Annotated in this window: 79 protein-coding genes and 1 pseudogene (2 of these 80 running past the window's edge); 61 read left to right on the forward strand and 19 right to left on the reverse strand. The window is 72.2% G+C overall.

From position 1 onward, the window contains the following. The 20 genes from OG379_RS31325 to hydA all read left to right on the forward strand — a co-directional run. On the forward strand, window positions 1-2,201 hold the final stretch of the coding sequence (locus OG379_RS31325; RefSeq protein ID WP_405666376.1) for a type I polyketide synthase. The gene continues 2,554 nt to the left of window position 1, outside the view; the window shows 2,201 of its 4,755 coding nt (coding positions 2,555-4,755); its start codon lies beyond the left edge, outside the window; the stop codon is at window positions 2,199-2,201. Window positions 2,202-2,268: 67 nt separating this feature from the next. Further along, window positions 2,269-17,748 (forward strand): SDR family NAD(P)-dependent oxidoreductase, encoded by a 15,480-nt coding sequence (locus OG379_RS31330; protein WP_405666378.1) that lies wholly within the window; start codon window positions 2,269-2,271, stop codon window positions 17,746-17,748. 14 nt (window positions 17,749-17,762) lie between these two features. Further along, the gene (locus OG379_RS31335) at window positions 17,763-21,638 is read left to right on the forward strand and encodes a type I polyketide synthase (RefSeq protein ID WP_405666380.1); all 3,876 of its coding nucleotides are present in this window, start codon (window positions 17,763-17,765) and stop codon (window positions 21,636-21,638) included. A 922-nt stretch (window positions 21,639-22,560) separates the two neighbouring features. Beyond that, entirely contained in the window at window positions 22,561-23,364 is an 804-nt protein-coding gene (locus OG379_RS31340; protein WP_405666381.1) for an ABC transporter ATP-binding protein, read from the forward strand. Further along, entirely contained in the window at window positions 23,364-25,874 is a 2,511-nt protein-coding gene (locus OG379_RS31345; RefSeq protein ID WP_405666383.1) for an FtsX-like permease family protein, read from the forward strand. The genes OG379_RS31340 and OG379_RS31345 overlap by 1 nt, the downstream gene beginning before the upstream one ends. 86 nt (window positions 25,875-25,960) lie before the next feature. Further along, complete coding sequence (locus OG379_RS31350) at window positions 25,961-27,235, forward strand: sensor histidine kinase (RefSeq protein WP_405666385.1); 1,275 nt, start codon at window positions 25,961-25,963, stop codon at window positions 27,233-27,235. Next, window positions 27,199-27,843 (forward strand): response regulator, encoded by a 645-nt coding sequence (locus OG379_RS31355; RefSeq protein WP_405666387.1) that lies wholly within the window; start codon window positions 27,199-27,201, stop codon window positions 27,841-27,843. The genes OG379_RS31350 and OG379_RS31355 overlap by 37 nt, the downstream gene beginning before the upstream one ends. A gap of 126 nt (window positions 27,844-27,969) precedes the next feature. Beyond that, window positions 27,970-28,737, forward strand: a complete 768-nt coding sequence (locus OG379_RS31360) for a thioesterase II family protein (RefSeq protein WP_405666389.1) — start codon at window positions 27,970-27,972, stop codon at window positions 28,735-28,737. A gap of 91 nt (window positions 28,738-28,828) precedes the next feature. Further along, on the forward strand, window positions 28,829-30,634 hold the full coding sequence (gene ggt / locus OG379_RS31365; RefSeq protein WP_405666391.1) for a gamma-glutamyltransferase: 1,806 nt from the start codon (window positions 28,829-28,831) through the stop codon (window positions 30,632-30,634). 163 nt (window positions 30,635-30,797) lie between these two features. Continuing rightward, window positions 30,798-31,472: a glycoside hydrolase family 75 protein gene (locus OG379_RS31370; RefSeq protein WP_405666393.1), complete on the forward strand. Its 675-nt coding sequence runs from the start codon at window positions 30,798-30,800 to the stop codon at window positions 31,470-31,472. A gap of 132 nt (window positions 31,473-31,604) precedes the next feature. Continuing rightward, window positions 31,605-31,898 (forward strand): helix-turn-helix transcriptional regulator, encoded by a 294-nt coding sequence (locus tag OG379_RS31375; protein ID WP_362933334.1) that lies wholly within the window; start codon window positions 31,605-31,607, stop codon window positions 31,896-31,898. Between the two features lie 19 nt (window positions 31,899-31,917). Then, window positions 31,918-32,298, forward strand: a complete 381-nt coding sequence (locus OG379_RS31380; protein ID WP_393762991.1) for a PPOX class F420-dependent oxidoreductase — start codon at window positions 31,918-31,920, stop codon at window positions 32,296-32,298. A gap of 133 nt (window positions 32,299-32,431) precedes the next feature. Further along, window positions 32,432-33,814, forward strand: coding sequence for a hypothetical protein (locus OG379_RS31385; protein ID WP_405666395.1), 1,383 nt, complete (start codon window positions 32,432-32,434; stop codon window positions 33,812-33,814). A gap of 141 nt (window positions 33,815-33,955) precedes the next feature. Continuing rightward, on the forward strand, window positions 33,956-34,138 hold the full coding sequence (locus tag OG379_RS31390) for a hypothetical protein (RefSeq protein ID WP_099175108.1): 183 nt from the start codon (window positions 33,956-33,958) through the stop codon (window positions 34,136-34,138). Further along, entirely contained in the window at window positions 34,135-34,866 is a 732-nt protein-coding gene (locus OG379_RS31395; RefSeq protein WP_405666397.1) for a hypothetical protein, read from the forward strand. Before OG379_RS31390 ends, OG379_RS31395 begins: the two co-directional genes overlap by 4 nt. Continuing rightward, window positions 34,863-35,783, forward strand: a complete 921-nt coding sequence (locus OG379_RS31400) for a DUF6895 family protein (protein ID WP_405666399.1) — start codon at window positions 34,863-34,865, stop codon at window positions 35,781-35,783. Before OG379_RS31395 ends, OG379_RS31400 begins: the two co-directional genes overlap by 4 nt. Window positions 35,784-35,787: 4 nt before the next feature. Next, window positions 35,788-36,822 (forward strand): serine hydrolase domain-containing protein, encoded by a 1,035-nt coding sequence (locus OG379_RS31405; RefSeq protein WP_405666401.1) that lies wholly within the window; start codon window positions 35,788-35,790, stop codon window positions 36,820-36,822. Between the two features lie 130 nt (window positions 36,823-36,952). Then, entirely contained in the window at window positions 36,953-37,795 is an 843-nt protein-coding gene (locus OG379_RS31410; protein WP_356714420.1) for a nitrilase-related carbon-nitrogen hydrolase, read from the forward strand. Further along, window positions 37,792-39,075, forward strand: a complete 1,284-nt coding sequence (locus OG379_RS31415) for an aspartate aminotransferase family protein (RefSeq protein WP_405666403.1) — start codon at window positions 37,792-37,794, stop codon at window positions 39,073-39,075. The genes OG379_RS31410 and OG379_RS31415 overlap by 4 nt, the downstream gene beginning before the upstream one ends. Window positions 39,076-39,189: 114 nt before the next feature. Next, on the forward strand, window positions 39,190-40,587 hold the full coding sequence (hydA, locus tag OG379_RS31420; protein ID WP_393763003.1) for a dihydropyrimidinase: 1,398 nt from the start codon (window positions 39,190-39,192) through the stop codon (window positions 40,585-40,587). Window positions 40,588-40,618: 31 nt separating this feature from the next. Here the strand turns inward: hydA and OG379_RS31425 are convergent, their stop codons facing one another. The 3 genes from OG379_RS31425 to OG379_RS31435 form a co-directional block, all read right to left on the reverse strand. After that, complete coding sequence (locus OG379_RS31425; protein ID WP_405666405.1) at window positions 40,619-42,436, reverse strand: thiamine pyrophosphate-requiring protein; 1,818 nt, start codon at window positions 42,434-42,436, stop codon at window positions 40,619-40,621. Window positions 42,437-42,632: 196 nt separating this feature from the next. Beyond that, on the reverse strand, window positions 42,633-43,943 hold the full coding sequence (locus tag OG379_RS31430) for a PP2C family protein-serine/threonine phosphatase (protein WP_405666407.1): 1,311 nt from the start codon (window positions 43,941-43,943) through the stop codon (window positions 42,633-42,635). Window positions 43,944-44,046: 103 nt separating this feature from the next. Next, window positions 44,047-44,691 (reverse strand): type III effector protein, encoded by a 645-nt coding sequence (locus tag OG379_RS31435; RefSeq protein ID WP_393763009.1) that lies wholly within the window; start codon window positions 44,689-44,691, stop codon window positions 44,047-44,049. Window positions 44,692-44,817: 126 nt separating this feature from the next. On the opposite strand from OG379_RS31435, the gene OG379_RS31440 reads away from it, so the two are divergent. Next, the gene (locus tag OG379_RS31440) at window positions 44,818-45,252 is read left to right on the forward strand and encodes an Hsp20/alpha crystallin family protein (RefSeq protein ID WP_393763011.1); all 435 of its coding nucleotides are present in this window, start codon (window positions 44,818-44,820) and stop codon (window positions 45,250-45,252) included. Between the two features lie 214 nt (window positions 45,253-45,466). Further along, the gene (locus OG379_RS31445; RefSeq protein WP_393763013.1) at window positions 45,467-45,901 is read left to right on the forward strand and encodes a DUF2267 domain-containing protein; all 435 of its coding nucleotides are present in this window, start codon (window positions 45,467-45,469) and stop codon (window positions 45,899-45,901) included. On the opposite strand, the gene OG379_RS31450 is transcribed toward OG379_RS31445, so the two are convergent. The 3 genes from OG379_RS31450 to OG379_RS31460 are packed head-to-tail and all read right to left on the reverse strand — an operon-like array spanning window position 45,885 to window position 47,964. Continuing rightward, window positions 45,885-46,760 (reverse strand): cytochrome c oxidase assembly protein, encoded by an 876-nt coding sequence (locus OG379_RS31450; RefSeq protein ID WP_405666410.1) that lies wholly within the window; start codon window positions 46,758-46,760, stop codon window positions 45,885-45,887. The two genes, OG379_RS31445 and OG379_RS31450, sit on opposite strands and share 17 nt — an antisense overlap. Then, complete coding sequence (locus OG379_RS31455) at window positions 46,760-47,323, reverse strand: DUF2243 domain-containing protein (RefSeq protein ID WP_405666411.1); 564 nt, start codon at window positions 47,321-47,323, stop codon at window positions 46,760-46,762. The genes OG379_RS31450 and OG379_RS31455 overlap by 1 nt, the downstream gene beginning before the upstream one ends. 32 nt (window positions 47,324-47,355) lie before the next feature. Continuing rightward, a complete protein-coding gene (locus OG379_RS31460; RefSeq protein ID WP_393763019.1) occupies window positions 47,356-47,964 on the reverse strand; it encodes a Dps family protein in 609 nt (202 codons plus the stop codon). 259 nt (window positions 47,965-48,223) lie between these two features. Here OG379_RS31460 and OG379_RS31465 point away from each other — a divergent pair, with 259 nt between their 5' ends. Then, a complete protein-coding gene (locus OG379_RS31465) occupies window positions 48,224-48,412 on the forward strand; it encodes a cold-shock protein (RefSeq protein WP_393763039.1) in 189 nt (62 codons plus the stop codon). An 18-nt stretch (window positions 48,413-48,430) separates the two neighbouring features. Here OG379_RS31465 and OG379_RS31470 read toward each other — a convergent pair whose 3' ends face one another. Next, the gene (locus tag OG379_RS31470) at window positions 48,431-49,309 is read right to left on the reverse strand and encodes a Rieske 2Fe-2S domain-containing protein (RefSeq protein ID WP_405666413.1); all 879 of its coding nucleotides are present in this window, start codon (window positions 49,307-49,309) and stop codon (window positions 48,431-48,433) included. Between the two features lie 162 nt (window positions 49,310-49,471). Beyond that, window positions 49,472-49,885, reverse strand: a complete 414-nt coding sequence (locus tag OG379_RS31475; RefSeq protein ID WP_405666415.1) for an SRPBCC family protein — start codon at window positions 49,883-49,885, stop codon at window positions 49,472-49,474. 132 nt (window positions 49,886-50,017) lie between these two features. On the opposite strand from OG379_RS31475, the gene OG379_RS31480 reads away from it, so the two are divergent. Together OG379_RS31480 and OG379_RS31485 are read left to right on the forward strand one after the other, a co-directional pair. Continuing rightward, entirely contained in the window at window positions 50,018-50,350 is a 333-nt protein-coding gene (locus OG379_RS31480; RefSeq protein ID WP_405666417.1) for a hypothetical protein, read from the forward strand. A gap of 262 nt (window positions 50,351-50,612) precedes the next feature. Beyond that, window positions 50,613-50,774: pseudogene (locus OG379_RS31485) on the forward strand (ATP-binding cassette domain-containing protein); the annotation flags it as partial. A 176-nt stretch (window positions 50,775-50,950) separates the two neighbouring features. Here the strand turns inward: OG379_RS31485 and OG379_RS31490 are convergent. The 4 genes from OG379_RS31490 to OG379_RS31505 form a co-directional block, all read right to left on the reverse strand. Beyond that, window positions 50,951-51,430, reverse strand: coding sequence for a hypothetical protein (locus OG379_RS31490; RefSeq protein WP_405666418.1), 480 nt, complete (start codon window positions 51,428-51,430; stop codon window positions 50,951-50,953). A gap of 98 nt (window positions 51,431-51,528) precedes the next feature. Further along, on the reverse strand, window positions 51,529-52,656 hold the full coding sequence (locus tag OG379_RS31495) for a SagB/ThcOx family dehydrogenase (protein ID WP_405666419.1): 1,128 nt from the start codon (window positions 52,654-52,656) through the stop codon (window positions 51,529-51,531). A 305-nt stretch (window positions 52,657-52,961) separates the two neighbouring features. Beyond that, window positions 52,962-54,500 carry an MFS transporter gene (locus OG379_RS31500; RefSeq protein WP_405666421.1) on the reverse strand — a complete coding sequence of 513 codons (1,539 nt, stop codon included), beginning with the start codon at window positions 54,498-54,500 and terminating at the stop codon, window positions 52,962-52,964. Continuing rightward, on the reverse strand, window positions 54,497-54,907 hold the full coding sequence (locus OG379_RS31505) for a DUF3291 domain-containing protein (protein ID WP_393765989.1): 411 nt from the start codon (window positions 54,905-54,907) through the stop codon (window positions 54,497-54,499). The genes OG379_RS31500 and OG379_RS31505 overlap by 4 nt, the downstream gene beginning before the upstream one ends. 477 nt (window positions 54,908-55,384) lie before the next feature. On the opposite strand from OG379_RS31505, the gene OG379_RS31510 reads away from it, so the two are divergent. From OG379_RS31510 to OG379_RS31645, 28 genes are all read left to right on the forward strand, one after another. Then, window positions 55,385-56,686: an NAD(P)/FAD-dependent oxidoreductase gene (locus OG379_RS31510; protein ID WP_393765988.1), complete on the forward strand. Its 1,302-nt coding sequence runs from the start codon at window positions 55,385-55,387 to the stop codon at window positions 56,684-56,686. Window positions 56,687-56,700: 14 nt separating this feature from the next. Next, window positions 56,701-56,967, forward strand: coding sequence for an acyl carrier protein (locus tag OG379_RS31515; protein WP_104784310.1), 267 nt, complete (start codon window positions 56,701-56,703; stop codon window positions 56,965-56,967). Further along, complete coding sequence (locus OG379_RS31520) at window positions 56,951-57,838, forward strand: alpha/beta fold hydrolase (protein WP_405666422.1); 888 nt, start codon at window positions 56,951-56,953, stop codon at window positions 57,836-57,838. Before OG379_RS31515 ends, OG379_RS31520 begins: the two co-directional genes overlap by 17 nt. Window positions 57,839-57,895: 57 nt before the next feature. Further along, complete coding sequence (locus OG379_RS31525) at window positions 57,896-65,299, forward strand: SDR family NAD(P)-dependent oxidoreductase (protein ID WP_405666424.1); 7,404 nt, start codon at window positions 57,896-57,898, stop codon at window positions 65,297-65,299. Window positions 65,300-65,481: 182 nt separating this feature from the next. Next, window positions 65,482-72,828, forward strand: a complete 7,347-nt coding sequence (locus tag OG379_RS31530) for a beta-ketoacyl synthase N-terminal-like domain-containing protein (RefSeq protein WP_405666425.1) — start codon at window positions 65,482-65,484, stop codon at window positions 72,826-72,828. Between the two features lie 29 nt (window positions 72,829-72,857). Next, the gene (locus OG379_RS31535) at window positions 72,858-74,480 is read left to right on the forward strand and encodes a PfaD family polyunsaturated fatty acid/polyketide biosynthesis protein (protein WP_405666427.1); all 1,623 of its coding nucleotides are present in this window, start codon (window positions 72,858-72,860) and stop codon (window positions 74,478-74,480) included. Continuing rightward, a complete protein-coding gene (locus tag OG379_RS31540) occupies window positions 74,477-76,324 on the forward strand; it encodes an acyl-CoA dehydrogenase family protein (protein WP_405666428.1) in 1,848 nt (615 codons plus the stop codon). The genes OG379_RS31535 and OG379_RS31540 overlap by 4 nt, the downstream gene beginning before the upstream one ends. Further along, window positions 76,321-78,120 (forward strand): acyl-CoA dehydrogenase family protein, encoded by a 1,800-nt coding sequence (locus OG379_RS31545; protein WP_405666430.1) that lies wholly within the window; start codon window positions 76,321-76,323, stop codon window positions 78,118-78,120. The genes OG379_RS31540 and OG379_RS31545 overlap by 4 nt, the downstream gene beginning before the upstream one ends. Window positions 78,121-78,142: 22 nt before the next feature. Then, window positions 78,143-78,913, forward strand: coding sequence for a 4'-phosphopantetheinyl transferase family protein (locus OG379_RS31550; RefSeq protein ID WP_405666432.1), 771 nt, complete (start codon window positions 78,143-78,145; stop codon window positions 78,911-78,913). A 225-nt stretch (window positions 78,914-79,138) separates the two neighbouring features. After that, a complete protein-coding gene (locus tag OG379_RS31555; protein ID WP_405668718.1) occupies window positions 79,139-79,768 on the forward strand; it encodes an RNA polymerase sigma factor in 630 nt (209 codons plus the stop codon). A gap of 5 nt (window positions 79,769-79,773) precedes the next feature. After that, window positions 79,774-80,184, forward strand: a complete 411-nt coding sequence (locus OG379_RS31560) for an acyl carrier protein (protein ID WP_393765979.1) — start codon at window positions 79,774-79,776, stop codon at window positions 80,182-80,184. Then, window positions 80,177-80,617, forward strand: coding sequence for a hypothetical protein (locus tag OG379_RS31565; protein WP_393765978.1), 441 nt, complete (start codon window positions 80,177-80,179; stop codon window positions 80,615-80,617). Before OG379_RS31560 ends, OG379_RS31565 begins: the two co-directional genes overlap by 8 nt. Then, the gene (locus tag OG379_RS31570; RefSeq protein WP_405666434.1) at window positions 80,614-82,026 is read left to right on the forward strand and encodes an aldehyde dehydrogenase family protein; all 1,413 of its coding nucleotides are present in this window, start codon (window positions 80,614-80,616) and stop codon (window positions 82,024-82,026) included. The genes OG379_RS31565 and OG379_RS31570 overlap by 4 nt, the downstream gene beginning before the upstream one ends. Window positions 82,027-82,035: 9 nt before the next feature. Then, window positions 82,036-82,515 carry a DUF4188 domain-containing protein gene (locus tag OG379_RS31575; RefSeq protein WP_393765976.1) on the forward strand — a complete coding sequence of 160 codons (480 nt, stop codon included), beginning with the start codon at window positions 82,036-82,038 and terminating at the stop codon, window positions 82,513-82,515. A 7-nt stretch (window positions 82,516-82,522) separates the two neighbouring features. Next, window positions 82,523-83,602: a LuxR C-terminal-related transcriptional regulator gene (locus OG379_RS31580; RefSeq protein WP_405666436.1), complete on the forward strand. Its 1,080-nt coding sequence runs from the start codon at window positions 82,523-82,525 to the stop codon at window positions 83,600-83,602. A gap of 111 nt (window positions 83,603-83,713) precedes the next feature. After that, the gene (locus tag OG379_RS31585; protein ID WP_393765974.1) at window positions 83,714-84,205 is read left to right on the forward strand and encodes a cobalamin B12-binding domain-containing protein; all 492 of its coding nucleotides are present in this window, start codon (window positions 83,714-83,716) and stop codon (window positions 84,203-84,205) included. Then, entirely contained in the window at window positions 84,205-85,464 is a 1,260-nt protein-coding gene (locus tag OG379_RS31590) for a methylaspartate mutase (RefSeq protein ID WP_405666438.1), read from the forward strand. The genes OG379_RS31585 and OG379_RS31590 overlap by 1 nt, the downstream gene beginning before the upstream one ends. Beyond that, window positions 85,461-86,504, forward strand: a complete 1,044-nt coding sequence (locus OG379_RS31595; RefSeq protein ID WP_405666439.1) for a transporter substrate-binding domain-containing protein — start codon at window positions 85,461-85,463, stop codon at window positions 86,502-86,504. Before OG379_RS31590 ends, OG379_RS31595 begins: the two co-directional genes overlap by 4 nt. Window positions 86,505-86,534: 30 nt before the next feature. Continuing rightward, entirely contained in the window at window positions 86,535-87,593 is a 1,059-nt protein-coding gene (locus OG379_RS31600; RefSeq protein ID WP_393765971.1) for an aspartate-semialdehyde dehydrogenase, read from the forward strand. Further along, the gene (locus tag OG379_RS31605; protein WP_405666441.1) at window positions 87,590-88,684 is read left to right on the forward strand and encodes an aspartate kinase; all 1,095 of its coding nucleotides are present in this window, start codon (window positions 87,590-87,592) and stop codon (window positions 88,682-88,684) included. Before OG379_RS31600 ends, OG379_RS31605 begins: the two co-directional genes overlap by 4 nt. Before the next feature lie 4 nt (window positions 88,685-88,688). Beyond that, window positions 88,689-89,693 carry a TauD/TfdA family dioxygenase gene (locus OG379_RS31610; RefSeq protein WP_405666443.1) on the forward strand — a complete coding sequence of 335 codons (1,005 nt, stop codon included), beginning with the start codon at window positions 88,689-88,691 and terminating at the stop codon, window positions 89,691-89,693. A 532-nt stretch (window positions 89,694-90,225) separates the two neighbouring features. Beyond that, window positions 90,226-91,239 carry a hypothetical protein gene (locus OG379_RS31615; protein WP_405666445.1) on the forward strand — a complete coding sequence of 338 codons (1,014 nt, stop codon included), beginning with the start codon at window positions 90,226-90,228 and terminating at the stop codon, window positions 91,237-91,239. Between the two features lie 106 nt (window positions 91,240-91,345). Further along, entirely contained in the window at window positions 91,346-92,242 is an 897-nt protein-coding gene (locus OG379_RS31620; RefSeq protein WP_405666447.1) for a LysR family transcriptional regulator, read from the forward strand. A 229-nt stretch (window positions 92,243-92,471) separates the two neighbouring features. Next, window positions 92,472-93,473 carry a TIGR03842 family LLM class F420-dependent oxidoreductase gene (locus tag OG379_RS31625; protein ID WP_405666448.1) on the forward strand — a complete coding sequence of 334 codons (1,002 nt, stop codon included), beginning with the start codon at window positions 92,472-92,474 and terminating at the stop codon, window positions 93,471-93,473. A 116-nt stretch (window positions 93,474-93,589) separates the two neighbouring features. Next, complete coding sequence (locus OG379_RS31630) at window positions 93,590-93,832, forward strand: DUF6411 family protein (RefSeq protein ID WP_405666449.1); 243 nt, start codon at window positions 93,590-93,592, stop codon at window positions 93,830-93,832. A gap of 95 nt (window positions 93,833-93,927) precedes the next feature. After that, window positions 93,928-94,890 (forward strand): anti-sigma factor RsbA family regulatory protein, encoded by a 963-nt coding sequence (locus tag OG379_RS31635; protein ID WP_405666451.1) that lies wholly within the window; start codon window positions 93,928-93,930, stop codon window positions 94,888-94,890. Window positions 94,891-95,265: 375 nt separating this feature from the next. Beyond that, window positions 95,266-96,459, forward strand: coding sequence for a globin domain-containing protein (locus tag OG379_RS31640; RefSeq protein WP_405666453.1), 1,194 nt, complete (start codon window positions 95,266-95,268; stop codon window positions 96,457-96,459). After that, window positions 96,456-97,109 (forward strand): pyridoxamine 5'-phosphate oxidase family protein, encoded by a 654-nt coding sequence (locus OG379_RS31645; protein ID WP_405666455.1) that lies wholly within the window; start codon window positions 96,456-96,458, stop codon window positions 97,107-97,109. The genes OG379_RS31640 and OG379_RS31645 overlap by 4 nt, the downstream gene beginning before the upstream one ends. Before the next feature lie 21 nt (window positions 97,110-97,130). Here OG379_RS31645 and OG379_RS31650 read toward each other — a convergent pair whose 3' ends face one another. Further along, window positions 97,131-98,324, reverse strand: coding sequence for a PP2C family protein-serine/threonine phosphatase (locus OG379_RS31650; RefSeq protein ID WP_405666457.1), 1,194 nt, complete (start codon window positions 98,322-98,324; stop codon window positions 97,131-97,133). A gap of 1 nt (window position 98,325) precedes the next feature. Next, window positions 98,326-99,933 (reverse strand): ATP-binding protein, encoded by a 1,608-nt coding sequence (locus OG379_RS31655; protein WP_405666459.1) that lies wholly within the window; start codon window positions 99,931-99,933, stop codon window positions 98,326-98,328. Window positions 99,934-100,040: 107 nt separating this feature from the next. On the opposite strand from OG379_RS31655, the gene OG379_RS31660 reads away from it, so the two are divergent. After that, a complete protein-coding gene (locus tag OG379_RS31660; RefSeq protein ID WP_405666461.1) occupies window positions 100,041-100,820 on the forward strand; it encodes a response regulator in 780 nt (259 codons plus the stop codon). A gap of 25 nt (window positions 100,821-100,845) precedes the next feature. Here OG379_RS31660 and OG379_RS31665 read toward each other — a convergent pair whose 3' ends face one another. Next, window positions 100,846-101,607, reverse strand: coding sequence for a hypothetical protein (locus tag OG379_RS31665; protein ID WP_405666463.1), 762 nt, complete (start codon window positions 101,605-101,607; stop codon window positions 100,846-100,848). A 134-nt stretch (window positions 101,608-101,741) separates the two neighbouring features. After that, window positions 101,742-103,235 carry a Gfo/Idh/MocA family protein gene (locus OG379_RS31670; RefSeq protein WP_405666464.1) on the reverse strand — a complete coding sequence of 498 codons (1,494 nt, stop codon included), beginning with the start codon at window positions 103,233-103,235 and terminating at the stop codon, window positions 101,742-101,744. A 435-nt stretch (window positions 103,236-103,670) separates the two neighbouring features. Between OG379_RS31670 and OG379_RS31675 the strand changes: the two genes are divergently transcribed. Both OG379_RS31675 and OG379_RS31680 read left to right on the forward strand, forming a co-directional pair. Then, entirely contained in the window at window positions 103,671-104,030 is a 360-nt protein-coding gene (locus OG379_RS31675) for a hypothetical protein (RefSeq protein WP_393765957.1), read from the forward strand. Window positions 104,031-104,224: 194 nt separating this feature from the next. Beyond that, window positions 104,225-105,715: an amidase gene (locus OG379_RS31680; protein WP_405666466.1), complete on the forward strand. Its 1,491-nt coding sequence runs from the start codon at window positions 104,225-104,227 to the stop codon at window positions 105,713-105,715. Here the strand turns inward: OG379_RS31680 and OG379_RS31685 are convergent. Next, window positions 105,621-106,502: a class I SAM-dependent methyltransferase gene (locus tag OG379_RS31685; protein ID WP_405666468.1), complete on the reverse strand. Its 882-nt coding sequence runs from the start codon at window positions 106,500-106,502 to the stop codon at window positions 105,621-105,623. The two genes, OG379_RS31680 and OG379_RS31685, sit on opposite strands and share 95 nt — an antisense overlap. Beyond that, window positions 106,499-107,479, reverse strand: coding sequence for a carboxymuconolactone decarboxylase family protein (locus OG379_RS31690; RefSeq protein WP_405666469.1), 981 nt, complete (start codon window positions 107,477-107,479; stop codon window positions 106,499-106,501). Before OG379_RS31690 ends, OG379_RS31685 begins: the two co-directional genes overlap by 4 nt. A gap of 168 nt (window positions 107,480-107,647) precedes the next feature. Between OG379_RS31690 and OG379_RS31695 the strand changes: the two genes are divergently transcribed. The 3 genes from OG379_RS31695 to OG379_RS31705 all read left to right on the forward strand — a co-directional run bounded on the left by OG379_RS31695 (window position 107,648) and on the right by OG379_RS31705 (window position 111,795). Further along, window positions 107,648-108,784, forward strand: a complete 1,137-nt coding sequence (locus tag OG379_RS31695; RefSeq protein ID WP_405666471.1) for a sensor histidine kinase — start codon at window positions 107,648-107,650, stop codon at window positions 108,782-108,784. Further along, window positions 108,781-109,473 carry a response regulator gene (locus OG379_RS31700; protein ID WP_405666472.1) on the forward strand — a complete coding sequence of 231 codons (693 nt, stop codon included), beginning with the start codon at window positions 108,781-108,783 and terminating at the stop codon, window positions 109,471-109,473. Before OG379_RS31695 ends, OG379_RS31700 begins: the two co-directional genes overlap by 4 nt. Before the next feature lie 99 nt (window positions 109,474-109,572). Next, window positions 109,573-111,795, forward strand: coding sequence for an NADP-dependent isocitrate dehydrogenase (locus OG379_RS31705; protein WP_405666474.1), 2,223 nt, complete (start codon window positions 109,573-109,575; stop codon window positions 111,793-111,795). Between the two features lie 102 nt (window positions 111,796-111,897). Here OG379_RS31705 and OG379_RS31710 read toward each other — a convergent pair whose 3' ends face one another. Next, a complete protein-coding gene (locus OG379_RS31710) occupies window positions 111,898-112,962 on the reverse strand; it encodes a biotin/lipoate A/B protein ligase family protein (RefSeq protein WP_405666476.1) in 1,065 nt (354 codons plus the stop codon). 519 nt (window positions 112,963-113,481) lie between these two features. Here OG379_RS31710 and OG379_RS31715 point away from each other — a divergent pair. Together OG379_RS31715 and OG379_RS31720 are read left to right on the forward strand one after the other, a co-directional pair. Beyond that, the gene (locus OG379_RS31715) at window positions 113,482-114,987 is read left to right on the forward strand and encodes an ABC transporter substrate-binding protein (RefSeq protein WP_405666477.1); all 1,506 of its coding nucleotides are present in this window, start codon (window positions 113,482-113,484) and stop codon (window positions 114,985-114,987) included. Beyond that, window positions 114,984-115,343, forward strand: partial view of an ABC transporter permease gene (locus OG379_RS31720; RefSeq protein WP_405666478.1) — the 5' end (the start) only. It continues 594 nt past the right edge of the window; 360 of the gene's 954 nt are visible here — the first part of the coding sequence; it begins with the start codon at window positions 114,984-114,986; the stop codon falls past the right edge of the window. The genes OG379_RS31715 and OG379_RS31720 overlap by 4 nt, the downstream gene beginning before the upstream one ends.

The raw sequence follows: 115,343 nt of genomic DNA on the forward strand, positions 1-115,343 counted from the left end.
CCGGCACCGGCCCCGACTGGCCGACGGTGTTCACCGGCGGCCGCACCGTCGACCTGCCCACCTACCCGTTCCGCCGGGACCGGCACTGGGAGGACGCCCCCATCCTGCAGGCCGAGAGGCAGGCCGGCTCCGGCGGCGACGCCGGCGACCCGTTCTGGGACCTGGTACGCGAACAGGACGTGAGTGCCGTCGCCGCCACCCTCGGTCTCGACGACGAGAGCTCCGTCGCCGCCGTGGTGCCCGCACTCGCCACCTGGCACGGCCGGCGACAGGCGCACGCCGCGGCGGACGGGCTTCGCTACCGCGTCACCTGGGAACCGCTGGCACCTCCCGCCACCCCGGCCCTCGGTGGGGCCTGGCTGGCCGTCGTCCCCGCCTCCACCGCCGAGGACCCGTGGACCCGCGCGGTGACAGAAGGCCTGGCCGGCCACGGGCTGGACGTCGAGATCCTCACCGTGCCGGACAGCGCCGACCGCGCCGCACTGGCCGACGCGCTCACCGGCCGGAACCCGGCCGACGGCATCCTGTACCTGCCCGCCCCGGCGACGCCGCCGGACGCCCTCGCCGCACTCGTCCAGGCACTCGGGGACACCGGCGCCGACGCCCCGCTGTGGTGCGCCACCCGGGACGCCGTCGCACACGGAGCCGGCGCCGCCGTCACCGGCTTCGCCCAGGCCGCACTGTGGGGCCTCGGGCGGGTCGCCGCCCTGGAGCACCCCGACCGGTGGGGCGGCCTCGTCGACCTGCCCGCCGAGGCCGGTCCGCAGGCGGTGGCGCGCCTGGCCGCGCTGCTCGGTGACGCCGGCGGCGAGGACCAGGTCGTGATCCGCGAATCCGGCGCCCACGGACGCCGGCTGGAGCACGCCCCGGCCCGCGCGGGCGCCCCCTGGAAGCCGTCCGGCACCGTGCTGGTGACCGGCGCCACCGGCGCGGTCGGCGCGGTCGTGGCCCGCCGGCTCGCGGCCGAGGGAGCCGAGCACCTGCTGCTCACCTCTCGCCGGGGTCCCGACGCACCCGGCGCCGCCGACCTGGTCCGCGAACTCACCGCCACCGGTACCGGCGTCACCCTGACCGCCTGCGACACCGGCGACCGCTCCGCACTGGCCGGCCTGCTGGACTCCGTACCGGCGCAGCACCCCCTGACGGCCGTCGTGCACCTGGCCGGTGCCCTCGACGACGGCGTCCTGGACGCCCTGGACGCCGACCGGTTCGCCCGCGTCCTCGGTCCCAAGGCGGACGCCGCCCGTCACCTGCACGAACTGACCCGTGATCACGACCTGTCGGCGTTCGTGCTGTTCTCCTCCCTGACCGCCACCGTCGGCGGCGCCGGCCAGGCCAACTACGCCGCCGCCAACGCCTACCTGGACGCCCTCGCCGAGCACCGTCACGCGGCGGGACTGCCCGCCACCTCCGTGGCCTGGGGCCCCTGGGGCGGCGACGGCATGGCGGCGCACGGCACGGTGCGCGCCTCGGCCAGGGCGATGGGCATGTCCCTGCTCGACCCGGACACCGCCCTCACCGCGCTGCGCCGCGCCCTGGACGGCGGCGACACCACCGTCACCGTCGCCGACGTCGACTGGTCGGTGTTCGCCCCCGCGTTCACCTCGACCCGCCCCAGCCCGCTGCTGTCCGCCCTGCCCGAGGCACGGAGCACCACGAGCGGTCCGGACGGCGTGAACGCGGCCGACGGCTTCGCCGAGAAGCTCGCGGGACTCACAGGAGGGGAACGCGAGCGTGCCCTGCACGACCTGGTCTGCGGCCAGGCGGCCACCGTCCTCGGATACGGCGACGCCGGCGCCGTCGAACCGACCACCGCGTTCCGCGACCTCGGTTTCGACTCGCTCACCTCGGTCGACCTGCGCAACCGGATCAGTGGCGCCGCCGGAGTGCCGCTGCCGGCCACGCTCATCTTCGACTACGCCACACCCGCCGCCCTCGCCAAGTACCTGGGCACCGAACTCGCCGGCGCGGACACCTCCGTGGACGCCGTGGTCGCCGAGCTCGAACGGGTCGCCGCCCGGCTCGGCGACCTCACCGCCGAGGATCTGGAGCAGAGCAGGGTCACCACCCGGCTGCAGACCCTGCTCAACGACCTGGACAAGACCCTCGGCCAGGATGCGGCAGCCGTCACCGGCCGGCTGGAAGAGGCCTCCGCCGACGACGTCTTCGCGTTCATCGACAAAGAACTCGGCTCGGCGTGACCCGGCACTCCCACGGCATCCCGGCCCACCCGCAGCCCACCTCTTCGCACAGGAGTGGCGACACCCGATGACCAACGACGAAAAGCTGCTCTCCTACCTCAAGCGGGTCTCCGCCGATCTGCACCAGACCCGTCAGCGGCTGCGTGAGGTGGAGACCCAGGACCGGGAACCCATCGCCATCGTCGGAATGAGCTGCCGCTTCCCCGGAGGGGTCACCACCCCCGAGGAGTTCTGGCAGCTGGTCCACGAGGGCACCGACGCCATCGGGGACTTCCCCGGTGACCGCGGCTGGGACGTCGACGCGCTGTACGACCCGGACCCGGACGCCACGGGGAAGACGTACTCCACGCGTGGCGGCTTCCTGCGCGACGCCGCGGGGTTCGAGCCGGACTTCTTCGGCATCAGCCCGCGGGAAGCCGTCACGATGGACCCCCAGCAGCGCCTGCTGCTGGAGGTGTCGTGGGAGGCGCTGGAACGCGCCCGTATCGCTCCCGACTCGGTGCACGGCGCCCGGGTCGGGGTGTTCGCCGGGACCAACGGCCAGGACTACCGGGACCTGCTGGCGCGGATGCCGCAGGACTCCGAGGCGGCGCTCGGCACCGGTGCCCTGGCCGCCGTGATCTCCGGCCGGATCTCCTACACCCTCGGGCTGGAGGGCCCGGCCGTCACCATCGACACCGCCTGCTCGTCGGCGCTCGTGGCGGTGCACCTTGCCGTACAGGCCCTGCGGGGCAAGGAGTGCACCCTCGCCCTGGCGGGCGGCGCCACCGTCATGTCCACCCCCAACTCGTTCGTCGCCTTCAGCCGCCAGCGGGGCCTCGCCCCGGACGGCCGGTGCAAGTCCTTCGCGGACTCGGCCGACGGCACCGGCTGGGGCGAGGGCGCCGGCATGCTGCTGCTGGAACGGCTGAGCGACGCCCGCCGCAACGGCCACGAGGTCCTCGCCGTCATCCGGGGCTCGGCCGTCAACCAGGACGGTGCCTCCAACGGCCTGACCGCCCCCAACGGCCCCTCCCAGCAGCGGGTGGTGCGCGCCGCGCTGGCCGGCGCGCAGCTCACCCCGGCCGACGTCGACCTGGTGGAGGCGCACGGCACCGGTACCACGCTCGGCGACCCCATCGAGGCACAGGCCCTGCTCGCCACCTACGGGCAGGACCGGCCGAAGGACGCACCGCTGTGGCTGGGCTCGGTGAAGTCCAACATCGGCCACACCCAGGCCGCCGCAGGCGTCGCAGGAATCATCAAGGTCGTCATGGCGATGCGGCACGGCGTGCTGCCGCGGAGCCTGCACGCCGAGGAGCCGTCCGACAAGGTCGACTGGAGCCAGGGCAACGTCCGTCTGCTCACCGCCAACCGCCCCTGGACCGACCCGGGGCGCCCGCGACGGGCAGCGGTCTCCTCCTTCGGTGCCAGCGGGACCAACGCCCACACCATTCTGGAAGAGGCCCCCTCCGAAGAACACACCGGGGAACCCGCCGAAGAGCCCTCCGGGGAACCCGCGCCGCGCACCGCGCCGCCGCTGGTGCCGTGGGTGCTCTCCGGCCGCAGCGAGCGAGCCCTGCGCGAGCAGGCCGCCCTCCTGGCCGCGGCCGTCACCGAGGCCCACCCCGTGGACGTGGCGCACTCGCTGGCCGTCACCCGCACCGCCCACCCGTACCGGGCCGTGGTCCTCGGCGCCGACCGGGACACGCTGCTCGACGCCGTGACCCGCCTCGCGGAGGGCGGCCGTGCCACCGCGCTCGGCCGCGTCCGCAAGGGCCAGACCGCCTTCCTGTTCACCGGCCAGGGCTCCCAGCGACCTGGCATGGGCCGCGAACTGCACGCCCACTTCCCGGTCTTCTCCCGCGTGTTCGACGAGATCTGCGAGCTGTCCGGCGACGGTGACCTGCGCGAGCTGGTCCTCGGTGACGATCCCGGGCCGCTGAACCGCACGGCCCGCACCCAGACCGCGCTGTTCGCCTTCGAGGTCGCGCTGTATCGGCTGGTGGAGTCGTGGGGCCTTGCCCCCGATTACCTCGCGGGCCACTCGATCGGCGAGATCGCCGCCGCCCACGTCGCGGGCGTACTGGACCTCGCGGACGCCGTCACGCTGGTGGTCGCGCGCGGCCGGCTCATGCAGGCTCTCCCCGAGGGCGGCGCCATGATCGCCCTGCGCGCCACCGAGGAGGCCGTACGCCCCCTGCTCACCGGCCGGGTCGGCGTGGCCGCCGTCAACGGGCCGGACTCCGTCGTCGTCTCCGGTGACGCCGCCGAGGCCGAGGCGGTCGCCGCGCACTTCGAGAAGAGCCGCCGGCTGAAGGTGTCGCACGCCTTCCACTCCCCGCTGATGGAACCGATGCTGGCCGAGTTCCGGTCCGTGGTGTCCTCCCTGACCTTCCACCGGGCGACCGTCCCCGTGGTGTCCAACCTCACCGGCCGGCTCGCAACCCAGGACATCGGCACCCCCGACTACTGGGTACGGCACGTGCGCGAGGCCGTCCGCTTCCACGACGGGATACGCACCCTCGCCGCGGAGGGCGTCACCCGGTTCCTGGAGATCGGCCCCGACGCGGTGCTGACCGCCATGGCCCGCGAGTGCCTGGCCGCCGCCGACGACGACGCCGCGGGCGACGCCGTCCTGGCCGCCGCCACCCGCCGTGGCCGGGACGAGACCGAGACCCTGCTCACCGCCCTCGCCCAGCTGCACGCCGGTGGCGCCGGCCCGCGCTGGGAGGAGCTGTTCACCGGGGCCCGCACCGTCGACCTGCCCACCACCGCCTTCCAGCGCGAGCGGTTCTGGCCCGAGACGGCCGCCCCGGCCGGCGATGTCGGCTCCGTGGGGCTGGACTCCGCCGACCACCCGCTGCTCGGTGCCGCCACCGTGCTCGCCGACTCCGACGGGGCCGTCCTGACCGGCCGGCTGTCGGTGCGGACCCACCCCTGGCTCGCCGACCACGTCGTCGGCGGTTCCGTCGTGGTCCCCGGCACCGCGATGGTGGAACTCGCGGTCCGCGCCGGCGACCAGGTCGGCTGCGGCCGGCTGGAAGAACTGGCCCTGGAGATACCTCTGGTGCTGCCGCCCGCCGACGGTGTCCGGGTCCAGGTCGCCGTCGGCACCCCGGACCCGTCCGGGGCCCGCACGGTCCAGATCTACGCCCGCGCCGAGAACCCGCCCGCCGACGAGCCCTGGACCCTGCACGCCTCCGGTCTGCTCGCCGACGGGACCGCGCCCCCCGGCGCCCGGCTGGACGTCTGGCCGCCGCAGGACGCCGAGGAGCTCGACCTCACCGGCCTGTACGAGCGGCACGCGGCCGCCGGCCTGGACTACGGGCCCGCCTTCCGCGCCCTGACCGCCGCCTGGCGCGACGGCGACACGGTCTACGCCGAGGTGCGTCTTCCGGAGCGGCCCGCGACGGACGCCCCCCGCTTCGGCCTCCACCCCGCCGCCTTCGACGCCGCCCTGCACTCCCTGGCCCTGCTCGGCGACGGCTCCGGTGACGACACCGCCCGGCTGCCCTTCATGTTCGCGGGCGTCACCCTGCACGCCGTGGGCGCGTCGGTCCTGCGGGCCCGCATGACACCCGCCGGCGACCACACCTTCGCCGTCGACCTGGCCGACGCCACCGGCGCTCCCGTCGCGACCGTCGACTCCCTGGCCTCCCGTCCGCTGACGCGGCTGCGCGGCGAGCAGGACACCGTCGGCGAGGCCCTGTTCGTACTCGACTGGCAGCCGCTGGCGCTCGACCCCGACGCCCCCGCCGCCGACCACCGCCTGCTGGAGATCCCGTCCGGCGCGGACGCCGGCACGGTACGCGCCGCGCTGCACACCGCGCTCGCAGCCCTCCAGGACGACGACGCCCGGCCGCTGGCCCTCGTCACACGGGGCGCCGTCTCCACCGCCGGTGAGGACGTGCCCGACCTGGCCGGCGCGGCGGTATGGGGCCTCGCGCGCTCCGCGCAGTCGGAGAGCCCCGGCCGGTGCGTCCTGCTCGACCTCGAACCCGGCGCCGACCCCGGCACCCTGCTGCCCGCGGTCCTCGCCTCCGGCGAACCGCAGGTGGCCGTCCGCTCCGGCACCGCCCGCGCGGCCCGGCTGGTACGCGCCGAGCCTCTCGAAGGCGAGGCGGCCCCGGCCCTCGACCCCGAGGGCACCGTGCTGCTGACCGGTGCCACCGGCGGACTCGGGCCCGTGCTCGCCCGGCATCTGGTCACCGCCCACGGCGTGCGCCACCTCGTACTGGTCAGCCGCGGCGGCCGGGCCGACGGCCTGGTCGCCGAACTCGCCGCGCTCGGCGCGAGCGCCTCCGTGCACGCCTGCGACGTCGCCGACCGCGAGGCCGTCTCCGCGCTGCTCGCCGGCCTCGGACGGGACCGTCCGCTCACCGCGGTCGTCCACGCCGCGGGTGTCCTCGACGACGGCGTGGTGGCCTCCCTGACGCCCGAGCGACTCGACGCCGTCCTCGGCCCCAAGGCGCTCGGCGCCCTCCACCTGCACGAACTGACCCGTGATCACGACCTGTCGGCGTTCGTGCTGTTCTCCTCCGTCGCCGGCACCGTCGGCGCCCCCGGCCAGGGCAACTACGCCGCCGCCAACGCCTGCCTAGACGCGCTCGCCGCCCACCGCGCTGCGAACGGTTCGCCCGCCCTCGCCCTGGCCTGGGGGCCCTGGGCCCCGACCGGCGGCATGACCGGCGCCCTGGACGAGACCGACCTCGCCCGCATGGCCCGCGGCGGCATGATCCCGCTGTCCGCCGAGGAGGGCACCGCCCTGTTCGACCGGGCACTGGGCACCGGCCGCCCCGCGGTGGCCCCCGTACGCCTGAACCTGTCCGCTCTGCGCGCCCAGGGCGGCGAACTCGCCCCCGTCCTCCGTGCGCTGGCGGGGCGCCCGGTCCGCCGGGAGGCCGCCACCGGGGACACCGGGTCCGGATTCGCCGAACGCGTGGCCTCCCTCGGTGAGGCGGAGCGGGCCGAGGCCCTGCTGCACACCGTCCGCGCCCATGTGGCCGCCGTCCTCGGACACGCCGGACCGGACACCGTGGAGACCGACCGGGCCTTCAAGGACCTCGGCTTCGACTCGCTCGCCGCGATCGAACTGCGCAACTCCCTGTCCGCCGAGACGGGCCAGCGACTGCCCGCCACCCTCGTCTTCGACCATCCCTCGCCCGAGGCGCTCGCCACGCACCTCGGCACCCTGGTCGCCGGGGCCGCCGGCTCCGTCCGCCGCACCCGGCGCACCGGACGGGTCCGCGCCGACGAGCCGCTGGCGATCGTCGGCATGGCCTGCCGCTACCCGGGCGACGTCCGTACGCCGCAGGACCTGTGGCGGCTGGTCGCCGAGGGCACCGACGCCATCGCCCCGTTCCCCGCCAACCGCGGCTGGGACGTCGACCGCGTCGTCGACCCCACCCGGCAGCGCCCCGACACCTCCTACGTCGGCGAGGGCGGGTTCCTCCACGACGCGGGCGCGTTCGACGCCGCGTTCTTCGGCATCAGCCCCAAGGAGGCACTCGTCACCGACCCGCAGCAGCGGCTGCTGCTGGAGGCCTCCTGGGAGGCGCTGGAGCACGCCGGCATCGACCCGCACTCCCTCAAGGGCAGCCCGACCGGTGTGTTCGCGGGCGTGCAGTACCACGACTACTTCGGCAGCTTCGGCTCCGGCAGCATCATCTCCGGCCGGGTCGCCTACACCCTCGGCCTCGAGGGCCCCTCACTCTCCGTCGACACCGCCTGCTCCTCCTCGCTGGTGGCGCTGCACCTGGCAGGGCAGTCGCTGCGGCAGGGCGAGTCCTCCCTCGCCCTGGTCGGCGGCGTCGCCGTCATGGCCACCCCGGAGACCTTCATCGAGTTCAGCCGGCAGGGCGCCCTCGCTCCCGACGCCCGTACCCGCGCGTTCGCCGACGCGGCCGCCGGAACGGTGTGGGGCGAGGGCGTCGGCGTCCTGGTGGTGGAACGTCTCTCGGACGCCCGCCGCAACGGCCACCCGGTCCTCGCCGTCGTCCGCGGGACCGCCGTCAACCAGGACGGCGCCTCCAACGGGCTGACCGCACCCAACGGCCCCTCCCAGGAACGCGTCATCCTCCAGGCCCTGGAGAACGCCCGCCTCACCACCGCCGACGTCGACGTGGTCGAGGCGCACGGCACCGGTACGACCCTCGGCGACCCGATCGAGGCGCAGGCCCTGCTGGCCACCTACGGCCAGGACCGGTCCGAGGACCGGCCGCTGTGGCTGGGGTCGGTCAAGTCCAACATCGGGCACACCCAGGCCGCGGCCGGCGTCGCCGGTGTGATCAAGATGGTCATGGCGATGCGGCACGGCAGCCTGCCCAGGACCCTGCACGTCGACGAACCGTCGGGCAAGGTCGACTGGGAGGCGGGGCAGGTGCGCCTGCTGACCGAGGAGCGGGCCTGGCCCGAGGCCGGGCGGCCGCGCAGGGCCGGGGTGTCCTCCTTCGGGATCAGCGGCACCAACGCCCACGTCATCCTCGAACAGGCCCCGGCGGCCTCGGAGCCCGACGTGGCGCCGGGTTCCGACGCCCCGGGACACGCCGTCCCGTGGCTGCTCACGGCGAAGTCGCCCGCCGCGCTCGCCGGACAGGCCGCCGCGCTGCTCGGCCACCTCGACGCGCACCCCGAGCTCGACCCCCGCGACGTCGGCTGGTCGCTGGCGACCGGCCGCGCCCACTTCGCGCACCGTGCTGCCGTCACCGGCACCGACCCCGCCGGACTGCGCGGGGCGCTTGCCGCGCTGGCCGACGGCGGCACCGCCCGCAACCTCGCCGTTGGCACCGCCACCGGGCGGGCCCGCCCCGTCTTCGTCTTCCCCGGCCAGGGCTCGCAGTGGTCCGGCATGGCGACGGAACTCCTCGACGGATCACCGGTGTTCGCGGCCCGCATGGCCGAGTGCGCCGCCGCCCTGGAGCCCTGGACCGACTGGGACTTCGCCACCGAACTGCGCGGCGGGCTCGACCGGGTCGACGTCGTCCAGCCTCTGCTGTGGGCCGTGATGGTGTCCCTGGCGCACACCTGGAGCGGCTACGGCGTCACCCCGGCCGCGGTCATCGGCCACTCCCAGGGCGAGATCGCCGCCGCCTGCGCCGTCGGCGCGCTCTCCCTGGTGGACGGCGCGCGCGTGGTCGCCCTGCGCTCCCAGGCCATCGCCGAGCTGCTGTCCGGCTCCGGCGGCATGATGTCCGTGGGCGAGGGCGCCGACGCGGTTCGCGACCGCCTCACGGCCTGGGACGGCCGGCTCTCGGTCGCCGCTGTCAACGGCACCGCCTCCACCGTCGTCTCCGGGGACTCCGACGCCCTCGACGAACTCCGCCTGAGGCTGCGCGCCGACAAGGTCCGCGCCAAGCGACTGCCCGTCGACTACGCCTCCCACAGCGCACACGTGGAGTCCCTGCGTGAACGCCTCGCCGAGGACCTCGCGGGCATCGAGCCGCGCAGCACCGACGTGCCCTTCTACTCCACCGTCACCGGCGCCCCGATCGACACCGCCGAGCTCGGCGCCGAGTACTGGTACACCAACCTCCGCAGCACCGTGCTGTTCGAGCAGGCCGTACGCGGCGCGGTCGCCGGCGGCCACACCCTGTTCGTGGAGTCCAGCCCCCACCCGGTGCTGACCGTCGGAATCCAGGAGACGGACGACGCGGTCGCCGCCGTCGGCTCGCTGCGCCGCGACGAGGGCGGCCGGGACCGGCTGCTCGCCGGTCTGGGCGAGGCCTTCACCCACGGCGCGGGCGTCGACTGGGCCGCGGTCGCGGAGGGCCGTCGCACCCGCCTCGTCCCCCTGCCGGCGTACGCCTTCCAGCGTGAGTGGTACTGGCTCGACAGCACCGCCACCGGGGCCGACGTCACCTCCGCCGGCCTCGCGGCCACCGACCACTCCCTGCTCGGCGCCGCCATCGCACGGGCCGGCAGCGAGGAGGCCGTCCTCACCGGCCGGCTCTCGGCGGGCACGCACCCCTGGCTGAACGACCACCGCGTCGGGGACCGGCTGCTGTTCCCCGGCACCGGACACCTCGAACTCGCCCTGCGCGCGGGCGACCAGGTCGGCTGCGGCGACCTGGCCGAACTCACGCTCCACGCCCCGCTGGTCCTGCCCGACCACGGAGCCGTCCAGCTCCAGGCCGTCGTCGGCCCGCCCGACGGGGGGACCCGCCCGCTGACCCTGTGGTCCCGTCCAGAGAGCACCGACGAGGACCTCCCCTGGACGCGGCACGCCGACGGCCTGCTCGCTCCGACCGGCACCCTCCCGGCCGTCGTCGAACCACTCACCGCCTGGCCGCCGCGTGACGCCGAACCGGTGCCCCTCGACGGCCTGTACGACGAACTCGCCGCCCTCGGACTCGGCTACGGCCCGCTGTTCCAGGGGTTGCGCGCCGCCTGGCGCACCGAGGACGCCGTGTACGCCGAGGTCGCCACCGAGGCACCCGTCGACGGCTTCGGACTGCACCCGGCCCTCTCCGACGCCGTCCTGCACACCGTCGGGCTCACCGACGCCGCCGGCGACCAGGCTCTGCTGCCGTTCGTCTGGTCCGGGGTACAGCTGCACGCCACGGGAGCCACCGCGCTGCGTGTGAAGGTCCGCGCCACGGGCGAGGGCACCGTCGCCCTCACGCTGGCCGATCCTGCCGGAGCCCCCGTCGCCACGGTCGACTCCCTCACCCTGCGCCCGCTGCGCACCGACGTGGTGGACGCGGCCGCCCGGTCCGCCCGGTCCGGCGCGCTCCACCGCGTCGACTGGGTCCCCGCACCGGCCCCGGCGGGGACCGAGGGCACACCGTGGGACGGGGAGGTGCTGCGCGCCGGGGCGGGCATCGGCGCCGGGGAGACGCGCGCGACCGTCACCACCGTCCTGGACGGGCTGCGCGACCGTCTCGCCGACGAACAGGACGGCGACAGCACCCTCGTCGTCCTCACCGGCACCGACCCGGCCGGCGCCGCGGCCGGCGGGCTGGTCCGCTCGGCCCAGTCCGAGAACCCCGGCCGCATCGTCCTGGTCGAGAGCGCGACGGACCCCGGTCCCGACCGTCTCTCCGAGGCTCTCGCGAGCGGCGAACCGCACCTCGCGCTGCGCGACGGCACCTGGTACGTGCCGCGCCTGGCCCGCGTCCCGGATACGGACGCCGGAGCCGCCCCCACGGACGCCGGCTCCTCCACCGCCGCCGACTCCGGCCTCGGCTCCGGCACCGTCCTGCTGACCGGGGCGACCGGCGCCCTCGGCGGGATCATCGCCCGCCATCTGGCCGGCCCCCTCGGCGTACGCAACCTGCTGCTGCTCAGCAGGAGCGGCGCCGACGACGGCCTGGTCACCGAGCTGACCGAGCTGGGCGCCGAGGTCACCGGCGTCGCCTGCGACGCCGCCGACCGCGACGCCCTCGCCGGGGTGCTGGACGGGATCCCCGCCGACCGTCCGCTGACCGCCGTGATCCACGCGGCCGGTGTCCTGGCCGACGGTGTGCTCGCCTCCCTCACCCCCGAACGCGTCGACGCGGTCTTCCGGCCCAAGGTCGACGCCGCCTGGAACCTGCACGAACTCACCGCGGACCTCGGCCTGTCGGCGTTCGTACTGTTCTCCTCGTCGGCCGCCACCCTCGGCTCCCCGGGCCAGGGCAACTACGCCGCCGCCAACGCCTACCTCGACGCCCTCGCCGCCCACCGGCACTCCCTCGGCCTGCCCGCGCACTCCCTGGCCTGGGGCCTCTGGGCCCAGGCGAGCGGCATGACCGGCACCCTCGACGAATCCGACCGGGCGCGCATCGCCCGCGGCGGTGTCGCCCCGCTGGCGACCGAGGAGGGACTCGCCCTGTTCGACGCCGCCCTGCGCGGCGCCGACCCCGTCGTCCTCCCGGTCAGGCTGGACACCGCGGCGCTGCGCGGCCAGGCGGACGCCCTGGCCCCGCTCTTCCGCGGCCTGGTCCCCGTACGCCGCGCGACCGCCGGCCACGCGGCCGCCGGCGGGGCCGACTCGCTGCGCGACCGGCTCGCCGGGCTGCTGGAGCCGGAGCGCGAGCCGTTCCTCACCGAACTCGTGCAGAGCCGGGTCGCCACCATCCTCGGCTACCGCTCCGCCCACGAGGTCAGCCGTACGCTGCCCTTCCGCGAGCTGGGCTTCGACTCCCTTGCCGCGGTCGAACTGCGCAACGGACTCGCCGCGACGACCGGACTGCGGCTGCCCGCCACCCTGGTCTTCGACCACCCCACTCCGGCCGAACTCGCCCGCTACCTGCTGGGTGAACTGACCGGTGCCCTCGACCGGGCCGCGCCCGCCACCGCCGTACGCGCCGCCGCCGACGAGCCCATCGCCATCGTCGGCATGGGATGCCGCTTCCCCGGCGACGTCTCCTCCCCAGAGGAGCTGTGGCGCCTCGTGGCCGAAGGCCGCGACGCCGTGGGGGAGTTCCCCGCGGACCGCGGCTGGGACGTCGAGACCCTCCACGACCCCACCCTGGACAGGCCGGGCACCAGCTACACCCGGCACGGCGCCTTCCTGTACGACGCGGCCGAATTCGACCCGGCCTTCTTCGGCATGGACGAGGAGGAGGCTCTCGTCACCGACCCCCAGCAGCGGCTGTTGCTGGAGACCTCCTGGGAGGCCCTGGAGCGCGCCTCCATCGACCCGGCCACCCTGCGCGGCTCCGACACCGGCGTCTTCGCGGGCGTCATGTACCACGACTACTTCGGCAGCTTCGGCTCCGGCAGCGTCGTCTCCGGCCGCGTCGCCTACACCCTGGGCCTCGAGGGACCGACGCTCTCCGTCGACACCGCCTGCTCCTCCTCGCTGGTGGCCCTGCACCTGGCCGCGCAGGCGCTGCGCCAGGGCGACTGCTCCCTCGCCCTGGCCGGAGGAGTGACCGTCATGGCCACCCCCGGCACCTTCGTGGAGTTCAGCCGGCACCGCGGCCTCTCCAGCGACGGCCGCTGCCGACCCTTCGCCGACGCCGCCGACGGAACCGGCTTCGGCGAGGGAGCCGGCGTGCTGCTGCTGGAACGGCTCAGCGACGCCCGCCGCAACGGCAGGACGATCCTCGCCGTGCTCCGCGGCACCGCCGTCAACCAGGACGGCGCCTCCAACGGCATCACCGCCCCCAACGGCCCCGCGCAACAGCGCGTCATCCGCCGCGCCCTGGAAGCGGCGGGCGTCGGGGCGGCCGACGTCGACGTGGTCGAGGCCCACGGCACCGGCACCACCCTGGGCGACCCCATCGAGGCCCAGGCCCTGATCGCCACCTACGGCGCGGCGCACACCGAGGAACGCCCGCTGTGGCTCGGCTCGGTCAAGTCCAACCTGGGCCACACCCAGGCCGCCGCCGGTGTCGCCGGTGTCATCAAGATGGTCCAGGCGATCCACCACGAGACCCTGCCGGCCAGCCTCGGCATCGACACGCCCTCCCGGCACGTGGAGTGGGAGGGCGGCAACGTCCGCCCGCTGACCGAGTCCCTGCCGTGGCCGGACCCCGGCCGTCCGCGCCGCGCGGGCATCTCCTCCTTCGGTATCTCGGGCACCAACGCCCATGTGATCGTGGAGGCGCCACCCGCCGCCCCGCCGGCCCGCATCACGCCGCCCGCAGGTCCCGCGGTGGGCGCCGTGCCGTGGCTGCTGTCCGGCCGCACGTCCCAGGCCCTGCGGGCCCAGGCCGGCCGGCTGCTGGACCACCTGAACGGCCACCCGAACGCCGACCCGCGCCGGATCGCCGGCGCCCTCGCCCACGCCCGTACCGCACTCGGCCACCGCGCCGCCGTCGTCGGGCACACCCGCGAGGACCTGACCGCCGGGCTGCGCGCGCTGACCGAGGGACGCACACCCCCGGTCGGCACGGCCGGCCCGGCGACCGACGGCAAGCTGGCCCTGCTCTTCTCCGGCCAGGGCTCCCAACTGCCCGGCATGGGCGCCCGGCTCGGCATCGCGTTCCCCGCCTTCGCCGCCGCCTTCGACGAGGTCCGCGCCCACCTGGACCCGCTGCTGGACCGGCCGCTCGGCGACGTCCTCGACTCCGCCGGACTGCTGGAGCGCACCGAGTACACCCAGCCCGCCCTGTTCGCCTTCGAGGTGGCGCTGTTCCGGTTGCTGGAGTCGTTCGGCGTCAGGCCGGACCTGCTCGCCGGGCACTCCGTCGGCGAGATCGCCGCCGCCCACGTGGCGGGCGTCCTCGGCCTCCAGGACGCGTGCCGGCTCGTCGCCGCCCGGGGAAGGCTGATGCAGGCGCTCCCCGACGGCGGCGTCATGATCGCCGTAGGCGCGGCGGAGGACGAGGTCACGCCGCTGCTCGGGAACGGGGTCGGCCTCGCCGCCGTCAACGGACCCACGTCCGTGGTGGTCTCCGGCCCCGCCGGCCCGGCCCGCGCGCTCGCCGCCCGCTTCGACCGGAGCAAGGAACTGGCCGTCAGCCACGCATTCCACTCGGCCCTGATGGAACCGATGCTCGAGGAGTTCCGCGAGGTCGCCGAGTCGCTGTCGTACGGGTCGCTGCGCCTCCCGCTGGTGTCCACCCTCACCGGAGCTCCCGCGGCCGCCGACGAACTGTCCACCCCCGACTACTGGGTACGGCACGCCCGTGAGGCGGTCCGCTTCGCCGACGCCGTGTCCGCCCTGCACGACGCGGGCGCCCGGCACTTCGCCGAGGTCGGACCCGGCAGCGCGCTCACCGCGGCCGCCGGTGACTGCCTGCCCGAGGACACGGCCGCCGTGGTCGCCCTCCAGCGCAAGGACCGCGAGGAGACCGAGGCACTGGTCACCGGGCTCGCCGCGCTGCACGTGCACGGCGTCACCGTCGACTGGACGGACCTGCTGCCCCACCGCGACGGTTCGGACCTGCCGACCTACGCCTTCCAGCGGGACCGCTACTGGATGACCGGCGACCCGGGGCAGCCCGGGCCCGCCGTCGGCCACCCGCTGCTGGGCGCCGCCGTCGAGCGCGCCGACGCCGACGCGGCCCTGCACACCGGCCGGCTCTCGCTCTCCGCCCAGTCGTGGCTGGCCGACCACCGCGTCGGCGGCGTACCGCTGCTGCCGGGCACGGCGTTCGTCGAGATGGCCCTCGCCGCGGGGGCCCGGCTGGACTGCCCCGTGGTGGAGGAACTGACCGTCTCCGAACCGCTGGTGCTCCCCGAGCACGGCAGCGTCCGCCTCCAGGCCACCGCCGGTGAGCCGGACGCCACCGGCGCCCGGGACTTCACCGTGTACGCGGCGGCCGACGACGACCCGTGGACCACCCACGCCACCGGCGTCCTGCGGCCGGCGGACCCGCTGCCCGCCCACGACCTGACGTCCTGGCCGCCGGCCGGCGCCGAAGCCGTCGACCTGGACGACGTCTACGACCGGCTCGCCGCACTGGGAGCCGAGTACGGGCCCCGCTTCCGGGGACTGCGCGCCGCCTGGCGCCTCGGTGACGAGGTGTACGCCGAGGTCGCCGTCGACACGGACGGTGCCCCCTTCGGACTGCACCCGGCGCTGCTCGACTCCGCGCTGCACGCCGTCGGCCTGCGCGCCGGAGCCTTGGAGCGGATGGCGTTGCCGTTCGCCTGGAGCGGCGTCGAACTGCACTCCGCGGGCGCGACCGCCCTGCGTGTGCGGATCGCACCCCTGGACTCCGGCGCCGTACGCATCGACGCCGCCGACGCCGACGGCCGGCCCGTCGCCCGGGTCGCGTCGCTGGCGCTGCGGGAGGTCGACCCCGCCAGGATCGCGGCGGCGGCCGCCGGCGGGCACGAAGACCTGTTCGCCCTCGACTGGGTGCCCGTCGCGGTGCCCACCGCCCCGCAGGCAGGCCGGTGGGCCGTCCTCGGCTCCGGCCACGAGGACCTGGCCGCCGCGCTCGGCGGGGAGATCGCCGAGGTCACGACTGTCACCGGACTGCCCGAGGCCGTCGCGCTGGCCCCCGACACCCTGGTCGTCCCGCACCCCGGCGGACGGAACCCCGAAGAGATCCGGGCCGGGGCCCGGCGGATGCTCGCCGTGGTCCAGGACTGGCTGGCCGACGAGCGGTTCTCCGGCACCGGCCTGGTTGTCACCACCCGGGGGGCCACCGGCCCCGATCCCGCGGCGATCAGCGACCCCGGTGCCGCCGCCGTGTGGGGTCTGATCCGCTCGGCCCAGTCGGAACACCCCGACCGGATCGTCCTGGCCGACCTCGACGACACCGACGCCTCCCGCCGCCGGCTGCCCTCCGCCGTCGCCTCCGGCGAACCCCAACTGGTGCTCCGCGACGGCGCGGTGAGCGCACCGCGCCTCGTCCGCGCGCCGCGCCGGGACGGGCACGTACCAGCCGACTGGACGGGCACCGTACTGATCACCGGCGGCACCGGCGCTCTCGGCCGGGAGGTGGCCCGCCACCTGGTCACCGAGCACGGAGCCACCAGGCTCGTCCTGCTCGGCCGCCGCGGCGACAAGGCCCCCGGCGCCGGGGAACTGCGGGAGGAACTGACCACCCTCGGTGCCCGGGTCACCCTCGTCGCGTGCGACGCGTCCGACCGCTCCGCCCTCGCCCGCGTACTGGAGGACCACCCCGTCACCGCGGTGGTGCACACCGCCGGTGTCCTTGCCGACGCCGTCCTCACCTCCCTCACGCCCGAGCAGCTGGACACGGTGCTGCGGCCCAAGCTGGACGCCGCCTGGCATCTGCACGAACTCACCGCGGACCGTCCGCTGACCGCGTTCGTGCTGTTCTCGTCCGCGGCCGGCCTGTTCGGCAGTCCGGGCCAGGCCGCCTACGCCGCTGGCAACGCCTTCCTCGACGCCCTCGCCGCGCACCGGGGCTCCCTGGGGCTACGGGCCGTCTCGCTCGCCTGGGGGGCCTGGGCGGGCAGCGGAGGCATGGCCGACCGCCTGGGCGACGCCGATGCGCGCCGCATGGCCTCCGGGGGCGTGCTCGCCCTCGACACGGCGGCGGGCCTGGGCCTGTTCGACACAGCGGTGGGACGCGAGGAGCCGGTCCTGCTGCCCGCCCGCCTGGACCTCAGCACCCCGCGGGACGCCGGCCACGTCGCCCCGCTGCTGCGTGGCCTGGTGCGCGCGCCCCGCCGCGGCGGTGCCAACGCGTCCGTGGCGTCGGCGGCGCTCCGCCGCGACCTGGCCGCCCGCACGCCCGAGGAACGGACCGCGCGCCTGCTCGAACTGGTGCGGGACGAGGCCCGCCAGGTGCTCGGGACCGAGGAGTTCGAGGCCGAGGTGGCCTTCAAGGACCTCGGCTTCGACTCACTGACCGCCGTCGAGTTCCGTAACCGGCTCAACGAGGCGACCGGGCTGCGCCTGTCCGCCACGCTCGTCTTCGACCACCCGAGCCCGGCCGCCCTCACCGACCACCTTGCCGCCGAACTGGCGCCGTCCGTCGCGGACGGCCCGCGCGAGGAGGACACCGTCCGCGCCGCGCTGGCCGCCCTTCCGGTGGCCAGGCTCCGCGAAGCCGGACTGCTGGACAGCCTGCTCGAACTCGCCGGACTGAGGCCCGCGGGGGAGCGGTCCGCGAACGGCGAGTCCGGCCGCCCCGCGATCGACGCCATGGATGCCGAGAGTCTGATCACCCTGGCGCTCGACGACCTCGTCGGCGACGACGACGCCCTGTGAGAAGGAAGAGAACCATGGCCGAGTCCGAGAAGCCCGACACCAGGATGATCGAGGCGCTGCGCGCCTCGCTCAAGGAGATCGAGCGGCTGCGGGAGCGCAACCGGGCGCAGACCGCCGCGGCCCGGGAACCGATCGCGATCGTGGGTATGGCGTGCCGTTACCCGGGCGGAGTCCGTTCGCCCGAGGACCTCTGGCGCCTCGTCGCCGAAGGCCGCGACGGCATCGGCGCGTTCCCCGACGACCGCGGCTGGGACCCGGACCTGCACGACCCGGTACCGGGCACCCCGGGCCGCTCCTCCACCGGCGAGGGCGGATTCCTCTACGACGCGGGGGACTTCGACGCTGCGTTCTTCGGCATCTCCCCGCACGAGGCCCTGGTGATGGACCCGCAGCAGCGGCTCCTGCTGGAAGGGTCCTGGGAGGCACTGGAGCACGCGGGCATCGATCCGTCGTCGCTGCGCGGCAGCCCCACCGGCGTGTACGCGGGCGTCATGTACCACGACTACTTCGGCAGCTTCGGCTCCGGCAGTGTCGTCTCGGGCCGGGTCGCCTACGCCCTCGGCCTGGAGGGCCCGGCCCTCACCGTCGACACCGCGTGCTCCTCGTCCCTGGTCACCCTCCACCTGGCCGCGCAGGCGCTGCGCCAGGGCGAGTGCACCCTCGCCCTGGCCGGCGGAGTGACGGTCATGGCCTCACCGGGTACCTACGTCGAGTTCAGCCGCCAGGGCGCCCTCTCCCCGGACGGCCGGTGCCGGTCCTTCTCCGACGACGCGAACGGCACCGGGTTCTCCGAAGGCCTCGGTGTGCTGGTGTTGGAGCGGTTGTCGGATGCGCGGCGGTTGGGGCATCGGGTGTTGGCGGTGGTGCGGGGGAGTGCGGTGAATCAGGATGGTGCGTCGAATGGTCTGACGGCGCCGAATGGTCCGTCGCAGCAGAGGGTGTTGCGTCAGGCGTTGGTGTCGGCGGGTGTGTCGGCGGGTGATGTGGATGTGGTGGAGGCGCATGGTACGGGGACGGAGTTGGGTGATCCGATCGAGGCGCAGGCTTTGCTGGCGGTGTACGGGGTTGAGCGTGAGGTGCCGTTGTGGTTGGGGTCGGTGAAGTCGAACGTCGGGCATACGCAGGCGGCTGCGGGTGTGGCGGGTGTGATGAAGATGGTGTTGTCGTTGGGGGAGGGGGTGTTGCCGCGGACGCTGCATGTGGGTGAGCCGTCGCGGAAGGTGGAGTGGGGTGCGGGGCGGGTGCGGTTGCTGGATGAGGAACGTCCGTGGGCGCGGGGTGAGCGGGTGCGTCGTGCGGGGGTGTCGTCGTTCGGGATCAGCGGGACGAACGCGCATGTGATTTTGGAGGAGGCACCCGACGACGACACCTCCCCCCGGTCTGAGCCCGAACCCCCCGCACCGGCCGTCATGCTGCCCCTGTCCGCCCGTTCCGCACGTGCCCTCCCCGCACAGGCCGAGCGGCTGCGCGACTTCCTCGACGCCCGCCCCGGACTGCCGGTGTCCGCCGTCGCCAGGGCCCTGGGCACCCGGCGCGCGGCCTTCGCCCACCGGGCGGTGGTCGTCGGTGGCGACCGGGAGCAGATCAGGGCAGGGCTGGACGCTCTCGCCACCGGAGGCCCCTCGGCCACCGCCGTCACCGGCCGGGCCCGAACCGGTGGCCGCACCGCGTTCCTGTTCACCGGCCAGGGCGCCCAACGGCCCGGCATGGGACTCGAACTACGCGCGCACTACCCGGTGTTCGCCGAGACGTTCGACGCGATCGACGCCCACCTCGGCCTGGACCTGGCGGGCGTACTGAGCGGCGAGGACACCGAGGCGGTACACCGCACGCAGTACGCGCAGACCGCCCTGTTCGCCTACGAGGTGGCCCTCTTCAGGCTGCTGGAGTCCTGGGGTGTGAGGCCCGACGTGCTGTCGGGGCACTCCGTCGGCGAGATCGCCGCCGCCCATGTGGCCGGAGTGCTGGACCTGGCCGACGCCTGCACCCTGGTCGCCGCACGCGGCCGGCTCATGCAGGCCCTGCCCGAGGGCGGCGCGATGGTCGCCGTGCGGGCCGGCGAGGACGAGGTCCTCCCGCTGCTGGACGAGCGGGTGGGCCTGGCGGCGGTCAACGGACCGTCGGCAGTCGTCCTGTCCGGGGAGCGTGAGGCGGTCCTCTCCGCCGCCGCGGGATTCGAGAAGACCAAGCGGCTCAGCGTCTCGCACGCTTTCCACTCCCCGTTGATGGACGCCATGCTCGACGACTTCCACGCGGTCGTCGCGCAGCTCACCTTCCACGAACCCCGCGTCGACGTGGTCTCGGCGCTCACCGGACTACCCGCCACCGGGGAGCAACTGCGCGACCCGCGGTACTGGGTACGGCACGTGCGCGGCACCGTTCGTTTCTCCGACGCCGTCGCCGCCCTCGGCGGGTCGGGCGTCACCCGCTATGTCGAGGTCGGTCCCGACGCCGTCCTGACCGGGCTCGTCCGGGAGTGCGTCGGCGAGGACGACGCCGCCGTCGTGGCCCTGGGCCGACGCCACGGCGCCGAACCGGCGGCCCTGTTGTCCGGGCTCGCCCGGCTGCACGCCGACGGCCTGCCCATGAACTGGGCGGCGCTCTTCCCCGGTACGGCCCGCGCCGAGCTGCCCACGTACGCGTTCCGGCACGAGCGTTACTGGCTGGACGCCGACGTCCCTCTCACCATGGACCGGCCCACCACGCAGCCGGCCGCCGGACCGGCCGGTTCCGTCGCCCCCGCCGCGGTCCCGGAGGCGCAGGGTCTGCGGGAGCGGCTGGCGGCGGCCCCGGAGGCCGAGCAGGAGGCCCTGCTCGCCGACCTGGTACGGGCGCAGACCGCCGCGATCCTCGGACACGCGGGACCGCAGGCCGTCGAACCCGACGACGCTTTCCTGGAGATCGGCATGGACTCGGTCTCCGCCGCCGAACTGAGCGGAGCCCTCGCCAACGCCCTCGGCGTCACCGTCGCGGCCGGGGTCGCCTTCGACCACCGCACGCCCGCCGCGCTCGCCGCCCACCTGCGCGGACACCTCGCCGTGGACGGCGCCGAGCCGGCGGACGACGACATCGAATCGGTCAGCGGGCTGGTGCGGCGCGCGGCGGCCGACGGCAACTGGGAACGAGCCATGAAGCTGCTGCACTGCGCGGCGGACATCCTGCCGGGCTTCTCCTCGGCGGCGGAGTTCGGCGACGTACGCGACCCCGTGCGCCTGGCGACGGGAGACGAGGGACCCCGCCTGCTCTGCCTGCCCTCCCCGATGGCGCTGGGCGGCGCCCACCAGTACGCCCGCTTCGCCCGGCACTTCCACGGCCGACGCGACGTGCTGGTCCCGGACGTTCCCGGCTTCGTGCCCGGGGAGCCGCTGCCGCGCTCCGTCGACGCGGTCGTGGAGGTCGTCGTCGACGGCATCCGGCGTGCCTGCGCCGACGGACGGCCCTATGTACTCCTCGGCTACTCCTCCGGCGGGCAGTTCGCCCACGCGGCGGCCGAGGCGATGGAGAAGGCCGGCCGGCCGGCTTCCGGTGTGGTCCTGCTGGACACCTACCTGCTCGCCGACGACGGCACCGAACAGCTCCGGCGCGAGATGTTCAACGGCATGCTGGACCGTGAATCGTCCGTGGGCGGCTTCGGCACCGCGCGCCTCGCGGCGATGAGCCGTTACAGCGACCTGATCGGGGGCTGCCTGCCGGGCCCGCTGACCGCTCCGGTGCTGTTCGTCCGGCCCGAGGAGCCGTTCGCCCCCGGACTCGACGGCTGGCAGGCGGTCTGGGAGGGCGCGCACGAGCTCGCCGAGGTACCCGGCACGCACTTCACGGTCATGGAGGACCGGGCCGAATCCACCGCCGGAGCGGTGGAGAAGTGGCTGTCCGGCATCGCTGCGGCCTGACGCCGGGAGCGGCGGCAGGGTACCGGCGGCCGTGCGTCCCGCACCGGCCGCCGGACCTGCGGCGGGACGCGGCGGCCGGCAGGCCGCCGCTCCACGGCTTCGTCACTGACTCGCCTCACGGAAATGCGACATCCATGCCTGGATATCACATCGAATACTGTCCGGATGTACCCCCAGTCGCACAGCGACATCTTCCGCGGCGAGTTCCGTCTGCCAATCACTGCGCTGCAGTGCGAGCCACATCGTCGTACCACGAGGACCGCACCTGTGGCGTTTCCCGGTGAGTGGAACGAACAGGTCCAGGTACCCGTCGGGCCGCACGCTGGCGATGAGCCCGTGGTCACGCCCCATGCCGCACCGGCCTCGCGTATGCGGTGCCGTCATGCCTCTCGGCCGTGGGGAGGCCGGCTGTCCTGGACACATTGAACCCAATCTCTTGACGCTTTTTCGGATACTGCGACGTTACCCGCTCATTCACATTGTGGCACTGGCAATGGCCGCACTTTTACGGTGGGGTAAACGATTCGGACAGGTGGATGGCGGCTTCACTGTCCTGCGGGTATTTCTGCCCCCTTGACAAGGACTCGGTATTTCTTTCGGAGAAATGGTGTTCGGTCCCGGCCCTGAGGAGAGGGACGCGCACCGGATCGAAGGGCCCGGCGTATCCTGCGGAAACCGCCGCGGGTGCCACCAGGGTCACCGAAATCCCGAAGCCTGTCGTCCCTCTTCACGACGCCTCGACGTGAACTCGCAAAAAGCTCCACGGTATGGAACTGCTGCACGACTCCACATACATGCCTGCGGAGGTAGAGAAACCTCTACCTCGAATCGGCGGTATAAGGCCAATGTGCGACGGCCTCGCCGCTCCTAATCTGATCCACAGACACCGCGTGGGAAGCGCGTCATTTCATTGGGGAGCACGATGCACACATCACACGACCTCCGTCGGACGGAGGCGGTACGACTGGACACCGTGTCGAAGATCTATGGACGAGCGGACAGCCAGGTGGCCGCACTCCGGGAACTCTCCATGAGCTTCGCCGACGCCACCTTCACCGCGGTGATGGGACCGTCCGGTTCCGGCAAGAGCACCTTCCTGCACTGCGCCGCGGGCCTGGTCAGGCCCACGTCCGGATCCGTGACCGTCGGTGGCACCGACCTCGCCGGCCTGGACGACACCCAGCTGACCATGCTCCGCCGCGACCGGATCGGCTTCATCTTCCAGTCGTTCAACCTGCTGCCCGCCCTGACGGTGATACAGAACATCACTCTGCCGCTGCAACTCGCCGGAAAGCGCCCCGACAAGAACCTGATCCACAGCGTCGTCCAGCGAGTGGGCCTGGCCGACCGCCTCGGCCACCTGCCGTCCGAGCTCTCCGGCGGGCAGCAGCAGCGCGTCGCCATCGCGCGTGCCCTGGTCACCCAGCCCGCCGTGGTCTTCGCCGACGAGCCCACCGGAGCGCTGGACACCCGTACCGCTTCGGCCGTGCTATCCCTGCTGCGCGAGTCCGTCGACACGGCCCGCCAGACCCTGGTCATGGTCACCCACGACCCGGTGGCCGCCTCGTACGCAGACCGGGTGGTCTTCCTCGCCGACGGGGCCATCGCCGGTGAACTGCACCGGCCGACGGCCGACGCGGTCGCGGCGCGGATGACACGGCTCGGTGCCTGGGAGGACCAGAACCGCCAGCAGGCCGCACCGATGACGTCCGGAGGGCTGTACTGATGTGGCGGCTCGCCCTGCGCACCCTGAAGTTCCGGCGGACCAGTTTCGTCGCGACCTTCCTCGCCATGTTCCTCGGCGCCGCGATCGTCATCGGCTGCGGCGGCCTGATGGAGACCGGCGTCCGGATGGCCGCCGACCCGCTGCGCCTGAACGGCGCCCCGGTCGTGGTCACCGGCGAACAGTCCTACGACGGTGCTGCCCTGACCGAACGGCACCGTATCGACCCGGAGCTGGCCCGTGAGGTGGCGCGTGCGGACGGCGTCCGCGACGCCGTCGGCGACGTGTCCTTCCCCGCCACCGTCCTCAAGGACGGCAAGGCGCTGACCGGCGAGGACGCCTCGTACGGCCACGGCTGGGCCGGTGCCCGGCTCACCCCCTATACCCTCGCCGCCGGCGCCTCCCCCGTCGCCGGCGGCGAGGTCGTACTCGACTCCGGGCTCGCCGAGCGCGCCGGTGCGGGACCGGGCTCCGTCGTCGAGATCGTCGTGGGCGGCGACACCCGGCGGTTCACTGTCAGCGGTGTCGCCGGCCAGCGCGGCGACGGCAACCCCGACGCCGCGCTGTTCTTCAGCGACGAGCAGGCCCGCACCCTGGCCGGCGGCCGGATCGACTCGATCGGCGTGCTGCCGGAGAAGGGCGCGGACACGGCGGCGGTCGCCGGCGCGGTGCGGTCCGTCGTCGGCGACCGGGCCGAGGTGCTCACCGGCGAGCGGCGCGGCCTGGCGGAACTGCCCGGCACCCTCTCCAGCCAGCGCACCGTCGTGATCCTCGCGGCCATCTTCGGCTCCTCCGTGGTGCTGATCGTGATGTTCGGCGTCGCCTCCACGCTCGGACTGTCCCTCCAGCAGCGCACCCGGGAGATGGCCCTGCTGCGGGCCGTGGGCTCCACCCCGCAGCAACTGCGCCGGATGATCCTCATCGAGACCGCGGTGCTCTCGGTCGCCTCGGTACTGCTCGCCCTGTACCCGGGATATCTGCTGGGCCGGCTGCTCTTCGGCGTGCTCACCTCCAGCGGCGTCGTCTCGTCGGCGATCGTCTACCACGCCGGCTGGGTGCCGATGGCCGTCGGCGCCGTCGTCACGGTGCTCGCCGCGGCCGGTGCCACCCGCTTCGCGGGCCGTCGTGCCGCCCGCACCGAACCGGTCGCCGCCCTGGCCGAGTCCGCCGCGGGCACCCGCTGGTTCAGCGTGCCGCGCCTGCTGATCGCGCTGTTCTTCCTCGCCAACGGCATCGGCCTCGCCGTCGCCACCGCCACGGTGATGGAGGACGGCCCCACCCTGGCCAGCACCGCCGGGCCCGCCTCCGTGCTGTTCTGCATCGGCCTGGCGCTGCTCGCCCCCGGCATCACCAAGGCGATGGTCGCCCTGCTGTACCTGCCGGTGCGCGCCTTCTCCGGCATCTCCGGCAAGCTCGCCCTGCGCAACGCCACCACGGCCAACGTCCGTATGGCGGGCGCCGTCGCGCCCATCGTCCTGCTCATCGGCATCGCCACCGGCACCCTCTACATGCAGGCCACCGAGGACCACGTCTCCCAGAGCTCCTACGACCGGAACGTCCTGGCCGACTACGTCCTCGACTCCACCACGGGCGGATTCGCCCCCGCCGTCGTCGACCAGGTCCGGGCCACCCCCGGCGTGGCGGCCGCCTCGGAGTTCGTCACCAGCCGCGGCTTCGTCGACGCCCCCGATGGGCGTGCCGACACCGAACTGCGGGGCGTGTCCGCCGAAGGCGTGCGGCAGAGCCTCGATCTGCGGCCCGTCGCCGGATCCCTGTCCGGCCTGCGCGGCGACACGGTCGCCCTCTCCGACAAGAAGGCCGAGGAATACGGCGTGGGGGTCGGGGACCGGCTTCCGCTGCGCCTCGGCGACGGCACCTCCGTACGCCCCACCGTCGTCGCGCTCTACGCCGACAACCCCAAGCAGCAGTACGTGACCCTGCCCGCGGTGACCCTGGCCCCGCACACGAGTGACGGGCTTCCGCACCAGATCCTGGTCCGCTCCGAACAGGGCGGCCCCGCCGGACTCCGTGAGGCACTGGCCGGGCTGGCCGCGAGCGTGCCCGGCACCGAACTGGACGACGGGGACTCACTGGCCGGCCGGAACAACCAGATCCAGCAGATCCTGGTCGCCGCGAACTATACGATCGTCGCCATGATCGTCGGATACGCCGCCATCACCGTCGTCAACACCCTGGTGGCGGTGACCCGCAAGCGCCGTGCCGAGTTCGGCCTCCAGCAGTTGACGGGCGCGACGCGCCGCCAGGTGCTCGGCATGCTGACCGTCGAGGGCGTCCTCATCGGAATCATCTCCACCGTCCTCGGCACGATCGCCGCGGCGACCACCATCGTGCCGTACAGCATGGTCAAGTCCGACTCCTATCTGCCCTCCGGATCCCCCGGGATCTACCTCGCCATCGTCGGAGGGTCCCTGGTGCTGGTCTTCGGCGCCACGCTCCTTCCCTCATGGCGCGGCATGCGCACGCCCGCCGTCGACACGGTGAAGGCCGCGTGAGCCGTCTGCGAACCGGACCGTCCCCGGCACCCCCGTCCGGGGACGGTCCTTCCCTCGCCCGTCCCCGCGAGTGGGAGGATGGGCGCATGCGACTGAGCCGGGCTGCCCAGGACACACTGGTCGGCGCACTGATCGCCGCCGGAGCCCTGGCCTCGGTCGTGCTCTTCGTCACGACCACGTACTTCGTCATCCTGTGCCTCATCGGGATCGGTTTCCTCGCGCTGCCCCACCTGACCACCGCGGTGCGCTGGGTCTGCGACCTGAACCGGCGTGCCGCCGCCCGCTCCGGAGTCCCGGTGGAACGGCCCTACCGGCCCGAACCGGAGGAGATCGAACGGGACATCGTCGGCTGGGTACGCCGCTGCAAATGGATCCTGGCCGACCCGGCGAGCTGGCGGGACCTGCTGTGGCTGCTCCTCAACAGCGTTGTCGGCCTGCTGCTCGGCAGCGCCCCGGCCGCGCTGCTGTACTACGCGGGGGAGGGGCTGGTACTGGCCTGCGGCCTGTGGCGGCCCGTCGCCTCCGACGGAGTGGGCCGCTGGTACGCGTTCATCACCGTCGACAGCTGGCCCGCCGCCCTCGCCGCGGCCCTGGCGGCCCTCGCCGTGTTCGCCGGCTGGCTCCACCTCAGCCCCTGGATCCTGAAGGGCCACGCCTACTTCGTCCGGTTCCTGCTGGGCCCGACCCAGGGCGCCCGCCTGGCCTCCCGGGTCCAGCACCTGGCGGAGACGCGCTCCGGTGCTCTGGACATCCAGGCCGCCGAGGTACGCCGCATCGAACGCGATCTGCACGACGGCGCCCAGGCCAGGCTGGTCAGTCTCGGCCTCACCCTCGGCGCCGTCGACCGGCAGCTGGACCGGAACACCGACGAGGCACGCCGGCTGCTGAACGACGCGCGCAGTGCCTCAGTGCAGGCTCTGCGTGAGCTGCGCGGCCTGGTCCGGGGCATCCACCCCCCGGTGCTCGCCGAGCGCGGACTCGCCGACGCCGTAAGGGCTTTGTGCCTGGCCAGTCCGCTGCCCGTCACGGTCGTCGCGGCGCTTCCCGGGAAACTGCCCGACCCGGTGGAGTCCGCCATCTACTTCTCGGTGTCGGAACTGCTCACCAACGCCCTCAAGCACGCCGAAGCCGGACGGGTCGAGGTGGCTCTGCACTACGCGGACGGCGCCCTGCTCGGGCAGGTCACCGACGACGGCCGAGGGGGAGCCGAGATGTCGGCCGGGAGCGGCCTGGAGGGGATCCGGCGGCGGCTGGCATCCTTTGACGGCGTCCTGGAGATCGACAGTCCCCCGGGCGGGCCGACCGTCATGAAAATGGAGTTGCCGTGCGCGTTGTCCTCGCCGAAGACCTCTTCCTCCTGAGGCAGGGAATCATCCAACTGCTCGAGGCCTACGACTGCGAGGTGGTCGCCGCCGTCGACAACGGGACGGACCTGAGACGGGCCATCGCCGAACACCGTCCGGACGTGGCCGTGGTGGACGTCCGTTTACCGCCGACGTTCACCACCGAGGGCCTGCAGGCCGCCCTTCTGGCCCGCCGCGAGCGGCCCGGTCTGCCGATCCTCGTCCTGTCCCAGCACGTCGAGCAGATGTACGCCCGCGAACTGCTGGCCGACGGCACCGGCGGCATCGGCTATCTGCTCAAGGACAGTGTCCTGGACGACAGGCAGTTCATCGACGCCGTCCGCCGGGTCGCAGCCGGCGGCATGGCCATGGACCCCACCGTCGTGGCCCAGCTGATGACGTCGCACTCCCGTGACGAGCCGCTGTCCGCGCTCACCGCGCGGGAGCGCACCGTGCTGGAACTCATGGCGGAAGGGTGCTCCAACACGGCCATCGCCCAACGGCTGACCGTCACCGAGGGCGCGGCGGCCAAGCACATCTCGAACATCTTCTCCAAACTGATGCTCCCCCCGTCGAGTGACAACAACCGCCGCGTCCTGGCGGTGCTGGCCTACCTCAACGCGTGAGTCCCGCCTGCCGCCCCGGACCTGGGGGCGGTAGGGGTGTGGGCCGCCGGGCCCGGGCGGCGAGACTTCTCGGGCCCGCCCGGTGCGGCCCGTCCGCGCCGCCGCCACGAAGGGAACCCGCACCCCATGACCACGTCGGCCGAACACAACCGCCTGTGGATACGCCGCTACCACCCCCGCCCGGACGCGGCGGTCAGGGTGGTGTGTCTGCCGCACGCGGGCGGCTCGGCGAGTTTCTACCGGCCGGTGTCGGCGGGCCTGCCCGCCGGCACCGACGTGCTCGCCGTGCAGTACCCGGGGCGCCAGGACCGGCGGGCCGAGCCCTGCGTCGCCACGATCGCCGAACTGGCCGACCAGGTGACCTCCGTGCTCCTGGAGTGGACGGACCTCCCGCTGGTCCTGTTCGGGCACAGCATGGGCGCGACCCTCGGCTTCGAGGTCGCCCGCCGGCTCGAGCGCGACCACGGCGTCGTGCCGCACGCCCTGTTCGCCTCCGCGCGGCGCGCGCCGTCCGCACCCCGCACGGAGGCCGTCCACCTGCGGGACGACGACGGCATCGTCGAGGAGATGAGGCTGCTGAGCGGTACGGACGCGGCCGTCCTCGACGATCCGGAACTGATCCGCATGGCCCTGCCGGCGATCCGAGCCGACTACCGCGCTGCCGAGACCTACGTCTACGAGCCGGGTCCCGCGCTGCGCTGCCCCGTGTGGAGCCTCGTGGGCGACGACGACCCCAAGGTGAGCGTCGAGGAGGCACAGGCCTGGTCGAGGCACACGGACACGGCCTTCCACTTCCGCGTCTTCAAGGGCGGTCACTTCTACCTGGCCGCGCACCGGCGGGAGATCCTCCGGCTGATCGCCGACCGGGCGGCCGTACCGGCGGGCACGGCCTGACGGGCCCGTCCGTACATGTGGCCGAGGCGGTCCTGACGGTACGGGCCTCACGGCGTTACCCTGCGCGGACGATTCTTCACAGGAGGTACGGATGCGTCATTCCGTAGGCCGGAATGTGTCGTTCCCACTCGTGATCGCCGTCATCGGCTCGCTCGGTGCCGCGGCTCCCGCGGCCTCGGCGCCACCCGTGCCGCCTCCCAAGTCCCCGGTTGCGGTGGGGTACGGGGGAGCGGTGTCGAGTGTCGACGCGGACGCCTCGGCGGCCGGTATCGAGGTGCTCCGCAAGGGAGGCAACGCCGTCGACGCGGCGGTCGCCACCGCCGCCGCGCTGGGCGTCACCGAGCCCTACTCGGCGGGCATCGGAGGCGGTGGGTACTTCGTCCACTACGACGCGAGGACGGGCAGGGTACAGACCATCGACGGCCGCGAGACCGCGCCCCGCAGCGCGGACTCCTCGCTCTTCCTGGAGAACGGGAAGCCGATCCCCTTCGCCGACGCCGTCACCAGCGGACTCGGGGTCGGCACGCCCGGCACGCCCGCCACCTGGGAGAAGGCCCTCGACGCCTGGGGCACCAAGCCCCTCGGGCGGCTGCTCGAACCGGCCGAGCGGCTGGCGCGCGACGGCTTCGTGGTGGACGAGACCTTCCGCTCCCAGACCGCCTCCAACGAGGCCAGGTTCGCCGACTTCCCCGCGACCGCCGAACTCTTCCTGCCCGGTGGTGAGTTGCCGGTGACCGGATCGGTGTTCAAGAACCCCGACCTCGCCCGTACGTACCGGACGCTGGGCCGCGAGGGCGTCGACGAGCTGTACCGGGGCGACCTGGCCCGGGACATCGTGTCGACGGTGCGCAAGCCGCCCGTGGACCCGGCGGCGGCGCGTGTGGTGCGTCCGGGAGATCTGACGACCGGGGACCTGAAGTCCTACCGCGCACTGCACCAGGCCCCGACGAAGACCGCCTACCGGGGCCTCGACGTGTACGGCATCGCGCCGTCCTCGTCGGGGGGTACGAGCGTGGGTGAGGCCCTCAACATCCTGGAGTCGACGGACCTTTCGAAGGCGAGCGAGACGCAGTACCTCCACCGCCTGATCGAGGCGAGCAGGATCGCCTTCGCCGACCGGGGACGCTGGGTGGGCGACCCCGCCTTCGAGGACGTCCCGACGCGCGAGCTGATCAGCCAGCGCTTCGCCGACTCGCGGGAGTGCCTCATCAAGGACGACGCGGTCCTCACCAGCCCGCTCGCCCCGGGCGACCCGCGCCACCCGGCCCGCTGCGCCACGGGGGGCGAGGCCGCCCCCACGACGTACGAGGGTGAGAACACGACGCACCTGACGACAGCCGACAAGTGGGGCAACGTCGTCGCGTACACCCTGACGATCGAGTCGACGGGAGGAAGCGGTATCACCGTGCCGGGGCGGGGCTTCCTGCTCAACAACGAGCTGACCGACTTCTCGTTCGCGCCCGCCGACCCCGCGGTCCACGACCCGAACCTGCCGGGCCCGTCCAAGCGCCCGCGCTCGTCGATCTCGCCGACCGTGGTGCTGGAGCACGGGAAGCCCGTGCTGGCCCTGGGGTCGCCGGGCGGTGCCACGATCATCACCACCGTCCTCCAGTCGCTGACCGGCCACCTGGACCGGGGGCTGCCGCTGGTCGACGCGATCGCCGCGCCCCGTGCCAGCCAGCGCAACTCCCCGACGACCGAGATCGAGCCGGGGCTGTGGGACAGCCCGGTGCGCGGAAAGCTGGAGGCCCTCGGGCACGTGTTCAAGGCGAATCCGGAGATCGGGGCGGCAACCGGCGTCCAACGGCTCCCGGACGGGCGCTGGCTCGCGGCGGCCGAAAAGGTGCGGCGCGGCGGTGGCTCGGCCATGGTGGTGCATCCGGGCGGTCGTTCGTGACCGGCCGGCGGTAGCAGTGGCCTCGGGGCCGGTATGTCGCGCGCAGCTGCGTCGTACCGGCCCCGAGGTCTGTACACGGCCGGCCGCGTCCAGGGCGCGCCGCCGTCGGCAAGGAGGCGCCCGCCGGGGTTCCTCGCGTCCAGTGAAAGGTGCAACCACGACCGTGCGTACGCGAATGCTGGTCCTCTCCGCGCTCTCCGGCGCCGCTCTGCTCGCCTCGGCACTCCCCGCCGCCGCGGCGGGGGACGGGGGGAGCCCGGTCGGTGCGGCCGAACTGCTGGCCAAGGTGAAGAAGTGCACCCGGATCTCCCAGGGGAAGTACCGCACCGACCAGGGCGCCGCCGCCACGGTCCCGGTCTGCGGGACCGATGAGGCCGTGTTCTGGGAGGCCGACATGGACATCGACTGCGACGGCCGGATCACGACCGCCTGCAACACCAGGACCGACCCCGCTTTCCAGCCCCGGACGGCGTTCCAGGGGTCGGACGGCAAGCCCCTGGACTCCGCCCGGGTGCCGTACGTCGTCGTCCCCGGCCCCGGGCCGCTGTGGAACTACACCAAGTCGGGGATCAAGGGCGGTGGTGTGGTCGCCGTCATCCACGACGGCAAGGTCCGCTACGCCGTCGTGGGGGACACGGGGCCCACCGGGATCATCGGCGAGGGTTCGTACGCCCTGGCCGAGGCGCTCGGCATCGATCCGGACCCCCGGACCGGGGGCACGGCGTCCGGCGTCACCTACATCCTCTTCAAGAACTCCGAGGTGTCGCCGATCGAGAGCCCCGCCGCCGCGGTGAGTGCCGGTGAGGCGCTCGCCCGGAAGTTCGCCGGGGGAGCCTGAGCGGCGTGGGCCGCCCGGCTGCCGTCACTCGTACGGCGGGGCCGGCCGTTCCGGTCCGGGTGGAACACGGCGTCGTAGCGATCAGCATCGCGCCAATTACAATACCGGCCCTAGCGGTATTAGAATGACGGCATGGTACGGAACCCCCTGACACCCGAAGAGCGCCGTCGCGGCGAGCGGCTCGGCGAAGTGCTGCGTGAGGCACGCGGTGGACGCAGCATGGTCGCGGTCGCGGCGAGCGCGGGAATCTCGGCCGAGACGCTCCGCAAGATCGAGACGGGCCGGGCCCCCACCCCTGCCTTCTTCACGGTCGCGGCGCTGGCGGGAGCCCTCGGGCTGTCGATGGACGAGCTGCTCGCGTTGTGTGTGCCGGTGCCCGTCCCGGGGCCGCTGCCGGAACCGGGGGAGCTGCCGCTCACGGCGTAGGCCGAGTAGGGTCGCGCCCGTGACTCTCCAGGACTTCGCCAGCAGTGAGTACGTCAGCCTGACCACGTACCGGAAGGACGGCACGCCCGTCGCCACGCCCGTCTGGGCCGCGGCGGACGGTGGTGTGCTGTACGTCTGGACGCGGTCCGACTCCTGGAAGGTCAAGCGGCTGCGGAACGACAGCCGGGTCCTCGTCACCGTCTGCGACGTCCGCGGCCGCGTCGCCGAGGGCGCGCCGAGCGCCGAGGGGACGGCCAGGCTGCTCGACGGCGACGGGACGGCGGCGGTCCGCAAGGTCCTGGCCCGCAAGTACACCTGGAAGTTCTGGCTCGTGGACTGGCCCGCCATGGTCGCGCGACTCGGCAAGCGGCCCCACACCGGGATCGCCGTCACCCTCTGACGGGGGCGCGCCGGCTCCGGCCGCTCCGGACGCACCCTGCCGGAAAAGCGTGCGTAGTCCTCCCGTAACACGCCTGCGGTCGAATGCCCGCGGACTGGAACGCTCCAGCCCCTGGCGACCGGTGAGGGCGACGGTGACAGTGGATCAGCATGCTGTGGAAGTAAGGGCGTTCGCGGAGTACCTACGGGACCTGGCTGACCTGCTCGATCCCGGGCAGGGCTGGTACGGGGTCTTCTGCGCGCGCGACCCCGACGGCATGCGCGCCTGCTTCGACGGCTCGGAGGTCCCGCCCTGGGACGTCGTCGAGTCGCTGCTCCAGGACCTCGCCGCCGTGCGCGGATCCGCGTACGCCGCGCGGGAATCCGTACGCGCCGCCGCGCTGTGTGCCGCGTCGGCGGCCGCCCACGACAGGCGGCCGGGCGGGCGGCAGGCCCTCGTGGACCGGCTCGGCGTGATGCTGCGGGAGCAGTCGTACGCGGCCCGGCGGATGAGGGCAGCCGGGACGGACGGGGCGCGTGAGGCGTACGGGGAGACGGAGGCGATGGCCTGGGCGCGGGACGATCACGCCCGTGCCACGGCCCGGTGCGCCGAGCTCCGCAACCGGCTGGCGGCCGTGGAGATGACGGTCCCGGACGACTGGTTCCGGGGGCAGGGGGACGCGGAGGCGACGGCCCCCGACGGCACGCCCGCGGTTCCCGGCCCCCGCCTCCCGGAGGAGCCCGGAGCCCACGGCCTGCGGCGCGGTCCGGAAGCGGGGCCGCAGGCCGGGCCCGCCCCCACGAAGAAGCGCGGGAAGCCGCGCGGCGCGCGCTTCGCGGGCCTGGACCTCGACGACGACACGGAAGCCGGACCCGTTCCGTCGGGCGTGCCCGTGCTGCCGGCCCCCTCGCAGGCCGCCTCCGCCCCGCGCGGGGCCCGCTTCGGCGGCGCCACGGCCGACGACGGTGACGGCCGGACCGCACCGCGGGCGGCGGAACCCGACCCCGCCGCCCGCCGGGCCGCCGAGGACGCCGTCGCACTGCTCGTACGGCTGCGCGCGCAAGGCCGCACCGGAGAGGCGCACGTCGTGCTCTGCGAGGCCGCCGCGTGGCCCCCCGGGCATCTGCCGGTGCTCGCCGTCGCGCTGCACGGGGCCGGTCTGGACGCCGACTGGGCGACCCTGCTGTGGGAGGTGTCCTCGCTGCCGCCCGCCGAACTCGCCGCCGCCGCAGGCGCGCTGGCCGCCGCGGGCCGTGCCGCCGACTGCGGGCAGCTGCTCCGGCAGGGTGTCGCCCGGCCCGCCGGTGAGATCGCCGACGCCGTGGTCGCGCTCGACCGGGCGGGCCTGGAGCCGGAGGCGCGTGCGCTGCTGGGCGCGTTCGTCCGCGTACGGACCCCGCAGGACGCGGCACGCGTCGCCGAGGGCGGACCGCGCCACCTCGTCCCCCAGTTGCTCGCCGCGGCACGGGAGGTCTCGGCGGCGCGGGAGTGGGATGTGGTCCACGCGCTGCGGGTCGCGGGCATCGCGGCTCCGTAGGGCCCTCGAACCCCCTGTGGCCCATGCACGTCACCAGTGCGCGCGGGCTCGGCGAGATAAATCCGAAATCACCCTTTATGGTCGGTCGAGGCAGCGCCGCACGAGTGGCACATGTCCCCCCCCAATGATGTGGAGGCCCCCATGCTTACCCAGGAGATCACTCTCACCGCGACACCGGCCCAGACCACCACCCTGAGCGCCCTGATGGCGGAGCCCGAGGCGGCCGTCAGCGACGCACCGCTCTACACCCCCGAGGCCGCGGGCTTCCTGCTCGCGCTCCTCCTCCTGTCTCCCAAGGAGCCGAAGGAGCCCCGGGGCAAGTGAGTTCCCACTCCGCATTCGCCGAGGCGGCCGACGCCCTGGCAGACAGCGTCCTCGGCGCCCTCAGCGGCACCGGGGGCGCTGTGCAGCTGGCGCCGTACGTCGACGACGCCCCTGACACCCTCGCGGCGCTGGCGGCCGTCCGGGTCCTGGGGGCCAACGTCTTCAGCCCTCATCTCCTGGCCGGCCACCCGCTCACGGCGCAGGACGCCGCTGTCGTGGTCAAGGCCTTCGACGCCTTCCCGCCGTCCGACGCCCCCGAAGAGGCAGCGGTCGCCCGGCGCGACCACGCCACCGCGGTCCTGCTCGCCCGGCTCTCCGGGGACGACAGCCTGAGCGCTGTCGTGCCCGCACCCGCGGACGACGCCGGGCCCGGTCCTGCCGCGGACTGGAGCGGATGGTCCGTGCGGATGGCACAACTCGCCCCGCTCGCCACGCTCGGCCTCGACGGCCCGGTCCACGAGGCGGCCCGCCGCGGCGCCCTGTCGCTGAGCCGCGGAGTCAGCCGCTCGATCCTCCGCCGCGACTTTCCCACCGCCGTGCGCCTCGTCCGCTGGCTGGCCTGGCTGCGGCACGAGGGCGTGGAACTCCCCCTGGACCCGGACATCGCGGCCGAGCACGTTCGACTGGTGGGCGGGCCCGGTCCGCGCGCCGCCCTGGACCTGGCGATCGCCCGTCACTTCCTCGAACAGCGGCCCGGCACGGCCCCCAAGGAGGCGGCACACACATGACGACGATCTCCGAGCCGGTCACCCGGGCGGCCCGCACCATGACGGACAGGGCACTGTCGTGGCTGCACGCCAACCGGAACCTCGGCGGCCTGCCGCCCGGCACCACCGAGACCATGGCCGACCCCGACAGCGTGTACAAGCCCCTGGGGGAGACCACCCTCGCCGCCTCCCTGATCCTGCGCGACGGTGTCGCGGGCCCCGGCCGGCTGGCCGCCGCCCAGAGCCTGATGGACTTCACCTGGGAGCAGTTCAGGCGCGGCGACATGATCTACGAACGCCAGCTCCGCCACACGCTGATGACGGACCCGCTGGAGATGTACGCCCCCTTCGTCCGCTGCGGCTACCGCCACGAGGCGCTGGACCGCCTCCTCGTCCACCGCGCTCGCATGCGCTCCGTGAGCAGCGTGGAGGTCCTGCCGAACCGGCGGCTCGCCGTCGCCAACGCCGCCCGGGTCGTGGGCCTGGAGCACACCGAGGACCTGGACGCGCTGGCCGGAGCCACCTGGCTCGGTGCGCGGCCCGAGCCGTGGGCCATCAACTGGATCACCGCCTACGCGATGACACACACCGTCTTCCACCTCACCGACTGGGGCGGCAACCCGGGTGGACTCCCGCCCGAACTCGCCGACTACGTACGCACCTGGCTCCCTGTCTGGATCGACATCTGGCGCGAGGTGGGCCAGTGGGACCTGGTCACGGAGCTGCTCGTCGTGGGCGCCTCGATCGAGGACCCCTACTGCCGCGCGGAGGACTGGGAAGCCGTCGCAGCGCTCCAACACGAGGACGGACTCGTGCCCCGGGACAGCGATCCGGTGGACGACGACCCGCAGCGGCGCTTCACGGACCATCAGCACACCGTCGTCGTCGCGGCCGTCGCCGGATCCATCGCGCTCGCCCGGGCGGCGGGGCGGCGGTGACGACGTGACACCACCGCCGCTGACCACCGGTCTCCAGCCTCTCCTGGCCGCGGCCCAGGGGCCGGCGGCGGTGGTCGCGGCGGTGCGGGGCGCCGAGCGTACGGTGCTCTGCCGGGGCCCGGTGGGGGAGAACAGCCGGTTCGAGACGGGCTCCCTGACGAAGACGTTCACCGCCCTGCTGCTCGCCGAGCTCGCCGCCCGGGGAGAGGTCCGGTACGGCGACCGTGCCGACCACTACCTGCCCTTCCGGCTCCCCGGGCCCCCGCTCACCCTCCTCCACCTCGCCACCCACACATCCGGTCTGCCGCGGCTGCCCCCGGGACTGCTCGGCCGGGCGGTACGCAGCGGGTGGCTCAGCAACCCGTACGCCGGCTTCTCCGAGGACGACCTGCTCGCCTCGCTGCGCCGTACCCGGCCACGGCACCGGCCCGGAAGCCGGGTCCTGTACTCCAACTTCGGCGGCGGCCTGCTGGGCCACGTACTCGCGAGGGCGGCCGGCGGGCCCGGGAGCGACTATCCGGCCCTGCTGGCCGAGCGCGTCACCGGCCCGCTCGGCCTCACCGACACGGACTGCGATCCCAACCGGCCCCAGATCACCGGGCATTGGCACGGCCGCCCGCGTCCTGCCCTGCTCATGCCGGGACTGACGGCCGCCGGAGCCGTACGGTCCAGCGCCCGCGACCTGCTGCGCGTCCTGGCCGCACTCCTGGACCCGGACACCGCCCCGGACCCCGCGCTGCGCACCGCGCTGGCCGAGGTGCAGCGGCCCCGGCTGAGCATCCCCAGAACCGGTTCCCGGCTGTGTCTCATCTGGAACCTCCGTCCGCGCCCTTCCGGCGCGCTGCTCCACCACTCCGGGGGCACCCGCGGCTTCACCGCCTTCGCGGGCTTCCTCCCCGGCTCGGCCACGGGCCTCGTGGCCCTCACGAACACGGCTCCGACCCCGCTCGCACCGTTCGTCCAGTCCGCCTACGGAGCCCTGCGGGGACTGGACGCCGCCCCTCCGGAACGGTGTGGACCGCTCGGGTATGAAACATGATCGACTCCGCCGGTTCACGGCGATGGTCTTGCCCCGTTGTGTGACGGGGCTTACGTTCTCCTCCTATGCACCGTGTCTACGGGCGTAGAGAACGTAGAGGCTCTCTGACGCCGCGTCGAAGGAGCAGCTCATGTCCCACGTCGTACGCGCCGCACTCGTCCAGGCGACCTGGACCGGCGACACCGAATCCATGATCGCCAAGCATGAGGAACACGCGCGCGAGGCCGCCCGGCAGGGTGCGAAGATCATCGGGTTCCAGGAGGTGTTCAACGCCCCCTACTTCTGCCAGGTGCAGGAACCCGAGCACTACCGCTGGGCGGAACCCGTCCCGGACGGGCCGACGGTCGTGCGCATGCGCGACCTCGCCCGGGAGACGGGCATGGTGATCGTCGTGCCGGTGTTCGAGGTCGAGCAGTCAGGCTTCTACTACAACACCGCGGCGGTGATCGACGCCGACGGCACGTACCTCGGCAAGTACCGCAAGCACCACATCCCGCAGGTCAAGGGATTCTGGGAGAAGTACTACTTCAAGCCCGGCAACGTCGGCTGGCCGGTCTTCGACACCGCCGTCGGCAAGGTCGGCGTCTACATCTGCTACGACCGGCACTTTCCCGAGGGATGGCGCCAACTCGGTCTCAACGGAGCGCAGTTGGTCTACAACCCGTCCGCCACCTCGCGTGGCCTCTCCGGCTACCTCTGGCAGCTCGAACAGCCCGCGTCCGCCGTCGCCAACGAGTACTTCGTCGCAGCGATCAACCGGGTCGGCCAGGAGGAGTACGGCGACAACGACTTCTACGGCACGAGCTACTTCGTCGACCCGCGCGGGCAGTTCGTCGGTGAGGTGGCCAGCGACAAGGAGGAGGAACTCGTCGTACGCGACCTGGACTTCGGTCTGATCGAGCAGGTGCGGCAGCAATGGGCGTTCTACCGGGACCGCAGGCCGGACGCGTACGACGGGCTGGTGGAGCCGTGACCGGACTGCACGAGCGGCACCTGGCCGTCAGCCCCGACTGGCTGGCCCTCTACTACCGGCACCCCCTGGAGCTCACCCACGGGGAGGGCCGCCACGTCTGGGACGCGGACGGCAACCGTTACCTCGACTTCTTCGGCGGCATCCTCACCACGATGACCGCGCACGCCCTGCCCGAGGTGACCAAGGCCGTCTCCGAGCAGGCCGGCCGGATCATCCACTCCTCGACCCTCTACCTCAACCGCCCGATGGTCGAGCTCGCCGAGCGGATCGCCACCCTCTCCGGCATCCCCGACGCCCGGGTCTTCTTCACCACTTCGGGCACCGAGGCCAACGACACCGCCCTGCTGCTCGCCACGGCCCACCGCGGGTCGAACCAGATCCTGGCGATGCGCAACAGCTACCACGGCAGGTCGTTCTCGGCCGTCTCCATCACGGGCAACAGGTCCTGGTCGACGACGAGTCTGTCCCCGCTGCAGACGCTGTACGTCCATGGCGGGGTCCGCACCAGGGGACCGTACGCGGAGCTGAGCGACGAACGGTTCATCAAGGCCTGCGTGGCCGACCTGGAGGACCTCCTCGGGCACACCCGGGGCGTCGCGGCACTGATCGCCGAACCCGTGCAGGGGGTCGGCGGGTTCACCGCGCCGCCCGACGGGCTGTACGCCGCCTTCCGCGAGGTCCTCGACCGGCACGGCATCCTGTGGATCTCCGACGAGGTGCAGACCGGCTGGGGGCGCACGGGCGACCACTTCTGGGGCTGGCAGGCGCACGCTTCGAGCGGGCCGCCGGACATCCTCACCTTCGCCAAGGGCATCGGCAACGGCATGTCCATCGGCGGAGTCGTCGCCCGCGCCGACGTCATGAACTGTCTGGACGCCAACTCCATTTCGACGTTCGGGGGCTCCCCGGTCACCATGGCCGCCGGGCTCGCCAACCTCTCGTACCTGCTGGAGCACGACCTCCAGGGCAACGCCCGGCGGGTCGGCGGCCTGCTCATCGAGCGGCTCCGGGCGGTCGGCGCGGGTTCGCCGGCCGTACGCGAGGTGCGCGGCAGAGGGCTCATGATCGGCATCGAGCTCGTGAGGCCCGGCACCGACGAGGCCGACCCGGATGCCGCGGCCGCCGTACTCGAAGCGGCCCGCGCGGGCGGGCTGCTCATCGGGAAGGGCGGCGGCCACAACACCAGCGTCCTGCGGATCGCGCCGCCCCTGTCGCTCACCGTCGCCGAGGCCGAGGAGGGCGCGGAGATCCTGGGCCAGGCACTGCACGCGGCCACCTGAGCGCGGGAGCCCCGCGGCACCTCCCCGGCCGCGGGGCGGCCCGTTTCCCGTACGTCGTCATCAGGCACCAGGCCTGCGTGTGCAGGCCGGTTCCGCCACCGCGAGGAGAGGTACATGAGCCGCACCGTCATCCACGGCGGCCTCGTCGTCACCGCGTCGGACGAGATCCACGCCGACGTGCTCATCGACGGCGGGCGCGTCGCCGCCCTCGCCGCCCACGGCACCGACGTCGCGGCCGGCTGGAACGCCGACCGGAGGATCGACGCCACCGGGAAGTACGTCATCCCGGGCGGCGTCGACGCGCACACCCACATGGAGATGCCGTTCGGCGGGACCCGTGCCGCCGACACCTTCGAGACCGGCACCCGGGCGGCGGCCTGGGGCGGCACCACCACGATCGTCGACTTCGCCATCCAGACCATCGGCCGCTCGCTGCAGGAGGGGCTCGACGCCTGGCACACGAAGGCCGACGGCAAGTGCGCCGTCGACTACGCCTTCCACATGATCCTCTCGGATGTGAACAAGTCCTCGCTCAAGGAGATGGACCGCCTGGTGGCGGAGGGCGTCACCTCGTTCAAACTGTTCATGGCCTACCCGGGGGTGTTCTACAGCGACGACGGCCGGATCCTCCGCGCCATGCAACGGGCCTCCGGCAACGGCGGCCTGATCATGATGCACGCCGAGAACGGCATCGCCATCGACGTACTGGTCGAGCAGGCGCTCGCGGAGGGGCGCACCGATCCGCGCCACCACGGCGACGTGCGCAAGGTGGCCCTGGAGGCCGAGGCCACCCACCGCGCGATCCAGCTCGCGAGGGTCGCCGGGTCGCCGCTGTACGTCGTCCACGTCTCCGCCGACGAGGCCGTCGCCGAGATCGCTGCCGCCCGCCACAAAGGGCTCCCGGTCTTCGGCGAGACCTGCCCGCAGTACCTCTTCCTCTCGACGGACAACCTCGCCGAGCCCGACTTCGAGGGCGCGAAGTACGTCTGTTCGACCCCGCTGCGCCCCCGGGAACACCAGGAGGCGCTCTGGCGGGGTCTGCGGAACAACGAGCTCCAGGTCGTCTCCACCGACCACTGCCCCTTCTGCTTCACCGGGCAGAAGGAGCTGGGCCGCGGCGACTTCTCCAAGATCCCGAACGGCCTTCCGGGGGTGGAGAACCGCATGGACCTCCTCCACCAGGCCGTCGTCGACGGCCACATCTCCCGCCGGCGCTGGATCGAGATCGCCTGTGCCACCCCGGCGCGGATGTTCGGCCTCTACCCGAGGAAGGGGACGATCGCGCCGGGCTCGGACGCGGACATCGTCGTCTACGACCCGGAGGCCGAGCAGACGATCTCCGCCGAGACGCACCACATGGACGTCGACTACTCCGCGTACGAGGGGAAGACGGTCACCGGGCGGGTCGAGACGGTGCTCTCGCGCGGTGTCCCGGTGATCGAGGGGGGTGCTTATGTGGGTCACGCCGGTCACGGGGCCTACGTGCCGAGGGGGTTGAGCCACTACCTGTGAGCGGACGGGTGCCACGCCATGACAGGTGGCGTCACTTCTCGGTCCCCGTGCCCGGGGCGGCGTCGCGGTGGCGGTGTCCGGGGAGCATCTCCTGCACCTTGGCCTTGAGCCCCTGCTTGATCATGCCGCCGCGGTCACTGTCCCCCTTGACGATGGAGGACACCACCGCCTCGGCCTGCTCCCGGGTGGCGTGCGGGGGAATGGGCGGTACCGCAGGGTCGGTACGGAAGTCGATCACGAAGGGGCGGTCGGCGCCGAGGGCCTGCCTCCATGCCGCCTCCACCTGGTCGGGCTTCTCCACGCGGACGCCATCGAGACCGATGGACCGGGCGAAGTCGGCGTAGGGCACGTCGGGGAGCGCCTGGGAGGGCAGGAACTGCGGGGCGCCGGACATGGCGCGCATCTCCCAGGTCACCTGGTTGAGGTCCCGGTTGTTCAGTACGGCGACGATCAGCCGCGGATCCTGCCACTCCTGCCAGTACTTGGCGGCGGTGATGAGTTCGGCCATGCCGTTCATCTGCATGGCGCCGTCGCCGACGATCGCGATCGCCGGGCGCCCGGGGTGGGCGAACTTCGCGCCGATGACGTACGGCACGCCAGGTCCCATCGTGGCGAGCGTGCCGGACAGGGAACCGCGCATCGTCCCGCGGATGCGCAGATGGCGCGCGTACCAGTTGGCGGCCGAGCCCGAGTCGGCCGCCAGGATCACGTCGTCGGGCAGCAGCGCGTCGAGGGTGTGTACGACGTACTCGGGATTGATGGGGTCCGCCTCGACGGCGGCCCGTCGCTCCATGACGTCCCACCAGCGGGCGGTGTCCTTCTCGATCTTCTTGCGCCAGGCGCCGTGCTTCTTGCGCTCCAGTCGCGGCAGCAGCGCCTTGAGGGTTTCCCCGGCATCCCCGACGAGGTTGACCTCGAACGGATAGCGCATTCCGATGTTGTGGGGGTCGATGTCGATCTGGACGGCGCGCGCCTGGTCGAACTCCGGCAGGAACTGGCTGTAGGGGAAGCTGGAACCCACCACAAGGAGTGTGTCGCAGTCCTGCATCAGCTCGTAGGAGGGCCGCGTGCCGAGCAGGCCGATCGATCCGGTGACGTAGGGCAGGTCGTCAGGCAGGGCGTCCTTACCGAGGAGCGCCTTGGCGACGCCGGCCCCGAGAACGTCGGCGAGTTCCTGCACCTCGGCCCGGGCGCCTCGCGCGCCCTGGCCGATGAGGACGGCGACCTTCTCCCCGGCGTTCAGGACTTCCGCTGCGCGGGTGAGCTCCGTGTCGGCCGGGACAGGCGCGTACGCGGGCATGCCGAGACTGGACGGCACCATCTTGAACGCGTGGGTGGGCGGGGAGTAGTCGAGGTCCTGGACATCGGCCGGGATGATCACGGCCGTCACCGTCCGCCTGCTGTAGGCGGTGCGCATCGCACGGTCGAGAACGTTGGGCAGCTGCTCGGGGACGGTCACCATCTCGCAGAACTCGGAGGCGACGTCCTTGTACAGGCTCAGCAGATCGACTTCCTGCTGGTAGGAGCTGCCCATGGCGCTGCGGGCGGTCTGCCCGACGATCGCCACCACGGGGACGTGGTCCAGTTTCGCGTCATACAGGCCGTTGAGCAGATGGATCGCGCCGGGCCCCGACGTCGCGGCACACACACCGACCTTGCCGGAGAACTTGGCGTAGCCGACGGCTTCGAACGCGGCCATCTCCTCGTGCCGGGCCTGAACGAACTCCGGCTTGTTCTCGGCACGGCCCCACGCCGACAGGAGCCCGTTGATGCCATCGCCCGCATAGGCGAACACATGGTCGACCTCCCACTCGCGCAGGCGCTGCAGGACGTAGTCGGACACCTTCATCTGACGTTCCTCTCATGTGCTGGCGTTGCAGGCGGTCACGAGCAGGGGGCGCGGCGCCGCGGGGCGATCCGTACCACCGCCCGCCTGCACGTAACGCATACCTGGTGCCCACTCAGGCGATTGCCAGACACCCGACCCGGCGCCGAACAGGGCTGGCGAAACGCCCCCGGAGGGGGAGGCGGGCCGACGGTGTCTGTCAGTCGCCCTCGTCCTCGGCGGGCCGTTGGGCCCAGGCGGAGGCGATCGTCTCCGGGGTGGTGGAGCGGGGCAGACCTGTCAGCGCCTGCAGCTGGGTGGGCTGGTACGGGGTCGGGCCGTGCCACTCCAGGAGCATCACGGTGGCGTCGTCGTCGAGGCGGCCGAGGTGGTACGCCAGGTGGTGCCCGATCAGCCGGCGCAGGGTCTCGGGGACGGGGAGGCCGTCGGCGTGGTGGCGGATGAGGAAGTCGGTCAGGCCGTCCAGGCCGAATTCCTGCCCCTCCCGGTTGCGCGCCTCCGTGATGCCGTCGGTGTAGAGCACCAGACGGTCCCCGGGTTCCAGCTGGTCGCTGCGCAGGGTGCCGGGCAGATCCAGGCCGGTTCCCAGGGGAGGAGCGGGCGGGCAGGCCAGATGCACGACGGTGCGGTTGCCGCGGATGACGACCGGGGGGTGGTGGCCGTAGTTCGTCCAGGTCAGCACGCCGGTGGTCAGGTGGAGGTCGGCCAGGATGCTCGTGGCGTAGCGGCTGCCGGCGAACTGCTCGGTGAGGGTCTCACCGACGCCTTCGGCTGTTTCGAGAAGACCGGCGCCCTGGCGGCGATGGTTACGGGCTGCCGCGAGGGCGAGGTTCGCGGTCAAGCCGGCGGCGGTGTCGTGCCCCATGGCGTCGACGACCGACAGATGCACGGTCTCCCCGGTCAGGGCGTAGTCGAAGGCATCTCCGCTCACCTGGTAGGCAGGTTCCATGACCGCACTGATCAGGACACGGTCGGTGGCGAAGGTCCGCGGCGGCATCAGCTGCCATTCCATCTCCGCGGCGACCCTCATCCTCCGGCGGCGGACCAACCGGGAGTACGAATCGCTCGTCTCCCGCTTGCTCTCCAGGAGGAGGGCCACGAGCCCGGCGAGCCTGTTCAGATCCTCGTCGGCCTCGACCTGTGCGCCTGGCAGGCCGACCCGCAGCACGCCCAGACGCTCCGCGCCGTCCAGCAGCGGGACCCACCACTGTCCGTCGGCGGAAGCCGAGGCCGGAAACACCTTTCCCAGCTGGAAGGCTCGTCCCGCCACCGTTCCGTCAACGGACAACTCAGCCGGAACACCGGTGTCACCGGGACCGACGTCGACGTTGCCGGCGAGAAGGTACAGCCGTTCCTGTTGCAGGTCGGCCAGATAGATCCGCACCTGAGGCCAGCCCGCCCCGGCGGCGTGCGACGCCACGGTGCCGGGCAGCTGCTCCAGAGTCATCAGATGACTCGCGGCGATCAGGTCCCCCAGCATGTGTGCACGCGTCGCTTCCATGCCGTTCATCAACGAAACCTTAGGTGCGCGAAGGCAGGACAGGTCCCCACGACACCGGATGCGGGTGAATTGCCGCAGGGCCCGTCAGAGCCGTGGTGGCCTCGGCGCCGGGTCAGGAGGTCCGCCGGCCGTCGCTGTCCTGGCGGAGCCGGTCGGTGCGGCGGGTGACGGTGTCGACGCGGGCGGCCAGGTCGGGGTGGTCGGCCGTCAGGTGCTGACGGGTGTCGGTGAGCGGAGCGATGAGGCTGACCGCTTCGTTGTCGGCGAGAGCGGCGGCGAGCCGGGCGGTCGAGGTGCCGGGGAGGTCGGTCAGGGCGGTGATCTGGCCGGCGAGCTGCCGCAGGTCGGCGGCGTTCTCCCGAGCCCACGTGGTGACGGTGCGGTCGGCGGCGCGGTGGTTGCGGGTGGCTTGCACACGTTGTTCCCCGGTGGTGCCGGGAGCTCCGGGACGCACGCGCAAGTAGCGGCGTTCGGCCGCCTGGCGGCTGGCGACTCCGAGGGGGTGGGCGAGGTCGGCCCAGCTGGCGCCCGCAGCGCGGGCCGCTTCGATCAGCCCCGGCTCCCATCCGGCGAGCTGGTCGCGCAGTTCGCGCAGGAGAAGCAGGGCGGCCACAGCCTGCTCGGAGTTCGCCTGTCCGCCCTCCGCCGGGTGCGGTCCTGGTCTCCGAGCGGCCCGGACGGCCTCGTCGATGGCGTTCAGCGCCGCTGCGGCCGCGGCGAAGGACGCCGGCTCACCGCCCGAGGGGGATGGGTTCATGAAAGCTCCTTACGGCTGTCATCCGAACAATGACATCAAGGTTGTCATCCTTTGGATGACATGCTACAACGGTGGCAGACGAAGCGCATTGGCAGTTTCTGCCTGACCAGTGGAGGTGTTTTCGCAGTGTTGATGCGCACTGACCCGTTCCGCGAACTCGACCGTCTCGCCCAGCAGCTCACGGGCGTTTCCGGCACCTGGTCCAAGCCGTCGGCGATGCCGATGGACGCCTATCGGGAGGGTGAGGAGTACGTGATCGCCCTCGACCTGCCCGGTGTCGCGAAGGACGCGATCGATATCGACGTCGAACGGAACATGCTCACCGTCAAGGCCGAGCGCCGTCCCGTCGTAACCGGCGAGGACGTGCAGGTGGAGCTCTCCGAGCGGCCGCTGGGTGTCTTCTCCCGCCAGCTGGTGCTGGCTGACACGCTGGACACGGAGCGCATCAGGGCGGACTACGACGCAGGGGTGCTGACCCTGCGGATCCCGATCGCCGAGCGGGCCAAGCCCCGCAAGATCGCCATCGGCGGGAAGTCCGACCACAGGCAGCTCGGCACCTGAACGCACCCGTGCTCACCCGCCCGCAGGAAAGCCGGCGCGGGAGGCGCTTCTCCGTAGGCCCTCCTCGGTGCCCGGCACCTTGTGCGGCGGGTGAGCCTCAGGTCAAGCCTGTCGTCGGCCACCCGACGTTTTCGAGCAGCTATTCAACCGCAGCGCGGCTGCCGGCCCCCGCCCGGTCGCAGCGGCAGCCGCCGTCGAGAAAGGCATTCCACCGATGCGCTCCCTGCATGAACCGACTCGTGCCACAGCGGGCGTGACGTTCGACCAGATGCTGGAACGGATCAGGTACGAGGGTGCGTATCCCACGCGCGAACGGGCCGAGACCGTCACCCACGCCGTGCTGTCCGGACTCGGGCGACAGCTGACCGGGGCCGAACGCGCCGACCTCGCCGCCCGCCTGCCTGCCGAGGCGGCCCTCGCCCTCACCGCGCAGATCCCCGACCCCGAGCCGCTCACCGGCTGGGGATTCGTCAAGGACCTCGCCGCCCGCACGGGCGGCAGCCCCGCCACCGCGCGGTGGGACACCGGAGCAGTACTCGCCACGGTCGGCCATCTCGCCGGCTCCGATCTCCTCGACCGCGTCCTCGCCCGGCTCCCCTCCGGATACGCGCTGCTGTTCGGGCGTGCGGAGCTCATCCAGGCCGCATGAACGGCTTCAGCAAGAGGCGGCCAAGGGCAGGGAGGCTCTTGTGCCGGGCGACCGTCCGTTGGCCGCGACGGGGCGAAGGCCGCCAGGTCGCGACAAGGGCACCTGCCAACAGCAGTTCTGCGATGTCGCCCCCGTAATACATGAGTTCCGCCCCACCCTGCACCTGGCCGACGGGTGCGCGCACGTCGATCAGGAACCCCCCGTACATCAGCTGGGAGATCGTCGCGTGCGCCGCGACGGCGACGCCGAGCGCCACCAGGCGGGCCGGCACGCCCGGTCGGCCAGGGGCAGGGTCCGGGCCGGCGATGGCATGGGCGAACAGGCACCCGGACAGCAGGAAATGGGCGAGCACCAGCCGGTGCGCTCCCGGCGCGTCCATGGTCGCGTTGTACACGGGCGTGGAATAGAGGACCACGAGAGTGCCGGTGCTCAGCACCAGTGTGGAGACCGGGTGAGTCGCCACGCGCACCGGCCGGTTGTGCAGGAGGCCGGTCAGCCGTCGGGCCCGCGCGGCGGACAGAGTCCGCAGCAGGAGGGTCACCGGCGCTCCGAGGACCAGGACGAGCGGCGCGTACATGCCGATGAGCAGGTGCTGCGCCATGTGCCCGCGGAAGTCCTGGTGGGCGAACGTGGACACGGGCGGGAGCAGAGCCGCACCGAGCAGAGCGCATCCGGTCAGAAAGCCGGCCGTCCGCCACCGGCTCCACCTCCGTACGGGATTGCGTCCGTGCGCCCGGTGAACGAGGAGGAGGTAGCCGCTGGCCGACAGAAGCACAGCGGTGAGGGGCAGAAGAACTTCCCACACCTCACTGCTGCCACCGCGGCCGTGGCCATGCGTGTGGTGCGCGTCGCCGCCCATCAGACGCGTTGCCCCGAACTCCCGGGCGGCTCGGGTGCGTCCGGGGTGAAGGGCCTGCCGCCGCGCCGCACGAGACGGCCGGCGACGAGGAGGATGACGCCCAGGAGCAGAAAGCCCATGTCCCACCAGACCCGGTGGGGGCCGCCGTGGACGTGATGGATGCCGAGGATCTGGTGGTCCAGGAGGCCCTCGACGAGGTTGAACAGCCCCCACCCCGTGAGGACCCAGCCCCACAGCACGCGTGAGGTCCACACCCGGCGCCGGTCGTGGGTCACGCGGTTGTAGAGGATGCCCAGGCCGAGCAGGACCGCCACCCAGCAGATCGCGTGGAAGACGCCGTCCCACACGGTGTTCATCTCCAGCCCTGACACCGTGTTCGGTGAGTAGTACTTCACCCCGATCCGGTCGTCGTTCGTGCCGGTCAGCATGTGGTGCCACTGGAGCAGTTGATGCAGGAGAATGCCGTCGACGAACCCGCCCAGCCCCACGCCCAGCACGATCCCCGGCAAACGGATGCTCCTGGGCGCGATGCCCGATGGCATCTCACGTGTACGGGTGGCCATGATCGGTCTCCTCCGTGTCAGGGAGTCCGTCCTCAGGCCTTGGACCTACCGGCCCTGCCGGCCGGCCGCTTCGCGGCCGCCTTGCGGGCAGGGGACGCGGCCTTGGCGGCCTGCCGCTCGGTCGCGGAACCGGCCGTGGAGAGAGAGCCGCCGGTGCTCTCCAGGTGGGCCCGGACGAACCACTGGAACTTCTCCAGGGCACGGAGATGCTCGATGAGCAGGTCCTCGGTGACCGGATCGATCGAAGCGGCCTTGGATGCTGCCGCCCGGTGATCCTTGATGACTCCGGTGTAGACGAGGTCCAGGGCGCCGAGGTGCGCGAGCGCGTCGGCGCGGCCGATGCTGTAGTCCTCCCAGGTACGCCCCGCCACCAGGGCGCCGGGGGTGCCCTGCGGTTCACCGCCGAGCGCGGAGATGCGCTCCGCCGTGTCGTCGGCCATGGCCCTCGCGGCGGCTGTCTGGGGGTCGAGCATTTCGTGGACGGCGATGAAGTGAGGACCCACCACGTTCCAGTGGATGTGCTTGAGGGTGAGCGCCAGATCGTTGAGGGCGTGCAGGCGCGTGCTCAGGAGCGAGATGAGCTGCTTGCCCTCCTTGAGACTGAGGCCGGGGACGGTGTAGCCAGGGGTGGAAACTGCCATGACTTCTCCCTCTATGGTGATTTACGCATTTCCCTCTCCCCTCTCCTGCGTGATCCCTAACCGAGGGGCAGTGGTCCCCGCCGCAATGCACCTGCGGGGGTGACGCCCGTCTGCCCACTTGCCTGGTCACCGCTCCGGGTTCGGGAGACGCTGTCGCCATGTCGACGGGGCGTGTTACCCGACTGCACCGACCACGAGCCTTAATGTGAAGGGGATTTCCCCTTTCCTTGCGTCGGAGGCAAGTGTGTTCAACGGGACAGTGCAGGCATTCAGTAGTGAAAAAGGCTATGGCTACATTCTTCCCAGTGCGGGTGGACCGGAGATCATCGTCCACTTCTCCGCCATCATGGAAGGCACGTGCACGGAGCTCGCGGCGGGTCAATCCGTCTGCTTCGACGTCGTCCAGGGGCAGCGCGGACCTCAGGCCGAGCGAGTGCAGATCCGGTAGCCGTGCAGACCGCGAGGTTCAGATGCCGCTCATCAGCCGGACTTCCACGCGAGCGCCGACAACCCGCGTCTCGAAGGCCGGCTGGGGTGCGGTTGCGGGCCCGCCCACGTTCCAGCCGTCGGCCAGTCGGAAGAGACTGCCGTGCCAAGGGCACCGCACGCAGCCGTCGCTGACGGTGCCTTCGGACAACGGGCCTCCCATGTGACTGCACGAATCGGCGAGGGCGTGCACCTCGTCGCCGCTCTCGCGGACGACCACGACGGGCACATCGCCGACATGGCGCCGGACCGGCCGGCCGACCTCGAAGTCGGACACGGCGCCGACTTCGTGCCACCCGGCGCCCACCGTGTTCGAGACCGATTCGGCGTGGTTGGCCCCCGACGCCTGCCGGTAGGCCAAGTGGCCGCCGAGCGCGCTGCCGACACCGACCACCGACAGTCCCGCGAGCCCGAGGGCTTTCCCCAAGCCGGAGCGCCCTCGCAGGCGAGCGACCAGCGACCCGCCGTACAAGGCCACGGCCGTGCCGTTCACAGCCGCGTGGACGAGCCCTACGCGCTTCTGCCGAGGCCCCTGCTCCGCCCAGTCGACCCAGCCGGTCAGGGCCGCCGGCGCGGCGGCCGCGATCCCCACGCCGATCAGGACACCCGCCGCGCGTCGCTGCCCGGGGAGGCAGTCGAGCACAGCTGCGGAGAACCAGGTGCCGATCGGCACCTCCACCAGAACCGGGTGGACGGGGTGACCCAGCCAGCGACCGTGCAGCACGTCCCGCCAGGAGCCCAGGGGAAGTGCCCGGACGCGGTTGCTCACCAGCTCGACCGCCGAGTCGAGAGCGGAGGCTCGCTCCAGCCGGTCCATGCCCCGGAGAACGCGGCCGGGGCCGAGCGGCGAAGGCAGCATGCGGCGCACCGCCCTGAGCGCAGCGTCTCCGGTACGACCGCGGTCATCGATGCGAGAAGTCTCGTCCATACAAGGCGGGTAACCGTTCACCGACGCCGAAAACAGTCCTGCCGCTTTGTCCCTCCGAAGGGGGGAGGCTGTGTGGAGGCCACACGTTTCGCGTCAGCGTTCGGCGGCCTCGACGGCGTCCCTGATGCCGTGCAGGGCTTCCTGGAGGCCGTCGTCGATCTGTTGGCCCTCGGCGCTCTCGGTGTGGAGCTCGACCGTGAGCTTCGATGTGTCCGCACCGTCGCCCGGCACGACGTGGAGGCGGCCGCGATAGTCATGAGGGCCGGGCGCGCCCCACTCGAGACTCCTGCCGTCCTCGATCACGTGGATCCAGGCCTCGCTGGTGACGTCCTGCTCCGGGGCACCGGGCGGGTCGATGTGGGCGGTCACGGTGACCTGGTCACCGCCGTGCGGGCGGACAGAAGTCAAGCGCGGCATATAGGCGGGCAGGTTCTGCACGTCGGCGAGGTAGGAGAAGAGCCGCTCCGGCGGCACCGACACTGTGATCGTCTTGTCGTAGTTGCCCATGCCTCTCGCTCTGCCCGCCCCGGTCTCCCGCCGAAACGCAGCCCCACCCCTGTCGCCCGCGTGGCGCAGCGACCTGCGCCGCTCCCGGGTGGCCGGGCGGTGCCCGCCCTCGTGTGCGGCAGCATGAGCAGGATGAACTCTCGTGCGCAGCCGGAGCGGACGCCCGACGGCCGGTACATCGTGGTGAACGGCCGCCGTTGGCGGGCGACGGACCCGGAGATTCCCGAGAAGGTCGCCGACGGGCTGCGCCGTCACCTCATGGCGGCCCGGCGTGCGGTGGCCGCCGCGCGCCGGAACGAGGACACGGCGGCCGAGGCGGTGGCGCGAAGCCGGGTGCACGCGGCGAAGGTGGCGCTCGGCGAACGCGGCACGCCGTGGTGGGAGCAGCCCGTCACCGAGCGGCGCCTGCGCTGGGAAGCCGGGGCTGCCGAACTCGATGCCGGCGGGGCGGAAGAAGCACCTTGAGGTGTCGGGCCGGGCGGAGTACGAAGGGCGCGGCGGGGCGACCGTCAAGGGCGCACGCCGTGCGAGCTCGACTCGTCCCAGGGGATCTCCGTCGAGGCGAGGTAGGTGAGCCCGCGCTGCTGCCGGAGGCGCGCGTGGCGGGCGACCCGGACGCGGTGGTCGTCCCAGCGGGGTGCCCTTCCCGTCCACGCGGCCGCCGCGACGGACGGCAGGCGCGGCAGCAGCAGGACGGTGACGTCGTCGAGCCCTTCGACCGCCTTCCAGCGGCGGCCAGCGTCAACGGGTCGCCATCGCCCGCGCGCCGGCGCTGGGTCCCCGGCTCGTGATCTGCGACGAACAGGTCTCCGCTCTGGACCTGACCACCCGGCGCACAGTTCTCGAACTGCTGCTGGAGATCCAGGAGGAGGCGGGCGTCGCCTGTCTCTGCAGCGGCGCCGCAGAGAGTCCGCGGCAGCCCTCGGCGCGGGAGCCGCCGCACCGGCCGGCGACGGCGGCTGACGCCGACGGGGCGGGGCGGGGCCGGCCCGTCGGGAGGATGCCCGACGAGCCGGCCCGGCACCGCCCCGTCGGTACGGCGCACGGGCTCCGGGGGGAGCCCGTTCACCGGGTCTCGGTGACCTCCAGGAAGCCCAGAGCGTCGACCAGCGCGCCCAGATCGAGCTCCGGACCGCGCCGCAAGGAGTCGAGCGCGGGTGCCGCCTTAGGCCGCGCGGGGCGCGGACCCGGCGTCGGCTGCGCCCCGCCGTCGTCCTGCTCCGTGGCCCTGTACCCGGCGCCGTCGAGGGGGCGGCGGGGCCCGGTGCCGTCCTCGGGGAGTACGGAAACGGGTGCCGGGGCCACTGACCTCAGCGCGGCCTTGCGTACGGCCCAGAGGAGGTCGGCGGGATCGGCGGTCTTCGCCGACGTGGCCAGGCGGTCGGCGGCCTCCAGGAGGACGCTGCGGGCCAGTTCCCCGTCGTTCTCCAGTGCGTCGAGCGAGACGGCGGCCGTGAGCCAGCGGTCGTCGCCGACGGCCTGGCTCACCAGTTCGGTGAGCAGTTCGTGGCGGGTGACCGGAGGGCGGGCGACGGTGGGGTGCATGGACAGGTCCTCCCGGGTGCGCGGCGGATGGAAGGTGCGGGCAGGTCGGAGGTGCGGGCAGGTCGCACGGTGCGCGGCGCCGCACCCGAGGAGCCGGATCAGCCCGCTGCCGGCCACGCGGGGGCCGCCCAGGGCGCGGGCGTCGCCTCCGGGAGCGGCGGGAAGGCGAAACCGGTGGGAGCCAGGGGGCCGGGGCGCTCCGGGATGCCCGCCGAGAGCAGGTACACGGCGAACTCCTCGTCAGGGTCGACACCGAGGAACCGTTCCACCTCGCTGTCGGCGAAGGCGACCGTCTGAAAGGGGCCGAGGCCCAGCGCGGTGGCGGTCAGGGCGAAGGTCCGGCCGTAGTGGTCGGCGTCGTGCATCCACCGCCGATAGGCGTGGGGGTGGCGGTACTTCCAGGCCAGCCGGTCCGCGACAGCCGTGGTGAAGACCGTGAACGCACCTTCGTAGGACGGCTCCTGATGATACGTCAGCTCGGCCACACGTTCGCGGGAGGCGTCCGTGCCGAGCAGCTCCAGGGCATGGCGGGCGGCCGAGTAGTGGTAGAGGCCCGGCTGGACCCCCTCGACGTCGTAGGCCACGACGTACGCCTCGACCTCGTGGCGGCCGCCGGCCGGGGAGCCGGCTCTGTCCCGCTGCGTGCCGGAAGGGCCGCCGTGGAGGGAGCGGTGCGGGGCGAAGCTGTGGAAGAGCAGGGTGCCGAGCTGGTCGAGCGAGACCGGGGCGCCGCTGAATCTGCGGTGGCTGCGCCGGGTGGTGAAGGCCGACCCGACCGGTGCCGCCAGGCGCAGCGGCCGGCGCGGCAGCATCACGACCGGTCTGCCGGGGTACTCCTTGAAGACGCCGGGGGAGCCGTCCTCGCCCACGAGGTCCTCCGCGAGCTCCATGCGGGCGGGGGAGTGCGCCAGGTGCCCGGTGCCCCGGGCCTCGGCGGGGAACCGCACGGCGACGGTGTCCCGGCGATCCCGCAGCGGAGGAGCGTCCTCGTACGGCACCAGCACACCCAGCTCCGTGAGGGTTCCCACGGCGCTGCGGACCCGGTCGTGCTCCTCGGCGGGGAAGCGCCTCGCCAGCTCGTCCGTGTCGGTCCCCTCGCCGGCTTTCGAAAGGAGGTCGAGCAGATCGGGGGTGATCTCGATCCAGCGACGTTCCCCGGGAATTCCCATGCGCAACCCGTCCGGATGCCAGCTGCAGACCAGGTGATCCCGGCGGCGGACCTTCATGATGGAATCTCCTTGTCTGTTTCCTGGACGCACCGTGGGGCGTTGCGGCGAAAGGTGCTCGTTGATCCGGAGGGGCGCATCCGGCTGCGGGACAGGGTCCGTCTCGCAGCCGGAACGCTTACCGCCCAGGCCCCTCGTCAGTCGTGCGGGGGTTTTTCCCTGACTCCCCTCGAATTACCGGACCGGCGAGGTGAGTTCTCCGCGTTGATTCAATGACACCACTCCGCGGACGCCGGGTACATACTTTTCCGGAGGTGCTCTGCGCGCTATCAGAATTCCTGAACCCGTATCAGGAATTCGAAATGCTAACTTTCCTTCTTCTTGGTGGAAATGAACGCGAAGGCGAGCACGGCGGCCAGCGCGGACACCCCGGCCACCACCCACAGGCCGGTGTGGATGCCCACGTTGAACGAGGCGCTGACGGCCTCCGTGACCTCGGGCGTGGAACGGCCGGCGCTGTTGCCGCCCTCTCGCGCCACGGCCACGACCTGCGTGGCGACCTCCGGGGGCACATGCGCGGTGTCGAGCCGGTCCGGCAGCGCGCCGATGAACCGTACGGCGAGCACCGAGCCCAGGACGGCGGTGGCGAGCACCGAGCCGACCTGGCGGAAGGCGGTCACCGCGTTGGAGGCCGCGCCCATCTGGGCCGGCTCCGCCACGGCGAAGGCAGCAGCCGTCGACGGGGCGACCACGAGGCCGCTGCCCAGGCCGAGCAGCGCCAGGCCGACAGCCGTGATCCCGTACGCGCTGTCGGGCTGCTGCCGGACCAGGACGATCGCGGCCGCGGCCGTGACCAGTGAGCCCACGGCGAGCAGCCGGGCGGGCCCGACCTTGCCCGCGATCCGCTGCGCCACCAGGGTGGACAGGACGAACGCGACCATCGCGGGCAGCAGCTTGAGACCGGTGGCCATGGGCTCGGTGCCCTGGACCCTCTGCAGGAACAGCACTTCGAGGAAGACCACGCCGACGAAGGTGAAGAGCGCGCTCGCCGCCACCACCAGCGTGGCGGACAGCGGGACCGAAGCCATCATGCGTACGTCCAGCATGGGCACCGGCGCCCGCCGTTCGACCAGGACCAGTGCGGTCAGGGCGACCACCGCGACCACCAGGGTGGCCACCACCACCGGGTCGCCGTAGCCCTCGCGGCCGCCGACCGCGATCCCGTACACCAGCGTGCCGAGGCCGACGACGGACAGGAACTGGCCCGGCAGGTCGAGAGCGCGGTCGGGGACCTTCGTCTCCTTGACCGCGTAAAGGGTGACGGCCACGGTCACCACCGCGAGCGGGGCGTTCACCAGATACACCGCGGGCCAGTCGAACCGGTCCAGGAGCGCACCGCCGAGCAGTGGACCCACCGCGAGGCCGACGCCGGACATGGACACCCAGATGGTGATGTAGCGCAGCATGCGCGGCAGATCGACGAAGAACGTCGTGGTGATGATGGCGAGTGACGTCGGCAGCACCAGCGCACCGCCGACCCCGCTGATCGCCCGGCCGACGAGCACCTGCGGGAAGCCGCTCGCGGTCGCCACGACGAGGGAACCGGCGGCGAGCGCGACCACCCCGATGACGAACACACGGCGTCGGCCGAAGCGTTCGCCCAGTGCGCCGCCGGAGAGCACACACGCGGCCACGACCAGGGTGTAGGTGCTCGACACCCAGCTCAGGTCGGCGGGGGCGACGTGCATGTCCACCTGCAGGGCGCGCAGGGTCGAGATCGCCGCCGTCACCTCGATGAACGACATGAACAGCCCGAGGCAGGCGGCGGTCAGCACCAGCCCGCCGCGCGGGATCACCGGCTTCGGGGGCGTGTCGGCGGGGGCCTGTCCCGTGACGGCGCTCATCGGCCCGCCTCCTTGTCGGACAGCCGCTTCACCGCGTCGTCCCAGCCGGCGGGCAGGCTCTCGCGGTCCGCCGGGTAGAAGACGAACACCGAACGGGCCATCACCTTGCGGAGCCGGCCGACGATGCCCTTGTGCGGGTCCGAGCGCGAGAACGTGTCCAGGGCCTCCTGGTCGCTCCACGCCGACAGGGTCCAGAAGGTCTTCTTCAGCGGCTCGGCCCGCAGCGAGGCGCCGATGACGCCGGGCGCCGACCGTACCTGCTTCCAGACCACGAGTGACAGCAGGAAGAAGCGGGGGACGTGGAGCAGCGAGCTGACCTGAAGCTTGGACGCCATGACCACGGCTTGGCCGGAGTCGGCGGTCGCTTCGTCGGCGGCTGCCCCTGGCATCCAGGGAATGGTGGGCATGGAAGCCTCTCCTCTACTACTGCGACATGACACAGGGCTCTGGGGGCAGGGTTACCTGCCTCCTACAAGAGCCCACCCTGGCCTCGATCCGGACAGTCACGAAGGATGAACTTCGGATGGTGCGCGGAGTTGGCCGAATAGCGGCTACGAGCGCAGAGACGTTCGAATCCGGACACCGTTCTTTCAGCCCATCGGATCTTCCGATGGGCGTTCGGGCATCACCGATCCGGTGATTGACCCCCGTGCGGCGGCCGACCTACGTTTCTGGCCATGCCGGCCCCGTCGCCGGACACAGTTCACACCGCCGTCGTCACACCCCGCCGTCGCAGCGACGCAGCCGTCACACCGGCCGTCAACGCCGCAACGGGGCACAGGCGAACTCTCCGCCCCAGAGGTCTCACTCCTCTGCGCCCCAGCCGTCGTCGCGCCGCCGCGACCGGTTCCACGAGTACCGCTCACGCCGAAGGGCTGCCTGCCATGACCACCCGTGTCGCTGTCGTCGGTGCCGGCATATCCGGACTGTCCGCCGCCCACCACCTGCCGGACGACGTCGAAGTCACCGTGTACGAGAAGGACGACCGGCCCGGAGGTCACGCGCTGACCGTCGAGGTCGAGGAGGAGGACGGCCGGACGATCGGCATCGACACCGCCTTCGTGGTCTTCAACTCCCGTACCTACCCGCAGATCACCGCGTTCTTCGAGGAGATCGGCGCCACCGCCCTGGACCACACCGGCGGATTCGACTTCTTCGACCTCGACCGTGGCCTCGACTACGGAACGACCGAGTTCGAACTGACCGAGGAGGAGATAGCCCGGCGCTATCCGGCCGACTTCCTCACCCTGTGGCGGGACGCCGAGCGCTTCCACCGCGAGGCGCCGCGCGACTTCCTGCGCAAGCGCACCGACATGGCGCTCGGTGAGTACCTGAGCAGGGGCGGCTACTCCGACGCCTTCAAGTACGGCTACGTCGTACTGCTCGCCACCGCCGTCTGGTCGATCCCCGCCGAGCTCATCTGGGAGATGCCCGCCACGACCGTCATCGCGTTCTTCATGTCCCACGACCCCGGTGGCCTCGGCGGGCGCACGGTCGCCTGGAAGACCGTGGCCGGCGGCAGCATCGAGTACGTACGCAGGGTCGTCGCCGGGATCCACGGCAAGGTCCGCACCTCCAGCCCGGTCACCCGGGTCCGCGAGGAGGCCGACGGCGTGGTCATCGGCACGGCCGACGGCGAGGAGCGCTACGACTACGCGGTCCTGGCCTCGCACGCGGATCAGACGCTCGCGATGCTCGAACAGCCCAGCGCACTCCAGGCCGACATCCTCGGCAAGGTCCGCTACAGCTCCACCAGCGCCGTCCTGCACACGGACCCGGCCGCCATGCCGCCCAACCGCGAGCGCTGGCAGAGCTGGAACTACGGCCTCAAGACCGTGGACGGGCGCACCCGCACCTGGGTCGCGTACTACATGAACTCGCTCCAGGGCTTCACCGCGAGCAAGGACTACTTCGTCACGCTCGACTCGCCCATCGTCCCCCGGGACGAACTCGTCATCCGCGAGCTGCCGTTCACCCACCCGATCATCGACCTGGACGTGCGCAGCATGCAGCGCACCATCTACTCGGTCAACGAGACCGGACGCGTCAAGCTCGCCGGTTCGTACTTCCACTCCCCGAAGATCGGCCACGACCTCATCGGGTCCCACGAGGCCGGCTTCGTCTCAGGGCTGAAGGCCGCCGAGTCCATCACCCGTGATCTCCGCCCCCACGCCGTCAAGAAGTGAATCGAGGTACTCCCATGCAGACTGTCACCGCTAAGGAAGCACAGGCCTGGCTGGTCGAGAAGCTGGCCGTCCGCCTGGAGGTCGAGCCCTCCGAGATCGACGTCGAACGCTACTTCGACGAGTTCGACCTCGACTCGACCGAGGCCCTCATCCTCGCCGGCGAGCTGGAGAAGTGGCTCGGCTTCGAACTGGAGGCGACCGCCCTCTGGTACCACCCGACCGTAGCCGCGCTCTCCGAGCACATAGCCGAGGAGAGCGCGAACCATGTCGCCGCGGCCTGACCCGTCCGCACCCCGCCCCGTACTGCGCACCCTGCGGGACGCGGGCGGGGACGCGGCACACCGGATCTGCGCCGTCCACCCGGGCGCGCTCGCGGCCGGTGAGTGGGAGGCGCTCGCCGGGCAGCTGCCCGAGGACACCGCCCTGTACCTGCTGGACCTGGGCAACGTCCCCGAGTTCCTCGCCGCGGCCCTCGACCCCCGCGCACCCGTCGTGTCCGTCGGGGCGCTGGCCACCCGCTGCCTCGACGAACTCGCCGCTGCGGGCGCCGACTCCGCGCCGTTCTCGCTCGTCGGATGGTCCTTCGGCGGCGTCGTCGCCTACGAGATCGCCACCCGGCTCGAAGCGGCCGGGCGCGGCGCCGTCCTGCGGGACCTCGTCCTGCTCGACAGCATCGCCCCCGTCCCCGCCTTCAAGCGCACCGACGAACTGCTCGACGCCTCGATGCTCCTCGACTGGTTCGCGATGTACCTCGGGGCGAAGCGCCGCAGCCCCTTCACCGTGAGCGTCCCGTCCCTCGCCGCACCCGAGGACGGACTGCCCCAGGTGCTCGACGCCGCCGTCGACCAGGGGCTCCTGCCGCGGGGCACCGAACTCGCCGGACTGCGCAAGCTGTACGCCGCCTACCAGGGCGGCCTGTCCCGTAACAACCGCTGCACCGCCCCGTACGAGCCGGGCCCCATCGAGCGCCCCCTCACCCTCGTCAAGCCGGAGCGCTCACTGCTGCCCGACAGCGGGGACCTCGGCTGGAGCGGCCTCAGCGCACATCCCGTACGACAGGTGGCCGTCCCGGGCGACCACTACACCATGCTCCGGGACCCCGAGGCCGTGAGCGCGATCGCCGGACTGCTGGCCGGCTCCGCCGTCGTCTGAACACATCCCGCGGACCCGCGCCCTGCCCACCCGCCGAACTTGAACGAGAGGACCGTCGTGCACCACTCACGTCTGGCCGAGACACCCATCGCCATCGTCGGGTTGGCCGGCCTGTTCCCCCAGTCGCGCAACGTGCGCGAGTTCTGGCACAACATCGTCGACGGCAACGACTGCATCGAGGACGTACCGGACACCCACTGGAACCTCGACGACTACTACGATCCCGACCCGACGGCCGAGGACAAGACCTACGCCCGGCGCGGCGGGTTCCTGCCCGAAATCGCCTTCAACCCCATGGAGTTCGGCCTGCCGCCGAACACCCTGGAGGTCACCGACATCCTCCAGCTCCTGTCGCTGACCGTCGCCCGCGACGTCCTGCGCGACGCGGGCACCGAGGGCTCCGGGTGGTACGACCCGACCCGCACCGGGGTCATCCTCGGCGTCACCGGCGCCAACTCCCTGACGCAGCCGCTCTCCGCACGGCTCCAGACGCCCGTCCTCAAGGAAGTGGTCCGCAGCGTCGGACTGAGCGAGGCCCAGGCCGAAGAGGTCGCCGAGCGCTTCAAGAAGGCCTACATCCCGTGGGAGGAGAACTCCTTCCCCGGCATGCTCGGCAACGTCGTCGCCGGCCGCATCGCCAACCGCTTCGACCTCGGCGGCACCAACTGCACGGTGGACGCGGCCTGCGCCAGCGCCCTCGCCGCGGTCAAGCTCGCCGTCAGCGAGCTCGTCGAAGGCCGCTCCGACCTGATGATCACCGGCGGCTGCGACGCCGAGAACACGATCCTCATGTACATGTGCTTCAGCAAGACCCCGGCGTTCTCCAAGAGCCAGATCATCCGGCCCTTCGACGAGTCCGCCGACGGCACGCTGATCGGCGAGGGCATCGGCATGCTCGCCCTCAAGCGGCTCGCCGACGCCGAGCGCGACGGCGACCGGATCTACTCCGTACTGCGTGGCATAGGCACCTCGAGCGACGGCCGTTTCAAGAGCATCTACGCCCCGCGCGCCCAGGGCCAGCAGCTCGCCCTGCGCCGCGCCTACGAGGACGCGGACGTCCCCGCCGGCTCCATCGAGCTCTTCGAGGCGCACGGCACGGGCACCGCCGTCGGCGACCACACCGAGCTGTCCGCCCTCGGCTCCTTCGTGGCCGAGGGACAGGACGCCCGCGGCTACGCCGCCATCGGAAGCGTCAAGTCCCAGATCGGGCACACCAAGGCGGCGGCGGGCGCGGCCGGGCTGATCAAGCTCTCGCTCGCCCTGCACCAGAAGGTCCTGCCGCCGACCATCAACGTCGAGCAGCCCAGCGCCGCCGTCGACCCCGCCGAGACCCCGTTCTACGTCAACTCCCAGGCCCGTCCCTGGATCGCCGACCCGGGCCGCGACAAGCGCCGGGCCGCCGTCTCCTCCTTCGGCTTCGGCGGCACCAACTTCCACATGGTCCTGGAGGAGCACGACACCACCGGCGGCAAGGTGCTCGGCCCCGTCGCCCGCACCGGCCTCTGGCACGCCGCCGACCCCGAGGCCCTCGTCCGGCGCCTGGAGCAGGGCGCGGCGCCCGACCCGCTGGGGTGGGTGCCCGCGGGTGACGCGCGCATCGGCATCGTGGCCGGCTCGGACGAGGAGTTCGAGGCGCTGCGCACCACCGCCGTCGAGCTGCTGCGGGCCAAGTCCGGAGCGGACGCCTGGCAGCACCCCAAGGGGATCACCTACCGGCGCTCCGGCATCCCGGCCGGCACGAAGGCCGCCGCGGTCTTCGCGGGACAGGGCAGCCAGTACGTCGGCATGGGCCGCGAGGCCGCCCTCGCCGTCCCGCCGGTGCTCGCCGCGTACGACAGGGCCAACCGTCTGCCCGCGGGGGCCGAGACGCTCGGCCGTGTCGTGTTCCCGCCGCCCGCCTTCGACGACGCCACGCGCAAGGCCCAGGAGGAGTCGCTGCGGCGCACCGAGTTCGCCCAGCCCGCGATCGGGGCGCTGTCCGCCGGACAGTTCGCCTGGTTCAAGGAGCTCGGGTTCGCCCCCGACGGTGTCATCGGACACTCCTTCGGCGAACTGACCGCCCTGTGGGCCGCCGGTGTCCTCGACGACGACGGATTCACCGAGCTGGCCCGCGCCCGCGGCCTCGCGATGGCCCCGCCCGCCGATGCCTCCCCCTCCCACGACCCCGGCGCCATGGCCGCCGTGCGCGGCGAGCTGAGCGCTGTCGAGGCGCTCGTCGCCGGCTACCAGGACGTGTCGGTCTGCAACATCAACGCCCCCGGGCAGATCGTGGTCGGCGGCCCGAGCGCGGAGATCGACCGCCTCGTGGCGGACGCCGCGAGCGGCACGATTCCCGCGAAGCGGCTCCCCGTCTCGGCGGCCTTCCACACCCGGTTCGTCGCCCACGCCGCCGACGCCTTCCGCGAGGCGGTCTCGGGCGTCGCCCTGAACGCCCCGCGCATTCCCGTCTACGCGAACACCCCGGGCGCCTCCTACGGCGCCGACCAGGCCGAGAGCCGCCGCACGCTGGTCGACCAGCTGCTGCGGCCGGTCGCCTTCGCCGACCGCATCGAGGAGATGTACGCCGACGGCTTCCGGGTCTTCGTGGAGTTCGGCCCCAAGCGGGTCCTCTCCGACCTCGTGGACCGCGTTCTCGAGGGCCGCGACGGCGTGCGGACCGTCGCGGTCGACGGCGGCCCCGCCAAGGACGGCGAGCTCGCCCTCAAGCGCGCCGTCATCGAACTGGCGGTCCTGGGCCTCCCGGTCTCCGGCATCGACAACCACAGCGCCGAGGTGCCCGAGGTGCCTGCGGGCAAGGGCATGGCGATCCCGCTGCGAGGCATCAACTACGTGACAGAAGCCCGCCGTTCGGCATACCGCGACGCGATCGCCGAGCCCTCCCGCGAGGCGGCGCCGACGGCGCAGCCGGCGGTCCAGCCCGTGTCCGAGCCGGTGACACAGCCGGCAGAGGGCGCTGTGGAGGCGCTGAGTGCGGTGGCCCGAGAGGGGCTCGACCTCCAGGCCGAGATCCTCGACGCGCACGTCGAGACGATCCGCGAGGCGGTGAAGACCCTCGAACTGTCGGTCCGCTCCGGCACCCACCCCGACGCCGACGCGGCGCTGCGGCTCATCGAGCAGCACGGTGCGTCGATCACGTCGGCGCACGAGCGCGCGACGCGGCTCCTGATCGACGCGCTGAAGAGCGAGGAGGCACCTGCGGTCGCGCCGCTTGAGCCTGCCGCCGCCGCCGCTGTTCCGGTGGTGGCAGAGCCTGCGCCCGCGCCCGTACAGGCCGAGACGTCTCCGGTGCCTGCTGCTCCCGCTGCTCCCGCTGCTCCCGCTGCTCCGGTGGCGGAGGTGGAGGTGGACGCCGCTGTGCTGGGGGCGTTGCTTGAGGTGGTGGCGGAGAAGACGGGTTATCCGGTGGAGATGTTGGAGCCGGGTATGGATGTGGAGGCCGACCTGGGGATCGACTCGATCAAGCGGGTTCAGATCATGGGGGCGCTTCAGGAGCGGTTCCCGGTGTCGGGTGAGGTGGATCCGGAGCGGATGGGTGAGCTGCGGACGCTGGAGGACATCGCCGGCTTCCTGGCATCCGCCTCCGGTGCGACTGCCTCGGTTGAGCCTGTTGCCGCTGCTCCCGCTCCCGTCGCTCCTGCCGCTCCCGTGGTGGTGGAGTCTGCCGTCTCTGCGCCGTCCGCCGAGGTGGACGCCGCTGTGCTGGGTGCGCTGCTCGAAGTCGTGGCGGAGAAGACGGGTTACCCGGTGGAGATGCTGGAGCCGGGTATGGACGTGGAGGCCGACCTGGGGATCGACTCGATCAAGCGGGTCCAGATCATGGGGGCGCTTCAGGAGCGCTTCCCGGTCTCGGGTGAGGTGGATCCGGAGCGGATGGGTGAGCTGCGGACGCTGGATGACATCGCCGGCTTCCTGGCATCCGCCTCCGGTGCGACCGCCCCGGTTGCGCCTGTCACCGCTCCGGCCCCTGCTGAGCCGGCTCCGGCCGTCGCTGCTTCCGTTCCCGTGACCGAAGTGCCTGCTGCTTCTGCCGAGGTGGATGCTGCGGTTCTGGGGGCGCTGCTGGAGGTGGTGGCGGAGAAGACGGGTTATCCGGTGGAGATGTTGGAGCCGGGTATGGACGTGGAGGCCGACCTGGGCATTGACTCGATCAAGCGGGTTCAGATCATGGGGGCGCTTCAGGAGCGGTTCCCGGTGTCGGGTGAGGTGGATCCGGAGCGGATGGGTGAGCTGCGGACGCTGGAGGACATCGCCGGTTTCCTGGCTTCGGCCTCCGGTGCGGCTGCCCCGGCCGAGCCGGCCGCCGCTCCCATCCCCGCTGCTCCCGCTCCTCTTGCTCCTGCCGTCTCTGTGCCGTCCGGCGAGGTGGACGCCGCTGTGTTGGGGGCGCTTCTCGAAGTCGTGGCGGAGAAGACGGGTTATCCGGTGGAGATGCTGGAGCCGGGTATGGATGTGGAGGCCGACCTGGGGATCGATTCGATCAAGCGGGTTCAGATCATGGGGGCGCTTCAGGAGCGGTTCCCGGTGTCGGGTGAGGTGGATCCGGAGCGGATGGGTGAGCTGCGGACGCTGGAGGACATCGCCGGTTTCCTGGCTTCGGCCTCCGGCGCGACCGCCCCGGCCGAGCCTGCTTCTACTCCCGCTCCTGCCGCTCCCGTGGTGGTGGAGTCTGCCGTCTCTGCGCCGTCCGACGAGGTGGACGCCGCTGTGCTGGGTGCGCTTCTCGAAGTCGTGGCGGAGAAGACGGGTTACCCGGTGGAGATGCTGGAGCCGGGTATGGACGTGGAAGCTGACCTGGGGATCGATTCGATCAAGCGGGTTCAGATCATGGGGGCGCTTCAGGAGCGGTTCCCGGTGTCGGGTGAGGTGGATCCGGAGCGGATGGGTGAGCTCCGGACGCTGGACGACATCGCCGGCTTCCTGGCCTCCGCCTCCGGTGCGACCCCCAGTGGTTCGGCCGCAGAGGGTTCCGGCCCCGCCGTCGAGTCCCCCCTCGTCATCACCTACCCCCAGGCGGACGGCGTGGGAAGGACCTTCGCGGCCGTACGCGAACTCCCCGCGGTCTGCCGCGTCGTACGGGCCTACGCGGAGCACCCCGTCGCCCTCGTCCTCGACGACGGGTCGACGCTGACCCGGCCGCTGGTGGCCGGTCTCCGCGCCGACGGCTGGAGGGTGGAGGTCGTCGTACTGCCGGGCGCCACCACATCCGCGGGTGAGGCCGACTCCGTCCGCCCGCTCCGTACGTGGGACGAGAAGGAGCTCGCCGCGGCTGTCACGGCCGAACGTCTCGACCTGGTCGTGCAGATGGCCGCCGAGGCGGGGCAGGAGTGGACCGAGGCGGCACGCCGTCTGGCGCACACCGTCCTCGTCGCCAAGCTGACCCAGGCCCCGCTGAAGGCAGCCGCCGGCGACCGGGCCGCGTTCGTCGCGGTGACCCGGCTGGACGGAGCGAACGGCTACCGCGGCAGCGGCACCGGATCCGCCCTCCTCGGCGGTGTGAGCGGACTGGTCAAGACGCTGGCGATCGAGGTCCCCTCGCTCTTCACACGCACCGTGGACTTCGCTCCCGGTCTGGACGACCGCACCGTCGCGGCACGCTTCCTGGACGAGATCCACGACGTGTCGGCCGACCTCGCGGATGTGGGTGTCGACCCGGAGGGACGCCGCACGATCGTGCCGTCCGCCGAGCCGCCGGCCGCGCACGTGACGGCCGTACAGGAGATCGGCGCCCGGGATCTGCTCGTCGTCACCGGAGGCGCCCGCGGCATCACCGCGGACTGCCTCCAGGCGCTCGCCGAGGCCCGTCCCGTGGGTCTGCTGCTGCTCGGCCGTAGCCAGGTGACCCCCGAGCCCGAGTGGTCGGCGGGTGTCGACGGCGCGGCGCTCAAGGGCCTCATCGCCAAGCGGATCACCGCTTCGGGGGAGAAGGCCACCCCGCGCGGTGTCGAGGCCGTCTACCGCGAGCTGACCGGCAGCCGCGAGATCCAGGCCAACCTCGACCGGCTCCGGGGGACCGGCGCCACCGTCGAGTACCTCGTGGTCGACATCACCGACGCCGCCGCGGTCCGGACCACCCTCGCCCCGTACGCCTCCCGAGTCACGGGCGTCGTGCACGGCGCCGGTGTCCTGGCCGACAGGCTGATCGCGGACAAGACGCCGGAGGAGATCGCCCGGGTCCTCGGTACGAAGATCGTCGGCCTCGGTCACGTGCTGGACGCACTCCGCGGCTCGGCCGACCTGCGCCACCTGGTGTTCTTCTCCTCGGTCGCCGGATTCTTCGGCAACCGGGGCCAGTCGGACTACGCCGTGGCCAACGAGGCGCTCAACCGTCTCGCGGTGCGCCTCAGGCAGGAGCTGCCCTCGGCGCGCGTGACCTCCGTCAACTGGGGCGCGTGGGACGGCGGGATGGTCACCGACGACCTGCGCCGGATGTTCGCCTCGCGGGGCGTGGCGCTGGTTCCGGTGGCGACGGGTGCGGGCATGTTCGCCGAGCAGTTCACTGCCGCCCGCGGCCAGGACACGGTCGTCGTCGCCGGCCCGCTCACTCCGCTCTCCGCTCCGCCGGCCGAAGACTCCCCGGCCTCGCCGACCCTCCTCGTCGACCGTACGCTCGCGGACATCTCCACCGACCCGCTGCTCGCGGACCACACGATCGGCGGCAAGCGGGTGCTGCCCGCCACCGCCGCGCTGGGCGCCCTCGTCAACACCACCGAGAGGGTGACCGGCAAGCAGGTCACCGAGGTGTCCGCGTTCAAGGTCTTCAAGGGCCTGGTGATGGACGCGGCGGAGGGCGAGGGAGCCGACGCCTCACGGCTGCGGCTGTTCATCGAGCCCGGACCGGCCACCCGCCCGCACGCGATCGAGGTGCTGGCCTCCGCGGTGGACGACGCCGGACGGAGCAGGCCGTCGTACGGGGCGAGCCTCTCCACGGACGTGCCGCCGGTGCCCGCGGCACGTACGGACCTCGCCCGTGCCGCGCGTGCGGCGACCCGTACGGACGCCGCTCCGCTGTACCGGGACGGCACGCTGTTCCACGGCCCCGCGCTCCGCGGGATCCGTTCGGTGCTGGTCGCGGAGGAAGGACTGCTGCTGCTCGCCGCACGGCTCGGTGACGGGCTGCCGGCACGCGGTGCCTACCACGGCCGGTTCCACAGCCCGGTCATCGCTGACCTGCTCCTCCAGTCCGCGCTGGTGTGGGTGCGACGGTTCCGTAACCGCGCCTCCCTGCCGATGGAGATCGGCAGCGCCCGCTTCCACGCGGAGCTCCCCGCCGACCAGGAGTTCCTGATCGCGGTGGAGAACGTCACCTCCGGGCCGAGCGGCATCAGCTGCTCGATCACCGCGCTGGACCGGGAGGGCCGTGTGCTCCAGGTCCTCGACGGTGTGGTGGTCGTGGAGGACCCGCAGCTGGAGGGCAAGTTCGGAACGGCCGAAAGGACCGGGACCGCCGCCGTCTCCGTCTGACGGCGACCGGGCGGGTCCGGCCCCGGCCCCCTCCGGGGCCGGACCCTCCCGGTACTTCCCGGGCCGCACGGGCCCCGTGCCCGACGGGACGCCGTTCCCCTCGTGACCCGGCCCGTACCGCCCCCTCTCCCGACCCTGACTCCCGAACCGAACCATGCGGACACCCGGAGGCTGACCCAACCATGGGCAAGTACGCGATCGTCGGCCTGGCCTGCCTCTTCCCGGGGGCAGGGACACCCGACGACTACTGGCGCAACCTGATCGAAGGCGTGGACTCACGCACCGACGGGGACGACCGCGTCTTCGGGCACGCCCCGGAGACGCGGGAGACCGACCCCGAGGACAGGCACCGCATCTACTGCACCAGGGGCGGTTTCCTGGACGAGTACGACGAGCGTGCCGCAGGACTCGACCCGAAGAACTACCGCCTTCCCGCCGACTACCTGGCCGGCCTGGACCGCTCGTTCCACTGGGCGCTCCGGGTGGCCGGGGACGCGCTGGCCGACGCGGGCCACCCCCCGGCCGCGGACGGCCGGCAAGGACGGAGGACCGGGGTGGTGTTCGGGAACTACCCGTTCCCCACCCCGGCCTCCGGCCGCTTCGCCGGTGAGCTCTGGGACTCGGCCGTGGCCGACGGTCTCGCCGAGGCCGGTCTCCCGGTGCCCGACGGCCTGATCACGCCCGGCGCCCCGGACCCGTCCGGTGCGGTCACCGCGCACAACCTCTGGGCGGGCGGCATGCCGGCCCGCGTCGTCGCGGCCGCCCTGGGCCTGGAGGGCCCGAGGTTCACCCTCGACGCGGCGTGCTCCTCCGCGCTGTACGCGCTGAAGCTCGCCTGCGCCCATCTGGAGACGGGCCGGGCCGATCTCATGCTGGCGGGGGGTGTCTGCGCACCCGACCCGACCGTCATCCACCTGTCCTTCTCCGACCTGCGAGCCTATCCGCAGGACGGCTTCAGCCAGCCCTTCGACGCCCGTTCCCGGGGCATCGTCACCGGGCAGGGAGCCGCGATGATCGCGGTGAAGCGGCTCGCCGACGCACAGCGCGACGGCGACCGCATCCACGCGGTGATCGACGCCCTCGCCCTGACCAACGACGGCCCCGGCAAGCACCTGCTCGCACCGAACGAGGCCGGTCAGCTCGCCGCGTACGAACTCGCCTACCGGGAAGCCGGGGTCGACCCGTCCGCGATCCAGTACCTGGAGTGCCACGCCACCGGTACGCCGCTGGGCGACAGCACGGAACTCGGCGGCGCCGAGGCCTTCTTCGGCCGCGGCCCGCTGCTGGGGTCCGTCAAGGCGAACATCGGTCACCTGCTGACCGTGGCCGGCATGTCCAGCCTCCTCAAGGTCGTCCTCTCGCTTTCGCACGGTGTCATTCCCCCGACGATCGGCGTGGAGCAGCCGCTGCCCGGCACGATCGCGGACCGGGTCGTACGCGAGGCTGTGCCCTGGCCGGACCCCGCCCCCGGCGCGCCCCGCCGCGCGGGAGTCTCCGCCTTCGGCTTCGGCGGTACGAACGCCCACGTCGTTCTCTCCGCACCGGAGACGCCGGAGACACCGGCAGCACCGGCCGCCACGGCCGCACCCGAAGCGCCCGCCGCCCCCACCGAGCCGCCCCCGCTCGCCGTGATCGGCATGGGCGCGCACTTCGGCTCCTTCGCCACCCTGGACGAGTTCGAACGCGCCGGCTACGACGGTCTCGTCGGCGTACGCCCCCTCCCCGAGCAGCGCTGGCGCGGCTTCGAGACCGTGGAGGGCGGCCCCCTGGACCGGGCAGGTCTCGGCGGGGACGCGGCCCCCCAGGCGGCCTACATCGAGGACTTCGAGGTCGACACCACCTCGTACCGCATCCCGCCCAAGGACCTCGCCCACTTCAACCAGCAGCAGCTGCTGCTCATGCGCGTGGCCGAGGAGGCGCTGCAGGACGCGGGATTCGAGCGCAAACGCCCCGGCGGCAAGGCCGGTTCCGCCGCACGACGGGTCGGCGTCGTCATCGGCATGGAGATGGAACCCAGCGCCCACGGCCACGGCTCCCGCTACGAGCTGGGGCGCAAACTGACCGAGTGGTGCGCGGCAGCCGGCGTCGACCCGTCGCCGCAGCAGCTCGCGGAACTGACCCGGGCCGCGCGGGACGGCGTCCACGACTCCATCGAGCCCAACGAGGTCCTCAGCTACATCGGCAACATCATGGCGAGCCGGGTCTCCTCGCTGTGGAACCTCACCGGCCCCTCCTTCACCCTCTCCTCGGACAGCGCCGTCGGCGTCGAGGCGCTGGACGTGGCCCGGCTGCTGCTCCTCGACCCGACCGTGGAAGCCGTCCTGGTCGGCGCGGTCGACCTCGCCGCCGGACCGGAGAACACCCTCGCCCGCGAACTGCTCGAACCGGGCACCGTGCGGGACGGGCTGCGCATCCTGGGCGAGGGCGCGGGCGCCGTCGTCGTCACCCGGCCCGACGCCGTCCCCCAGGGGAGCAGGGTGTACGCCACCGTCGAGTCGATCGCCGTGCACCACGCGCCGGACGTCACCCCCGCCGCGAGCGCCGAACTCGTCGAACGCGCCGCGGAGGACGCGCTCGCCGCCGCCGGAATCGGTCCGTCGGACGTCGAGCTGGTGGAAGCCGGCGGAGCGCACCCCGCGGAGCTCGACGGCCTCGCCCGCGTCTGGAGCACCGAGCGGGCGGGCGGCGAGCTGCGTACCGCCCTCTCCTCGGCCCGCCGGGCCGTGGGGGACACCGGGTGCGCCTCCGGACTCGCCGCACTCATCCGGGCCGCGCTCTGCCTGCACCACGCCTACTTCCCCGTGGCCCCCGAGGGGATCGCGGCGGACCGGACCGAGGGCTCCGCCTTCTTCCTGGCGGCGGACTCCCGGCCCTGGCTGCGTTCCCACCGCGAGGGCAGGCGGGCCGCATCCGTCAGCGTCGTCGGCGCGGCGGGCAGCCACGCCCACCTCGTGCTCACCGGCGGTCAGGTGCGCGGTGAGATCACCGAGGCAGACTGGACCCGTTCCGGCGGGGGAGTCGTCGTACCGGTCGGCGCGGACGACTTCGACGGGCTGCTGCGACGGCTCGGCGAACTCCGTACGGCCATCGGTGCGGCCGAGGCCGGAAGCGACTGGCAGGCGGACTTCGCGGACCGGCCGGCGAAGGTCAAGGCCGTGCTCGTCGCGGACGACCGGGCCGGCCTCGTCCGGCAGATCGACCAGGCGCTCAAGGACCTGCCCGGCGTGTGGCGTTCCGGCGGCGAGTGGTCCTCGCCGTCCGGGAGCTGCTTCACCGCCAAGCCGATCGGCCCCGACGCGAAGGTCACACTGGTCTTCCCCGGGGCGTTCAACTCCTATCTCGGACTGGGGCGTTCGATGTTCCGGGCCTTCCCCGGACTGCTTCCCCGCTTCGAGGCCCAGGCCGAACTCCCCGCCGACCTCCTGCGCAGCGCCGCGCTCTACCCCCGCTCCCGGGAGCCCCTGGGGCGGCGTGAGCTGATGCGCATGGAGGGCGAACTCGTCGAGGACATCCCGCTGATGCTGGCGGCCGGCACGAGTTACGCCCTGCTCTCCACGGACCTGGTGCGGGAGGTGCTCGGCGTCCCCGTGCACGGAGCCTTCGGGTACAGCCTGGGCGAGAGCAGCATGCTCTTCGCCACCGGAGGCTGGGTCAAGAGCGCACGCGGGGACGAGAAGATCAGCGCCTCGCCGCTCTTCGACGACATGCTGCGCGGGCCCAAGCGCACCGTGCGCGCCCTGTGGAACCTGGCCGACGAGGTCCCGGACCCGCAGGTGTGGGCCACCCATGTGCTGCTCGCACCCGCCGACGACGTACGGGCGGCACTGCGCCGCTACGACCGGGTGTTCCTCACCCACGTCAACACGCCGCAGGAGACGGTCGTCGCGGGCGACCCGCAGCAGTGCCGCGACCTGATCGCCGAACTGGACTGCCGCAGCGCCCGCTCGCCCGCCAACCACGTGATGCACTGCCCGGTGGTGGACGGCGTCCTGCCCGAGCTCGCCGACCTCAACCGCTACCCGACCGGCGACGTCGGGGACCTGGTGCTCTACAGCAGCCGGCACTACGCCCCGGTGACGGACTTCGACGCGGACGCGGTGGCCGGGAACATCGCGGTCACACTGCGCGAGACGGTCGACTTCCCCCGGCTGGTCCGGCGTGCGTACGACGACGGTTACCGCTGCTTCATCGAGGTCGGCCCCAGCAGCACGTGCTCGCGGTGGATCCACGAGACCCTGGGCGACGAGCCGCATCTGTCGGTCTCGGTGGACCGGCGGGGTGCCCGCGGGGCGACCGACATCGCCCGGCTGGCGGCCCGCCTCGCCGCCCATGGCATCCCGGTCGACCTCAGCGCCTTCGCCCCCCTCCCGGACAGCCGCCCGGACCGCTCGCCCGGACTGCGGGCCTTCCTGGCGGGCGGCGCCCCGGTCCCGCCCCTGGTGGCGTCGGCCGCGGCCCCGACCGTGGCCGCGCTGCCGCGCATCCCGGTCGTGGCGGTGGCCTCCGTGCCGCGCACCCCGGTCCCGCAGGCCCCGGTGGCCGTTCCGCCCGCGCCCGCAGCTCCGCCCGTGGCGCCTGCCGCGCCGAGCGCCAGGCCCGCCGTGGCTCCCGCCACCACCCCCACCACCCCCACCGCCCCGCCCGCCCGTCCTGCCGCGCCGGTCGCGGCGGTCGCGGCGCTCCCCGACAGCCCGACGGAGGCCACGACGGCCGTCGTGGCCCAGGGCTCTCTCCTCGCCGATCCGGCGCCCGGCACTGGCGCCGAAAACTCCACGGAATGGGACACCGCGATGCCGACCCACCCCTCCGCGCAGCCGCCGACGCCATCCCTGGCGTTGGAAAGGGAGCCGATCACGATGATTCCGGCCGGTGCCCAGGTGCCGCCCGCGAACACCCCCGCGCCCCCGCCGGCGGGCGCCGTGTCCGGTACGCCGCTGCCGGCGCAGCCGGCTCCCTCGAGGAGCCAGGCGCTCACGGACGACGAGACCGCGGCCGTGCTGGTGCGCGGGCTCCGCAGCGAGATGCTGGAGGCCCACCGCGAGGTGCTCGCGGCCCAGCGGGAGCTGCGCGACCAGCTCGTCTCGCTCCTGACCGGGGGAGGCACCCCGCCGCCCCGCCCGCCCAAGCCCGAGGGCGTGATCTGGGATGAGCACGACCTCCTCGAGTTCGCCACCGGCAAGGTCGGCAACGTCTTCGGCCCCCGTTTCGCGGAGATCGACGAGCACCGCCGCCGTGTCCGGCTGCCCGCCCCGCCCTACCACTTCGCGACCCGGGTCACCGCCCTGGAGGCCGAGCCGGGAGAGTTCAAGCCCTCCTTCATCCGCACCGAGTACGACGTACCGGTGGACGCCTGGTACGCCGTCGACGGACAGGTCCCCCCGGCCGTCACCATCGAGGCCGGCCAGTGCGACCTGCTGCTGATCAGCTACCTCGGCGCCGACTTCACCAACCGCGGTGACCGCGTCTACCGTCTGCTCGACAGCAGTCTCAGCTTCGTCGGAGACCTGCCGCGCGTCGGGCAGACCCTGCGTTACGACATCTGGATCGACCAGTTCGTGCGGCAGGGGGACACCCTCCTCTTCTTCTTCCACTACGACTGCTACGCGGACGGGGAGCTGATCCTCAAGCTCAACAACGCCTGCGCCGGCTTCTTCACCGACGAGGAACTGGAGAGCTCCCTCGGCATCCTCCAGGCCAAGGTCCGCCCGCCCGTCGGCGACGGTACGTTCACCGGGTCCAGCTCCTTCAAGCCGCTCGCCCGCACCGAGCGCACCGCGCTGAGCCCCGCCGACCTGGCGCGCCTCGGCGAAGGCCGGATCGCCGACGTGTTCGGGCCGGGACACGCACAGCCCGCCGGCTGCAACACCTCGCTGAGGCTCCCCACCGAGCGGCTCCGCATGGCCGACGAGATCACCGTCCTGGACCGCAAGGGCGGCCCCGCCGGACTCGGGCGCATCGAAGCCGTCAAGCATCTGGTGCCGGACGGCTGGTACTTCACCAGCCACTTCCCGGACGACCCGGTACTCGCCGGTTCACTGGTCGCGGAGGGTGCCGTCCAGCTCCTGGAGGTGTACGCGCTCTCCCTCGGACTGCACCTGTCCTTCCCCGACGCCCGCTTCCAGCCCGTCCCGGACCTGCGGACCGAGGTCAAGGTCCGGGGGCAGATCACGCCGGAGCACGAGAAGATCGAGTACCAGGTCGACATCACCTCCCTCACCCTGGTGCCCCGCCCCGCCATCACCGCCGACGTGGTCGTGCTCCGCGACGGCAAGCCGTCCATCGGCGTCACAGGGCTCGGCATCCGGCTGGTGGAGAAGCCGGGCGCGCCCTACCGCCCCGAAGCCGGGGGGACGGTCCCGCACTTCCTGGGCCGGCTGAGCCCCGCCAGCGGAAAGCCCGCGCTGCTCAGCGAGTTCCACATGGCCCACGCCGCCAAGGGCGACCTGGCCACGGCCATGGGTCCCGAGTTCGAGGTCTATGCCGACAGCCGTGCCCCGTACATCCCCAACGGCGACTTCCTCTTCGTCGACCGCGTCATGGAACTGGAGGGCACCCGGGGCGTCCTCAAGCGCGGGGCCGTCATGGTCACCGAGTACGACTCCCCGGACGACGCCTGGTACTACGACCACAACGGCCACCCGCACATGCCCAACTGCGTCCACATGGAGTCCAGCCTCCAGGCGGCCATCCTCCTCGGCTACTACCTGGGCGCCACCCTGCCCTTCCCCGAGGAGCAGTTCAGCATCCGCAACCTCGACGGCCGCGCCACCCTGGTCAGGGACGTCGATCTGCGCGGCAAGACCATCCAGCACCGGTCGACGCTGCTGTCCAGCGACCAGATGCCGGGCTCCATCCTGCAGAACTACAGCTACGAACTGTCCGCGGACGGCGAGGTCTTCTACCGGGGCGAGTCGCTCTTCGGGTACTTCAGCGCCAAGGCCCTGGAGAACCAGGTCGGCCTGGACAAGGGCAAGCACGTGGCGCCCTGGATCGACCGCCAGTCCCCGCGCCCCCCTGAGGTCCGCCGCGTCGACCTCGAGGCCTACCGGGCCGCCGAGGCGTCCCGTCCCGGGCCCCGTATCGGCCGGGACCACCTCGACCTCGTCGAGTGGGTCGACATCGTGGCCGGCGGCGGTGACCACGGCCGCGGCTACCTGCGCGGACACCGCACGATCCGCCCGGACGACTGGTACTTCTCCTGCCACTTCCACCGCGACCCGGTGATGCCCGGTTCGCTCGGCGTCGAGTCCCTGCTCCAGGGCCTCCAGGTCTACGCCGTGGAGACCGGCCTCACCGACGGCCTCGTCAACCCTCGCTTCGCCCTGCTCTCCGAAGCCGAGACGACCTGGTCCTACCGGGGCCAGATCCTGCGCGACGACCCCGAGATGGAGTTCGACGTGCACATCAAGGAGGTGCGCCGCGCACCGGGCCGGATCCAGCTGGTCGGCGACGCGAGCGTCTGGAAGTCCACCCTGCGGATCTACCAGCTCGGTGGCATCGGCATCGAGATCCACCACGACCAGGCCTGATCCCGCGTACGACCGACAGGAGACGCAGCATGACCACCGATCAGCACCGGCCGCGGTGGGCCGGGCCGGGAGACCCGGCCGTCGGCGACACCGGGGTCTACGACACCCTGATGCGCCTGGACGAACCCGTCTACATCGTGCGCGGGCCGTACGGGCTGGGCGCGGCCGCCGGCGGGACGCTCACCGGCGACGGCCCCCACGAGGTGGTCGCCGCGGCGCCCCCGCTCGGCCCGGAACGGCTCGGCAGCGCCGCGTTCCTCGCCGCGCACGGCCTCCAGCAGGCGTACATGAGCGGTGCCATGGCCAACGGCATCGCCTCCGCCGACCTCGTCGTCGCGATGGCCCGCGCGGGATTCCTCGGCTCGTACGGGGCGGCAGGGCTGCTCCCCGAGGCGGTGGAGAAGGCACTGATCCGGTTCCGCGACGAGATCCCCGGCCTCGGCTACGCCTGCAATCTCATCCACAGCCCGAGCGAGGACCGTCTCGAGCGGACCTCGGTCGACCTCTTCCTCAAGTACGGCGTGCCCTGCGTCGAGGCGTCCGCCTTCCTCAAGCTGACGCCCCACCTGGTCCGTTACCGGCTCGCGGGTCTGCGGGCCGGGGGGCCGGACGGGGTCATCGCCTCGAACCGGGTCATCGCCAAGATCTCCCGCACCGAGACCGCCGAACTCTTCATGCGGCCCGCCCCCGAGGCCATGGTGCGCGGGCTGCTCGCGGACGGTCTCATCACCGAGGAGCAGGCCCGTCTCGCTCCCCGGGTGCCGCTCGCCGACGACATCACCGTCGAGGCGGACTCCGGGGGCCACACCGACCGCCGGCCGCTGCCCGCCCTGCTGCCCGTCATCATGCGCCAGCGTGACGCGATCATGCAGGAGGCCGGCTACGCCGAGCGCATCCGGATCGGGGCCGCCGGCGGCATCGGGACCCCGGACGCGGCGGCCGCCGCGTTCGCGATGGGCGCCGACTACATCGTGACCGGCTCCGTGAACCAGTCCTGCGTGGAGGCGGGCACCTCCCCGCGCGTCAAGGAGATGCTCGCGCAGGCCGGCATCGCCGACTTCGACATGGCCCCCGCCGCCGACATGTTCGAGATGGGCGTCGAGCTCCAGGTCCTCAAGCGCGGCACGTTCTTCCCCATGCGCGCCAAGCAGCTGTACGACCTCTACCGCACGTACGACGGCATCGAGGCGCTTCCCCAGGACGTACGGACCCGGGTCGAGCAGCAGATCTTCCGGCGGCCGCTGGACAGCGTCTGGGAGGAGACCGCCGAGTACTTCGCCCGTCGCGACCCGGGCCAGCTCGAACGGGCCGAGGGGCACCCCAGGAGGCGGGCGGCGCTCGTCTTCCGCTGGTACCTGGGCATGGCGTCCCGCTGGGCGAAGACCGGCGAGGCCGACCGGGCGGTCGACTACCAGATCTGGTGCGGGCCCGCCATGGGCAGCTTCAACTCATGGGTGCGCGGGACCTACCTGGCGGCGCCCGAGCACCGCGGAGTCGCCGACGTGGGGCGGCAGATCATGAAGGGCGCCGCCTTCCACCAGCGGCTCGCCATGCTGAGAGCGGCAGGCGTCGCCTTCCCCGCGGGCATCGCCACCCGGCCGTCGCCGGAGGACTCCGCGCCCCGCGACTCCTCCGTCGGGGTGGGGCAGTGACCCTCATCGACGCGCCGGCCCCGGCCGCCGTGCCCGCCCACGCGGCGCCCCCGTCCGGGGCCTTCGCCCGGGCGGAGCGTCTCGACCGGCTGCTCGGCGACCCCTGGTCGCCGGAGAACCCGTACGGCTTCGCGGCAGGCGTGGCCCGGGACGCCGCCGAGGAGTACCCGCACGAGGCCGAGGCCCGGCTCCGCACGGAGGACTTCCACCTGTGCCACCTCCCCGGCACGCTCGGCGGGACCCTCCGTTCCTTCGAGGACACCCAGATCCTCGTCCGTGTCGCCGCCCGGCGCGACGTCAACGTCATGCCCGCCACCATGTTCAGCATCTCGGCGGTCATGACCGTGCTCGCCGCCGGGACGGAAGCCCAGCACCGGACCGTCGCCGACTGGCTGCGCGAGGGCCGCACGATCGCCTTCGGGTTCTCCGAGGAGCAGGCCGGCAGCGATGTGCTCGCGAACAGCTGCGCGCTGACCCCCGAAGGACTGCTGAACGGTACGAAGTGGCTCGTCGGCCGGGGGAGTTCGGCCGACGCGGCGGTGATCGTGGCGCGTACCGCGGAGCGCGGTGCGGGCGCGTTCACCGCCGTACTGCTGGGACCGGAGGAGCTGTCCGCCCACCAGGTGAGGCGGCACGCAGCGCAGCCCACCACCGGGATGCGCGGCATCGACTTCGCCGACCTGGAGTTCGACGGGCTGCCCGTGCCGCCGGAGGCCGTCGTCGGTGACGTCGGCAGCGGTCTGGCGGGCGCGCTGCGCGCCCAGCAGATCGTCCGGATGATGAGCACGGCCGGCTGTCTCGCCACCGCCGACACCGCGCTGCGCACGGCACTGCGGTTCGCGGCCGGGCACCGCACCGGCGGAGAACGCGTCGCGGACACCCCCTACGGTTCACGTGAACTAGCCCTGGCCGCCGCCGGACTGATCGCCACCGACCTCACGGTGCTGACCGCCGCACGCCAGGCGCACGTCGCGCCCGGCACGTTCGGCCTGGCGTCCGCCGTCGTCAAGGACGTCGCCGTCCGGCTCACCGCCGACTGCGTCACCCGGTCCCACGCCCTGATCGGAGCCAGGGCGGTCCTGCGGGGCGGCCCCGGCGCCGTACTCGACAAAGCGGCGCGCGACAACGCCATGGTCGCGGTCATCGACACCAGTGTCCTCGGCAACCTCCGCGCCCTGGCGATGCACCTCCCCGGGTACGCGCCGGCCTTCCCGGAGGACCGGGAGGCATCCACCGTGCTGGAGGAGCCCGCGCGGGAGCGGCTGCGGGCGGTCTTCGCCCTGGGCGACCCCACGTCGCTGCCCGGACTGGACCCCGCCGCACTGGACCTGGGGGTGCGGCCCAAGGACGACGTCCTGCTCGGGTTCGCCGCGTACGCCCCGGCGATCGGCGAGGCGCTGAGCGGCCGGGGCGAGGACCGGGCGGCCGCACTGGTCGCCGGGGTGCGGTCGGCGATCGCCGCGGTGGTCCGCGAGGCGGCCGGTGCCCAGCGTGACCGTGCCCGGTCGGCGAAGGTCTCCCCGGAGACCCTGGACCTCGCCGGCCGGTCGTCCCTGCTCCGCGCTGCGGCCACCGCCGCCCTGGCCTGGTGGTACCACCGCGACGGGGACGGCCTCTACGGCGCCGCCCCCGGCGACACCTCCTGGCTGGTCCCCGTACTCACGCTGCTGACCACCCTCGCCGACGGCCGCGACCCGCGCACCGCGCCGTACCGGGATCTCGCCCCGGCCGGACGCCTGGTCACCGCACTCGACGCGTCACAGCGCCTGTTCACCGCGCTGCCGGTGCGGCTGAGCGACACACCAACGAAGAGCGACAGGAACGAGGAGGTCGAGGAGCGATGACCGATCTGCCGGCCCTCATGGCCGACCTGGAACGCCACATGGGCGATCCCTTCGACGAGGACGGGCCCCTCTCCTTCGGCCGCGTCCTCGAACTGGACGAGCAGGAGACGTACCCCGACGAGTTCGTCGACCTGCTCGCCTCCTGGGGGCTGTACGACTGGAGCATCCCGGCCGAGAGCGGCGGCCGCGCCGTCGACATCCAGGACGGCTTCAACCTCTACAGGCTGGTCGCCCGCCGCGATCCGACCACCGCGACCGCCATGGTCATCAGCACCATCAGCTACATGCCGCTGTGGGTCGCCGGCACCCCGGAGCAGCGCCGGTACTTCGCCGACCTGATCAAGAGCGGGTCGAAGCTGGCGTGGGGCCTCTCGGAACGGGAGCACGGCAGCGACATCCTCGCCAACGGGACCACTGCCCGCAGGACCGAGGGCGGCTGGGTGCTCGACGGCGAGAAGTGGACGATCGGCAACGCCACCGTCGCCGACGTCGTGATGGTCTTCGCCCGTACGTCGGAGAAGGGCGGCCCCGGCGGGTACTCCGTCTTCGCCGTCGAGAAGGGGCGGCTCGAGGAAGGACAGTGCGAGCCCCTGCCGCACGAGCCGCTGCACGGCTTGCGCGGCCTGGACATGAGCGGGGTCCGGCTGCGCGACTGCTTCGTGCCCGACTCCGCGGTGGTGGGGCGGCCCGGCCAGGGCCTGGAAGTCGCCCTGAAGAGCAGCCATCTGGTCCGCATCGCCATCACCAGCATCGCCATGAGCTGCGCGGACACCGCGCTGCGCGCAACCCTCGACTTCGCGTCCCGGCGGATGATCTTCGGCGGGCCGGTCTCCGAGGTGCCGTACTCCCAGCGCCAGCTCGTGGAGAGCTACGCGGACCTCCTCGTCGCCGACGCGCTGACCACCGGTGCGATACGCAGCCTCCAGCTGACACCGGAGCAGTCGAGCATCTGGTCCTCGGTGGTGAAGTACTTCGTCCCCACCCTGCTCCAGGAGACGCTGGCCAGGCTCGCCATCGTGCTCGGCGCCCGCCACTACCTCCGGACCCACCCCCGGTACGGGATCTTCCAGAAGGCCGTGCGGGACTGCGCGGTCGCCGACTTCGCCGACGGCAACACCGTCGTGAACCTCAAGAACATCGCCCTTCAGCTCGGGAACCTCCTGGACACGGCGGTCACCCAGGACCCGGAGAAGGTGGCGGGCGCGGTGGAGAGGACCCGCACGCTCTTCGACCCGGCCCACCCCATGAAGCCCTACCGTCCCGCCGAACAGCAGCTGTTCAGCCGCGGCGTCGACGACCCGGTGCTCGCGCTCCGGTCGGCCGTCGGCGACCTGCACCGGGCCGCGGCCGCCGCCGCCGGGACCGACGCCGCACGCCTGGCCGCCGCGGCCGCCGCCGCCGGGACCGACGCCGCACGCCTGGCCGCCGCGGCCGACGCCGCGGGGGCCGTCGCCGACGAGCTGGACCGCATCGCCGTGGAGCACCGCAAGCTCTTCTCCGACCTCGGCAAGGCCGCCGGCCAGTCCGCCGAACTGTACGACCTGGCCAAGCAGTACACGTTCGTCTCGGCGGCCGCAGCCGTCGTCCACCTCCACCTGCACGGCCACGACAGCGTCCACCCGGCACTGCGCTCCCCGGCGGTCCTGCTCGTCTGCCTGGAGCGGCTGCTCAAGCGCTTCCACCCCACGGTGAGCGTGGCCGGGCCCCAGGAGATCAGCGAGGTCTCGGACGCACTGTCCGCCGCGCACCGTGAGGGCCGCCTCTTCTCGTTCCGGCCCTTTTCCGTCAACTGGTGATTCAAGGAAGGAGACCGAGCCCATGGACAGCACGGCACCGTTCGCCGACCCGCTCGCCGACACGGCCGAGGTCTGGCTGCTGGCGGAGGAGGACGTGGACCGGTTCGCCGAGGCGACGGGCGGCGCCGCGTTGCTGACGGACGAGGAACGGGCCCGGCACGACCGGCTCCTGTTCCCGGCGGCCCGCCGCCGCTTCCTCGGCGCACGTCTCCTCTCCCGCCAGGTCCTGTCCCGATACGCCGACGTGGCCCCCGACTCCTGGCGGTTCAGGACCGGCACCTACGGACGCCCCGAGGTCGAGGGGTGCGCCTGGGGGCTCGACTTCAACATCACCCACACCAACGGACTGATCGCGGCCATCGTCGTCCGCGGCCGGACCGCCGGCGTCGACGCCGAGGTCACCCCTGCCAGGCCCGAGGCGATGCAGTTCGCGCCGAAGGTCTTCACCCCGCTGGAGAACGAGGTCCTCCGCCGTAACCGGGAGGGCCAGCGTGGCCACGCCTTCGCCGACTCCTGGGTGGCCAAGGAGGCGTACACGAAGGCCACCGGCATGGGCATGTGCCGGGGCTTCGACGCCTTCTCCGTCCACCGGCTCAGGGACGGGAGCCTGGCGGTCCTCGACGAGGACATCCCCGAGAAGGACCGGGACCTGTGGCAGGTGCAGGTCCTCCAGATCTGGGACCGGTACGCGCTGGGCGTCGCCATCCGGGCCGACCGGAGCGACGCGGGCCCGCTTCCGGTCAGGCTGCGCTCGGCGATCCCCGACCTGCTGCCGGAGCAGGCGATCCGATGACCGGTCCGGCCCGGAACGACCGCTGTCCACCTGTGGCCGGTCCCCTACCTGACGTCGTATCCGCTTGCCCCGCACACCCCCCAGCGGATTGCATTGTCGTACTCCCGTTGACGGCGTTCGAAAACCTTGCCCCCACCCCTCATGAAGGGAATTCCCATGCCCCGTAAAGCGAACGCGGAACTGCTGGCGGGGTGCGCACGTGGAGAACAGGCGTCCTGGGACGCCATGGTGGAACGATTCGGCAGACTTGTCTGGTCCGTTGTCCGGAGCCATCGGATGAGCGATGCCGACGCCGAAGACGTACGACAGCTCACCTGGCTCCGGCTCGTGCAGAACGTCGAGCGGATCCGGGACCCGGAACGCGTCGGTGACTGGCTCGCCACCGTCGCGCGCAGGGAATCCCTCAAAATCCTCTCGCGCCGGAACCGACTCGTCATGGTGGGTGACAGCGAGACCCTCGACGGACTCTCCGGTCACAGCGAGAGCCCCGAACAGATCACGCTGCGCGCCCAGCGCAGGGAGGACGCCCAGCGGGCCATCGACACCCTCTCCGAGCAGTGCCGCGGCGTGCTGATGCTGGCCCTCGCGGACCCGCCGGCCTCGTACGACGAGATCTCGACCGCGCTGGCCATGTCGGTCGGCTCCGTCGGCCCCATCCGCACCCGCTGCCTGCGCAGACTCCGCCGTGCGCTGGTCGCCGCGGACGCCGGCGAACGCCTCCCCGCGGCGGGGCACTCCCGCTGCCCCCTCGTATCGCTACATGCGGACCTGTCCGGTCCGCGGCACCGGAAGGCTCTGGTGGGGGGAAGCCCCGAAGCGGGGGCCGCACAGGCCGGGCAGGCCGGACAGGAGTGACGCGCATGTCCCACTACGACGTGAACGAACTGGTGCGGTCGATCGTCATCGACACGCTGGGAATTCCCACGGACCTGTACAGCACGGATCTGGTCTTCTCCGCCGATCTGGGCCTCGAATCCCTGGATCTGCTCGACATATTCTTCCGCATCGAATGCACCGCACCGGTCATTCTCTCCGTCGAGAAATGTGGGGAGTATCTCCAGGGAGCGGTCCCCGACACGGAGTTCTGCGACGCCCGCGGAATCATCAGCGGGCGCGGGATGACGCAGCTGAGCACCGTCATGCCGCAGCTCGACACCGTGCGCTGGGAAGGGAAACTCACCCTCGACCGCATGCTCGCGGAAATGTCCGTCGGCAACCTCATCTCCATGGTCGAGAACCTCCTCGCCGAAGGGCAGGCCGCCCATGCCTGAAACGGCGAACCCGGCGGCCGGGCGCGGCGGCCACCCTCCCGTCCGGGCCGACAGCGTCCTCCGGGTGGGTAGCTACGGCGTCGACAGGAACGCCGTCGAGCGGCTGGTCGCCTGGCACGGACCGGGGGCCCTCCAGCTCTCGTCCGGCGGCGGCTCCGTCGTCGGCTGGGCGTTGCGCCAGGCCGCCCTGCGCGCCCTCGCGGCGCCGCCGCGGATCGCCTCCCGATGGAACGACATCCTTCTCCGCGGCACCGAGGAAGGCCCCTGGACCCTGGTCTTCCGGGGCGAACTCGCCCGGTTCGCCGAACTCGTCCTGCACGGGGACATCTCCTTGTCGGTGACCTCCGGCCCCGGCCGGATCACCGCCCACGCCGTCCTCACCCGTGCCGGCACCCCCCGACCCTCCTCCCGAGAATCCGAGGTACCCAGGTGAGCACCGTCACCGAAGCCGGCCTGCTGACGAGCCGCGAGATCATCACCGGCGACGAGCTGGGCAGCGTCCCGCTCGCCACCTCCGGCGCCGTCCTCTCGGCGGCCCGCCGGGCGGCCGCGGCCGCGCCGCGTTGGGCCGCGACGCCGGCCGCCGAACGGGCCGCGATCCTGAACCGCGCCGCCGATCTGCTGCTCGAACGCGCCCAGGAGGCCCAGGACCTGCTGGTCAGGGAAGGCGGATCCATCACGGGCAAGGCCTTCTACGAGGTGCACGCCGGCGCGGCGGAGCTGCGCCACGCCGCCGAGCTCGCCACCGCGCCCCAGGCGCCGCACGGCCCCGGCTCCGACCCGGGCCGGGAGACCGAGGTGCGGCGCGTACCGCTGGGCGTCGTCGGGGTGATCGTGCCCTGGAACTTCCCGGTGCTGCTGGGCATGCGCTCGGTCGCCCCCGCCCTCGCGCTGGGCAACGCCGTCCTCCTCAAGCCCGACCCGCACACCCCGCTGAGCGGCGGCCGGCTCTTCGCGGAGGTGCTGGCGGCGGCCGGGCTGCCCGAGGGTGTCCTGGAGGTGGTGTACGGCGACGCGGACGCGGGCGCCGCACTCGTCCGGTCGCCGGACGTCGCGATGGTCTCCTTCACCGGATCCACCGAGGTGGGCCGCGAGATCGGCGCCACCGCGGGACGGCTGCTCAAGCGCGTGGTCCTCGAACTGGGCGGGCAGAACGCCTACGTCGTCCTGCCCGACGCCGACATCGAGGCCGCCGCCTCCGCCGGCTCCTGGGGCTCCTTCCTGCACCAGGGACAGATCTGCATGGCCGCCCGCCGACACCTGGTCCACCAGGACGTGGTGGAGAGCTACACCGAGGCGCTGGCCCGCCGCGCCGCGGCGCTGCGCATCGGCGACCCGTACCGTACGGACGCCCAGATCGGCCCGGTCATCGACCGGGGCCAGCTCACCCGGATCGCCACCGCGGTCGAGGACGCCGTCGCGCAGGGGGCACGCCTGGTCACCGGCGGCCGCGTGCAGGGGCAGTTCTTCCCGCCGACCGTGCTGGCGGACGTGACGCCGAAGATGTCCGTCTTCCACGCCGAGGTGTTCGGCCCCGTGGCCACGGTGACCTCCTTCGCCGACGAGGAGGAGGCCGTGGAACTCGCCAACACCTCCGACTACGGTCTCACCGCCGCCGTCTACACATCGGACGCCGACAAGGGCCGGGCCCTGGCCTCCAGGCTTCGCTGCGGTGTCGTCCACGTCGGCGACCAGACGGTCAACCACGACCCCCACCTGCCGTTCGGCGGGGTCGGCGCCTCGGGCAACGCGTCCGGGTTCGGCGGGCAGGCGGCGATCGACGCCTTCACCCGCTGGCACACCCTCACCGTCAGCAGCCCGGCGCGCTCCTACCCCTTCTGAGAGGAAATCATGGATCTCAAGGTCGTCACCGAACCGCGCATCGCCTCGGCACCCGAGGGCACGGTGGTGCTGTTGATCGGCACCCGGATCAACAAGTTCTGGATGGTGCACCGCTGGGTGCCCGTCATCGCCTCGATGATCCCGATGCTGATCGAGCTGAAGAAGAACAAGGACCACGGGTTCCTCTACTCGCGTGCCTGGTTCAACCGGACCGTGATCATGCTCCAGTACTGGCGCAGCATGGACGATCTGATGCGCTACTCGCACAACACCTCGGGAAAGCACCGCTCGATGTGGGCCTGGTTCAACCGCGCGGTGCGCAACGACGGCGCCGTCGGCATCTTCCACGAGGCCTACATCGTCGACCCGGCGCGCATGCACACCGTGTACCGGAACATACCCGTGTTCGGGATCGCCGCCGCCACGGAGTCCGTCCCGCAGCGGGTGCGTCCCCCCGTGCCCGGCGCCGCCGGCGCCGAGAAGGCCTGACACCGCCGTGCGCCAGGGGCAGGAGCCGGTACGCGCCGGCCAGGACGTGAGCGTCTCCGGCCCCGGGGCGCGTGCCACCGTCCCCGGACAAGACCCCCTCCCGGCCGACGAGCCGCTCACCGACGAGGACATCAGCGTCTACCGACAGCTCCTTGAGGTCTCACCGGAAGCGGACGAGGCCGCGGCACAACTCGGGCTGACGCCCGACCGGTTCGCCGGGTCCGTCCGCAGGCTGACGGCCCGGCAACTGCTGCGCCCCGACGGACCGCACCGCCTCGAGGCTCTCTCCCCGGGGCTCGCGGCGGTCGCACTGACCACCTCCTCCCAGACACGGGTGCGTGAACTCCTGCGGCGGATCGACACCACACACCGTGAACTCGGCCCGCTGGGCCCCCTGTACGAGCGGCAGGTGCGCCGTGGCCTCGAAGGCGGCGCGACCGAACTCCTCACCGACGGGGAGGCCGTACGCCACCGGCTCGCCGAACTCTCCGCGCAGGTACGGCACAGTGTGCTCACGGCACACCCCACCATGGGCAGCCCTGAGACGCTGCGCGCCGCCAGGGAGCTCGACCAGGACCTCCTGGACCGGGGTGTGCGGTACCGCACCGTCGTACCGCACACCGCCCGCCGGCAGCGCGAGGCGCTGCACCACATGACGCTCCTCAACAGCCTCGGCGCCGAGGTGCGTTCCGCCGCGGTGATCCCCGGGCGGCTCATCATCCTCGACGAAGACACCGCGGTCGTGCCCACGGTGACGGGCGGCGCGGCCGTGCTCCGCGACCCCACCGTGGTCACCTTTCTCACCGTGATCTTCGACCACATCTGGGAGCACGCCCGGCCGGTCGGCACGGGCGGTGCGGACAACGAGGTCTTCGAGGACGTCGAACTGGCTGTCCTGCGCCACCTGGAGCGCGGCAGATCCGACGACTTCATCGCCCGCAAACTGGGGATCTCGACCCGCACCATGCGCCGCTACCTCGCCGGGCTCTGCGAGAAGCTCCAGGTCGAGACCCGCTTCCAACTCGGCCTCGCGGCCGCGCGGCTGGGCCTTCTCAGCGACGCCCGACCCCAGGACGACGGCGGATAGGAATTCCTGATCGGCCGCATCGGGAAACCCCGTCGAGGCGGCTGGACCGGGCCGCGGAGCGGGGCGGATAGTTTCCACGACCGCTCGCTCACATACCCCCGGGGGGACAGCATGAACGGCACGGCCTTCGCCGGGCGTCGCCTACGCGTCGTCGTCTCCGGCCTGTCCTCCGACGCCCACCTGTGGAACCTCGTGCACCTCCAGCTGTTCCTGGAGGACCGGGGACACGAGGTGGCGAACCTGGGCAACACGACGCCAGACGCGACGATCGTCGAGGCCTGCCGCACCGGCCGCCCCGACCTTCTCGTCATCAGCACGGTCAACGGTCACGGACGGACGGACGGGCTCCGCCTCATCCGTACCCTCCGCGCAGTGCCGTCACTCGCGGCCCTGCCCGCCGTCATCGGCGGCAAGCTGGGCATCGACGGCCGCGACCACGCCGACGCCGACGCGCGGCTGCGGGCCGCCGGATACGACGGGGTCTTCGACGACGCTGCCGAGGGCGGACCCGAATCCGGCCTGGTCCGCTTCGAGGCCTTCCTCGGCCGTCTGGCGGCCGGCCACTCCCGTGGACGGCCCGACGCAGGGGCCGGAGCCGCCTGATGACGGCCACCGACCGGTTCACCGGCTTCGTCAACCGCGCGCACGCCGCGGGTCGTCTCGTCGTCCAGCCGCGCATGGGCTTCGGCGAACTCCACCGCATGCGCGCCGGCCTGGCCGCCGTACGGAGGGCGGACGCCACCACCGTGGGCACCGTCACCCTGGACAGCTACACCCGGTGTCTCGACGACGGGACCGCGCGGCGCGCGCTGCGGGACGACCCCGCCGGCCTCAACGGCTTCCCGCTCCTCGCCCACGGCGTCCCCGCCGTGCGGGCTCTCCTCCAGGACTGCTCGTCGGCCGCCTTCCCCGTGCAGATCCGCCACGGCACGCCCCGGCCCCTGCGGCTCTTCCGCGCGATGGCCGAGGCAGGGGCGGACGCCACGGAGGGCGGCCCGGTCTCGTACTGCCTGCCCTACGGCCGGGTGCCGCTGACGCGGGCGGTCGCCGAGTGGAGCGCGGGCTGCGAGCTGCTCGCCGCACAGCCCGTGCCCCCGCACATCGAGACCTTCGGCGGCTGCATGCTGGGTCAGCTGTGCCCGCCGTCGCTCCTGGTCGCGCTCGCGGTGCTGGAGGCCATGTTCTTCCAGGAACACGGCCTGCGGGGCATCTCCCTCAGCTACGCGCAGCAGATCCACCAGGGGCAGGACCTGGAGGCACTGGCGGCGTTGCGGAGGCTCGCCGGCGAGCGGCTGTCCACCACCCACCACATCGTGCTCTACACCTTCATGGGCGTCTTCCCGCGCACCGAGGCCGGCAGCCGCCGTCTCCTCGCCGAGAGCGCCCGCCTCGCCGTCCACGGCGGCGCCGAACGCCTGGTCGTCAAGACCCCGGCCGAGGCGCACCGCATACCCACCGTCGAGGAGAACGTGGCGGCACTCGAGTACGCGGCCTCCGTGGCCGCCACCACCTCGGACGGCGCCGACGGCCCCCGTGCCACCTCCTCGGGCCTCTACGAGGAGGCCCGCACCCTGGTCGACGCCGCCCTGGAGACCGGCCGCACGATCGGCGACTGCCTGGTCAGGGCCTTCGCCCGGGGTGTCCTCGACGTGCCCTACTGCCTCCACCCCGACAACGCCAACCGCGCACGCGCCACGATCGACGCACGGTCCATGCTCGGCTGGAGCCGGGCCGGCGGCATGCCCGTGGAGGCCGGGGGAGCGGCGCCGGTCACCGCGCACCACCTGACCGAGCTGCTCACCTTCAACCGTCGGCGCTTCGACAGCGACGCCCGACGCCACCCGCTGAGGAGCGCATCATGACCCGCCCCGTCCCGGCTCCGAGGCTGCGCGCCACCGGCCGTTCCCTCTCCCGCCCGCCGGCCCCGCATTCACCGTCCCGCACGGCGGCCACCCCCGGGCCGCACGACGGCGGGCCCTCCGGGTCCCGCCGGACCGCGACGGCGACGCTGCGTGCCGCCCGCGCGCGGGGAGCCCTGCGGGCAGCCGTCTCGCAGGGCATCCACGGACTCTCGCGGTGCACCCCGGAGGGGCGCTGGACGGGGCTCGACACCGACATCGCACGCGCCGTCGCGGCGGCGGCCCTCGGCGACCCCGAGGCCGTCGACTGGCGCCCCGTCACGGCCGGTGACCGGCTGACGGCGCTCGAAGCCGGGCACGCCGACCTGACGACGTGCAACCTGACCTGGACCATGGGCCGGGAGGCCACCCGCCGGGTGCTCTTCGCCGGAGTCACCTGCTACGACGGCGAGGGGTTCCTCGTCCCGACGGACTCGGACGTCACAGGACCCGAGGACCTCGCCGGACGGCGCCTGGCCGTCCACAAGGGCTGCACCACCACGTTCAACCTGGAGGCCTGGTACGGCCCGCGGGGCCTGGAGGTCGAGCCCGTCCCCTTCGACGACCCGGCCGACGCCCTCGCCGCGTACGCCGACGGCGACTGCGCGGCCTACGTCCTGGACCGTACGGCGCTCGCCGGTGCCAGATCCCGGCTGCCCCGGCCGCGGGACCACCACATCCTGCCGGTCTCCATCTCCCGTGAGCCGATGGCCGCCGCGGTCCACGAGGCCGACCCGCAGTGGTTCCGCCTTGTCCGCTGGGTGCTCCAACTCCTGCTGGCGGCCGAGTACGAGAGCCCCGGGGCCGCGGCCCGGCACGCGGGACCTCACGGCCCGGCCGTCGGCCTCGACGAAGGATGGGCCGACCGGGTCCTGTCGGCGGTCGGCACCTACGCCGACGTCTACGAGCGCAACCTCGGCGCCGCCTCCGGCCTCGACGTGCCCCGTGGACTCAACCACCTGTGGACGTCGGGCGGGCTGCACTATCCCGTGCCCCTCCACTGACCCGCCCCTCGCCCAGAACGGAGAAGTCTCATGACTCTCGTCACCGACCCCGCCGCCCCTCGTATCGCCGTCATCGGTGCCACCGGAGCCGTGGGCAGCACCCTCGTCGAGCTTCTCGAGGAACGGGATCTGCACTACCGCGAGTTGTACCTGGTCGCCTCGGTCCGCAGCGTCGGCCGCCAGATCCCGGTCGGCGGACGGCCGCACGAGGTGCTCTCCCTGGAGGACTTCGACTTCGGTCTCGTCGACATCGCCTTCTTCTCCGCCGGAACGTCCGTCAGCAGAGCCTGGGTGCCGGCCGCCGTCGCCAAGGGCGCCCTGGTCATCGACAACACCCGTGCCTACCGGATGGACCCCGACACCCCGCTCGTCGTGCCACAGGTCAACCACGCCGTCCTGGACCGGCCTCCGGGAAGCGGCGTCATCGCCAACCCCAACTGCTCGACCATCCCCCTGGTCCGGGTACTGCAGCCGGTGGAGCGGCGCTGGGGGATCCGGCAGGTCGTCGTCAGCACCTACCAGGCAGCGTCGGGGCAGGGGCACCAGGGCGTCGAGGAACTGCTGGAAGGTGCCGAGGTGGCCCTGCGCGATCCGGACGCCGACCTGCCGTCCGAGCGGTTCAGTCCGCCGCTGGCCTTCAACGTGGTCCCCTTCATCGACGAGCTCCAGGACAGCGGATTCACGCTGGAGGAGCAGAAGATGGTCCAGGAGTCCCGGAAGATCCTGGGCCTGCCCGGTCTCGAGGTCACCGCGACCTGTGTCCGCGTCCCGGTCGTCAACTCCCACTCCGAAGCGGTCTGGGTGGAGACCGACGAGCCGGTGGACCGCCGCGAGCTGGTCGGGCTGCTCGGCCGCCAGACCGAGGTCACCGTGCACGACGCCGAGAACCGCTCGGCCTTCCCCACCCCGCTCAACGCCGGCCACCCCGATCATGTGCACGTCGGCCGGGTGCGGGTGTCGCCGCAGAACCCGCGCGGCTTCTGGCTGTGGCTCGTCTCCGACAACCTGCGCGTGGGAGCGGCCCTCAACGCGGTCCAGATCGCCGAGTACGCACTCGGCCGCGGCTTCCTGGCGGGAGGAGAGCGGTGAACACGCCGGTGGTACTGAAGTTCGGCGGCTCCACCTTCCGTACTTCCGACGCCTATCACGAGCTCGCCGCCGGCCTCGACGAGCGCATCCGCCGCGAGGGCCGGCCCATGGCCGTCGTGGTGAGTGCGATGCAGGGGGAGACCGAAGGACTGCGCGACCGGCTGCAGGAGGTCAACGACGTACCCGGGCCGGAGACCGCCGCCGGCCTGCTGACCACTGCCGACCTGGTCAGCGCCCATCTCCTGGCCACCGCCCTGCACCGCAGGGGACGCAGCGCCACGGTCCTCGCGGGACACCAGCTGGGACTGACCACCAACGCCTCGTTCCTCTGGGCCCGGGTGACCGGGATCGATCCCGGCCCGCTGCGCCGGGCCCTCTCGGAGTACGAGGTCGTGGTGGTACCCGGGGGTCAGGCGGTGGACGCCGAGGGACGCCCGACCTGGCTGGGCAAGAACAGCTCGGACCTGTCGGCTCTGGCGGTCGCCCGCGCCGTCGGAAGCCGCTCGTGCGAGATCCACTCCGACGTCGACGGGATCTACACCTCCGATCCCCATCTGATCACCGGGGCCAGGATGCTCCGGGAGGTGTCGTACAACATGGCGGCCCTGATGTCGCTGTACGGGGCGAAGGTGCTGCACCGCCGCGCCGTACAGCTGGCGCTGCGGCACCGGATCGAGATCGTCCTGCGTTTCAACCGCGCCCCCTACACGGCCGGTACGACGATCAGCGGGGCGGGCACCCAGGCGGCGGCCGTGGTCTTCAACCAGCGGTCCGTGGTACTGGACTACCCCGACGAGGCGCGCGCCGACGCCGCCCACCACGCCTTCCACCTCGAAGGGCTCGACGCCGTACGGCTCAACCGCCGTCCGTCGGTGGCGGTCGTCGGCGGATACGCCGACACGGAGGGGATCCAGCACCGGCACGGAGTGGCGCCCGGGCGGGTGGCGGGAGTGCCCGTGGCGGAGATGCGGGGGAGCAAGGTCACCACGCACGTGGCCGACGGCAGCGCCGAAGCGCTGCACCTGGCCCAGCAGTTGCACGACGGGCTGGACTTCCCGGCCCCGCGGGCCGGTATACGAGTGGGGGTATGACGACATGAGTGAGTCCACCAAGACCTTTACGGACCTGGTGCTGCCCGACGCCGTACGGGAGGCGATCGGCTCGCAGCTGGCGGACCTGCCCGATCCCGGACACGACATCGACGCGACGACGGCGCGCTGCCATCAGATCTTCGCGGGACTGCCCCTCGGACTCCTGCGCACCGTGCTGGACTTCGGCAGGCACATCGACACCCCGGGTGTCGCACTGGTGCGCAACCTCCCCGTCGACGCGGAGACCGGGCCCACTCCGCTCGACGGCGGCCCGGGCCGGGGCAAGAGCGGATTCGTCAGCGAGGGCGTGCTGCTGGGCCTGACCGGCCTGCTCGGTGAGGCGCTCGGCGTGCTCACGGAGAAGGGCGGCCGCCTGGTCCACGACGTCGTTCCGGTCGCCGGCGGCGCCCGGACACAGACCAACCAGAGTTCAGCGGTGTTCCTGAACTTCCACAGCGACATCACCTACGACGCCACGGGCCGTTACGACGTCGCCAACCCGGACTTCCTCGTGCTCAACTGCCTGCGGGGCGACCCCTCGGGAGCGGCGGTCACCTATTACGCGGATGCCCGCGATCTCTGCCGCCGACTGGACGGCGACGCGCTGGAGCTGCTGCGCCGTCCGCTCTTCCGGCTCAACGCGCCGGGCAGTTACACACGCAGCGCCGCGGGCGGCGCGGAGGTCCTGTCCGACCCGGTGCCCGTGATCAGCGGCACCGGGCCGTACCCGGAGATCGCCGTGTCGGCGAACGGTGTGCGCGCTCTCGACCGGGAGGCCGAGGCTGCCTTCGAGCACCTCCAGGAGGTCGCCCGGGAGGTGGCGCACGCCGTGCGGCTGGAGCCGGGCCAGGCCCTGCTCATCAACAACCGCAAGGGCGTCCACGCCCGTTCGCCCTTCGAGGCCCGCCACGACGGATCGGACCGGTGGCTGCAGCGGACCTATGTGCGGCGGAGCCTCTGGGACATCCGGTACCGGGTGACCCCCGAGGACCGCCGCGTGCACTTCTGACTCTCACCTGCCGTACTCGTCCCGCACCCCCCCGGGTGCCGCGGGCGCTACGGGGTCCGGCGCGGCCAGTGGAGCGTTCCGGAATCAGCCCGGAGTGTTTCGAGAACGGTCGCGGAAAGTTTCCTCTGGAACACGGTTGCTCCTTGGTATTTCAGCGCGGATTCAGGAAAGGGAAGAGAGGGTGTCGGTGGATCTGGAACCGGCCGGCGGCGCGGGAGGGACGACGTCCCACTTGTCGTCGGCGACGATTATCCGGCCGGACGTTTCGTCCGTTCCGGTGCTTGTGGACGTCATCTCGACGGAGTGAAAGATTCCGATTGCCAGTGCGGTTGCGGCGATGCCATGAGTCAGGAAAGTGCGAGCCTTCATGTCGAGTCCCCCCAGTGAGTCTCATTCGTTTGCGGCGCCGTCCGGGCCGCAGTGGAAATCTGTCAGTTCCGGAGATCCAGATCGAGTGCCGCGGGGTGTCCTATGATGGAGCGGCAGCAAGTGGATAGCGACATATCGGGCATTCGATGGGGGTTGGTGGCCGATGGACGAGCATCACGAGTTGGACGAAGTGGCCGTCGCGACTTATGAGTTCGCGTTGCGGACGGGTTCCTTCGGGGACGAGGACGTCGCCGGCCATCTCGGCGTCGACGTCCGCCTGGTCACCCAGGCGCGCAAGACCCTGCAGGACATGAGGCTGCTGGCCTCGGAGGGGAGCGGCCGCGCGGTCGTGGCGCTCGACCCCGAGATCGCCGAGGCGGAGCTGGTCACGCCTCTGGAGCTGTCGATCGCCCAGCGCCGCCGGGAGATCTCCAGCATCCATCAGCAGTTGCGCGTCCTGTCCTCGATGTACCGCGCGCGGGCCCAGCCCGTGGCCGAGGACGTGCCGATCCGCGTGCTCGACGACTTCGAGGACGTCCGGCGCGAGATCGACCTGGCACGAAGACGTTGCACGGACGAGCGCATCACCCTTCAGCCCGGTGGGGGCCGCAGCGCGGAGCTGCTCGACCAGGATCTCCTGCAGACCCTGGAGATGCGGGAGCGCGGCATCCGCATCAGGACCCTCTACCAGCACACCGCACACGCCAGCCTCGCCACCCGCGCCTATGTGCGCCAGATATGCGAGGCGGGCGCCGAGGTCCGCACCGCCGAGGAACTGTCCGAGCGGCTGATCATCTACGACCGCAAGGTCGCCTTCATCCCCAAGGAACGTACGGGCAAGGAGCCGCCCGGCGCGGCGCTCGTCACCGACCCCACGATCGTCGCCTATCTGTACCGCTCCTTCGAGTCCGTCTGGCAGGGGAGCCAGACCTTCGACATCGGCGGGACCTCCGAGTATCACCATGCCGAGGACCTGCGGATATCGGTCGTCCGTCTGATGGCCATGGGCCTCAAGGACGAAGTGATCGCCCGCCGACTGGGAATGTCCACCCGCACATGCCGCCGTCATATCTCCGGAATCATGGGGGAGGTGGGAGCGACGAGTCGCTTCCAGGCGGGCATCCTGCTCGCGAAGCAAGGGCTCGATCAGGGCGACGAAAGCGTGACCGTTTCCTGACGGCGTCTGTCCTCGATGAGACAGCTGGTTGTTCTGGTCCACCCCTCCCATGGGCTGATTTTCTTGTGTTCGCCACGTTCGGCGAAAACCGGACCTCGGAGGGGACATGGATATTCGGCAGTTGGCGACGTTTCACAAGGTGGGGACGCTGCTCAGTTTCACTCGTGCGGCGGCTGAACTGAAGTATGCGCAATCCAGCCTGACCGCCCACATCAAGAGCCTCGAGGAATCCCTCGAGGTGAGTCTTTTCGACCGGCTCGGTGGCCGGATCGAGCTCACCGACGCCGGGCGGCGGCTCCTGCCCTACGCCGAGCAGATGCTCACGCTCGCCGGCGAGGCGCGGGGCGCCGCCCTCGGCTCCGACGAGCCCACGGGCGCGCTCACCGTCGGCTCGATGGAGAGCATCACCTCCTACCGCATGCCGATGCTGCTGGAGTTCTTCCACCACCGTCACCCCGCCCTCCAGATCGTCCTCCGCCCCAGCCTCTGCGCCGAGACCTGCCATGCCCTGCGCCAGGGCCTGTTCGACCTGGGCTTCCTCATGGAGGCCGAGACCCGGCACCCGGGCGTCCAGACGGAGGTCCTCGGTTCCGAGCCCCTCACTCTCGTCGCCTCCCCGGGGCACCCCCTGGCGCAGGCGGAGAAGGTGACGACCGAGGCCCTCCGCGGCGTCCAGGTCCTCTCCGCCGAAGCGGGCTGCGCCTACCGGGAACTCTTCGAGGCGGAACTCAACGACGGCACCGGTGAGTCGCTGCCCTTCCTGGAGTTCGGCACGATCGAGTCCATCAAGCGAGGGGTGTCCGCCGGACTCGGCGTCAGCCTTCTCCCCACGGCCACGGTCGCCGACGCCCTGGTGGCCGGGAGCCTGGTCTCCCTGCCCTGGGCGATCCCCTTCACGGTGTACACACAGATCGCGTGGCGCCGGGGCAAGACCCTCACGCGCGAGATGCGGGTCTTCATCGACCAGACGATGCGGTTCCTCACCGAGGAGTACGCCCAGTAGGCGGCCCTTTCCTCCGCGACTCGCCCGAGCGGCGGTCGTCGTACGAGGTTCGGCACGGCCCGATGTGGAAAGCTCTACCGGAGCACGTCGCTCACGGACGCGCCCGCGGAGCCGCTCCGGCGTGCCCCGGGACACCTGAGGACCGTGGCTCGGAGCCTTCCCGAGCGCAGCCGGTCCCGGCCTTCACATCCCCGCGCTCGCTGCCGGCACCGGACCAGGAGTATCTGCCATGGATTTCGGACTCGTCCTCCAGACCGATCCGCCCGCCTCGGCCGTCGTCGGACTCATGCGCCGCGCGGAGCGGAACGGGTTCCGCTACGGCTGGACCTTCGACTCGGCGGTGCTCTGGCAGGAGCCCTTCGTCATCTACAGCCGGATCCTGGAGCACACCGAGCGGATGGTCGTCGGCCCGATGGTGACGAATCCGGGGACCCGCACCTGGGAGGTCACCGCCTCCACCTTCGCCACGCTCAACGAGATGTACGGCAACCGGACCGTCTGCGGCATCGGGCGCGGCGACTCCGCGATGAGGGTGGCCGGCCGCAAGCCCGGCACGCTGGCCCGGCTCGGTGAGGCGATCGAGGTGATCCGCGATCTCGCCGAGGGGCGCGAGGCGACCGTCGACGGACAGCCGGTCCAGATCCCGTGGGTCAAGGACGGCAGGCTGCCCGTCTGGATGGGGGCGTACGGGCCCAAGGCGCTCGCGCTGGCAGGGGAGAAGGCTGACGGTTTCATCCTCCAGCTGGCCGATCCCTACCTCACCGAATGGATGATCAAGGCGGTACGCGACGCGGCCGCCTCGGCCGGCCGCGACCCGGACTCCGTCACCATCTGCGTCGCCGCGCCCGCCTACGTGAGCGAGGACCTGGACCACGCGCGCGAGCAGTGCCGCTGGTTCGGCGGCATGGTCGGCAACCACGTGGCCGACCTCGTCTCCCGGTACGGGGAGCACTCCGGCCTTGTGCCCGAGGCCCTGACGGCGTACATCGCCGGACGCTCCGGATACGACTACAGCCATCACGGCCGCACCGGGAACCCGGACACGGCCTTCGTTCCCGACGAGATCGTGGACCGGTTCTGCCTCCTGGGACCCGCCGAGGCCCACATCGAGAAGCTCCAGGTCCTGCGTGACCTCGGCGTCGACCAGTTCGCCGTCTACAACATGCACGACGCGCGTGAGGCGACCATCGACGCCTACGGCTCGACGGTGATCCCCGCACTGTCCGCCTGACGCGAGGGTCACGGGACCGGCGGACGGGCCGGCCGGACGGTCGTCGCGACGAGACCGGCGCATGCCCCCGCATCTGCGGGGCAAGCGGAAGGGACACCCGAAGCAAGGAGTCCTTCATGATGATTGTCGGCATTGTCGCTGTATGTATCGTTCTGGCAGTCCTTGCCTTCTTCGTGCCACGCCTCTCGCGGCACCCCGAGCGCGGCACCCAGCGCACCCTGGGAGCCGGATCACGCGTCGGCGGCAAGGCCCCCGGCGTCCTGGGCCGGATCTTCAGCAAGCCCTTCCGCAGCAGCTCCAAGGCTGTGGGCCGCAGCGGTTCCGCCGGCCGTAATGCCCGGGGCCGCATGCCTTTCTGAGACCGCGTGCCGGAGCCGGACCCCGGTGGGGGAGGCTTCCCGCCAAGCCGTTCGTCGGAGCCGCCGAGGCCGACTGCCAGTGATCGAGGTGCGACATGACACCCGCGGCCGAACCGTTCGTCCACCCGGCGCTCTTCTACCGGGACGTCCAGGAGTACCTGGCCGGGACGGTGCCGTTCATCCGGGACGGTCTCGCCGACGGAGATCCGGTGGCGGTGGCCGTTCCGGGCCCCAATCTCGAGCTGCTGCGCGCGGAACTGGGGGCGGACGCGGAAGCGGTGCGGCTCATCGACATGAACGAGGCCGGGCGCAATCCGGGCCGGATCATCCCCAACGTGCTGCGGGCCTTCGCCGACGCCCACCCCACCGGGCGGGTGCGCATCATCGGTGAGCCGATCTGGCCGGGCCGCACCACCGCCGAATACCCCGCCTGTGTTCAGCACGAGGCGCTGATCAACGCTGCCTTCCGCGGCCGGGATGTCACCATCGTCTGCCCCTACGACGCCGTCCGGCTCGACGCAGCGGTGCTCGCCGACGCGTACGCCACGCATCCGGTGGTGGTCGACGAGGGGCGTGAGAGCCGCAGCAGCGGCTACGACCCCGACCGGATCGTCGCCGCCTACAACCAGCCACTGGCCCGCCCGTCGCGCGCCCCGGCCTTCATGTTCGACGGCGAGCGACTGCCCGCCGCGCGCGAATTCGCGGTCGCACGGGCCGGGCGTCTGGGGCTCGTGGGCGAGCGCCTGGAGGACTTCACCCTGGCCGTCGCCGAGCTGACCACCAACAGCGTGGTCCACGGTGGCGGATCGGGCACCGTCCGGGTCTGGTCGCAGGGCGGTCAGGTGCTGTGCGAGGTGACGGACTCGGGGCAGCTCAGCGACCCTCTGGCCGGCCGGCGCCCGGCCACGCGGGACCAGCCCGGCGGCCGGGGTCTGCTCATGGTCCACCACCTCGCCGACCTGGTCCGCGTCCACACCGGCACCGAGGGAACCGCGATCCGCTTCCATCTCACCGGCTCACCGACGACGACAGTTAGCCATGGCAAACAATTGACATGAGGCAACGAACGCGCATCTACTGATCATCCGCGACGGCCACCGATGGGTGGCCTTCCTCCCCGCATCCGTACGGGGTGGGTCCTCCGGAGCGCGTGCCCGCCTCGTGATCTAGGGTGGGCGGGCCTTCGAGCTCCCGCTCCCCCCACCGACGCTCGCGGCCTCGCTCGTCTCACGCGAGCGGTGGACGCGCGTGAACCCACCCGATTGTGATCTGCCCTTGATAAGACACAACGGCCTCCGGTCAGGCCGATGAAGATTTTCCGGCCGACGTTCCGCACGCCGCCCTCCCCCAGACACCCGGAATACGGGCACACCGACGGCGCCACCCAGGGATATGAGCCCGTGGCACCACCCGGTCCGGAGGGCCCTGCCGGCATGGCAGCCACTCCGGAGATCCTGACCTCCGACGAGATCAAACTGGTCCGCGCCAGTGTCGAGGTCGTCGGGCCGGTGGCAGGCGAGGTGACGGTGTACTTCTACGCCATCCTGTTCGCCCGCTATCCGCAGGTCAGAGAGCTGTTCCCGGCCAACATGGATGTGCAGCGGGACCGGTTGCTGCGCGGCCTGCTGCGCATCGTGGATCTGGTCGACGATCCGGACAACCTGGTGAGTTTCTGTACCCGGCTCGGCCGTGACCACCGCAAATTCGGGGCGCTGCGCGACCACTACCCCGCGGTCGGCGCCTGCCTGCTCGACGCCTTGGCCCGCTACGCCGGCCCCGCCTGGAGCCCGGAGACGGCTGACGCCTGGACCCGCGCCTATACCGCCGCCGCCGACGTGATGGCTCAGGCCGCCGAGAGCGACGCACAGCTGCGACCGGCGGTCTGGCCCGCCGAGATCATCCGCCATGTGCCACTGGGTCACGGCATCGCCGAGATCACCGTTCGCCCGCAGGACCCGTACGCCTACACGGCCGGGCAGTACGTGAGCATGGAGACGCCCTGGCACCCCCGGGCGTGGCGCTACTACTCGCCCAGCCACGCCCCCCGCCCCGATTCCACCCTCAGCTTCCACGTCCGGGCGGTGGACGGCGGACAGGTCAGTACCGCTCTGGTCCACCGGGCCGGAATCGGCGACTTCGTACGCCTGGGGCCCCCGCAGGGCGACATGGTCCTGGACCCCCGGGGGACCCGCGACCTGGTGTGCGTGGCCGGCGGAACCGGCCTCGCGCCCATCCGCGCCCTGGTGGAACAGGCCGCCCGCAACGGATTCCAGCGCAACGTGAACGTGTTCATCGGAGCCCGTACGGGCGAGGAACTCTACGGCCTCGACGACATGCTCAGGAGCGCCCAGCGCCACCACTGGCTCACGGTGCGGGCGGCCGTGTCCCACCAGCGCATCCCCGGACGCGAGGGCATGCTCCCCGACGTGCTGCGCGAGTTCGGCCCCTGGTACCAGCACGAAGCCTTCCTGTCCGGCCCGGTCCCCATGGTGACGGCCGCCACTCGGATCCTGCTGGACCACGGAGTGCCCCGGGCCCGCATCCACCACGACCCGCTTGAGGGTGTTCCGGCACTGGAACCCTCCTCGACACCCGTACGACCCGACGAGAGGCGCCAGGAACTGTGAACACCCCGCACCACGACGGCACACCCTCACTCGGGGAACGGCTGCTGCAGCAGCAAATGGGCACCACCGAACGCGCCGACGACTTCTACGCCCGCCAGGTACACGGGGAGCTCACACCGAGCATGCGCGAGTTCATCGCGCGCCAGCCCATGGTGTTCCTGTCCACAGCCGATGCCCGCGGCAACTGCGACACCAGCTTCCGTGCCGGCCCGCCGGGTTTCGTGCAGGTGCTGGACGAACACACCCTGACCTACCCCGAGTACCGCGGGAACGGTGTCCTGGCCAGCGCCGGGAACATCACCGAGAACCCCCACATCGGCCTGCTGTTCATGGACTTCAGCGAGCACCACATCGGACTCCACGTCAACGGCGCCGCCCATCTGCGCGCCGCCACGGAGCAGCAGGCCCACGACCGGATACCCACCCCCACCGGCGCCGGACGTACACCGCAGATGTGGATCCACATCACCGTCCACGAGGCGTACATCCACTGTTCCAAGCACATTCCTCACCTGCAGGCGGCCCCCCGCGAACGCGACGCCGCCCGCAACCGTCCCAAGGACGCGGTCTACTTCACCGCCCCGCAACCCGAGGCCCCGGCGAGCGCGGCACCGTACCAGGGGACCCACAGGGCGCCGTCCCGCTGGTAGTGCGCGCGGACGGCGAGGGTCTCAGGGGTGAGCGCCCCAGTCGAGGCGGAGCACGGCGAGGTCGTCGGAGTGACGGCCGGCGTTCAGCTGGTTGGCCTCCCTTATGAGGAGGTCGAGGTGGCGGGCCGGGTCCGCCGGCGGCAGATCCTCGATCAGCGTGAGCAGTCCCTCCACCCCGAGCCGTTCGCTCGTCGCCCCGTTGTGCCCTTCGGTGAGGCCGTCGGTGTAGAGGGTGAGTGCTCCGTCGGCCGGGAGCGGAACGACCGTGGAGGGCCAGCTGCGCAGCCCGGGGACGATGCCGAGCGCGATGCCGTGTGCGGCGGTCAGTTCCCGGGTCCCCCCGGCCGTGGTGAGGAGGGGCTCGTGGTGGCCGGCCAGGTGGAAGGTGGCGGTGGCGGCGTCCTGGTCGATGGTGAGGAGGGTGCAGGTGGCGAACAGCTGCTGGCTTCCGCGCTCGGCGATCAGTATGCGTTCCATCAGGTGCAGCAGGTCCCCGCCGCGGTGTCCGCCGAGCACGAGTGAGCGCCAGGCGATGCGCAGACAGACACCGAGGGCGGCGGCGTCGGGGCCGTGCCCGCTGACATCGCCGACGACCGCGTGCAGGAGCCCGTCGTCTCCCTCCACCACGTCGAGGAAGTCCCCGCCCAGCAGGGCCATCGCGGCGCCCGGCAGATAGCGGGAGGTCACTCTCACCATGGAGGTGTCGAGGATCGGCTGGGGCAGCAGGCCGCGCTCCAGGCGGGCGTTCTCCTCCGCCCGCACCCGGGCGACCTGGGCCAGGGCGCTCGTGCGTTCGGTCCGGCTGCGGTAGACGGCGTAGCGCACCGTCCGGTGCAGCAGGTCCGCTTCGACCTTGCCCTTGACCAGGTAGTCCTGAGCTCCTGCGGCCATGGCGTCCGTGCCCGCCCGGGCTTCGGACAGTCCGGTGAGGACGATGACCGCGGTGTTCGGGGCCAGGGTCCGGACGGCGGCGACCGCCTCTATGCCCGACACGTCGGGCAGGTGCAGGTCGAGGAGGATGCAGTCGATCGGGGCGAGGGCGAGTTCCGTGCGGGCCTCGGCCAGGGTGGTCCTGGTGGTCAGCTCGAACCGCAGGCCGGTGTCGTGCAGGAGCTCCTCGACCAGCAGGGCGTCACCCTCGTCGTCCTCGATCAGCAGGATGCGGTACAGCGGCCCGTCGGCCGCCGCCTCCGCGGCGGCCATGGCTGTGGTCATCTCATCCGCTCTGCTCCGCGCCGGACCGGATGGCCTCCGGCAGGGAGGACGGGCCGGGGTTCTCAGGCGGTTCCGGCGCCAGGGTGAAGGTGATGCGGGTGCCCTCCTGGTACGCCGTGTCGACGGAGATGGTGCCGCCGTGGAATTCGACGACCTTCTTGCACATCGCGAGGCCGATGCCGCTGCCGGAGTAGACATCCTTGGTGTGCAGCCGCTGGAAGATCACGAAGACCTTGTCGGCGTACTCCGGTGCGATGCCGATGCCGTTGTCGGTGACGGTGAACCGCCACAGTTCGTCCTCCCGGGCGGCCGAGACATGGATCTTCGGTGTCTCGCCCGGGCGACGGAACTTGATGGCGTTGCCGATCAGGTTCTGCCAGAGCATGCCCATCTGGGTGGCGTCGGCGACCAGCGTCGGCAGCGGGTCGTGGGTGATCGTCGCGCCGGTTTCCTCGATGCCGACGCTCAGCCCGGACAGGGTCCGCTCCAGCACCTTGCCCAGGTCGAGGCTCTGGTGAGCGTTGTTCACCCGTCCGACCCGCGAGAATTCGAGCAGGTCGTTGATGAGGATCTGCATGCGGTTCGCTCCGTCGACCGCGAAGTCGATGTACTGATCAGCCCGGTCGTCCAGCTGCCCGCCGTAGCGCCGCTGAAGGAGCTGGGTGAAGCTGGAGACCTTGCGCAGCGGCTCCTGGAGGTCGTGGGAGGCCACGTAGGCGAACTGCTCCAGCTCGGCGTTGGAGCGCTGAAGGTTCGCGGCCTGCGCGTCGAGGCGCTGGAGCGACTCCTCGCTGAAGGCCAGCTCCCTCACGAGACGGCGGCGCATGAAGTCGATCTCGCTGCTCAGGCGCCTCAGGTCGGCGGGCCCGGTCGGGGTGATGGGGTGGTCGAAGTCGCCGCCGGCGATGATCCGGGCGTCCGTGCCGAGCTGTTCCAGCGGCCGGTTGATGCCGCGGCGCAGTCCTTCGAAGACGATGGCCGTCAGCACGACCATCAGTATCGCGATGGCGCTGAAGATCCAGTTGCGCAAGGCCATCGTGGCCTTGAGGTCGCCCTTCACCCGGACGCTCTCCGCACGCAGCCGTTCCTGCTGCCTGCTCAGGGCCGCGCGTACCTCGTCGAAGGTCTTCTTGCCCTCCGCCGCCCGTTGGGCGGCCAGCGGTGAGGGCGAGCCGCCGGGTGCCGCGGCGATCGGCCGTGCGATTCTCTCCTGCCACACAGCCGTGGCATCCTGCACGGCCTTGAGGTCGTCGAGGCCGGCCCGGTCGCCGTGCAGGAGCTCGGTGAGCTGCGCGACGACGGCTTCCTGCTTGGCGAGGCCCTCCTCGTAGGGAGTCATGAACTCCGCCGTGCCGGTGAGCCCGTAGCCACGGATGCCCGTCTCCTGGTTGAGCAGAGCCGATTCCAGACGGATCGCCTGTGCCAGGGCGGGCGACCGCACGTCCGCGAGCTCGCTGCTGATCGAGGTGCTCCGCGCCAGAACCCATGCCCCGGTCGTTCCGAGAAGGGCCAGAACCACCAAGGAAACGGCCACTCCCACGCGAAGCCACCGCCGGGTCGTCCACGTGGAAAACCACCGCGTACGCGGTGGTTTCGTATTCCCGGTCATTCGGTGGACTCCTCGCTGCGTCAGCCGCCCGGAGGAGCGGCCAGCACACTCTAAGGGGTGACAACGATTGTTGTCACCGAGAGCATCGAGGCCCTAGAGTGCCGGACATGCCAGGCAAGAACTTCGAACTGCGGACCACTCCGGAGGAGACGGCCCTCATCGCCGACGCAGAGGTCGACAGTCTTGCGCAGAGTCTCGCTCGCCGTTTGCTGGACTCCTCGCCGCGTCCGGCGCCGGACGACCCGGCCCCGGCTCTGGCTCTGGCTCTGCTACACGTGCTGGAGAACCTTCAGCAGGCAGCCGAGCGGCTCCAGCGGGAAGCAGCCGTGGCTGCGGCCCGTGCGGGTGCCGGCTATCCACAGCTCGGTGCCGCCTGCGGTATGAGCCGGCAAGGCGCCCGGCGCCGCTGGCCAGGTCTTTTCCACCACTCCGACGAGAAACCCACGGAGCACCCGATGATCAGCACCAACCCCTCCCGCGCGTTCGACGTCCTGCTCGTCGAGGACGACATGGCCGACGCCATGCTCATCGAGGAGGCTCTCGCCGAGCGCGGAGCCCGCAATCTGGTTCAGGTGACCGACGGTGTCGCCGCTCTGGAACACTTGCGCGCCCCGGGCAACTCGCGGCCCGACCTGATCGTTCTCGACCTGAACATGCCGCGGATGAACGGCCGTGAGCTGCTGAAGGTCCTGAAGAACGACGAGGACCTGCAGTCCATTCCGGTGGTCGTCCTCACCACGTCCACCGCCCCGGACGATGTGACCGGCGCCTACAGCAGTCACGCCAACGCGTACGTGACCAAGCCCGTGAACCTGCAGGAGTTCGAGCAGGCCGTCCAGAGCATCGACGCCTTCTACCTCGACACCGCGACCCGGCCGCGCCCCTGAACGGCCACCTCGGCGAGCCGAAGCGTCAGGACTGCGCCGGAGCCCGGCCGAGCACGGCGCTGACGTCCACCGTCTCGTCAGCGGGCGGGGTGGCTGTGGGCACCGGCTCGTCGAAGCCGGAGAAGTCCACGGCCGCGTCCGCCCCGTCACCCAGCACGGTGATCCGCACCGGGTAGTGCTCGCCACCGGTGTCGACGTACGCCGTCAGCTTCTGTCCGTGCAGCGTCCTGGTGACCGGCACGGTCCGTACGCCGTCGACCGTCGTCACCTTCCCCTTGGTGAACGAACCGACGTCGGTGCCGGCGTTGTCGGAGACCAGTTCGCGGAAGGTGTCCAGATCGCACGCCTCCACGACGGGCCGCAGTCTGGAGTCCGAGGCGGAGCCCTTCATGTACCGTCCGGCGAGCACGGCCTCGAAGGCCGAGCCGCCCACGGGGACCTGGTTCTCCCAGAAGTCCGCGTCCGGCTTCAGCCAGACCGAGTCGCCCCGTTTGACGATCTCGACGGAACCCTTGTCCTCGCCGAGGTCCACGCCGCCCGCGCAGTTGCCGTTCCGGTCCAGGCTGAGGTTCACCGTCATCGGCGGACGGCCCTCCCCGAGGTCGCCCCGCGCACGCAGATGCACGGAGCTGACGTCCAGCAGCGCGTCGCGGGAGAGGTCGGCGATCTGCCCGGCGGGAAGCGATTCGATGTCGTCGTCCGCCTGGGCCGTCGTGGTGCCGGTGACGGCGAGCACGACCACGGCCGCACATGCGGCGGCACGAGTGGCGATGCGCTGTCCTGTCACGGCGCCTCCTCGGAAACGTCCCTGTTCAGGGCCTCCACGAGCGGGATTCACCCCACCTGGCGAGCGTACGCCCGCGCACGGTTGCGTGCACGACGGCCGGGCGTACGCAGGGTTACGCCCAGCGGCGCTTCCGGCTACGGAACGTGAGGGCCCGGCTGTGTGTTCCGCTCCGGGCGCCGCAGGATTCCGAGCGCGTCGACGGTCACGGGCAGCCCGGTGACCAGCGACTGATTGGCGGCGATACCGACCGCGACCGCGCGGAGCCCGTCGCGGTGGTCCGCCGCGCGGCCCAGCGGGTCGTCCTCCAGTCGCAGATCGCGACGGAAGACGTCCATGAGCAGGATGGCGTCGCCACCACCGTGGCCGCCGATACCGCCGGGGATCGGGATCTCCTCGGCCCGCTGCCAGTGCCGCTGGACGGTGAGCCGCTCGCCCTCCGGCCGCAGCGGGTCCTGCGTGACCGCGCCCGGGGTGGCCGAGGGATCGAGCACGGCGTTGCCCTCGGAGTCGAGCTCGATGAAGCCGCGCTCCACGACCTGCAGCTCGGCGCGGCCCTCCGTGCCGTTCACGGTGACCCGGTAGCCCTCCCACGGCCCGTGCGCGTTGAGGGAGTAGGTGAGGGTGGCGCCGCGCCGGTAGTCGACGAGGACGGCCATGTTGTCCTCGATGGTGACGCCGGGCGCGAACGGATCCTGGTCCCGGCGGTATCCGTCATGCTCCTCGGCCCGCAGATACAGGGCGTCCAGCCGCGGATCGGCGCGCAGGTCCAGCGAGAACGGGTCACCGTGCGCGCCCGTGCCGCGCTCGGGGCGCGGGCCCAGGCCTCGGGCGGCCGCGTTCCTGTCGCCGTAGAAGCGCAGCGCCCCGCTGGCGAAGACCCGGGCCGGCACGTCGTCGATCCACCAGTTCACCAGGTCGAAGTGGTGACTGGCCTTGTGGACGAGGAGGCCGCCGGAGTGGTCCTTCCGCCGGTGCCAGCGCCTGAAGTAGTCCGCCCCGTGCACCGTGTCCAGCACCCACTCGAAGTGCACACCGGTCACCTCGCCGACCGCCCCGGAGGCGATCACCTGCCGCAGCGTCGAGTTCCTGGGCGCATAGCGGTAGTTGAACGTCATGACCACCTGGCGCCCGGTGTCCTCGATGGCACGGCTGATGAGACGGCAGCCCTCCGCGTCGACCGTGAGCGGCTTCTCCACGACGACGTCCGCGCCCGCGCGCAACGCCCGGTCGACCAGCGAGGCATGGGTGTGATCGGGGCTCGTGACGATCACGGTGTCGACCCGCTGGGCGTCGATCATCGCCTCCAGGCCGTCCGGGGCCCAGCGAGGCAGGCGCGCGGGGCCGTCGAGGCCGCGGGCGCGTCCCACTTCCGTGTCGTACCAGTCGATGCGCGCGGGGTTCGGGTCCAGCCAGGCGACCAGCTCGCCCACATCGGCGTGGTCCCCGGACAGCGCGGCGACGTACATGCCGGCCCGATGGCCCGTGCCTGCCACCGCGTACCGTCGTCTGCGACGCGCCGGTGACGGGTCGGCGAACAGCGGCACCACGCCCCTGCCCGCGCTGCCGCGTGTGCTGGAGGCCGGTGCCGGGGCGGTGGGATTCTGGTCGACGGGGCTTCTCGAATTCACTGCACTCCTCCGGTGACGCGTCGCGCTCGAATCCTCGAAGCAGGTCCCCAGAGAGCCAACAGGGCCTGAAACGCTTCAAGTACTCCGCCGAAGCTAGGTAGGACTACAGGACGTGTCAAGGGCATCTGCTTTGAACCGTTTCACCTGACGCGATGCGGCTGCCGAGTTGTCGGCGACGGCGGGCACGGCCGGTTGCGCAGGCGCCCGCCATGGGTGGTGATGCGCCGCCCTGTGGCGGCGCCACGCCGGAAAATCCGCTGGTCAGGGCCTGAATGGGAGAGGTTCACCCCTTCCGGTGAGCGCACGCCCGCGCACGGTTGGGCGCACGGCTGACCGGGCGTACGGAGGGTGAGGTTCGGCGCTGTTTTCGGCTACGGAACGTGGGGGAGCACTGCCCCGAAGATCACCGGAACCCGACCGGAATCAAGGGGAGACATGAAGAAGCTGTTCAAGGGGAACGTCGTCCGCACGCTGGCGCGGGGAGCCGCCGTCACCGGTCTGACCGTCGCGCTCGCCGTGCCGGCCACCGTCGCGGTGGCTGTCGCACCCGCTGCCGCCATCCCGCCGGGTCTGTCGTGCGACACCGGCAAGCACGCGATCGACGACTACACCGGCTACGCGCTCTGCCGGAACAACGGTTCGGCCACGCAGACCTTCTGGGTGCACCTGGTCTGCGGCTGGTCGCCCGACGTGGACGGTGAGCACGTCACGCTGAGGCCGGGCGAGTCCGGGCAGTCGACCGCCCACTGCGCCGGCCTCGGTTCGGGGATCGGCGAGATCCACGTGCGCCCGTAGTACCCGCTGCCGCCCGCCCGTCTCCCGCATGTGCTCCCGGAGCGTCACCACCCGGGGGAGGGAGACGGGTGCCGGTCCGTGTGCGGCGTGCTTGAGCGGACCCCCCTGCCTCGTTACTCTCCGGTAGACCGCTCGGGCGGACTCCGGGCGGACCCCGGGGCCGGTGCTCCGGCGGACCCGAGGAGGCGGTGGCGATGTCCTCAGCAGACCCCACGGAGCGGACCGGGCCGATCAGGCCGGTGGAGCCGCCCGTACAGCCCGGACTCACGGACTGCGCCCGGGAGCTGGCCGAGGGCCGGACGACCTCGTCCGCGCTCGTCGCCGCGGCGCTCTCGCGCATCGAGGCGAGCCGCCACACCTTCAACGCCTTCCGCCAGCTCCGTACGGAAGCCGCACTCGCCGAGGCCGCCGAGGCCGACCTGCGGCTGGAGGCGGGGGAGCGGCTTCCGCTGCTCGGGGTGCCGGTCGCCGTCAAGGACGACACCGACGTCGCCGGGATGCCCACCTACTTCGGCTGTGACGGCGCACTGCCGCCCGCCACAGCCGACAGCGAGGCGGTCCGAAGGCTCCGGGCCGCCGGGGCCGTCGTCGTCGGCAAGACCAACTCCTGCGAGCTGGGCCAGTGGGCCTTCACGGAAGGGGCCGCCTTCGGCGTCACCCGTAACCCCTGGAGCACCGCGCACACGCCCGGGGGTTCGTCCGGCGGCTCCGCGGCGGCCGTAGCCGCGGGACTCGTCCCTGCCGCACTGGGTTCGGACGGCGCGGGCTCCATCCGTATCCCCGCCGCCTGGACCCACCTCGTCGGCATCAAGCCGCAGCGCGGCCGGGTCTCCGTCCACCCCAACAGCGACGCCTTCCAGGGCCTCACGGTCAACGGTCCCCTCGCCCGCACCGTCGCGGACGCCGCCCTCCTCCTGGACGCCGCGGCGGGACCGCACCCACGGGACCCGCACCGCCCGCCCGCCGTCGACGCGTCCGCCGCCGCCCGCCGCGACCCGGGCAGGCTGCGCATCGGCCTCTCCCTGCGGCCTCCGCCCACCCTCACCCGCAACGCGCCCCACCCGGAGGTCCTGCGCGCCGTCACCGCCCTCGCCGAAGTCCTCGCCCGGCTCGGCCACCACGTCGAGGAGGCCCACCCCCGCTACGGGCTCATCGGCCTCTCCTTCGTCCCCCGGGCCACCGCCGGCATCGCCGAACTCGCCGCGCTGCACCCCGAGCCCGCGCTCCTCGACCCGCGCACCCGCAGTGCCCTGCGCACCGGGACCCGTCTCGGCGGCCGGATCGTGCGGGCCGCCCGCGCCCGTGAGGTACGCCAGCACGCCAGGATCGGCGCCTTCTTCGACACGGCCCCGGGCGGCCACGGTTACGACGTGCTCCTCACCCCGACCACGGCCGCCCCGCCGCCACGGGTCGGGGCGTTCGACCGGCTCAGCGCCTGGCGCACCGACCTCGCGATGACGTCGGCCTGCCCCTACGCCTGGCCCTGGAACGTCCTCGGCTGGCCCGGCGTCAACGTCCCGGCGGGCTTCACCCGCGACGGCCTGCCCCTCGGCGCCCAGCTCCTGGGCCCCTCCCGCAGCGAGGCCCGGCTCATCTCGCTCGCCGCGCAGCTGGAGGCCGACCGGCGCTGGTACGAGCACCGGCCGCCGGCCCCGGGCGCGATCGGCGCGGCCGACGGGCGCTGACCACCCATACGCCCGCCCGCAGCAGGACGCCCTCCGGGGCCTCGTAGGGCCGGAACACGTCCGCCATCGCGGCACGCGTCCGGTCCGTGACCGGTGGCCCCTGCGCACGGGAGACGAAGAAATCCACCGCGTCCGCCGCGTCCCCGCCCCAGCGGGTCGCGGCGGTCACCGGCACCGAGGTGATCTCCTCGAAACCCGCGTCCCCCAGCACCGACGTGATCCGCTGCGGATCCGACAAGGACGCCATGGCCGCCGCCACGGAGGTGTCCACGGCGTGGTCCCCGCCCACCAGAGAGGCGAGAAGGCCCAGCGCCCGGCGCTCCTCCCCGTCGGTCGGGGCGGGCCGGGGAGAGACGAAGACCAGGCGGCCGCCGGCGCGCAGAGCCTCCCCGATGTGGGCGAAGGCCGAGACGTGGTCGGCGAAGAACATCACCCCGCCCCGGCTGATCGCCACGTCGTAGCCGCCCGGTTCGAACGGATGGACTTGGGCGTCGCCCAGCTCGAAGGTCACGTCGCCGTCCCGCGCGGGGTCGGTCAGGGCACGGGCCCGCGCGACGAGGGGCGCCGAGATGTCGACGCCTGTGACCCGCCCCCGCGGTGTCAGCCGGGCGGCCGCCCGGCTCGTTCCCCCGCTGCCGCACCCGATGTCCAGCACCCGGTCGGTCACGCCGATGGCCGCGGCGTCGAAGAGAGCCGAGTCGAAGGGCGCCAGCATCGCGTCGTACCGGTCAGGGTGATCGGCCCAGTGGCGGCCCAGAGGGCCGTTCCATGCCTCCGCGGCGTTCACGTGCGCCCCTCGGCAGTCGTCCGCATGGCGGCCTCGACGCGCTCGACGGCGCAGATCGCGCCGAAGGCGATCAGATGGACCAGGCAGTGGTCCGTGAACGGCGGCAGGCGCCAGGCCGCCACGTCCTCGTCGGTGATCCGGTAGGGGGCCCGTGCGGCGAGCAGTGCGAGCCTGGCTCCGGGCTTCTCCGCCCGGCTCGGCAGCGGTGCGTTCAGCGGCAGCGGTGCGACACCGTCCCAGCCCGCCACCGACTGCCGCACGAACGCGGCGTCCTCGTCGCTCAGCAGGCCCGCTCCCTGGCGCGCGGCGGACAGCAGCGCGCCGTAAGCCGTACCGACCGGGCTGTCCGCCGCCCACGGCGGGGCCTCACCGGCCGTTCCGAGCAGGGTCAGGGACGTGCCGGGGCGCAGGTCGCGGCGCACGGTCGCCGCCAGCGAGCGACCCGCCGTCCTCCGCACCAGCCGGTACTTCTCCAGGCCGCCCGGCAGCATCTGTTCGGAAAGCAGCGAGGACACGACCCGGTTGATGAAGTGGAAGGCGAGCGCAGTCCCCACGTACTCGGCGGTCTCGTGCTCAGGGAACGGCCGCGGCCTGCTCATGTCCTTGCCCCAGGCGAGCAGGCTGCGGTCGCCGGGGTCCTCCGGCTCACCGCCCCGTAGCACGGTCTCGGCGAGCCGGTGGTCACCGGTGGCGTGCAGCAGCACGGCGTGCGCGGTGGCGCAGAACGGACACCGGTTGGCCAGGGACACCCCGGCCGCCACCAGCTCCTTCCCGGTGCGCGAGGCGCGCCCCGCGAGCAGCGACTCCCGCATCAGGGCCCAGGTGGCTGTGAGCAGGGGAGGAGAGGCGGACAGGACGACGAACGTCGTGGCGTCCTTGATCCCGAAGTCGGTGGCCAGTTGCGCGTAGACGTCCGCCATCTCTCCGGTGGCGGACTTCGGCGGTGCGGGCGAGGTGTATCGGAAAGGTCCGGTCATGGCGACGATGCTCACCCGCGCCGCCCGCCCCGGTCGTCGTACGGGGGATGACGGTTGCGGCTGCCCCTGGGCGACGGGAAAACGTCCGTACTACTTCCCCGGGAGCAGTGGCGACACCGTCCTCCAGGACGACGCGCCCGTCGGCGTACGGGAGTTAGTGTGCCGCTCATGCGGGGGGACATCGACCGGCGGACACTGCTGGACGCGGCGGCCGCGGCGGTCATCGGAGCGGCCGTCGTCACGGCGGCGTGCCTGGCCTCCTCGCCCGGCGGCCTCGACGTGCTGCTCGTCCTGGCCGGCTCCCTGGCGCTCGCCGCGCACCGCCGGGCGCCCCGCGCCGTGCTCGTGGTGACCACGCTCTGCATGTTCGGGTACGCCGTCCACGCGCATCCGGGGAGCTGGGTCGCGCTCCCCGTGGTCGTCGCCGTCCACGCGGCGGCGCGCAACGGGTACCGGGCGCAGGCGGCCGGAGTCGGGGCGGTGTTCCTCGTCGGCTACTCCGCGGTGCTGTTCGTCTCCGTGCCGGGAGTCCAGGACACCGTCGAGCGCACACTGCTCCTGCTCGGCTGGTTCCTGTGCGCGGGAGTCACCGGCCTCATCGACAAGAACTGGCAGGCCTATCTGCGGCAGACCGAGAAGCGTGCGCTGGACGCCGAGCGCACACGGGAGGAGACGGCCCTGCGCCGGGCGGGCGAGGAAAGGCTGCGCATCGCCCGTGAACTGCACGACTCGCTGACCCACTCCATCTCGATCGTGAAGCTCCAGGCCGGGGTCGCCGTCCACCTGGCCCGCAAGCGGGGCGCGGAAGTGGAACCGGCGCTGCTCGCCATCCAGGAGGCGAGCGGCGAGGCGATGCGGGAGCTCCGCTCGACACTGGAGGTGCTCCGCACGGATGTGGTGGACCCAGGCTCCGGCCTCGACCGGATGGACGAGCTCGCCGGGCGGGCCCGGGCCGCGGGCATCGTGCTGACCGTCGCCGTCGAGGGTGACGTACGGGCCGTGCCGGCCGATGTCGACGGCGCGGCGTACCGCATCGTGCAGGAGGCGCTGACCAACGTCGCCCGGCACGCGGACCGGGCGGGGACGTCGGTGCGGCTCACCTACGCGGACACGGCGCTCGTCGTCTCCGTCGACGACGAGGGCCCCTGTCTGCCCGGCGACCACGTCACGCCCGGCACCGGACTGACCGGCATGCGCGAGCGGGTCACCGCTCTCGGCGGCACCCTCGAAACCGTGCCCCGCGCCCGAGGGGGCTTCTCGGTCCGCGCCGAACTGCCGCTGGCACCCCGGAGGGGCACCGGATGATCCGCGTCGTGATCGTCGACGACCAGGCCCTCATGCGCGCCGGATTCCGTGCGCTGCTGGACGCCGAGGAGGGCATCGAGGTCGTCGGAGAGGCCGCCGACGGACGGGCGGGCGTGGAGCTGGTCCGCGCGCACACCCCGGACGTGGTGCTCATGGACGTACAGATGCCCGTCATGACCGGGATCGACGCCACGCGCGAGATCGCGGCCGACCCGGCGCTCGACGGCGTGCATGTGGTCATCCTCACCAACTACGGTCTCGACGAGTACGTCTTCGACACCCTGCGCGCCGGGGCTGCCGGATTCCTGCTCAAGGACACCGAACCGGCCGAACTCCTGAGGGCCATCGAGGTCGCGGCGGGCGGCGAGGCCCTGCTCTCGCCGTCCATCACGCGCCGGCTGATCGGCGAATTCGTCTCCAGGCCCCCCGACCGTGCCACCGCCCCGGGCCTGGAGACGCTCACCCGCCGTGAGCGCGAGGTGACCGCTCTGGCGGCGCGGGGGCTGTCCAACGAGGAGATCGCCGTCCACATGGTGGTCAGCCCCTACACGGCCAAGACCCACATCAGCCGTGCCATGACGAAGCTGGGTGCCCGTGACCGGGCCCAGCTGGTCGTCTTCGCGTACGAGTCCGGGCTGGTCGAAGCGCGAAGGGCCCCCGGCACTCCGCGCCCCGCCGGACAGGAGTGACCGGTTCCGCCGGAATGGGCGCGGGCCACTGTGGAGAGGGGGCCGGTCACGAGATATCTTGATGTCAAGCAATGTTGCAGACGTGGAGCGGAGCACCCGGTGACTGACTCGACCATCATCTATACGCACACCGACGAGGCCCCTGCCCTGGCGACGTACTCGTTCCTGCCTGTCATCGAGGCGTACGCCTCGACCGCGGGTGTCACGGTGGAGCGCCGCGACATCTCCCTGGCGGGGCGGATCATCGCCGGCTTCCCGGAGCGTCTCAAGGCCGATCAGCGTATCGATGACGCGCTCGCCGAGCTCGGTGAGCTGGCCAGGACTCCCGGCGCGAACATCATCAAGCTGCCCAACATCTCGGCCTCGATCCCTCAGCTGAAGGCCGCGATCGCAGAGCTCCAGGAGCAGGGCTACGCGCTTCCCGACTACCCGGACGACCCGCAGACCGACGAGGACAAGGACGTCCGCGCGCGGTACGACAAGGTCAAGGGCAGTGCGGTGAACCCCGTCCTGCGTGAGGGCAACTCCGACCGCCGCGCCCCCGCGTCGGTCAAGAACTACGCCAAGGCGCACCCGCACCGCATGGGCGCCTGGTCCGCCGACTCGAAGACGAACGTCGCCACCATGGGCGTCGACGACTTCCGCTCGACCGAGAAGTCCGTCGTCATCTCCGAGGCCGGTTCGCTGCGCATCGAGCTCGCGGGCGACGACGGCACCACCACGGTGCTGCGCGAGTCCGTCCCGGTCCTCGAGGGCGAGGTCGTGGACGCCGCCGTGATGCGCGTCGCCGCGCTGCGTGAGTTCTTCACCGCACAGGTCGCGCGCGCCAAGGCCGAGGGTGTGCTGTTCTCCGTGCACCTGAAGGCCACGATGATGAAGGTCTCCGACCCGATCATCTTCGGCCACGTGGTCCGCGCCTTCTTCCCGAACACCTTCGCCAAGTACGGCGACGCGCTCGCGGCGGCCGGCCTGACCCCGAACGACGGCCTCGGCGGCATCCTCAAGGGTCTCGACTCCCTGCCGGACGTCGGCGCCGAGATCAAGGCGTCCTTCGAGGCCGAGCTCGCCGAGGGCCCCGCCCTGGCGATGGTCGACTCCGACAAGGGCATCACCAACCTCCACGTGCCGAGCGACGTCATCGTCGACGCGTCCATGCCCGCCATGATCCGTACGTCCGGCCACATGTGGGGCCCGGACGGCAACGAGGCCGACACCATCGCGGTCCTGCCCGACAGCAGCTACGCGGGCGTCTACCAGGTCGTCATCGACGACTGCCGCGCCAACGGCGCCTTCGACCCGTCGACCATGGGCTCCGTACCCAACGTCGGTCTGATGGCGCAGAAGGCCGAGGAGTACGGCAGCCACGACAAGACCTTCGAGGTCCCCGCCACCGGCACGGTGCGGGTCGTCGACGGCAAGGGCGACGTCGTGCTGGAGCAGGCCGTCGGAGCCGGTGACATCTTCCGGATGTGCCAGACCAAGGACCTCCCGATCCAGGACTGGGTCAAGCTCGCCGTCACCCGCGCCCGCGCGACCGGCAACCCGGCCGTGTTCTGGCTCGACGAGGGCCGCGCGCACGACGCCAACCTCATCGCCAAGGTCAACACCTACCTGGCCGACCACGACACCGACGGCCTGGACATCTCCATCCGGACGCCGGAGGAGGCCACGGCCTTCTCCCTGGAGCGCATCCGCCGCGGTGAGGACACCATCTCGGTCACCGGCAACGTGCTGCGTGACTACCTCACCGACCTGTTCCCCATCCTCGAGCTGGGCACCAGCGCGAAGATGCTCTCCGTCGTCCCGCTCATGAACGGCGGCGGACTGTTCGAGACGGGTGCCGGCGGTTCCGCGCCCAAGCATGTCCAGCAGCTGGTCAAGGAGGACTACCTGCGCTGGGACAGCCTGGGTGAGTTCCTCGCCCTCGCGGTCAGCTTCGAGCACCTCGCCACCACCACGGACAACGCGCGCGCCAAGGTGCTCGCCGACACCCTGGACCGGGCGACGGGCACCTTCCTCAACGAGGACAAGTCCCCGAGCCGCAAGATCGGTGGCATCGACAACCGCGGCAGCCACTTCTACCTGGCGCTCTACTGGGCTCAGGAGCTGGCGCGGCAGACCGACGACGCCGCGCTCGCCGAGGCGTTCGGACCGCTCGCCAAGACGCTGTCCGAGCAGGAGCAGACCATCATCGACGAGCTGGCCGCCGTCCAGGGCAAGCCGGCCGACATCGGTGGCTACTACCAGCCCGACCCCGCGAAGGCGGAGGCGGTCATGCGTCCGTCGGCCACCTTCAACAAGGCCATCGCGACCCTGGGCTGATCCCCCCGCATCGCGTTGAACCACGGCCGCCCCGGCAGGTGCTCACCTGCCGGGGCGGCCGCGCGCGTTCCGGGCTCCGCCCCGCCCGGCGGCCGAGCGTGCCTACGGCACCCGTGCCGTCCACTCCGTGCTGCTGAACTTCGTGGCGGCCAGCTCCTCCGCCCGCGCCAGCTCCTCGCCGGTGACACCGCCGGCGGCGAGTCCGTAGCGGTCGCGGAAGGACCGCACCATGCGGTCGATGACCGCCTCCCGGGGCAGGCCCGTCTGCCGGCGCAGCGGGTCGACCCTCTTCCTGGCCGACCTGGTGCCCTTGTCGGACATCTTCTCCTTGCCGATGCGGAGGACATCGAGCATCTTGTCGGCGTCGATGTCGTAGGACATGGTGACGTGGTGGAGGATCGCGCCCGGGCCGCCGTCGGGGCCGACCATGCGTTTCTGGGCGGCTCCGGCGATTTTGCCGACGTCCGTCGCGATGTCGTTGAGGGGCTGGTACCAGGCCTTGATCCCCATGTCTCCGAGCGCGTCGAGAACCCATTCGTCGAGATAGGCGTAGGAGTCGGCGAACGAAAGTCCTGAGACCAGGGAGGAGGGGACCGAGAGGGAGTACGTGATGGTGTTCCCGGCCTCCACGAACATGGCTCCGCCGCCCGAGATGCGGCGCACGACCGTCACGCCGTGGCGGGCCGCCCCCTCGGGGTCGACCTCGTTGCGGAGGGACTGGAAGCTGCCGATGATGACGGCCGGGGCGCCCCACTCCCAGACGCGCAGCGTCGGGGGCCGGCGCCCGGCGGCGACCTCGGCGGTGAGCACCTCGTCGAGGGCCATGTGCAGGGCGGGGGACTGCGGTCCCTCGTGGATGAGCTGCCAGTCGTAGTCGGTCCAGTCGGTGGCCCGGGCGAGTGCGCGCCGGACCGCCACGGCGACGCCCTCGGCGGTGATCCCGTACATGACGGTGCCCTCGGGCAGCATCGCTTCGATGCGGGTGGCCAGACCTGCGGCGTCGGTGTCGGCGGGGGCGCCTTCCAGCGCCTCGTCGATCGCGGTGATCGCCTCGTCGGGTTCCAGGAAGAAGTCGCCCGCGACCCGTACGTCGCGCAGCACGCCGTCCTGATTCGTCAGGTCGACCACCACGAGTTTGCCGCCAGGAACCTTGTATTCGCCGTGCATCGCCGGGCCTCCGATGAGTTGAACCGCTTGTGACGTCAGCGCTCGCGAGGCTCGTTGTCTTCCCCGCGAGTGACCATCGGTGATGAGGCTGCAGGACAGAGGATCAGGAAACCGCCGCAACGCGCGGTGACTCCGGTCCGTAGTCATGACGACGCCTGTCGGCGCCGCCGCCCAGGCCGACGTCGGGTGCGGAGCGGAAGGTTCCGGGCATCCGTATACGAACCGGAGGCCGCATCCAGGCCGTCGCGGCCTTGGACCCGCAGGTGAGCGGTCGTGCCGGGGCGACCGCAGGTGCTCCGTTATCCGATCGTCAGGTAAAACCCGTCCGCTATGTGAGCCGAGGCCTTGCCTTGCGGACTGTATGCGAAATACGGTCGGCGATATTCCTTGATCACCCCTGGCGGGAGGTAGGCCCCCGTGCGCCGAAAAGCGGTTGCCCTGGTGGCGGTTGCGTTGGTGTCCCTCACCTCGGGCTGCGCGTCGTTGCAGTCCTCGGCGACCGAAGTCGGTGGTGTGCGCATGACCGATGACCGGTCCGTACGCGACGGCGGGACACTCACCGTCGCTCTCAACTCCGACCCCGACAAACTGGACCCCACCCTCGCGCAGACCCTCGTAGGCCGCACGGTCTTCGCGAGCATGTGCGAGAAGCTCTACGACATCGACGAGGACGGCACCGTCGTGCCGCAGTTGGCCTCGTCGCTCCCCACCACCTCGGCCGACGGCCGTACGGTCACCTTCAAGGTGCGTCCGGGGGTGAAATTCAGCGACGGCACCCGGCTCGACGCCGACGCGGTCGTCACCTCGCTGCTGCGCCACCGCGATCTCCCGGGATCCGCGCGCTCCACCGAACTCGCACCGGTCAGCAAGGCCGAGGCCACCGGGCCGCTCACGGTCCGGCTGACGCTGGACCACTCCTACGTCCCGCTCACCGGCGTGCTCGCCGACCGGGCCGGGATGGTGATGTCACCCACCGCACTCGAGAAGTACGGGAAGAACTTCACCAACCACCCCTCCTGCGTCGGCCCCTTCCGCTTCGTCGAGCGCGTCGGCGGCGACCGGATCGTGCTCAAGAAGGACACGAACTACTACGACGCCGACCAGGTGCACCTCGACGGTGTGGTCTACAAGCCGATCCCCGACGGCAACGTCAGGCTCGCCAACCTGCGCTCCGGCGACCTCCAGGTCGGCGACCAGATGGCTCCCGTCGACGTACAGAGCGCCCTGACCGAGCCGAAGCTCCAGCTGTTCAACTCGCCCTCGCTCGGCTACCAGGGCATCGGACTCAACGTCGGCAACGTGAAGGGCCTCGGGCAGAAGCCCGGGAAGATCGACACCCCGATCGCCCGTGACGTCCGGGTCCGCGAGGCCTTCGAGCTGGCCATCGACCGCGAGCTGCTCAACAAGGTCGTCTTCCAGGGCATGTACGAACCGGCCTGCGGACCCATCTCCCCGCAGTCCGCCATCGCCCCGGGCGTCGAGCCGGAGGACTGCCCCCGGCGTGACGTCGACCGCGCGAAGGAGCTGCTGAAGGAGGCCGGGGTGAAGACCCCGGTGAAGATCGAGCTGAAGACGTCCACCACCCCTGAGCAGGGTCGCGTCGGGCAGGTGCTCCAGGCCATGGTCAAGGAGGCGGGCTTCGAACTGTCGCTCCGTCCCACCGAGTACGCCACCATGCTCGCGGAGACCGACGCCGGCGACTACGACGTCTTCACCAGCGGCTGGTCCGGCAGGCTCGACCCGGACGGCAACGTCTCCAACTTCCTCAAGACCGCGGGCGCCATGAACGCCTACGGTCTCGGCGACCCGGAGATCGACAAGCTGATCGCCGAGGGCCGCAGTGTCGCGGACCCCGAACGGCGCACCGAGATCTACACCGAGCTCACCCGGCGCGTGCAGGACGCCCACGCCCTGATCTACCTCTACCGGCAGAAGAACTACGTCGTCGCCGGCAAGGACATCGCGGGCATCCACGTCTACGGCGACGGACTGGTCCGGGTCAAGAATGCGGGGTACACCCGATGACGAAGTACCTGCTGACGCGCCTGCGTCAGTCCCTCATCACGCTCTTCCTCGTCAGCATCGTCGTCTTCGCCGGCATCCGGGCCCTGCCCGGCGACCCGGCGCTCGCGCTGGCCGGTGAGGAACGCAGCCCCGAGGCACTCGCCGCCGTCCGGGAGAGCTACGGTCTGAACGACAACGTCGTCATCCAGTACGGACGGTTCATCGGCCACGCCCTGACCGGCGACCTCGGCACCTCCTCCCGTACCGGCCTCCCCGTCGCCGACGCGATCGGGCAGGCCCTGCCCGTCACGCTGGAACTGGCCGCGCTCTCCCTGCTGCTGGCGATCGTGGTCGGCATCGGCGCCGGAGTGGTCGCC

This window comes from Streptomyces sp. NBC_01166 (assembly GCF_045039765.1).
Lineage (GTDB): Bacteria > Actinomycetota > Actinomycetes > Streptomycetales > Streptomycetaceae > Streptomyces.

Coding starts and splice junctions, on each gene's coding strand:
- OG379_RS31625 (WP_405666448.1), top strand. CDS start 92,472: ATGGATTTCGGACTCGTCCTCCAGACCGATCCGCCCGCCTCGGCCGTC.
- OG379_RS31690 (WP_405666469.1), bottom strand. CDS start 107,479: ATGACCGGACCTTTCCGATACACCTCGCCCGCACCGCCGAAGTCCGCC.
- OG379_RS31445 (WP_393763013.1), top strand. CDS start 45,467: ATGCGCTCCCTGCATGAACCGACTCGTGCCACAGCGGGCGTGACGTTC.
- OG379_RS31470 (WP_405666413.1), bottom strand. CDS start 49,309: ATGCTGCCTTCGCCGCTCGGCCCCGGCCGCGTTCTCCGGGGCATGGAC.
- OG379_RS31450 (WP_405666410.1), bottom strand. CDS start 46,760: ATGGGCGGCGACGCGCACCACACGCATGGCCACGGCCGCGGTGGCAGC.
- OG379_RS31330 (WP_405666378.1), top strand. CDS start 2,269: ATGACCAACGACGAAAAGCTGCTCTCCTACCTCAAGCGGGTCTCCGCC.
- OG379_RS31480 (WP_405666417.1), top strand. CDS start 50,018: ATGAACTCTCGTGCGCAGCCGGAGCGGACGCCCGACGGCCGGTACATC.
- OG379_RS31550 (WP_405666432.1), top strand. CDS start 78,143: ATGGACAGCACGGCACCGTTCGCCGACCCGCTCGCCGACACGGCCGAG.
- ggt (WP_405666391.1), top strand. CDS start 28,829: ATGCGTCATTCCGTAGGCCGGAATGTGTCGTTCCCACTCGTGATCGCC.
- OG379_RS31435 (WP_393763009.1), bottom strand. CDS start 44,691: ATGAACCCATCCCCCTCGGGCGGTGAGCCGGCGTCCTTCGCCGCGGCC.
- OG379_RS31500 (WP_405666421.1), bottom strand. CDS start 54,500: ATGAGCGCCGTCACGGGACAGGCCCCCGCCGACACGCCCCCGAAGCCG.
- hydA (WP_393763003.1), top strand. CDS start 39,190: ATGAGCCGCACCGTCATCCACGGCGGCCTCGTCGTCACCGCGTCGGAC.
- OG379_RS31360 (WP_405666389.1), top strand. CDS start 27,970: ATGACCACGTCGGCCGAACACAACCGCCTGTGGATACGCCGCTACCAC.
- OG379_RS31425 (WP_405666405.1), bottom strand. CDS start 42,436: ATGAAGGTGTCCGACTACGTCCTGCAGCGCCTGCGCGAGTGGGAGGTC.
- OG379_RS31530 (WP_405666425.1), top strand. CDS start 65,482: ATGGGCAAGTACGCGATCGTCGGCCTGGCCTGCCTCTTCCCGGGGGCA.
- OG379_RS31410 (WP_356714420.1), top strand. CDS start 36,953: ATGTCCCACGTCGTACGCGCCGCACTCGTCCAGGCGACCTGGACCGGC.
- OG379_RS31565 (WP_393765978.1), top strand. CDS start 80,177: ATGCCTGAAACGGCGAACCCGGCGGCCGGGCGCGGCGGCCACCCTCCC.
- OG379_RS31595 (WP_405666439.1), top strand. CDS start 85,461: ATGACCCGCCCCGTCCCGGCTCCGAGGCTGCGCGCCACCGGCCGTTCC.
- OG379_RS31350 (WP_405666385.1), top strand. CDS start 25,961: ATGCGACTGAGCCGGGCTGCCCAGGACACACTGGTCGGCGCACTGATC.
- OG379_RS31630 (WP_405666449.1), top strand. CDS start 93,590: ATGATGATTGTCGGCATTGTCGCTGTATGTATCGTTCTGGCAGTCCTT.
- OG379_RS31390 (WP_099175108.1), top strand. CDS start 33,956: ATGCTTACCCAGGAGATCACTCTCACCGCGACACCGGCCCAGACCACC.
- OG379_RS31635 (WP_405666451.1), top strand. CDS start 93,928: ATGACACCCGCGGCCGAACCGTTCGTCCACCCGGCGCTCTTCTACCGG.
- OG379_RS31575 (WP_393765976.1), top strand. CDS start 82,036: ATGGATCTCAAGGTCGTCACCGAACCGCGCATCGCCTCGGCACCCGAG.
- OG379_RS31535 (WP_405666427.1), top strand. CDS start 72,858: ATGACCACCGATCAGCACCGGCCGCGGTGGGCCGGGCCGGGAGACCCG.
- OG379_RS31375 (WP_362933334.1), top strand. CDS start 31,605: ATGGTACGGAACCCCCTGACACCCGAAGAGCGCCGTCGCGGCGAGCGG.
- OG379_RS31340 (WP_405666381.1), top strand. CDS start 22,561: ATGCACACATCACACGACCTCCGTCGGACGGAGGCGGTACGACTGGAC.
- OG379_RS31335 (WP_405666380.1), top strand. CDS start 17,763: ATGGCCGAGTCCGAGAAGCCCGACACCAGGATGATCGAGGCGCTGCGC.
- OG379_RS31640 (WP_405666453.1), top strand. CDS start 95,266: ATGGCAGCCACTCCGGAGATCCTGACCTCCGACGAGATCAAACTGGTC.
- OG379_RS31555 (WP_405668718.1), top strand. CDS start 79,139: ATGGTGGAACGATTCGGCAGACTTGTCTGGTCCGTTGTCCGGAGCCAT.
- OG379_RS31680 (WP_405666466.1), top strand. CDS start 104,225: ATGTCCTCAGCAGACCCCACGGAGCGGACCGGGCCGATCAGGCCGGTG.
- OG379_RS31600 (WP_393765971.1), top strand. CDS start 86,535: ATGACTCTCGTCACCGACCCCGCCGCCCCTCGTATCGCCGTCATCGGT.
- OG379_RS31590 (WP_405666438.1), top strand. CDS start 84,205: ATGACGGCCACCGACCGGTTCACCGGCTTCGTCAACCGCGCGCACGCC.
- OG379_RS31585 (WP_393765974.1), top strand. CDS start 83,714: ATGAACGGCACGGCCTTCGCCGGGCGTCGCCTACGCGTCGTCGTCTCC.
- OG379_RS31515 (WP_104784310.1), top strand. CDS start 56,701: ATGCAGACTGTCACCGCTAAGGAAGCACAGGCCTGGCTGGTCGAGAAG.
- OG379_RS31560 (WP_393765979.1), top strand. CDS start 79,774: ATGTCCCACTACGACGTGAACGAACTGGTGCGGTCGATCGTCATCGAC.
- OG379_RS31400 (WP_405666399.1), top strand. CDS start 34,863: ATGACGACGATCTCCGAGCCGGTCACCCGGGCGGCCCGCACCATGACG.
- OG379_RS31490 (WP_405666418.1), bottom strand. CDS start 51,430: ATGCACCCCACCGTCGCCCGCCCTCCGGTCACCCGCCACGAACTGCTC.
- OG379_RS31505 (WP_393765989.1), bottom strand. CDS start 54,907: ATGCCCACCATTCCCTGGATGCCAGGGGCAGCCGCCGACGAAGCGACC.
- OG379_RS31345 (WP_405666383.1), top strand. CDS start 23,364: ATGTGGCGGCTCGCCCTGCGCACCCTGAAGTTCCGGCGGACCAGTTTC.
- OG379_RS31655 (WP_405666459.1), bottom strand. CDS start 99,933: ATGACCGGGAATACGAAACCACCGCGTACGCGGTGGTTTTCCACGTGG.
- OG379_RS31455 (WP_405666411.1), bottom strand. CDS start 47,323: ATGGCCACCCGTACACGTGAGATGCCATCGGGCATCGCGCCCAGGAGC.
- OG379_RS31695 (WP_405666471.1), top strand. CDS start 107,648: ATGCGGGGGGACATCGACCGGCGGACACTGCTGGACGCGGCGGCCGCG.
- OG379_RS31610 (WP_405666443.1), top strand. CDS start 88,689: ATGAGTGAGTCCACCAAGACCTTTACGGACCTGGTGCTGCCCGACGCC.
- OG379_RS31510 (WP_393765988.1), top strand. CDS start 55,385: ATGACCACCCGTGTCGCTGTCGTCGGTGCCGGCATATCCGGACTGTCC.
- OG379_RS31495 (WP_405666419.1), bottom strand. CDS start 52,656: ATGAAGGTCCGCCGCCGGGATCACCTGGTCTGCAGCTGGCATCCGGAC.
- OG379_RS31475 (WP_405666415.1), bottom strand. CDS start 49,885: ATGGGCAACTACGACAAGACGATCACAGTGTCGGTGCCGCCGGAGCGG.
- OG379_RS31715 (WP_405666477.1), top strand. CDS start 113,482: ATGACCGATGACCGGTCCGTACGCGACGGCGGGACACTCACCGTCGCT.
- OG379_RS31620 (WP_405666447.1), top strand. CDS start 91,346: ATGGATATTCGGCAGTTGGCGACGTTTCACAAGGTGGGGACGCTGCTC.
- OG379_RS31430 (WP_405666407.1), bottom strand. CDS start 43,943: ATGAACGGCATGGAAGCGACGCGTGCACACATGCTGGGGGACCTGATC.
- OG379_RS31460 (WP_393763019.1), bottom strand. CDS start 47,964: ATGGCAGTTTCCACCCCTGGCTACACCGTCCCCGGCCTCAGTCTCAAG.
- OG379_RS31660 (WP_405666461.1), top strand. CDS start 100,041: ATGCCAGGCAAGAACTTCGAACTGCGGACCACTCCGGAGGAGACGGCC.
- OG379_RS31710 (WP_405666476.1), bottom strand. CDS start 112,962: ATGCACGGCGAATACAAGGTTCCTGGCGGCAAACTCGTGGTGGTCGAC.
- OG379_RS31700 (WP_405666472.1), top strand. CDS start 108,781: ATGATCCGCGTCGTGATCGTCGACGACCAGGCCCTCATGCGCGCCGGA.
- OG379_RS31520 (WP_405666422.1), top strand. CDS start 56,951: ATGTCGCCGCGGCCTGACCCGTCCGCACCCCGCCCCGTACTGCGCACC.
- OG379_RS31545 (WP_405666430.1), top strand. CDS start 76,321: ATGACCGATCTGCCGGCCCTCATGGCCGACCTGGAACGCCACATGGGC.
- OG379_RS31650 (WP_405666457.1), bottom strand. CDS start 98,324: ATGACCACAGCCATGGCCGCCGCGGAGGCGGCGGCCGACGGGCCGCTG.
- OG379_RS31675 (WP_393765957.1), top strand. CDS start 103,671: ATGAAGAAGCTGTTCAAGGGGAACGTCGTCCGCACGCTGGCGCGGGGA.
- OG379_RS31615 (WP_405666445.1), top strand. CDS start 90,226: ATGGACGAGCATCACGAGTTGGACGAAGTGGCCGTCGCGACTTATGAG.